Here is a 114,147-nt window from a genome sequence, read left to right as displayed (position 1 = left end):
CGACGGCGGCAACACCACCTTCCCGGGCCTACCCGGCGGAAATGACACCGGAACCGGCGGTGGCCAGGTAGACGGCGGCGACAACGCCGAAGACGGCGGCTGACCGCTGACGATCTGAGACAGAGCCCGTTGCCTCCGCAGGCGACGGGCTCTCCTCTCTTCCGGCCCGTGCGTCAGCGCCGCGTGCCCGACCGGCCGGTGCTGAACGACCACGGAACGGTTGAATGCGGCATGATGCGGAGTCATGAGCGTGCCTTCGCCGGACACCGACCGGACCGACCTGCCCGCCGAGTCCGACGGGTTCGTCCGCGGCCTGTCGCAGGCGATCGGCGGACCGGTCGGCGAGCACGCCGTGCCGCCGGCGGCCCGCCGCAACCGCTTCTGGACGGCGCAGCGCATCGTGCTCGCCCTGGTCTGCCTCACGCTCGCGTTCAGCTGGGTGCAGAAGTCGCCCTGCCAGGACGGCGACTGGCAGAAGAACATCCAGTACACCCGCTTCTGCTACACCGACGTGCTGGCGCTCTACTACGCGGAGGGGCTGAGCGACGGCAAGGTCCCCTACCGCGACCACCCCGTCGAGTACCCCGTGGTCACCGGCTACTTCATGGGCGCCCTCGGCCTGCCGGTGCACGCGCTCGGCAAGCGGTACCCGGAGATCAACCAGGGCAAGTGGTTCTACAACGCCAACGCGCTCGTCCTGTCGCTCCTGGCGGTGGCCTCGGCGGCGGTCATTCTCGCGCTCCGCCGCCGCCGGCCCTGGGACGCCGCCATCTTCGCGCTCTCCCCGATCCTGCTGATCACCGCGACGGTCAACTGGGACCTCCTCGCCATCGGACTGGCGATGCTCGGCCTCTACGCCTGGGCCCGCCGCAATCCGGTGGTCGCCGGCCTCCTCATCGGCCTGGGCGGCGCGGCCAAACTGTGGCCACTGTTCATCCTCGGGCCGCTGTTCGTCCTCGCCCTACGCTCGAAACGCCTCGTGGCATTCCTGATCGCCCTCGGCGGGGCGCTCTTCGCCTGGCTCGCGACGAACATCCCCGTCGCGGTCCTCTACCGGGCGAGCTGGAACCGCTTCTTCGAGCTCAACGACACCCGCCCGATCGACTGGGGCACCCTCTGGTACATCGGCCGCTACCTCGACACCAAATGGAACAGCGGCACCCCCGGCGACCAGGGCCCGTTCCAATGGCTCAGCGACCACGTCCCCACCCTCAACATCCTCACGTACGCCCTGACGATCGTCGCCTGCGCCGCGATCGGCGTACTGTGCCTGCTCGCCCCCCGCCGCCCCCGCCTTGCCCAGCTGGTCTTCCTGGTGGTGGCGGCCTTCCTCATCTTCAGCAAGGTCTGGTCCCAGCAATACGTCCTCTGGCTCCTTCCCCTGATCGTCCTGGCCCGCCCCCGCTGGGGTGCGATCATCGCCTGGACGGTCGCGGAGATCGGCTACTTCGCGGCCTTCTACGCCGAGCTCCTGGGCGCGGGCGGGAAACCGGTCATCCCTGAGGGCACGTTCGTGCTGGCGGCGGGCCTTCGACTGGTCACGGTGGCGGTGCTGTGCGGGCTGGTGATCCGGGAGGTCTGGCGGCCGGAGCTCGACGCGGTGCGCCACACGTACGCGGACGACCCGGACGGCGGAGTTCTGGACCATGCGCCGGATGCGGGGTGGGTTGTTGCGCTGCGGCGGGTGTTCCACTTGGAGCACGGGCGGGGGAAGGACGGGGTCGCGGTAGATGGCACGCCCCCGCCTGCACCGGTGGTAACGGCGGTCGGCGGAAGCTGACGCGGTCGTTGCGTCGCGCCCAGGGTGTGTCGCGTCCAGCACGCCTCGCGCGCGGGACGCGTCGTGCGCGTCGTGCGCTGCCCGGCGTGCTTCGCCGGTTTCCTCGCTGGCACGCGGCACCAGGTGACCCCAACCCCACAGCGTGCGGAGCCGTCAGCTCAGGCGGAACAGCACCGAGTCGTCGTCGAGGTCCTCGCGGGTGATGCCGAGCGCGTCGACCGGGAGATCCCCCGCGCGTTCCCACGGCGTACCCGCGGCTTCGGATCTCAGCAGTAGCACCGTGCCGACGCCCAGCGTGCGCAGATATTGCACGCTCGTCGCGTCCGGGAAGGTCGCGACCGACCGTCGCAGCTCCGATTGGCGGCTCGGCGCGAATCCGCCGCCGCCGTTGGCCAGTTCCTGGAAGCGGGTGGTCGACCAGAGCATGACGGTCTGGTCGCTCAGCGCCGCGGTGGGCAGGACAAGCATCGGGCCGGTCACGGTACGCATCTCCGCCGGCTGGGCGGGGACTACCGGGTGAGCGGTGGCGTTCCAGGTCTCGCCCAGGATCAGCAGCAATGGTACGAACGTGGTCAGGCGCAGCCACGGCCCCGGCCACGGCGGCATCCGCGAAGCGGCGAGGTGCTCGGCGCGCCGGACGAACTCGGCCACCGCCCCCGCGGCGAGTATCGCCAGGAACAGCGTCACCCACAGCATCAGCCGCCCCGGGATGCGGACGCCGAAGGATCCGGGCAGGTGGCCGAAGAGCGGGAGATATGTCCAGCGTCCGTCGAGGACCGTGGCGCCGAGCGTGAAGACGGCGCTGACCAGTACGGCGGCGAGCAGGATCAAGCGGTGCCACATGCGCCAGACGGAGAAGACCAGTCCGACGAGCGCCAGCGCGTAGAGGACGAAACCCGGCAGGAGCGTCATCTCCGCGGGCCACGCCAGCGACTGCCGCGCCACGGCGTGGGGTGCGCCCCAGATGCGCGACTCCGCTGGGCCGATGAGCAGGCTGCGGACCGGGGGCGAGAAGAACGCGATCTCCGTACCCGCGGGCGCAGTGTCCCCCACCCGCAGGTAAGGCACCGCGATGAGCGCGCCCACCCCCGCGACGATCAACATCCCGAGCAGGTCGGTGATGAGCAACCGCCAGCCCAGTACAGGCGAGCGCCGGCGCAACCGCCGCAGCAGCACGGCGAATCCGACGACCAGGGCCAGCGCGGCCAACACGTATGCGAACGGCAAGCCGAGCGAGAACCCCAGGCTGAGCTGCCACGTGGCAACGACCCAGCCGCCCGCGGCCCACCCCGCGTGTCGGCGGTCGGGGCGGAAGCCGTACCGCATGGACCAGCCGTGCCCACGCGCCAGCATCGCGAGCGCCAGCGGGATCCCCCCGGCCGAGATGATGTCGAGGTGTCCCTCCTGGGCGAGCCGCCACGGCGCGTACGCGAAGGCGACCGCCCCGACGATCGCACCGGTCCGCCCGGCGCCGAGCTGACGCACCAGGGCATATCCGCCGACGGCCAGCAGGGCGTGGGCGAGCACGAAGAGAACGTTGTACCGCAGCACGGCGGCGAGCGGCCCGCTGCCGATCATCCCGGCCGGCGCGTACCCGAGCAGACTGCTCCCGAAGGCGAAGCTGTAGCGCTCGGGGTAGAAGGCGTTGGCCTGCCACAGGCGCGCGGGTTCGGTGATCAGCACATGCCCGGCCCAGGAGACCTGCCACGCCTGCCGAGCGGGATCCCAGACGTCCTGCGGAACGGTGTGCACCGGGTAGCGCAGGGCGGGCCACGTCAGCGCCACGGCGAGCAGGAGAGAGCCGTAGATGACGAGGGCGTACTCGTGGATGAGGCCGCGGCCGGCCACCCGCAGAATCCGGCGGATGCGGCCGGGCTGGCGGTCGGTGGTCTGAGCGAAGGCAGTCCAGGGATCGGGTGGTGCGCCGGGCGGGCGGGTGGACGGCAGTGCAGATTTCCGCCGCCGGAACCGGCTCGTAGGAGCGGCTGCCGCACCGGCCTCGGCGTCCGCGCCGTCGACCTCGGGGTCCGCGCCGTCGGGTTTGGTATTCGCGTCGCCGGCTTTGGAGTCCGCGCCGTCGGGCTTGGCAGCGGCGAGGGCGGCCTTGGCGTCGGCCGTGGTGGTCTTGGCGTCGCCTGCGTCCGCCTTGGTGCCGGTGGCGTCCGCGTGGGCAGGCTTCGCGACGTCCGGCTTGGCTCCGTCGCCGACGGCCTTGGCCGGCTCGTGCTCACCGTGCTCGGCGATCGCGGACACAGCTGCCGGTGATTCGCCCACCGTCCCGGCGGACCGGGGTGGCACCGCCGGCCGCAGACTGGGCGGAGCGCCCGCCGCACCGGCCGCCTTCCCGCCACGTCCCCTACGCAGCCCAGCCCACCGCCGAAGTCTGGGCCGATCCCCAGAAGCTCCCACGACCGCGGCAACCTCGCCACCAGAAGTCCCGGGAGCGGACCGCCCGGCGCTAGTCCCGGGCGACTCGGCCGCCGAGGAGCCAATGCCGGCCGATCCGGCCGCGACCGGATCGGCTCGGGCCTCGGGCGATCCGGCCCCGGTCGGCCCGCCCGTCCCGGTCCCGGCGGGCTCGGCGTCGGGCGACCCCGCCCCGACCCCGGCAGATCCGACCCCGGCCGCACCCTCAGGGGCGCCGACCTGCGGTTGCTCGGTCGTCATCCCGCTCCCTCGTACCGCCCGCGCTTCGCGCGGGACCGGTTCAGCTGCCTGCCCGCTCCCGCAACAGAGCGATGTCCGCGGCCTGGCCCTCCGTCCCGCCGGGGGTCTCGACGATTGCCGGGGCTCCCGCCGCTCGGATGGCCGCGACGACCAGGTCTGGGTCGATCTTGCCATTGCCGAGGTTGTCGTGCCGGTCACGACCCGAGTCGAAAGTGTCTTTGGAGTCGTTGGCGTGGATCAGATCGATGCGGCCGGTGATCGCCTTGACTCTGTCCACGATGCCCAGTAGTTCCTCGCCGCCCGCATGGGCGTGGCACGTGTCAAGGCAGAATCCCGCGCCGAACTCGCCGATCGCGTCCCAGAGGCGGGCGAGGTTGTCGAAGCGGCGGGCCATCGCGTTGTCGCCGCCCGCCGTGTTCTCGATCAGGATGGGGAGCGGGAGGCCGCCTTCCTTTTCCGCGTACGCAAAAGTCTTGCGCCAGTTGTCGAAACCGACCGCGAGGTCGTCGCCGGCGTTGACGTGACCGCCGTGGACGATCAGCGCGCGGGCGCCGATGGCGGCCGCCGCCCGGGCGTGCGTGAGCAGGAGTTTGCGGCTGGGGATGCGGATGCGGTTGTTCAATGTGGCCACGTTGATCACATAGGGCGCGTGGACGTAGATGTCCACGTCGGACGCTCGCAGCGCCTCCTTGTCGGGCCGCTCGGCCGGGGATTTCCAGCCCTGCGGATCGGCCAGGAAGAACTGGACCGCGTCGGCGCTGCGGGCGGCGGCTGCGTCGAGGGGGTCGGCGGGGTCGACATGGGCTCCGATGCGCATGGACCGAGCCTACGACGTGGGTACGACGCTCACCCTTCGTCGCTGGGTGGACACCGTACGCGTCACCGCCCGGAACAAGGTGTCGTTAATCAGGGGTATTGCACCGAGACCGGGGAGATGGTGGCATGTCACGGCAAGTCCGACATCGGATGACGGCGATCGTGCTGGGCGGGTTCCTGCTGGGCGCGGCCGTCGTCACGACGGGTACGGCGAGTGCCGAGCAGGTCGACGAGGCAGGCCGCCAGGTCGTCTTCGCGGGCGGGGGGATGCTGGGCCTGTCCTGCCGGTCCACGCCCTCGGTGGGCTCGATGACCGTACCCGCGGAAAGCACCGTACGGGTGGTCAACCGCACGGGTCACGGCGCCAAGCTCCTGCTCAACGGCGCCTCGAAGGGTTCCATCCCGGACGACGGTGCGACCGAGGTGGTCTTCCGGCGCGGGACGACCGCCGTCACCCTCGATCCCACCTGCGCGGTGGCCGATCAGGCGACGCCGGTGCTGGTCACGGCCACGCCGTCGCCCACCGGGATGCCCAATCCGGTGCCGTCGCCCACCGGCGGTGCCGTCGGCGGCGGCAGTGCGGGACCTTCGCAGCCGGGTTCGTCGCCGACTTCCGGCGGTGGCTCCTCGCAGCCGGGTTCCGGCCCTCCCGCGACCACGCAAAACCCGCCGACTTCCGGCGCCGGCAATCCGGTTACCGCGCCGGCCGGTGGGCCGCGCCCCACGGTCATCGCCGATCATGCCGCGGCCGGGGGTGCCGGGTCCATGCCGCAGGGCGGCGCTGCTCCGCGGGTCAAGACCAAGGTCATGAGGGGTACGGCGGGAGCCGGCGTACCGGCGTTCTCGGGCATGCCGCCGGGTGACGACAAGACGGTGCTCGACGACGTACCCGCGGTGGATCTGGCCACCACCGGGGCCCTGCCCGGGCAGCAGACCGTGCCGGCGTCGGAGATGGCGGCCGCGGAGCCGGTCGCGGCGATGCGGCCGATGGCGGACCCCCGGCCGATCGGTCTGCTCGCGATCGTCGCCGCGGTGTGCGTGCTCGGCGTCGCCGTCGGGGCAATTCGGGCAATCGTGTCGCAACGTGCATCTCGGGCAATTGTCGCGTAGACTGTTTCCACAAGCTCCGCGGGGCGGCCGTTCCAACCTCATCGGTGTGGTCGTTCCTCCCCAGGTCCCACCCAGCTGAATGCGGACCGGGCGCCCCGCGGCTCCACGAAAGTGAGCCCCGTCCACCGACGGGGCTCTCTTTTTGGTTGCCCAGCTCGCCACGGGTATGCTGGCTCGGTTCGCAGCATCGGCCGTGGGACAACTGCCCACGGTTTTCTTCTGCGACAGACACAAGACCTCCTGCCACGGAGAGACCGTGGCCGTCAAGCCCACAGGAGGTGAGAACGTCTTGCGTCATTACGAACTCATGGTGATCCTCGACCCTTCGCTCGAGGAGCGCACCGTCGCCCCGTCGCTCGACACGTACCTGAACGTGATCCGGACCGCGGGCGGCTCTGTCGAAAAGCTCGACGTGTGGGGCCGGCGCCGGCTCTCGTTCGAGATCAACAAGAAGTCCGAGGGCATCTACGCCGTCGTGGACCTGCAGGCGACGCCCGAGGCCGTGGCGGAGCTGGACCGTCAGCTGCGGCTCAACGAGTCCATCCTGCGTACCAAGGTCATCCGGCCGGAGACCCGCTGACCCTCGTTTTTGTCGTAGGGCTCTGAGAGCCTGTGCGCGAACGAGAGAAGCGGCGAGGAGAAGATCATGGCAGGAGAAACCACCATCACGGTCGTCGGCAACTTGACCGACGACCCTGAGCTGCGCTTCACCCCTTCGGGTGCGGCAGTCGCCAAGTTCCGCATCGCTTCGACGCCGCGGACCTTGGACAAGCAGTCGGGCGAGTGGAAAGACGGCGAGCCACTCTTCCTCGCGTGCAACATCTGGCGTGACGCCGCCGAGCACGTCGCCGAGTCGCTGCAGCGTGGCGCTCGGGTGATCGTGCAGGGCCGGCTGCGCCAGCGGTCTTACGAGACCCGCGAGGGCGAGAAGCGCACCGTCTACGAGCTCGAGGTCGACGAGATCGGCCCGTCCCTGCGCTACGCCACGGCGAAGGTGCAGAAGATGAGCAGGTCCGGCGGGGCCGGCGGCGGCTTCGGCGGCGGTGGCGGTGGTGGTGGCAACCGGCAGTCCAGCGGTGGCAGCGGCGGTGGGGGCGGCAACAACTCCTCCTTCGACGACCCGTGGGCGACGGCGGCCCCGGCCTCCGGCGGCAACCGCTCCGGCGGTGGCGGCGGCAGCTCCTCTTTCGACGACGAGCCTCCCTTCTAAGCCCCGTCACGGGCTTTCTTGAGTTCAGGAGTTAGAGCAATGGCTAAGGCTGCGGCACTGCGCAAGCCGAAGAAGAAGGTGAACCCGCTCGACAAGGACGGGATCACCTACATCGACTACAAGGACACCGCACTGCTGCGGAAGTTCATCTCCGACCGCGGCAAGATCCGTGCCCGCCGCGTCACCGGTGTGACCTCCCAGCAGCAGCGGCAGATCGCCCGCGCGGTCAAGAACGCCCGTGAGATGGCGCTCCTGCCGTACACGGCCACGGCGCGCTGAGGGGAGGCACCAAGATGAAGATCATCCTCACCCAGGAGGTGTCGGGCCTCGGCACCCCCGGCGACATCGTCGAGGTCAAGAACGGCTACGGCCGCAACTACCTGCTCCCGCAAGGCTTCGCGATCCAGTGGAGCAAGGGCGCCGAGAAGCAGGTCACGGTCATCAAGCGGGCGCGCGACGCCCGCGAGATCCGCGACCTGGGCCAGGCCAACGAGGTCAAGGGCCAGATCGAAGGCCTCAAGGTCACGCTGACGGCGCGCTCCGGCAACGGCGGCCGCCTGTTCGGCTCGATCACCCCGGCCGAGATCGTCGACGCGGTCAAGTCCGCCGGCGGCCCGTCGCTGGACCGTCGCCGCCTCGAGCTCCCGGGTCACATCAAGACCACGGGCTCGTACCCGGTCAAGGTCAAGCTGCACCCCGAGGTGACCGCGACGTTCCCGGTGAACGTCGTCGCCGCCAAGTAACAACAGCTCTGAGAGAAGGCGCGTCACCCCTTGAGGGTGGCGCGCCTTTTCCATATACGGCGCCACCCGCAGGCCTCCCGCACAGTGCCCGAAGCCGTCAGGGCCGACGTCGGCGGTCATCGGCCGGGTCCTGTCGTTGGGCCGCTCGCCCCGCAGGCCGCCATCGGCGCGCGCTCTTCGTCGGCTCGCGGTGAGTACGTCCGGCTCTCGATGAGCCTCCGGCGCCATCAAGCGAGGTTCCCGGATTGACTTGTCCCGTGGGCCCGGGATTTGCTCGTCAGCTGAGGGATTGGCCGGTGATCGCCGAGGTCAGGACGGTGGCTAGCCCGCCGCCCATCACCGCCGCCGCCAGGCCGACGCTGGCCGCCTTCCAGGAGCCGCTCGCCCAGCGCAGGCCGACCGCCACCAGCATGCTCAGCACCAGCGACAGGCCGAACTGCGGTGCCGCGCCCGCGAGCGTGCTGAGCGCGTGGGCCTGCTGGGTGCCGTTCAGCACCAGCATGTAGAGCACGAAGAGCACTACTGGCACGCCGTACCAGACGACGGTGTAGCCCACCGCCGCCAGCGGACCACCGGTGTCCTCCTCCAGCTCCTCTTCCGGCTCCAGCAGATCGTTCTGCCGTGCCGTCGACGCCGCGAACGTGCTCACGGGGCGGCGCTCGTACGTCCCCGCGGACGAGGCCATGACCGCGCCCTTCGGCGGCCAGACCGTGTCCGGGGGGTCCTGCCAGCTCGTACCCGTACGCTGAATGACCTCCGTGAGGCCCTCGGACGCCGAATTCGCGGCCGGCACCTTGACCGACGCGGACGCCCCGTTCTTCGACGGCGGCCGGAACGGGACGAAATCGCTCGTGCCGAAGCGCCGTGACTCCCCGTCCGCGAGGGCGCTCTCTGCGTTGAGCTCGCGCCGCCAGTCGTCGGTGCGGCTCCCGCGGTAGGCCGCGCCCCTGGTCGCCTGGTCGCGCTCGGCCTGCTGCCACGCCGGCTGACGGATCTCCGTGGCGTCGCCCGCGGTCGGTGCCTCACCCGTCTCGGCTCGCAGCTGACTACGCCAGGATTCGGTACGGGCCTCGGCCTGCGCCTCGGGTCGCCAGGCGCCCGGCTGTGCCGAGGTGGGACGGGCCGCGCCCCCACCGGGCTGCGACGACACCGACCGGGCTGTGCCGCCGGGTGCTGATGACACGGACCGGGTTGCGCCATCGGGCTGCGACGAGACCGGCCGTGCAGTGCTGTCGGGCTGGGACGAGACCGGCCGGGCGGTGCGGTGCGGCCGCGACGAGACCGGCCGCGTGGCGGAGCCGGACTGTGCGGCAAAACCGGGCTGTGCGGAGCCGCCGGGCTGCCCGGAGGCGCGGCGGCTGGGGCCGGCGGGCGGGGAGGACGCTGGGCGGTCGTCGGCGGGGTCGGCGTACTCCGGGCGGTCGGTGTTCCAGGCGGCCGACGCCGGTCCGGCTTCGAGTTCGCGGGCCCGGCCGTTGACGGGCCGGGTCGGAGGCTCATCGAGGTCGTCCGCCCACCGGGCAGGCCGTTCGTCGTCGCGGCGGTACACCTCGGGGTCGAGCGGGGCCTCCGCCCGCGCCCCGATCTGCAGCGGTCCGTCCGGGGCGCGGCGCCGACCGCCACCGCTCGCGTCGTCCTGGGCGTGGCGGCGGCGGGCGGTCTCGTCCTCGCTCCGGCGCGACTCGCCGCTCTCGATGGCGAGCGGGCCACCGGGGACGTTGTCGTCCGGGCGTGCGCGACGGCGGCGGCGAGGGCGGGGTTCGTCGTCTCGGTCGTCCTCGTCGTCTTCGTCTTCGTCGACCTCGGCGCGGTGCCACTGCCCGGTGTCCGAGTCACGCAGCCAGACGTCCGATTCCGGGTCGCGCTGCCAATTGCCGGACTCCAGCTCGCGCTGCCAGCTGGTGTCGGGCTCGCGCCTGCGGGCGTACGCGGCGGCGCCGTCTCGGCGGGACATGCCGGCGCCGCGCTGGGCGTCCAGGCCACGACGCGGTTCGCGCTGGCTTTCGGGGCCGCGCGGGCGGGCGGGGCGGCGGCCGCGGGTTTCCTCGGGGTCGCGTTGCCAGGAGCCGGTGTCCGTACGGCCCTGGCGAGCTCCCGACTCGATCTCGCGCCTGTCGTCGCGTTGGTCGGGGTCGCGTTGCCAGGATCCGGTGTCGCGGGGGTCCTGGCGTGGCCGGGAGCCGGTGTCGCGCGGGTCTTCGCGCTGCCAGGAGCCGGTGTCTTCGCCTCGGCCGGGGTCGCGCTGCAGCGAGCCGGTGTTGTCGCGCCGGTCCGGGTCGTGCTGCCAGGAGCCGGTGTCCGAGCGGTCGGCACGGCTGCGCCGGCCGCCGTCGCGGGGGTCGCGGCCGGTGTCGGGGTCGCGCTGCCAGGAGCCCGTGTCGGTACGGCTCTGCCAGCCGCCGTCGCGCGGTTGCAACGGCAGCGGGATCACGCCGGTCTCGGAGGCGCTCTGGGCCCAGGGGTCGGACGGCGGTCCGGGCTCGGGGTCGCGCTGCCAGGAGCCGGTGTCGCGCCGGCCGTCCCGGGAGCCGCGCGCCTGGTCGCCGCTGCGCCAGGCGTCTCCGGGCTCCGAGGTACGCCAGGCGTCTCCGGGCTCCGAGGTGCGCCAGCCGTCGGTACGCGGGCCGCCGTCCCGGGCTTCGTCCGCGCGCCGGCCGTCGCCCGGCTGCTGGGTGCGCCAGCTGTCGGAGCGCGCGCCGCCGGCTTCGTCTGCGGGGCGCCAGTCGCCGGAGCGTGGGCCGCGGCCTTCGTCCGTCGGTTCCGCGCCGCGCCAGGGCTCCGCGGTGCGCCGGCCGTCGGTAGTCGGGGGGCCGCTCTGCCAGCCGTTCGTGCAGCCGTTCGTGGTCGAGCTCGCCCGCCAGCTGTCCGCCGCCGGCGGGGACGCGTCGCCGCGCCAGTTCGGGTTGTCGGTTACCGGGTCCTGGAACGCCGGGATGCTTCCCGTGTCGGTGTGCCCCGCCCAGTGGTCGGCGTCCGACCGGGCCGTCCAGCCCGTACCTCCGCTCGTACGGGATCCGGGTTCTGAAGACCGGCGGCGGCCCGCCGAGCGCGACCCGTCGTCGAGACCGCCCTGGCCGGCGGCCGACTCGCGGCGCCATTGCGCACGGTCGTCCTCGCGGACGAGGTGGCGGCCGTCGTCGAACCGGTTTCCCGTGGGCGGGCCGGGTTGGGGATTTTGCCAGCTGGGCGAGCTTTCCGGAGCGCCGATCTCCGGGGGTCCGGAACGGGCGGACTCGGTGAACTGCTGCCAGCTCGGGCGGCTGTCCCACGAGGGACGCGAGCGGGGTGCGTCGGCCGGCTGCGGCCAGGACTGTCCGGGGGTCTCCCACGGCGGCGTCGGCGGGGCGGTCGGCGGCGCGGTGAACTGCTGCCAGCTCGGCCGCTCCTCGACGCGGTGCCAGCTCGGGGCGGCGTCCGCGGGACGTTGCGGGTCGGCCGAGCGCTGCCAATCCCCCGGACGCCGGCCGTCGGCGGGGAACTGCCCGTCGGCCGGACGTTGCCCGTCAGCCAGACGTTGCGCCTCAGCCAGACGTTGCGCCTCAGCCGAGCGTTGCGCCTCAGCCGAGCGTTGCCATGACGGGGCTGCGTCGGCCGGGCGCTGCTGCCACGCGGCGGCCGCGTCGGCGGGACCCTGCTGCCAGGACGGGGACGCGTCGCCGGGGCGCTGTTGCCACGGTGGGGCTGCGTCTGCGGGGCGTTGCTGCCAGGAGGGCGCGTCCGCCGGGCGTTGCTGCCAGGAGGGCGTGTCGGTGGATGGCGGCTGCCAGGACGGCGTGTCGGCCGCCGGTTGCTGCCAGCTGGGGGTCGCCGAGGTGGACGTCGGGTCGGCCGAGTCGGGAGTCGGCCAGGCGGTGCCCGAGATGGCCGGCAAGCGGGTCGGTGGCTCGGTCGCGGGGGGTGTCGCGCCGTCGGCGTCGCCCGCCTGCCATGCCTCGGTCGTCTGGCGCCAGCCGTGCCGGCCCGAGGCGGAGCGCCATTCGGTCGTCTGGCGCCAGTGGGCGCTGTCGCTGGTGGCGCGCCACTCCGCGGTGGACGTACGCCATCCGACGCCGTCCGCCGGAACCGGCGGCCTGCCGGTCGCCGCGACGTCGGACCACCGGCTCACCGTGCCGGGATTGGACCTTTCGACCGCTTGATCCTCGTTCTTCGCCCAGGCCTCGGCGCGCAACGACCATGCGACAGCCTCGGGAATGGGCTGCATGCTGCCGGTGTCAGTCACGGATCCCGTGCCCCAGACGGTGGCACCGGGCTCAACGATCTGGGACGAATCAGGACTTTCCGGGCTCTGAGTGGGTGGCCAAGGGTCAGCGCCGCTCCTTTCCCGCGGCAGGCGGGCGCCGTAGTCCCACTCCCGTTGGTCCACCTGAAAAGCGTGCCGTGCGTTCCGCCGATCTGCAACGCCCTAGGGCGATGGCTTCGTCACGAGCGGCACCTTTTTATTCTCTCCACACCATGGGGACGGTGAAATCGCAGCTCAAAGCGGCGCAACGGGACGTCTGCCCCAGCGTTATACACAGGCTGTGCACAAGACGGCGCACAGGACGGGCGCCGTTGTCCACAGGTTGTCCCGAGGCTCGTCCACCGGCCCGCTTGGGCCGATGACGTGCTGGTTCGTATGGTTACCCGCGCCGGATCACGCCCTCGGGCCGCTCCGGCCCGGTCGTCCAGCTTTCGGGGGGCTTCTTCGGTCACGGTCACCCGGCCGGGAGCGCACTCACCCGAAAGTGTCATACCCAGGTTGTTTGATCGACTCGGGGGTTCGGCCGGCGGGCTCCGGGTCCGGCGGAAGAGTGACGTCCGGCCGACTCGGCGGGGCGTCGGGTGCGAGGCGCTGAGCCGGTCCGGTCGGGCCGGAGGCGGGCACCGCAGGCGAGAAGGGGGAGGTCGGAGTGTCGATCACCGATGACGCACGACCGGAGTCCCGGCCGCAGTCTCCCGGCGCACGTCCGGGCGGCGGACGACCCCCCGGCGGCGGTGGGTCCGGCCATGGCGACGGCGGTTTCGACAAGACGCCGCCCCAGGACATCGCCGCCGAGCAGAGCGTGCTCGGCGGCATGCTGCTGTCCAAGGACGCCATCGCCGACGTCGTGGAGATCCTCAAGACCCAGGATTTCTACCGCCCGGTGCACGCCACGATCTACGACATCATTCTTGACCTGTACGGCCGGGGCGAACCCGCCGACGGAGTCACGGTGGCGGCGGCGCTGGCGGACTCCGGCGACCTCCAGCGCATCGGCGGCGTGCCGTACCTGCACACCCTGATCGAGAGCGTCCCCACCGCGGCCAACGCCTCGTACTACGCCCGCATCGTCTCCGAACGTGCGGTCCTGCGCCGCCTCGTCGAGGCCGGGACCAAGATCGTGCAGCTCGGGTACGGCGCCGGCGGCAACGGCGGGCGCGACGTCGACGACATCGTCGACCTGGCCCAGCAGGCGATCTACGACGTCACCGAGAAGCGGGTCAGCGAGGACTTCGCCGCGCTGGGTGACATGCTCCAGCCGACCCTGGACGAGATCGAGGCCGTCGGCGCCCAGGGCGGCGTGATGTCCGGCGTACCGACAGGGTTCTCCGACCTTGATCGGCTCCTCAACGGCCTGCACCCGGGCCAGCTGATCATCGTGGCGGGCCGCCCCGGTCTGGGCAAGTCGACCGTGAGCATGGACTTCGCCCGCAACGCCGCCATCCGCAGCAACTGCGCCAGCGCCATCTTCTCGCTCGAAATGAGCAAGATCGAGATGGTCATGCGCCTGCTTTCGGCGGAGGCCCGCGTGCCCCTGCACACCCTGCGCTCAGGCCAGCTCTCCGACGACGACTGGACCAAACTCGCCCGCCGCATGGGCGAGATCAGCGAGGCACCCATCTTCGTCGACGACACCCCGAGCATGAACCTGATGGAGATCCGCGCCAAGGCCCGCCGCCTCAAACAGCGCCACAACCTGAAGCTCCTGGTGATCGACTACCTCCAGCTGATGACCTCGCCGAAACGTACGGAAAGCCGCCAGCAAGAGGTCGCCGACCTGTCCCGAGGCCTGAAGCTGCTGGCCAAGGAGATCGAATGCCCGGTGATCGCGGTCAGCCAGCTGAACCGAGGCCCGGAACAACGTACGGACAAGCGCCCCCAGCTGTCCGACCTCCGCGAATCCGGCTCCATCGAGCAGGACGCGGACGTGGTCCTGCTCCTGCACCGCGACGACTACTACGACAAGGAATCACCGAGGGCGGGCGAGGCGGACTTCATCGTGGCGAAGCACCGTAACGGCCCGACCGACACGGTGACGGTGGCGGCACAACTCCACCTGTCGCGCTTCGTGGACATGGCCATCGTCTAGCCGTCTTTCCTTACGCGCTGACAGTGATCCCGCCGGTGTCACCACGCCAGACCACCGAACCGCCGTCGCCGGTGAAGAGAATCATGCGGTCGTCGGGCTTGGAGTCGCGGCCCTGCTCTCGCCAGCGAGCGAGAAGCTGCCGGATGCCCTTTACGGCGCTGTCGATGGTGAGGCCGGCTTCCTGTCCGCCGACGACGACCACGGCGATTCGCGGGTCCCGGTCGAACGGCTGCCTCAGCGCTGCCTCCACGCGGTCCGGTTCGGTCGGTGACGGGTTGTCGCTGGGATCGAGCCAGCGCAGATCACCGTACGAGCCGGCGTCGGTTTCGTCGGAGCGGAGAATGGTGTCGGGGTTGGCGGGTCGAAGAGCTCGGACGTCATATGAGCCCGCGAGGAGTTCCGCTAGGTGTCGCTTGTGGGCGTACTCGAAGATTTCGAGATAGTGGGCGCCCAGGGTGAAAGCGGAACCCAGCGGGCCTGGCGTCTGGCCGGGCCGGACTTCGGCCGGGTCGGGGTCGGACTGGATGGCTTGGTCGGCGGTTGGGGCTACTCGCGCGGTGGGCCGAATTCCCAGCCCATCCGGTCGCCCTCCTCGCACATCTTGAGGAGCGTCTCCTCGGTCGGCAGCTCCGTCTCCAGCACGTCCCGAGCGATCTGCTCCGCCGTCGCTCGATCCACCGGCCGTACCCGATCCCTGAACTGGTCGTCGTAGATGAAGCGGACTGCCAACCCCGGACCGTAGATCCACGCCTTCCGCGGGACGCTCCACATCACCGCCTGCAGCGGTCGGCTCACTTCGATCTCGTACGCCACCATGCTCGTGACCACGCCCGAGTCGTCCGACTTCAGGATCGCTCGATAGCCGAACTCCGGATCGGTCATTCGAACCTTCCGATCTATGCGTGTCGAAGAGGTCGCCAGGCATGAGGCGGTATCTGTCGAGGACGATCTGGAACGAAGCGCCTTCGTCCGACAGGGCCCGAGAGTACTTCTCCCACTGTTCCCCCTGATCCGCGATCCACGTGCTGAAGCGCGAGTCGACGGGCTTCATCGGCTCGAGGGCACTCAAAGACTCCGGCTGATGCTCGGGCAGGTCATGCCGCCGGTTCACAGCCACCATGCGTACAAAAGCGTCGAGGCGGGCCGCGAACGGAGCGTGCGGTAACCGGACTACCTCGTAGAGAAGATGCGTCTCCTTCGAGGAACTCCAGGAACGCGCCGTGGGGAACTGGATTTCGAACCGGAAGCCGTCCGGGGTCTGGACGGTCACGTTCAGCCCATTGTGCCGACCACCGGCGATCCAGAAGTTCACTTTCTTCCCGGGCGCGTACCCCCGCCGCCGAAGCTCCTCCAGAGTCGCCGACACGGCCTCCGCATATCGAGCCTCCGGCGTCACGATCGAGAAGCGAACTCGGTCCTTGACCGCTTCGAGGAACTCGTCGACGTCGGCACCTTCGGTTTCCAGCACCTCGGCAAAGGCGCGGCCGAGAGATTCCCTGCTCTTGTAGGCGTGCTCAAGGCCGGCCAGCGTCAGGTCGTGCTCCATGGGGAGCATGCTGTTGAGTGAGGTGAGCAGGTCATGGAGATCGGCGGTGACGCGTTGAGCAACGTGCTTGGCGTCTGCTACTGATCGCTCGATGGCTGCCTTGTGCTCACCGGTCAGGAGCTCGTAGAGGCGTGCCTGCACCAACCGCGGATCGAAGTCGTCCGCAGTAGCCTCCCGTACCCGAAGCCTCTGCTGTTGATTCGAGGAACTGCCGGGGGCTACTCGCGCGGTGGGCCGAATTCCCAGCCCATCCGGTCGCCCTCCTCGCACATCTTGAGGAGCGTCTCCTCGGTCGGCAGCTCCGTCTCCAGCACGTCCCGAGCGATCTGCTCCGCCGTCTGTCGATCGACTGCCTGCGTCCTGCCCTGGTGCTTGTCGTCGTACAGCAGGGGTACCGCCAGGCTCGGAGCGTAAATCCACGCCTTTCTCTGAACGCTCCAGATCACGGCCTGGAAGGGGCTCTCGGGAAGGACTTGATAGGCGATCAGACTCGTGACCGCTCCCGACTTGTCCGACTTCAGGACCGTCTGGTAGTCGAACGGCTTGTCGGTCATCTCCGTCATCCGATCTCCTGCCGAGCATTTCCGCCCGGGTAAGTCCGTAGTCAGCCAGTTCTTCGTCGAATGATCGGCCCGACTGATCCAGGTGATGAGCGTACTCACGCCACATCGCCGGCTCCTGCGCCATCGAGCGCCGGATCGTCGTGTCGACGGTCTTCGTGATCGGGAGGCGCTCGAGCCCCTCAGGCTGATGTTCCGCCATCCCGGCGTCGCGGTTGTCCTGAACCATCTTCAACAGCGCTTGGGCCCGACGTACCGCCGGTGCACGCTTGAGCCGCAACGTTTCGTATGCCTCGTGAGTCGAGGTCGACACGGTACGAGACCGCGCCGTGGGGAACTGCAGTTCGAACACGAAGCCGCTGGGGTCGGTCATCGTCACGTTGAGGCCGTTGTGGCGTCCCATCGAACCCCAGAAGTTCACCATCTTGCCGGCGGTGAAGCCGACCCTTCGAAGCTCCGCGAGTGAAGCCTCCACCGAGGCGACGTAGTCCTCCTCGGACACCTGGATCGAGAACCTGACGCGATCTTTGGTATCCGCCAGAAATGCATGCACGTCCACGTCCTCAAGCTCGGACTCGATGGCGAACGCGCGTGCGAGCGAATGTTCCGTTTTGACGCGGTGCTCCTCGCCGACGATGTCGGGAGGGTGGGACAGCGGCGCGGAGTGGAGGGCGTTTACCGCTTCGTGCAGACGGACGGATATCTGGGCAGCCATTGAGGCCGCGTCTACGACAGAGGCAACGATCGCTGCCCTGTCTTCGCCCCGGAGAGAGGCGAGTAGCCGGCGCTCCTCCGTTCCTGGATCGAAGTCTTCCGTGCGCCGAGGTGCTACTCCCGGGGTGGGCCGTGACTCCAGCCCATCCTCGCCCCTTCCTCGCACATCTCTTCCAGCAACTGCGGCGTCGGCAGTTCCGTCATGAGCTGTTCCCGTGCCAGGCGCTCGGCTGTCGTCCTGTCGACTGTCACGGACTCGTTGGCGGATGAATCGTCGAAGAGCGGTCTCGCCGCCAGCGCGGGGGCGTAGATCCATTGCTTGCGGGCTGCGTGCCACATCACTGCTTTGAGCGGAGCTGTCGCTTCCGCCCGGTAGGCGATCAGGCTCGTCACCTCGTTCGACCCGGGAGTCTTCAGGAACGCTCGGTAGGCGAAGGTCGGCTCGCTCATTCGGCGGATCCAGCCTTTCTATTCCGCGTACGTCGTCCGGATCGAGGGTCCAGTGCTCAAGGGCTTGGCGGAGCGTCATGCCTTCCGAGGCCAAAGTCGTACGGTATGCGATCCACGCCTCTCTGCCGCTGCCGCTGGTGGCCCAGCGCGCCAGGGATGTGTCGACGGTTGCGTCGACCATGTCTAGGCCGGCCGGTTGGTGAGCAGGCATGTCGTGCATTTTGTTGATGGCCAGGATGCCGAGGAACGCCTCGACCCGCTCCAGCCCGGTGACGTCCTCGGACGTGAGGCGGACGATCTCGTACAGCTGGTGAGTCTGCTTGCCGACTTCGCGAGATTTTTCGGTGGGGAACTGGAGTTCCATGCGGAAGCCGGACGGATTCCGCATCGTGACGTTGAGGCCGTTGTGGCGACCGCTGCCGTCGCCCCAGAAGCTCGCCACCTCGAGGATCTCGTAGCCGTTTGAGCGAAGGTGTTCCAGCGCTCTGCCGAGAGCTTCGGCATAACCCGCTTCGGGCAGTGCCACGGAGAAGCGCACCCGGTCGTTGCTTGATTCGAGGAATTCCTCGATGGTCGTACCGTAGAGGGCTTCCCGCTCGGCGAACTTTCGAGCCAGGGAAGTCATGGACTTGGCCCGATACTCCTCGTCCACCACTTCGGCGCCCACCGTCTCGGCGAGGGCCTGCATTTTCGTCAGCTCCGTGGTCGCCACCAGGTCGGCCGCTGCGACCGATGCCTCCAACGCCTCTCGTTGGGAACCGGTCAAGCTCCCGAGCAGATTTTGTTCAGCTGATCGCGGGTCGGACGGTTCCTCGTGGGGTCCGGTCGGCTCCAGGCTGGACCGGCTCCACAGGCCTGCTTGGTGGTACGGCAGCGGCGCCGGGCGTCCCTTGTTGTCGACGACGAGTGCGTCCATCGAGATGATGTTGTCCGGGGCCGGAATCCCGCGGTGCCCATACAGCGGCGAACTCTCCGAGAGCCGCCCCGTCTGCGGGTCCAGGAACAGGATGGTGCCGTTCTGGTTGACCGCCGTCCAGGCGTGCGCCGTGCCTTGTTCCGACTCCGTCACTATGAAGGCGAATGCGCCGTGCCCGATGTTGTACAGCTGGTTGTGCAGGTTGGTCATGGCCTTGTCGACTGCGGATTTCGCCTGGTCCGCCGGGAGCGAGCCCACGTACGGGCACAGACCCTGAAACTCGCCCCCGACCGCCTGTTCGATGCGCGACAGGCCCGCCTCTTCGGCGCCGAGGGGGCGGGTCGGGTCGCCTTCCGCGTACGCGTCGAAGGTTCTCGGGGCCGCGACCCGGGGGCGGCCGTGGATGTAGGTGTCGAAGAGTGAGAGGACGCCGTCCACGCAGTTGATCGCCCGGGTGGGGTCGGCTGCCGGGCCGCCGTCGTTGGCCAGGGCGAACCACTCGCCCGCTCGGGGGTCGACCAGGCGTTGCACCCGGCCGTCCGCCTGTCGCGGCATCGCTCGCTCCAGGTCCTTCTGGTGTACGGCCAGAGGCGGGCGAAGGCCACCGCGTTTCCCGTACGGGCGGGAGTGGTCGATCGGAGGCGGGTCGTCGTCACCGGTAAGCACGGACTCGTCGACGCCGGCGTGGGTCAGGGTGCCGATGTCGTCGTTGAGCCGGGTCCAGTCCGGTGGGTCGATCTCGATTCGGGGCGGTGCGGTTGCTCCCGTGCGTACCGAATCCGCCTTGGTCTCAAGGGCTTCCACGTCCTGCGCGGTGAGGCGGGCGTCGGTGCGGAGCTGGTCGGCCCGCACGGTGGAGCCCGCGCGGTTCGCGGCGTCGGCCTGCTGGTGCAGGTCATGGATCTTGGCGCGGTGGGTTTCGGCGAGGCGGATCAGGTATTCGGCGTGCTCGTCGCGGCGGTTCTGTTCGTGGGCGACGCGGATGTGCGTGAGGAAGTCGCGGTGATTGCGGCGTTCAGCATCGTCATCGGACAGCCGGGAGACCGGTGCGGCCGCGTCGTGGTCAAGGACGGGGTCGGCGGAGGGCGTCGCGTCGTGGTCGAGCACGTGGTCGGCCGGCGCGGGCGGCATCAGATCGTGATCGGCAGGGGCATCGTCGGCCGGGGTACGCGGTGTGAATGGCTCGAACGCCTCACCGACCCGGTCCCGCGGAGCCCGAGGCTCGAGCGCCTCGGCGATGTGATCGATCGGCCGCCGCGGCGCCGGCACCCGCGGCTCGGGCCGGGCCGGGATAGGCCCAGGCCCAGGCCCAGGCCCAGGCCCAGGCCCAGGCCCGGGCCCCGGTTCCGGCGAAGGCGAAGGCGAGGGCGAGGGCGAGGGAGGAGGCGACGGAGGTGGCGGAGGTGGCGGAGGTTCCGTACCGGCATAAGCCGTCGAGTAATACACCGGCGCAGGTCGCGGCTCCTGGGGCAGGGTGGCCTGCTGCGGCCGCCACAAGCCGTCCGGACGGTCGGGGAACGGCATCGGGTTGCCGCGGCCGTCCACCACCAGCGCGTCGATCGCGATCACGTTGGCGATGTGCGGGCCGCCGTGATGGCGATACAGGGTCGTACCCGGCGCCGCGACCAGGCCCGACTGCGGGTCCACGAACAGGATCTCGCCGTTCTGGTTCACCGCCGCCCAGGCGTGGGCCGTGCCGCCTTCCCAGGCGTTGATCAGGAACGCGAAGGAGCCGTGCCCGCCTGCGCGCAGGTGCGCCGACACCGCACCGAGCGCCTGTTCCACCCGCCCGCGCGCGGCGATCGGGTCGTTCGCGGACACGGGCGGGCACAGCGACTGCAGGCGCCCACCCGTGGCGTGCTCGATGCGTTCCGAGCCGAGATCTTCGCCGTACTGGGGTCGCTGCGGATCCCCGTCCCGGTAGGCGTCGAACGTCCGCGGGGCCGAGACGCGCGGGCGCCCGTGCACGTACGTGTCGAAAAAGGACAGCACGCAATCCTGGCAGTTGATCGCGCGAGTCGGGTCGGCCGCCGGGCCGCCGTCGTTGACCAACCGGAAGTACGGCGTACGCGGATCCGCCGCCCGCACCGGATCGCCGGCGGCATCCCGCGGCACGGCGTTCTCGAGGTCGAGCTGGTGCCGGGCGAGCGGCGTCCGCAGACCCGCCGGATGACCGTACCGGCGCGTCCGATCGACCGGCGGCGGATGGTCGCTGCCCGTGAGCACCGACCGGTCACCGACCGACACACCGCCCGGCGCAAGCTGCCCACTGTCCCGGTTGGCCCGATGCCAGTCCCGCGGCTCGACCGCCGTCACCGCCGCGCCGTTCGCCGCCTTGGCGGGATCACGCAGGTCGCTGAGCTGCGCCTCGGCCCGGTCGGCGGCCTGCATCGCGACGGCCGCGTCGGCCTCGAAGAACTGGCCCAGCCCCGGATCGAGCCTCACATACTTCGCAACCCGAGCAGAACGCCGCGCGAGCCGAGCCCGCCGCCGGGAACTCTCGGCCTTCTGCGTCAGCGCATCGATCGTGTCCTGCCGCCGGAACTCCGCATAGGCGACCCGCTGCTGCCGTGCGAACTCGAAATACCCCGCCGCCTCGGGCGACATCGCCGGAGCCACCCCGAGATCGGCCGCCCCCGGCACGAAGGTCGCGGCCACAACAAGATCAGAATCCCCGGGTACGCCGTCAGCCCCGTCCCCAGACCCCGGCCGCTCCACCCCGGCCGTCCCCACCGCCGGATCGCCAGACCCGGTAGGCCGAGCAGGCGCACCACCCGCCGAGCCACCGAAGTCCCGACCGGACCCGGGTGGCGAGGCGACGGCACCGTCCCGACCGGACCCGGGTGGCGAGGCGACGGCAACGTCCCGGCCGGACCCGGGTGGCGGGGCGACGGCACTGTCCCGACCGGAAGCTGGCGACGACGCAGTCCCACCGTCCCGTCCAGCACCCGACGGTGGGGCGACGGCAACGTCCCCACCGGAGCCAGCCGGCGCAAGCGCGCCATCCCGCGAACCGACCGATGTCACCGTCCCCGGTTCGGGCGACAGCACACCAGTAGGCCCGCCCGTGTCCCGTGCGAGCGCCGGAGATCCGTCCCCCACCGACACCGAATCGCCCGTCGTCGTGGATGGAGAAGTCCAGGGCGAACCGATCGGCGAAGAAGACCCGGCGTGGGTGACGGGCGGCGCAGGGAACTCGTCGTGCGATGCCGGCGGCGAGCCGTTCGGTGCGGCCGGCGACGAGACCTCGACATGGGAACCAGACAAATCGATCGACGTGGACCGGGATGGGGTCTCTGCGGTCGCGGCCGAAGAAGACGACGAGGACACCGGCGTCGTGGAAGTTTCCGGGGAGGACACCGGCGACGAGAACGACTCCGGAGACAGCGGCGACGGGAAAGACTCCGGCGAGGAGAACGGCGAGGAGAGCGGGGAGGAAGTGGGCAGCGGCGGGGAGGACGGCGAGGAGGCGGGTGGCGTTTCGGGAGGGACTTCTGCTGACGTCGGCGTTGCAGGATCGAGCGGCCGATTCGCGTCAAGCAGCTCCGCCGGAAGGCCCGGAACGTCCAGACCCGCAGCCAACAACGACTCCGTGACCCCCGAAGTCGTAGCATCGAGCGCCGCCCCCGAGGCCCCCGAGCTCGCCGACTTCGCGACCCCCTCCAGGTCCGGCAGGTCACCGCTGACTGCTGCCCCGCCGAACTCCCCCAGCACCTCCGCGCCCATCCCCCGGCCTACGCCAACGTGGGAAGAGCCCCGTCCCGTCCCTGCCCCAGCCCCCGCGAAGCCTCCGGCGAAGCCGCCCGCCGACGACGTACCCAGGTCCTTCCAGTCGAGGCCGTGCGCGCGGCCCGTCGAGTTTTGGTAGAGCTGGATGCCCGCGTTGGTCGCGGCCTCCTCGCGCAGCTCGTCGAAGCCCTCGTCGACCGCCTCCCGACCCAGGTGCTTGAGGCCTTCACGGGTCGTGAGCTGCTTCGCCGCGCGCTCGCCTGCTTCCTTCAAGGTCTTCTTGATTGCCTTGCGGCCGAGTTGCTCGACGAGGCGCTTGAAGATCTGCTGGATCGCGAACCTGGTCGCCGCGATCAGGCCGCCCGCCGCCGGGGACGCCGCGCCCAGGGTGAGGGCTGTTGCGACCGTCATGCCGATCAGCTCGATGAGGAACAGGCCGATTTCGATCCAGGCCTCGAGCTTCGCGCCCTCGATGTCACGGCCGCATTCTTCGACCAGGTTGCCGAGTTGGTCGGCGATTTCGAGCAGGGAGGTCAGGGGGGCCTGGTCCTCGACCGCTACCCGGTCCCAGGCACCGATGAAGGCCTGGGCGGTCACGCCCGCGCCGCCGTAGCCGGCGATCACCCGGCCTGCCGCCTCGAACGCTTCGTCGCGGGGGGTGGTGAGTTGGCCGGCGATCGCGTACCAACGGTCGGCGACCTCCCAGGTGGCCTTCTCGTCGCCTTGCGGCCAGTCGAAGCCCACCACCCACTCGAGCGCCTCGTACGCCCAGCCGGGCACGTCGAACGGGCAGTAGTCCAGCGGGTGCGGGATCGGGCTGGGGAGGATCGTCACGACCGATTCCTGTACGTGTGCTCCACGCGTACCGATGCAGTGTGGTCGGTCTGCACGGCCTCGCGGACGGCCTGGACCACCGCGTCGCCGAGGCCTTCCACGTAGCCGCCGAGCTTCTCCCAGGCTTGGAGCACCTGTTGCTCGATCGGGCGGTAATTGCGCTCGAAGGCCTGGCCGATGTCGTCGGTGCCCCAGGGGCGGGCGGCGCTCAGCTCGGCCGCCTCCGCGCCGGCGTCGTCGCGCAGTTCGCCGAGGTGGCGGCCGGCAGCGGCGAGGTCCCGCCCGGCCTCGGCGGCGGGTTCCGGCTCGAGCCACATTTCACCCACGGCCGACGTCCGTCTCGCGCATGAGCCCAGGGCCGGTGTCCGTCTCGCGCATCATCTCGTCCTGGCGGTGGAGCAGCGAGCCCAGGTCATCGTCGCGGAGGAACCGCATCGGGCCGGAGTCCGCGGGCAGGTAGTCCGCCATGAGCCGCTGCACCTCCGCGGCCGCCTGCGCCGCGGCCCGGGCGGTGGTCGCCACGATGGTTCGGCTCAGCTCGGCGGCGTCCATGTCCCGGTAGATCCGGCGGTCCAGGCGCAGGTCGACGAGCTGGCCCCGGGCGCTGACGGTGGCGCGGATCAGACCGTCCTGGGAGTCGGCGCTGACCCGCAGTTCGGCGAGGCGGCGCTGGAGGCCGTCCAGATCGGACCGTAGGCGCTGGTAGCGGCCGTAGACGTCGTCGAAGCGCGCCCGCAGGGTGTGGTTGGCGTCGCGATCCGCCGTCTCCGCCACGGTTTCCCCCTCTCCCGCTTCCATCGACGGGGATTGACCCTACCGGGCGACGCGACGCGGTGTGGTCCGGTAACTTCAGCCCGCACATGGATGGCACATGAGGGGGCGAAATGATCACGCTGGCGGAGGCCGAGGAGATCGCCGCCGGGTGGGCGCGCACCGAGTCCGAGCGCCGGGGGTACGAGTGCACGCCGATGGTGAGCGAGTTCGACCTCGGGTTCGTGGTGTGGACGAAGCAGCCGCCGACCGTGCTGCCGATTCCCGGTGACGGCGTGCGTACGGTGATCGACCGCGAGAACGGGGCGCTGTCGACGTACCCGGGGGTGCCGGTTTCGGTCGTCGCCGAGCTCTACCGGCGGCAGCAGCCGGAAGTGGCCGCCCGGCGGCGGACTGTCGACCCCGAGGTGGAGCTGCGGCGCAACGCACGCCGCCGGCCGTCGCCCACCACCGCCGCTCATCTCACTGTGGACGGAAGACTCTTCATCGCGCGCGGGGCAAAGGGCGATCAGCGGATCGATCATCACCCGCTGGTCGCGGAGCATCTGGCCGCCATCGAGCCGGGTTCCCGGGTACGCGGCACCGAGCGGCACGCCGAGCTCATCGTGCTGTCGGACGCGCTGCACGAGGCTGATCGCGTACGGGAGAAGCCGTTGACGCTCGACGAGGCGCGGGCGTGGCTGCGGGACGCCGACTTCGAGGCGTACCTGGTCCGGGAGAAGGGTGATCCGCTGGCCGGGACGCAGGCGCGGCCTTGCGAGTCGTGCCTGGTCACGCTCGTCGACTTCGCGCTGCTGCCGTGGTCGCACCTGGCGTTCGTGGAGCCTTTCCGGCCGTACTCGCAGAACGTGGCGGAACCGGGTCGCTTCCCGGACGTCGTCGCGGGGGCGCTGGCCGACGCCGGCTGGCGGCCCACCCACCGGATGGTGGCGGAGGCGCTGGCCGACGGGATCGTCGAGGACGTCGTCGCGGTTCCGGGCCGGCGTCACCGGCACCAGCCGTTCCCGGCGGCCCGGGCAGCGATCATGGACTTTCCCGGGATCTTCTGCGGTCTGCGGATGCCAGGGGTACGCCGGCAGGTCCGCTGGCTGTCGCTGGAGCCGGCGGCGGCCGCGCACACCGCGGACCTGCTCGGGGAGTTCGGCGAGGTGATCGGGGCGCCGCTGTTCCCGCTCGGCGTCGAGGCGAAGGGCGACGCGATCGTCGCGATCGACGAGGGTGGGCGGATGTTCGCGCTGGATCAGGGCGGCGAGTGGTATCTGGGCGCGAACCTCGACGAGGGGTTGCTCAGCCTGCTCACCGGCGAGGGCCCGGCCGAGCGGGTACGCGACGACGGCTCCTGGTGACACCCGCGGTCAGCGACCGAGGCCCGCTGCGCGTCCAGCGTGACGTGCAGCGGGCCGCCGACCCGCGACTTCAGTCGAACAGCTCGTTGAGGAAGCTCTTCCGGCGCCGGTAGTGCCCGTGGTGGCCGCCGTGCCGGTAGTGGCCGTGGTAGCCGCCGTGGCCGTACTGCGGGCCGTGGCCGTACGCGGCGGGGGCCGGCGGGTACGCGGGCTGTCCGTAGCCGGGCGGCGGGGGCGCCGCGTAGCCACCGCCGTGTGCGGGCGGGGGCGGCGGGGGTGCGTACCCACCCGGGGTGGGCGGTGCCTGGGCCGGGCGCGGCGGGGCGGCGGCCTGCGCCTGGCGGCTGTTCCAGTTGGCCTCGGCCTCGAAGAGCTTCTCCAGCTCACCGCGGTCGAGGAAGATTCCGCGGCACTCGGTGCACTGGTCGACGGTGACGCCGCTGCGCTCGTAGACCCGCATCTCGCCGTGACACTTGGGACAGGTCATCTGCATCTCACAAACGGTACAAGGCCGTGTCACCGCGTGGTGCCGTTGTGCCTGTGGGTCTGCTGAAGACCAGCGCCGGCGACCACGCCAGGAACGCCAGCGGGTAGAGCAGGTAGCCGAAGCGGGTCGTCGGCATCAGCAGGATCGCGGCCAGGAGCCCGTACCCGCAGAAGAGCGCCGCGGCCGCCGCGGTGACCGGCGGACGCCGAATGAGCAGCACAGCGATGGTGAGGGCCGCCGCGACCAGCAGCGCGGCCGCGACGTAGCGGCCGCCGGGCAGCGCCTGGGAGATCAGATAGCCGGGGAAGGGCGACTGCGCCGGGCTCGTCACGAGGCCGTGGCCCAGCGGGAACCGGACGACGTTCTCGACGAAGGCGTTCCCGTCCACCAGGAACGCCGGGAGCAGGGCGAGGACGGGCAGCCCGAGCGCGCCGGGCAGGAAGCGGCGCAGGTTGCCGGTGGTGAAGGCCAGCACCAGCAACACGGCCACGACCGGCAGCGCGAAGAGCTTGAGCGCGGCGGCGGCACCCACGGCGACGCCCGCGGCCCTGTAGCGGTCGGTCGCGCCGCACGCGAGCGCCAGCAGGCACAGGGCCAGGACCGGCAGGTCGTCGCCGCCCGTGGCCAGGGTCAGGGCGCAGATCGGCAGGATGGTGGCGAACTGCACCGCGCGTACCGCTGAGGAGCGCAGCAAGCGAACGGCCGTGACCAGTGCGGCCGCCGTGACCAGCGCAAACCCGATCCGCGCGTCCGTACACCAGAGGTCGCCGAAGGCGGCGCGAGGCAGGCCGAAGACGGCCATCCCCGGCTGGTACGGCGCATAGCCGAGCAACTGCTCCCCGGGCGGCAACGCGCCGATCGCCTCCGGCCCGAGGTAGGGCGTGCCGGTGTGCGCCAGCCGCTCACCCATGTGCTCGACGACGAGGACTTCCTCCTGGGCCCGGTCGGTGCGCCCCGCCGAGCGCTGCACGGCCTGCACCACGAGCGGGAGCAGGGCCACGCCACCCCAGACCGCCCAGGTCAGCGGCATCCGCAGCGCGGGGCGCCGCAGTAGCAGCTGGACCCCGGCCACGAGGAAGGCGGCGAGGTAGCCCCAGACCGCGATGCCACCCCACGCCCGGTGCGGCAGCAGTGTCGACGTCAGCGCCGTGACCAGGGCGAAGGCCGCGGAGAGCCCGTAAAGCGCCAGATCCGCACCCAGGCCGCCGGCGGCGCGATCAATCCGCTCCAGCACCCTCACGCAGGCAAGTGTGGCAGAGGTGATCTCGGGTTCCGGCGGCGCGCCATCCGCACCACGGAGCCGGACTTGTGCAGCGGGCCGGCCAGGAATCCCGGTCGTCCGCCGGAGCCGCGCTGCAGGGTGGCCAGCAACCGGCCGGCCCGCATCGGCCGCGCGAACAGGTGCCCCTGCCCGGTGAGGCAGCCGAGCTCCCACAGCGCGTGCCGCTGCGGTTCGCTCTCCACGCCGTCGGCCACGACGATCAGGTGCAGGCTCCGGGCGAGGTCGACGGTCGAGCGTACGACCGCGGCCGCCTCCGTGGACGTCTCCACCTGCACGACGAACTCCCGATCGATCTTCAGCTGGTGCACCGGGAGGCGGGAGAGCACGGACAGCGACGAGACGCCGGTGCCGAAGTCGTCGAGGGCCAGCTTGACGCCGGCGTCGCGCAGTTCGTGCAGCGTACGGTCGACGACCTCGAGCTGGCTCAGCGTCAGGGTCTCGGCGAGCTCGAGCACGAGCCGGTCGGCCGGCACGCCGTGGCCGCCCAGCCGGTCGAGCACCGTGGCCGGGAACGTGGGATCGAGCAGGCTGCGCGGCGACACGTTGACGGCGACGGGAAGGTCGAAGCCGGCCTCCCGCCAGGCGCTCAGCGCGGTCAGCGACTCCTCCAGGACCGCGTCGGCGAACGCGGGCAGCTGCCCGGAGCGCTCGACGGTCTCCAGGAACTGCATCGGGGTGAGGTCGCCGTGCTCGGGATGGTGCCAGCGGGCCAGCGCCTCCGCGGAGACGACCTCACCGGTGGCCAGGTCGACGATCGGCTGGAAGTCCACGACGAACTCGCGCCGGGTGACGGCCCGGCTGAGCTCGCCGCCCAGCACCAGCCGGCCGACGTCCGCGGTGTCCCGGGCGTGCGCGTAGATCGCCGTCCGGCGTCCGCCGCGCTTGGCCTCGTACATGGCCACGTCGGCGCGGCGCATCAACTCCTGGACGCCACCGCTGCCGGGCGCGAGTGCGATGCCGCCGGCGGCCTCGATGGTGAGCTGCATGCCGTCGACCTCGATGGTCCGCTCGAGCGTGGCAAGCAGATCTGAAGCGCGGTGGGTGGCCACGGCGGGGGCCGGCAAGCCGGTCAGCAGGATGGCGAACTCGTCGCCGCCGAGCCGGGCCACCAGGTCGCGGGGCTGCGCCGCATTCTCCAGCCGGCGGGCCACCTCGCGGAGCACGTCGTCCCCAGCGGCGTGACCGAGGGTGTCGTTGACCTCCTTGAAGTGATTGAGGTCGATCAAGAGCATCGCGAACATGCCGTCGGGCGCGCGCACACCGAAGATCCGGCTGGCCTGATCGAGGAGCTCCCGGCGGTTGGCGAGGCCGGTGAGCGGATCGTGCGTGGCTGCGTACGCGTTCTCGGCGTTGATCCGCTTGAGCTCCGCGTACGCGCGGGCATTGCCGATCGCGGTGGACAGCGACGAGGCGAAGGTCTGGAGCTTGTACTGCTCGGACTCGTTGAGTTTGACGGATTTGCGGAACCGCAGCCGGAGTACCCCGATCGGCCCGGACGGGCCGTCGAGCGAGGCCTCGATGAGGAATCCGTCGCGCGCGGGTGCGGCGGCCACCGTGCCCTCGTAGACGACGCGTCCGATCGAGCCGCGGATGAGTCTGGGTTCCTCGAGGTCGCGAAGCTCGACCTCGGTCCCGTCGGCGGAGAAGAGATCGGGTGTGAGACTGACCGCCGCGTGCAGGACCTTCGTCAGGTCCGTCACGTTCAGCCGATCGGTGGTGCCGGCGAGGCGCCGCCAGGCATCGTGGTCCGCGCGCTGCTGGATCTTGTTCTTCGTGGCGAGCTGGAAGGCCAGCACGGTCGGCGCCATGGCGAGGACCAGCATCTCCTGCTGCCGGACCGCGAGCACCGTCACCAGCGCGAGCACGACGTTGACGCCGCGGATCCGCATGACGACGTCCCAGTTCTGGCGGACGACCTGGCGCCACGGGGTCCGGGTCGCGAGTGACATCACGGTGTCACCGAGGATCTCGTCCACTATGGCGTAGGCGATCGCGGCCGCGATCAGGCTCAGCATCAGCCGCGGCACGGAGGGAACGTCGCGCGCCCGGTCGATGGCGGGATGGATGCCGGCGAGGAACACGACCGACCCGGCCGCGGCGCAGGCGATCGTGTCCTTGGCGGAGTTGAAGATGACTTTTATCGGCTGGCGAATCACGATCTTGGAAGCCAGCACGCCGAGTGCGGTGCAGATGATCGCCCAGGGCAGCGGCAGCGTCGCTACTGCGAGGAGGATCGACCCCGACGCGGCGGAGAACGAACGGTTCTCCGACCGGACCCGCAGCAGGATGAGCGGTCCGCTCGCCGCAGCGATGATCACCGTCAGCGCCGCCAGGAACGGCAGCTTGCCGGGCGGCATGGATGTGGCGGACAGGCCGGATGCGATCAGGCAGCCCACGCCCACAAACGCGACTAGACCGACGTACAGCCGGAGCTGCTTGTCGGTCTTCGCGTCGTTCACCGCGGACGCCCCATGTCTCCATGGTCTCCCGCTGCCCGTACGGGCTGTCAATGCCTCATCGCCACTCTGTAGCGATCCAGCGGGCTACGACTCACGCCCAATCCTGCTCACTCATCTCGCACCTCCGTTTTCGTGAATGCAAGCCGGTCGTTGAAGGCCGGTCTGGCGACCAATCCGTTCCGCGCCGTTCCGCGCCGTTCTTCTGCCCAAGAGGTTAGAAACTGAACGCCGTATGCGGAAGAATGTTTTGTCGCTCGTTTCACGAAATGCGAGTATAGCGCGCTATGTACCGATTCAGTGACGGTGCAATGACGCTCCGCAGCGGCGGAATGCCCTCTCTCCGGCTGGGCAAACAGTGGAACTTCCGGGCCGCCGGTACCCGCGAGCAGGTATGAATGTACGACGTTGCAGGCGACCTTGCGGAAACTGTAAAGCGTGCGATGGATCAATTCACCGCGTAGAACGGATTGCGATCCGAAATGGCTACGGAAAGTGGGAGATCGCTGACGAAGCGCCATTGCTCCGGCGCGCCCGAATGTCAAGACCATCTTGGTGGTGGATAGTCTGCTGAGGTGACGAAGCCAGCGAAAATGACCCATGTCGACGCCGACGGGGCGGCCCGCATGGTCGACGTATCGGCGAAAACCGTGACTGTCCGCCGCGCCGTCGCGGCCGGGCGGCTGGTCACCACTCCCGAAGTCGTGGCGTTGCTGCGCGGTGACGGACTGCCCAAAGGGGATGCCCTCGCCGTCGCCCGGCTCGCCGGAATCATGGGCGCTAAGCGGACACCCGACTTGATCCCGCTGTGTCACCCGATCGGGTTGCACGGGGTCGCCGTCGACCTCACCGTCACCGACGCCGGCGTGGACATCGTCGCCACGGCGAAGACCGCCGACCGCACGGGTGTCGAGATGGAGGCCCTCACCGCGGTGGCGACCGCCGGGCTCGCGCTGATCGACATGGTCAAGGCCGTCGATCCGGCCGCGAGCATCGAGGCCGTCCGCGTCCTGCGCAAGGAGGGCGGCAAGACCGGGGATTGGGTACGGCCGGAGAACCGCCCGTGATCCGCGCCCGCGTCATCGTCGCCTCCAACCGGGCCGCGGCCGGCGTGTACGCGGACACCAGCGGCCCCCTGCTCGTCGCCGGCCTGCGCGACCTCGGCTGCGAGGCCGACGCGGCGCCGGTCGTGGTGCCCGACGGGCCCCCGGTCGCCGAGGCCCTGCGCGCCGCGGTCGCCGACGGGATCGACGTCGTGCTCACCAGCGGCGGGACCGGCGTCACCCCGACCGACCGGACCCCCGAGGCCACCCGGCCGCTGCTCGACTTCGAGGTGCCGGGCATCGCCGAGGCGATCCGCGCGTACAGCCGGGACAAGGTGCCCGCCGCCGCGTTGTCCCGTGGCCTCGCCGGGGTGGCCGGGCGCACCCTGATCGTCAACCTGCCCGGCTCCACCGGCGGCGCGCGGGACGGGCTGGCGGTGCTCGGCCCGATCCTGGTGCACACGGTGGAACAGGTCCGTGGCGGTGACCATAGGCTGCAGGAGTGAGCGCAGACAGCATGCCGATCGACTGGGACAAGGCCCGCACCCTCGCGTACGAGGCGGGCCGGGCGGCGGCGGGGCCCGCGCAGGCCGTTCCGCTGGGCGAGGCGGACGGCCGTACGCTCGCCGAGCCGCTGGTGGCCCTCACCGATCTGCCGGCCTTCCCCACCTCCAGCATCGACGGGTGGGCCGTGCGGGGCAGCGCGCCGTGGCGACCGGTCGGCCGGGTCCTGGCCGGTGACACGCCGCCCCCGCTGGCGCAGGACGGCACCTGCGTCGAGATCGCCACCGGCGCCATGGTTCCGGACGGCGCCGAGGTCCTGGTCCGGGTCGAGGAGTCGGCCTGCGACGCCGAGGGCCGCGTCAGCGGGACCCCGAGGCCGCAGCCCGAGTGGCGGCTCCCCGGCGAGGAGGCGCGTCGCGGCGAGGAGCTCCTCCCGGCCGGCACGCCTGTCGACCCCGGGGTGCTCGGCTTGGCGGCCACCTGCGGCTACGACACGATTTCGGTACGCCCCCAGCCCCGCGCCGCGCTGCTCGTCTTCGGTGACGAGCTGCTGACCAGCGGGCCACCGGGCGGCGGACGGGTACGCGACTCGCTGAGCCCCCTGGTCCCCGCCTGGCTACGCCGTCACGGGGCCACCGTGGATGCCGCCGCCGTGCAGGGGCCGGTACGCGACACCCTCGAGGCCCACGTCGACGCGATCCGGCAAGGGCTGGCCGTGGCCGACGTGGTCTGCACGACCGGCGGCACCATGCACGGTCCCGTCGACCACCTGCACCCCGCCCTGTCCGCACTCGGCGCCGAATACGTCGTGAACACCGTCGCGGTGCGGCCGGGCTTCCCGATGCTGCTCGCCCGGGTCGCGGGCCCCGACGGCCGCCCGCGCTTCCTCGCCGGGTTGCCGGGCAATCCGCAGTCGGCGGTGATCGCGCTGGTGTCGCTGGTCGCGCCGCTGCTCGCCGGCTTGCACGGGAGGGAGCTTCCCGCGCTGCCCCGGGTCGAGCTGGCCGCGCCGGTGGCGGGCCGGGGGGCGTTCACCCATCTGGCGCTGGCCGGCCTCGACGCAGACGGCCGCCGCGCCACGCCGGTGGGCCACGCCGGTTCGGCGATGCTGCGCGGTCTTGCCCGGGCGCACGGCTTCGTCGTGGTCCGGCCCGACCGGCAGGCCGCCGCCGGTGAGCTCGTGTCGTTCCTGCCGCTTTCGCTTACTTCCGGGGAGCGCTCATGACCGGGTCGGACGCCGTACGGATCGCCGAGGTGGGCGAGGCTCTGCTGGACCTCGCCGCGCACGAGAAGGCGGTCGCCGATCCCCGGGCCGGCGCGGTCGTCTCCTTCCAGGGCGTCGTGCGCGACCACGATCACGGCCGCGGCGTGACGCTCCTGGAGTACGAGGGCCACCCGAGCGCGGCCGCGGTGATCCGGGAGGTCGCCATGGAGATCGCCGCGGATCCCGACGTGTACGCGGTCGCCGTCTCGCATCGCGTCGGCACCCTGCAGATCGGGGACGTGGCGCTGGTGGCCGCGGTCAGCACCGCGCACCGGGCGGCGGCGTTCGCGGCCTGCGCACGGCTGGTCGACGAGGCGAAGGCACGGCTGCCGATCTGGAAGCGGCAGGTCTTCACCGACGGCACCGACGAGTGGGTCAACTGCCCCTGACGAGGGGTTCGCGGGGCGGCGGGATGGTCGTCGGCCGCCGGGTGACCCACGGGTCGGACGGTACGGCCGGTGCCGCGCCCGGCCGCCAGGGCAGCGTGTTGACCAGCAGGATCAGGGCCAGCGCGTACGCGTTGCCGGAGAGCGGGTCGGTGAGGTTGCCCATCGGGGCGAGCACCACCAACAGGTAGGTCAGCGCCGCAGCCGCGGCCAGGCCCGCCCCGGGGTGCCGCGGGCGTCCCGGCAGTGGGTGTCGTGCCGAGGCCTGCCGCCGGGCCGCCGCGTCCACGAGGATCAGCACCGCCGGCAGCATCCACATCAGCTCCTGCGTGCCGGTCACCGGGCCGGCGATCGCCGCGGTCAGCCCGACCAGGGTGAACGCCGCGACCTCGTCGCCGTCCGCGTGCGCCGACCGCGCCCGGATCAGGCCCACGGCGATGAGCAGCATCGAGAACGACAGCCACAGGAGCAGGGGCGTGCTGGCCGAGTCGTACAGCCGCGCCAGGACCCCGGCCAGCGACTGGTTCGCCGGCGCGTCGATCGGGCCGCTGCGGTCGATGCGCCACAGCACGTCACCGACCCAGGCCGCGGTCTCGTGCGGGGCGACGAGCAGCGCACCGGCCGCGACCGTGAGCGTCGTGCCGGCAGCCGTCAGCGCCGCCCGCCACTGCTTGGTCACCGCCAGGTACGCGATGAAGAACACCGGGCTCACCGTGAGCGCCGTCGCCAGGCCGATACCGGCTCCCGCCCAGCGCCCCTCCGCCCAGACGCGACGCAGCCGGGGTGGCGGCGTGGCGGCGGCCCGGCGGCGGGGCCACCAGCGGGCCCGCCGGAGCGCCCAGGCACCCCGGCGCAGCGCCACGATGTCGGCGGTGACCAGCCCGAAGGCGAGCAGGTCCAGCGTGCCGAGGCCGAGCGCGGCGCGTACCGGCTCGACCGTGAGGGCCAGCGCACCCGCGGCGAGCACGACCGGCCACCGGCGGCGGCCGTACCGGCGGGCGACAGGGCCGGCCAGGACGATGAGCGCCAGGGCGAGCGCCGCAACCCCCGCCAGCGCGAGCGCCCAGCCCGCGACCGCGAGCGGCAGGACGGCGGCGGGCGAGACCAGCAGCGCGGCCGGCGGCGGCAGGGCGGTGCCCAGCTGGCTGCCGGCCGCCCGGTACGCGTACAGCCCGTCGCCGGCCAGCCAGCTCGCCACGGCGCCGCGATCCACGGCAAGGCTGCTGAAGCCGTACCGTTGGGCGATGGTCGTGATCGCGGCCAGGATGCCGACGCAGGCGAGGCCGACCACGACGGAGCGGGAGGTCGTGGGCCGCACCGATGACCGCATCGCGGGCATGCCCGACCTCCCGTGGCTCGTCCGCTGGTCTCTGACCGCTTAACGGCGCGACGCCCGGTTTGGTGATGTTGGACGTGCGCAGGTCAGCGACCTGCGACGGTCAGTGGGGCAGCTTGCGGCCGGCCGCCGCGGACATGGCGGCGATCTTGGCCTCGCGCCGGGCGGTGCGCACGGCACGCCGCGCGGACCGCTGCGAGCGGTCGACGGCGCGGCTCACGGAACGCTGCGACCGGTCCAGCGCGTGGCTGGTCCGGTATCCCAGGCCCGGCTTGCCCTGGGTGTCCACCGCCGCGAGCAGCAGCCCCCCGAGCAGCCCCAGGTTCTTGAGGAAGTGGGTCTCGTGCTGGGTGCGTTCGGGCTCCGGCATGGACCAGAACGGGTGGCCCGCGACGGTGGTCGGCACGAGCCCGGCGGCGAGCACCGCGGCGGCCGGCCGGGTCAGCCGGCCGGTGGCCAGCAGCAGCCCGGCGGCGACGTCGCTCGCCGCCTTGACGCGGACCAGGGTCCGCGCGTCGCTCGGAAGGCGTGGATCCACCTTCTCGAGCATCGGGCCGACCTTGTCGGTCACCCGCTTGGCGGCGGCGACCTTGGAGTCGGGGTTGAGGACGATGCGGGCTCCGCTGACGACGAAGATCGCACCGAGCATGGCACGGGCGGCGGCACGTACGGGCTTCATAGCCTCGTTATACCCGCGTCGCCGGCTGTCCACCCGGCGGAAGCTCCGTAAGGTGCGGCCATGGACACCCCTCTCCCCGGCACGACCAGGGCCGAGCGTCCGGGCGACGCCGCCGCGATCCGGGCGGTGCTCACCGCAGCTTTCGGTACGGACGCCGAGGCGCGGCTGGTCGACGCACTGCGCGATTCCGCCGCGTGGCTGCCCGGCCTCTCGGTGGTCGCCGAGGAGGACGGCCGGATCGTCGCCCACGCTCTGCTCAGCCGCATCACGGTCGGCCCGGATCCGGCGTTGGCCCTGGGCCCGATCGCCGTCCTGCCCGGCGAGCAGCGGCGCGGGTTCGGCACGGCGGTGGTCCGGTACGCCCTCCGGCAAGCGACCGACGCCGGCGAACGACTGGTGCTCGTGCTCGGCGACCCGGCGTACTACCAGCGGTTCGGGTTCGTTCCGGCTGCGCCGTACGGGATCACCAGCGCCTGGTCCGGCCTCGGTGACGCCTGGCAGATGCTGACCCTTACCGGCCTCGAGGCGCACTACCCCGCGCCCTGGCACGCCCTCTAGGGCTGAGTACGCAGGTAGCGCCCGAAGTGCGGCACCGTGAACGCGACCGTTCCGCGCTCGCCGGAGTAGATCAGGCCCTTCTTGATCAACGCATCGCGGGCGGGCGACAGGCTCGCGGGCCGGCGGCCGAGCGCCGCGGCGATCTCCGACGTGGGCACCGCCGCGTCCATGTCGTTGTCGGCCTCCCCGGACAGCGAGGCCATCGCGCGCATGTACTCCCGCTCGGCGGGCGTCGCGCGTTCGAAGCGGGAGCCGAAGAAGCCCACTGCCAGCTCGGCCTCCGCCTCCGGGGCGGCGACCCGGACGTCCTCGGCGGTCACCGGCGAGGTGGGCGCGTGGTCCCACGTCGCCTTCCCGTACGCCTGGACGAAGTACGGGTATCCGCCCGACTTCTCGTAGAGCAGGTCCAGCGCCTTGGCCTCGTACTCAACGTCCTCGCGCGCCGCCGGTGCGCACAGGGCGAGGTCCGCCGCGATGCGGTCGAGCCGGTCGATGCGCTGGTAGCGGAACAGCCGCTCGGAGTACGACTTGGCGGCGGACAGCACGGCGGGCAGGTGCGGCAGCCCGGCGCCGACGACGATCAGCGGCGCGCCGAGCTGCGACAGCTCGTGGCAGGCCGCACAGAGCGCGGACACGTCTGTCGGCCCGAGGTCCTGCATCTCGTCGATGAACAGGGCGATGCCCGTGCCGACGTCGGTGGCGAGCGAGGCGGCGTCGGTGAAGAGCTCGACGAGGTCGATCTCGATGTCGCCGGAGTCGGCGCGTCCGCGCGCGGGCGGCACGTCGATGCCGGGCGTCCAGCGGTCGCGAAGCTTCGCGTTGGCGTCGTTGGCGCGCAGGGCGAACGCCTTGAGCACGCCGAGCACCTCGTCGACCCGGTCGGGGTTGCGGTGGTGCGGGGTGAGCTCGCGGATCGCCATGTGCAGGGCGGCCGAGACCGGGCGGCGCAGCGACTGGTCGGGACGCGCCTCGATCTTCCCGGTGCCCCAGAGCCGTCCGATCGCCGCCGACCGCAGCGTGTTGAGCAGGACGGTCTTGCCGACACCGCGCAGTCCGGTCAGGACCAGGCTGCGTTCCGGGCGGCCGCGGGCCACGCGTTCCAGGACGACGTCGAAGGCGTCCAGCTCACGGCCGCGCCCGGCCAGCTCGGGAGGGCGCTGGCCGGCGCCGGGAGCGTACGGGTTCCGGACCGGATCCACGCATAGCACCGTATCGGGCTGTCTAGCCGAAAAGCTAGAGTCAGGTATTCAAGGCTCATATACCGCTTTCTAGCGTTTGAGCTAGAGAGGGCTAGTCGGCGCCATATTCCTTGAGGCAGAGCACGAAGTCGAGGCTGTCCAGCTCGCTGTCGTAGAAGTACCACTTGGTGTACTTCGCGACCTTGCCGCACTTGTCCTCGGCATCGGCCTCCCCGCTCGTCCGGCCGTCGACCCGCTTGAGCACCTCGTACGTGCCGCTGGTGCAGGACACGATCTTCAGGTCGGGACTGTCGTCGGCGGAGCTCTCGTTGCGGACGCACTGCCCCTTCCGGACGAACCGGGCGTCCTCGCTGGTCTGCGGCTCCGGGGCGGCCACCTCGTTGGTCGCCGTGGTCGCCGGCACCGTCGGTCCCGCGGTGCCGCCGGTCTTCGAGGAATCCGCGCGCGACACGAGCCACGCGGTCGTGCCCAGGCCGCTGCAGATCAGCAGGCCCAGCACGACGACGAGGGCGACGATGGGCGTGTTCCGCCGCTTGGGCGGCACCGGCAGCGGAGGCTGCTGCCAGGGCGGCGGCGTGTTCAGCGGCGCGGCCGGATAGGACGTCGGCGGGTAGGACGAGGACCCGGTCGGCGGCACCGACATCGGCTGGCCGCCCCACGAGGCCTCCGGCGCCGGCGACGAGGCGGCGGTCGCGGCGTCACCCCAGGGGTCGGCCGGCTCCGTGTACGGCTCGTCGGACCCCGTCGGGCCCCCGTTGGACCAGCCCTGGCCGGAGTACGGGCCGTTCTGCGACATCGGGTTCCTCCAGGCGGGATTCGCTGTACGCCACCGTAGCGTGCACGCTCGCCGGTATCCCTCCCGGAATCGCGCCGACCCCGTCCACCTGTCGGCAACAAGACGCGCCGGATCATCACCCGTCCGGATACCGTTCCGGGCCATGTCCCCCTCGGTGGCCGCCTGCGCGGCCGTCTTCGGCGGTGCCACGGCCGCCTTCCTCCCCCGCGTCGCCCACCGGCTCGCGGTCCCGCGCGGCACACCCGCCCGGTCGGCCTGCGCTCACTGCGCCAAGCCCTTCCCGCATTGGGTACGCGCGGGAGCGGCATGCGAATGCACCGGGCACCCGCTGTGGACGGTGATGACGGGTGCCGTGGCGGCCGCCTTGCTCGGAGCCACGGTCGGCCCGTCTCCCCTGCTGCTGGTCCTGCTGCCGGCGACCGTCCTCGGGCTCCTGCTCGCCGTGATCGACCTGCGCTGCCTGCGCCTGCCCGACCCGCTGGTCGCCGCGCTGGCGGTCGCCACGGTGGTCCCGCTCTCCACCGGCGCCCTGATCGCCGGGGAGCCCGGCCGGCTCGAGCGGGCCGTCGTGACGGCGGTGCTCGGCGGGACGGCGTACCTGATCCTCGCTCTGCTGCCGGGCCACGGCCTGGGTCTGGGCGACGTGAAGCTGGCGACCGTCCTGGGCTTCGTCCTGGGGTTCGCGGGTCCGCCCGCGGTGATCGCCGGCCTGGTCGTGCCGCACCTGATCAACGGACCGGTGGCCGTGGCCCTGCTGCTGAGGCGGCGCGCGCACCGCCGCACTGCCCTGCCGCTGGGTCCCGCGCTCCTGGCCGGAGCGCTGATCGGCCTCGCCCTGAGTTAGAGGAGGCGCAGCTGACGGTCCTTCGGGCGGGACGGAACGGTGTCGCCCATCCGCTCGAAGAGGCCGGCGTCGATCGCGTCGAAGAAGGGCGACGGCGACTGCTCGCGCTCGCTGCCGTGCCGGAACCGCCGGGCCGCATGGCTGACGTAGAGCCGGTCCTGCGCCCGGGTCAGCCCCACGAAGAAGAGCCGGCGCTCCTCGGCGGTGTCGTCGTCGGACGGCGTCGAGCCCGGCCAGCGCAGCGGCAGCAGCCCGTCCTCGCACCCGACCAGGAAGACGACCGGGAACTCGAGCCCCTTCGCCGCGTGCAGCGTCAGCAGGTTGACCGCCTCGGCCCGCGGGTCCAGCGCGTCGACCTCGGCCCCGGTCGCGATCTCCTGCAGGAAGCGCGGAAGGTCGTCACCCAGCCGCTGGGCCAGCGGCATGAGCAGGTCCGCCGCCGTCCAGATGTCCTCCGGGGCGAGCTGCTCGGCGTCGAGGGTGGGTGCGGCGTACCGCTGGGCCAGGACCTGGGCGCTGAGCTTGACGTGGGCGGCCGGCGAGCCGCCGAGACCGTCCGCGTGCCGCAGCTCGCGGGCCAGGACCTGCACCCCGGGTCGGTCCCGCAGGCGGTTGTGCGAGCGCTTCTGCACCGGTACGCCCGCCCGCGACAGCGCGTCCACCACGGCCTGCGCCTGGGAGTCCGTACGGTAGAGCACCGCGATGTCGGAGAAGCACAGCGTGCCCGGCGCCACGGCGCGCGAGTCCACCCGGCCGGAGTCGAGCGAGCGGTGCGACAGCCCGCCGACGAGCTCGTCCACCGTACGCACGACGAAGTCGGCCTCGTCCGCGACGCTCGCCGCGAAGTACCGCCCCACCAGCGGCGACTCCGGATTGACCCGGGCCGGATCCAGCCGCCGCCCGCTGACCAGCGAACTCGGCGCGATGGCCTGCACGGCCGCGGCGAGGATCGGCGCCGACGACCGGTAGTTGCGGGTCAGCCGCACCAGCCGCGCATCGGTGAAGTCCTCGGCGAAGCGCAGGAAGTAGCCGACGTCGGCACCGCGGAACGAGTAGATCGCCTGGTCCGGGTCGCCGATCGCGCACAGGTTGCCGTCCGCGGGGCTGAGCAGGCGCAGCAGCTCGTACTGGGTGTCGTCGACGTCCTGGTACTCGTCCACGAAGATCCACTGCCACTGCCGGCGGTACTTCTCCACCAGAGCAGGATCGTCGCGCAGCAGCGTCACCGGCACCGTGAGCAGGTCGTCGAGGTCGACCAGATCCTGCTGGCGCAGCAGCTTCGTGTACGCGGCGTCGTCGTCACCGGCCTGCTCGCGCGCGGCGGCCCGCTCGGCGTCGTCGGCGATCCGCCACCCGGCGCCCAGCCCGGCGGCCTTGGCGTTCTCCTTCAGGATGGTCAGGCCCACCGCATGGAACGTGCCGACGGTGATGTCCTCGGCGGCCTCACCCATGAGCGCGTCCAGCCGCGCCCGCATCTCCGCGGCCGCCCGCCGGGTGAAGGTGATCGCCAGGCAGCGGTGCGGAAAGACACTCATCTCGGCACAGAGGTACGCGATCCGGTGCGTCAGCGTCCGCGTCTTGCCGGTGCCCGGACCGGCAACGATCAGCAGCGGCCCGCCGGGCGCCGACGCGGCCACCCGCTGCATCGCGTCCAGCCGGTCGAGCAGCCCGGTGCCGACCTCCTCCATGCCGGCGAGCATCGGCTCGAACGGCTCGTGCGGCGAGGCGGGCGGCTGGAGGGGCGGAGCCTTCTTCTTCACCGGGTCCTTGGCCGCCTTGCGGACGGGCGCCCTCCCGATCGCCGGCTCCGCCCGGCGCTGCTGCGGCACCGGCGCCATATCGAACAACGTCTCGGCCTGCGGGGCGCTCTGCTTGTTCCGCAGCTCCCCCGGCGCGAACAAGGTGATGACGCCGTACTCGCCGTCGTAGCCGGGCACCCGCCGTACGTCACCGCGGCGCAGCCGGCCGATCGCCTCCTTGAGGGTGTCCCCGCCGTGCTGCCCGATCGCATCGAGCGGAACGTGGCGCAGGATGTCCAGCTCGGCCCCGAGGCTGGCGACGAGGTGGTGCAGCTGACCCTCGACGGTCTTCGACTTCGGCCCGACGCCGTTGATCTCCCCCACGATCTCGGCGAGCTGGATCAGATGCTCGACGGTCTGCGGCCGCGCCCGGCCGGCATCCCGGTCGGCCAGATCCTCGACCCGGCTCAGCACCCCGACGGTCAGCGGCTTGCCGCACTCCGGGCACCGGCCCCCCGCCTCCCGGGTACGGGCAGGCTCCCAGTTCACCCCGCAGGCGCGGTGCCCATCGGCGTGGTACTTGCCCTCCTCGGGGAAGAACTCGATGGTGCCGGCGAGGGTGTGACCGTCCTTGACCGCGAAGTAGTCCGGCGTACCTGCGAAAACCGTGGCTTCCCGCCCGAGCGCACCGGGTGAATGCGCATCCGAGTTGGACACCAGCCGGTATCGGTCGAGGCTGGAGACCCGCCAGTTCATCTCCGGATCGGAGGAGAGCCCGGTCTCGACGGCGGTGATGTGCCCGGCGAGGTCGGCGTAGCAGTCGGCGATCGCGTCGAAGCCCGACTTCGAGCCCAACGCGGAGAACCACGGCGTCCAGATGTGCGCCGGCACCAGGTAACCGTCGGGGCTGGCCTCCAGCACGATCTCCAGCAGATCCCGCGAGTCCAGCCCGAGAATCGGCCTGCCGTCGGCGGCCAGGTTGCCGACCCGCCCCAGCGCGGTGTTGAACCTCGCGGCGGCCTCGAGATCGGGCAGGTAGATCAGGTGGTGCACTTTCCGCGTACGGTCATCCCGCTTGTAGATCGTGGAGATCTCGACGCTGAGCATGAACCGGGCGGGCGGGCTCGCCTGAAGCGACCCGGGCAACCGCTGGGTGACGTCCTTCTCGGCGTCGGCGCTCAGCCGGAACAGCCCGGGCTCGCCGGCGGGGCGCAGGTTCTCCCGCAGATGGTCGAACCACGCCGGATGGGTGAAGTCGCCGGTGCCCAGCAGCGCGATGCCCTTACGGCGGGCCCACCAGGCCAGGTTGGGGAGGATGAGGTCACGGCTGCATGCACGCGAATACCGGGAGTGGATGTGCAGATCCGCGACGTACGTGTCCGCGGCAACCGAGGACCCTGCGCTGTCCGAGGGCACGCTGCATCCTGTCACGTGCGCGGGGTGAGCCTGAAGCCGCCACGCGCGGAGTGACATAACCGATCCGCGATTGGATCCTGGGGAGGTGGTCGCCGTGGCTCGGTGGATGGGGCCAAGATTCACTTCTTAGAGGTACGCGCGGGGTCCGCGAGGACGGCCCGGGGCTGGGCCGTGTCGTCTGTCAGGGTGCGCGGAGGTCGATGACCGAGACCTGCGGGGGCGCCCCGACTCGCACCGGCGGGCCCCAGAACCCGGCGCCGTTGGTCACGTACACCGGAACGCCGTCCACCTCGCCGAACCCGCTCACCACCGGCTGTTGCAGCCGGACCAGCAGGTTGAAGGGAACCATCTGCCCGCCGTGGGTGTGCCCGGAGACCTGCAGATCGACGCCGTAGGGAGCCGCCTCCCGGGCCGCGACAGGCTGGTGAGCCATCAGCACCACGGGCCGCGCCGGATCCCGATCGCCGAGGGCCCGCTCGAAGTCGGGCGCGTCACCGACGTCCGCGCCACCGAGATCGTTCACCCCGGCGAGGTCGAGCCCGTCGATCTCGAGCCGCTCGTTGCGCAACGGCCGGACCCCCAGACGTTCCACCTCGACGACCCACTCCTGGAACCCGGAGTAGTACTCGTGGTTCCCGGTGACGAAATAGGCACCCCGCCGCGACTTGATGCCGGCGAGGGGAGCGGCGGACTTGCCGAGCTCGGCCACGCTGCCGTCGACGAGGTCCCCGACCACGCAGACGATGTCGGCGTCGACGGAGTTGATGAGGTCCACGATCCGCTGGGTGTGGGCGACGCCGGTAAGAGGACCGAGGTGAATGTCGGAAACGACGGCGAGCCGAGTCCCGTCCATGGCAGGCGGGAGCTTGGCGAGGGGAAGCTGGACGCGATCGAGCCGGGGGCCGCCGGTGGCGGTCTTGACGCCGTACCCGGTGATGCCCGCGGCGGTGAGGCCGGCGAAGATCGCAGCCCCCCGGGCGAGCAGGAGCCGCCGATCGATGCCGGGCGGGTTGGTGGGGGTGTTGCTTTCGTCGGCCTGGGCTGTCGTGCTGGTACGGGGCGGGTTAGCGGTGGTCGTGCCGTCCCGAGCCTCGGCCGTGGTGCCGGTGCTGGCCGGGCTCGCGGTGGTCGTGCCGTTGTGTGCCCCAGCCGCGGTGGTCGTGCCGTTGTGTGCCTCAGCCGCGGTGCCGGTGCTGGCCGGGCTCGCCGTGGCCGTGCCGTTGTGCGCCCCGGTCGTGGTGCCGGTGTGGGGTGGGTTCGCCGTGGCCGTGCCGTGGGCGGCCTCGGTCGTCGTTTCGGCTTGTGTGGAAACCTTGCCGGTCGGTGCGCCGACGCCGGCAGTCGGGGCGCTGACAACGCGGGTTGGAGTCCCGACCTCGACGTCTGCGGCCGACCTCGGGGTTGGAGTCCCCACCTCGAGTTCTGCCGCGGCGGCGCTCGTCTGCTCGGCGCGGGCGCGGATCCATAGGGCCGCGAGGAGCCGGGGAATCTCCAGCGCTCCGAGGATCACGAGCAGGTAGAACATGAGCGCGAGCCACACGTAGCCCGGCCACGCGAGCCACTTCGCGTATCCGGTGCGCGTACCGATGAGGGTGGCGGGGATCAGGAGCGCGAGCAGGACCGCCGCGATGCCGCCGAGGCGATGGAGCGCGCCGCGACGTAGGGGGTCGTGGATGAGGCGCTTCCACAGGTACAGGTGGATCAGGCCGATGACGAGGAAGATCAGCCCGACGAACCCGAACAAGCTCAACCCCCGGCGAACGGCGGCAGGACGTCGACGGTCGCCCCGGCGGTCAGCGCCGCCTGCCGATCATGACAGGCGAGCCCGTCCACCAGGTAGCTGGCGGCCTTGAGGACGACGGCCAGCTGCTCCCCGTGTCGTTCGCTGAGCGTCGCGGTGAGCTCGTCGAGCGATGAGGCTTTCACGGATTCCTCCCGCACCCCGCCGGCGGCGGTCCGGGCACCCGCAAAATAGCGGACCTGAAGCATGCGGCTCACCCGCCGATCGCGGACATGGGCCGAGCGGGCTGCAGGAACGCGGGGTCGTCGATCCCGTGGCCGGCCTTCTTCCCCCACATGGCGGCGCGCCACGCGTCGGCGACCTCGTCGTCCGAGGCGCCCCCGCGCAGCAGCCCCCGCAGGTCGGACTCCCCGGTCGCGAAGAGACAGTTGCGCACCTGGCCGTCCGCGGTGAGACGGGTACGGTCACAGTCGCCACAGAAAGGCCTGGTCACACTGCCGATGACGCCCACCCGCGCCGGCTCACCAGCCGCATCCACGTACCCAGGAACGAGCCACGTCTCCGCCGGCGCGGTTCCACGTGAAACCGGATCGGGCAGCAACCCGTACGGCGTGAGCGACTCCAGGATGGCCGCCGCAGTGACCATCTCGTGCCGGTCCCACTTGTGCTGGGCGTCGAGCGGCATCTGCTCGATGAACCTCAGCTCGTACCCGTGATCCAGGGCGAACCGCAGCAGAGCCGGCGCCTCGTCCTCGTTGATGCCCCGCATCAGCACGGTATTGATCTTCACGGGCGTGAGCCCGGCCGCGGCGGCGCCGGCCAGCCCCTTGAGCACGTCGGCGTGCCGATCACGGTGCGTGAGCTGCTCGAAGCGAGCCGGGGACAGCGTGTCGAGCGAGACGTTCACCCGATCGAGTCCGGCCTCCCGCAACGGCCGCGCCAACCGCTCGAGCCCGATCCCGTTGGTGGTGATCGAGAGCTTCGGCCGCGGTCGAAGCGCAGCAGCCGCCGCGACGATCTTGAGCAGCCCCCGCCGGATGAGCGGCTCCCCGCCGGTGAACCGCACCTCGGTGACACCCAGCCGCTCGACCGCGATCCGAATGAGCCGTTCCACCTCGCCGTCGGTGAGTTGCTGCTCCCGAGGCATCCAGGCGAGCCCTTCCTCCGGCATGCAGTAGGCGCACCTGAGGTTGCAGCGGTCGGTCAACGACACCCGAAGATCGGTCGCCACCCGCCCGAACCGGTCGGCAAGCGGCCCCCCGGCGCGCACGGAAGCCCGCGGCGGCACGGTGGGCAGGGCGAGCTCGGTCACTGTTCGAACCTAGCGCTTGGATACGACAATTGCCGCTCCCCGTACCGCACTGCGGTACAGCCCACTCCATACCGGTACCTGACGCTGCCCAACAGGCCAGCCGCCCTCGCCCTCCCAGACGGAGGTGGGTCCTCCGGCCGCCGGGTTTCGGGTCCGTGTCACGAACCCGCCGTCCGCCACCACCGGGCCCACCTCGACCGCGCCGCCGGAAGCCAAGACAGCCGCTCCCCGGATGAGGTGGAAGCGGGCAACTGCCACCCTCGGTGGCGAAGAGGTCGCCGCGCTCACCAGCCGCCTGTGACACCTCCACGAGCGCCGCCCGCTACCGACTCAGCACCTCCTCCGCAGCTGCTCGCACAGCCCCCCGATACGCCTCCCCGAACGCCGCCGTGTGGACCAGCAGCAGGTGAAGCCGATGCAACGCCACCCGCTCGCGCCACCCCTCGCTCAACGGCCACACCTCCCGGTACGCCGAGATGATCGTCTCCAGGTGCGGCGCCCCGCCGAAGAGCGCCAGCTGCGCCAGGTCGGTCTCCCGGTGCCCGCCGTGCGCGGCCGGGTCCACGAGCCACGCGCGCCCGTCCGCTGCCCAGAGCACGTTCCCCGGCCACAGGTCGCCGTGGATCCGGGCGGGAGCCTCGTCCCCGCCGTACGAGTCGATCCCGGCGAGGATCCGCTCGACGAGCGCGACGTCGGCCGCCGACAGTGCCCGGCGATCGGCCGAGATTCGGAGGTACGGCCGCAGCCGCCGCTCCGCGAACCACTCCCCCCACGGCCCCGCCGACGGCGTGTTGTCCTGTGGCAACGGCCCGATGAACCCGGTCCAGTCGGCCCCGAAGCTCGCAGCTCCAGCGCGATGCAGCTCCGCCAGCTCCCGCCCGAACCGCTCGGCGGCCGGCCGACTCGCCGCGCCGGGCTCGACCCATTCGAGCGCGAGCAAGTCGTCCAGCGCCACGAACACCTCCGGGAGCGGCACCGCGCCGGCCTCCCGCAGCCACCTCAGGCCCGCCGCCTCGGTGGCGAAGAAGTTCTCGGGCGGCGTGCCCGAGGGCCACGTCTTCGTGAAGAGCGAGAACCCATCGTCCAAGGTCAGGCGTGATGCGCGGCAGACATCACCCCCTCCCACGGGCGTCTCACGGATCCGTTGATGGGTGAGAAATGTCGGGAGATGCTGGGGGTGCGCGCGCAGATACGGCAGATCCACCGCCTTATCTTCCACTTCGGGTTACGGCGTGCCCGATTCGGAGTCAAAATGTCGGCATGACACCTGTCGCTGTGCGTTCGTACCGGCCGAGCGACCACAGTGCCGGCCGCCGTCTGTGGGCCGAGCTGACGGCGCAGCACAACCGGATGTACGGCGACGCGTCCGACGACGGCGGTGCCGGCTTCGAGGAGTACCTCACCCGCCTCGACCTGGGCGGCCTCTGGGTTGCCGACCACGCGGACGACGGCGTGATCGGCCTGGTGGGGCTGATCATGCGTGGGCGCGCGGGCGAGGTGGAACCGGTTGTCGTGACCGCCACCCACCGGCACAAGGGCGTGGGCCGCAAGCTGCTGCGACACGTCGCGCAGGAGGCCAAGAAGCGCAACATGCAGTCGCTGACCATCTCCCCCGCCTCCCGCAACGTGGATGCGATCCGCAGCCTGCACGCGGCGGGCTACGACGTGGTGTCGTCCATCGAGCTGACGATGGACCTCGACCGCCACACACACGAGTGGCAGCAGGACGCTCTCGAACTGCATGAACTTCCCTTCCGCTCCTGACCCTTTCCCGTACGGGCGGCGGCGCTGGGGCCGCTCGATCTGGATCGCCCGGGTTGAGGAGGGGTGGCCGGCGGGCTGAAGAAGGTTGCCCGACGCGCCGCCCTCGCCATGCCGGGGCGATCGCTGCGCTGAGGACGTCAGCCTTCCACGGGCTCGAGACCGCCGCGGGTTATCCACAACGCGGCGTCATCCACAGATCTTCGCTTTCGGCACGCGCCCGCCGGCCGCTTTCGGCCACCGTGCTGGGCATGACGAAGCTGAAAGTCCGCACGCCCGCCGACCTCATCTCGGCCGTACCCTTCCTGATCGGTTTCCACCCGGCCGACAGCCTGGTCGTCGCCGCGGTGAAGGGCGCCCAGCTCGCCTTCGCGGCCCGCATCGACCTGCCGGAACCCGGCGTCCCCGACCTCGAGGCGCGAGCTCCCGTCCTGCACCTCGCCACCCTCATCGCCGAGCAGGCACCGGAAGGCATCGTCCTCATCGGGTACGGCGAGAGCACCCGCGTGACGCCCTCCCTGCTCCACCTCTCCCGTACGTTGGCGGCGGCGGGGCTGCGGATCATCGACGAGTTCCGCGTGACGGACGGGCGGTACTGGTCGTACCTCTGCACCAACCCGTCCTGCTGCCCCACGGAGGGCACGCCGTGCGACCCGCCGGACAGCCTGGTGGCGACCGAGGCGACCTTCGCGGGTGCGGTCGCTCTGCCCAGCCGCAAGGACCTGGAGGCCCAGCTCGCACCCCTCACCGGCGACGACCGCATCGCGATGGGCGAGGCCGACGTGCGCGCGCTGAGCCGAATGATCGAGCTTCTGCGAGGCGAGCAGGGCGATGAACGTCGCCCGATCACGAACGCCACGACGACCAGCGCCACAGCACCCCGTCCATCGGCAGCGCAGCATTTCGCCCTGCCCGTCTTCCAGCCGTCGGCGCGGCCCACGGGAAGGGACGAGCGTCGGAAGCTCCGCGCCGGCCGCATCGCCGTCCGCGAGGCGGAGCACCGCTACCGGACCGGTGGGCGCCTGACCGATGACGAGGTCGCCTGGCTCGGCCTGCTGCTGGAGTGCCTTCCCGTCCGCGACTACGCCTGGATCCGCAGCGGCCTGGACGACTGGCAGGTCACCCTCTGGTCGGACATCGTCCGCCGGGTGGACCCTCAGCGCGTTCCGGCACCGGCCTCCCTGCTCGCCTTCATCGCCTGGCGCACCGGCCGAGGCCCGCTGGCGTCCATCGCGGTGGATCGGGCCTTGGAGACCGACCAGACCTACGCGCTGGCCGGCGCGATCAACGCAGCCCTCTTCCTGGCGACACCGCCGTCGTCGGTGGACGGCTGGCCCACGCCGGTCGGTAGCCCTCTGCGACTCAGCGGTGAGGAGACCGGGCCCGTCAGGGAGCACAGGAGGCGGTCGACGGCCAGGTCGTCGAGGCGGTAGAAGGATGGGACTCAGACGGTCACCCGCTGCGATCCCGTGTAGACGTTCATCGACCGCCCGCGCAGGAACCCGACGAGGGTCATGGCGGCCTCCTCGGCCAATTCCGCCGCAAGCGTGCTCGGCGCGGAAACAGCCGCGAGCAGCGGAATCCCGGCCATCCACGCCTTCTGCGTCAGCTCGAAACTCGCCCGTCCCGACACCAGCAGCACATGGCCGGCCAGCGGCAGCCTGCCCTCGCGGACCGCCCAACCGACGACCTTGTCGACCGCGTTGTGCCGGCCGACGTCCTCACGCAGGACGACCAGTTCGCCGTCGGTCGTGAAGAGCCCGGCAGCGTGCAGTCCGCCCGTACGGTCAAAGGTCCGCTGAGCGGCGCGCAGCTTGTCGGGAAGCTCGGCCAGCGTCCGGGCCGCGACCGAAGTCTGGTCGGCGCCGAGGTCGAACGGCGACCGGGTCCGGACCGCGTCGATGCTGGCCTTCCCGCACACCCCGCACGAACTGGTCGTGTAGAAGTTGCGGCTCGGATCGGTGACCGGCGGCGGCACGTGGGCGCCCAGCACCACGTCCACCACGTTGTACGTGTTCGGCGCGTCGGTGCCGGCGCACAACTGCGCGGTGACGACGTCGGCGGCGGTGCGGATGATGCCCTCGGTGAGCAGGAAGCCCATCGCGAGGTCGATGTCCTGCCCAGGGGTGCGCATGGTGACCGCGAGCGGCTCCCGGCGCAGCCGGATCTCGAGCGGCTCCTCGGCGGCGAGATCGTCCGCCCGGCGGCGCGGTTCGGCGGTCCCGTCCAGGTCGATCTTCACCAGGGGTCGCCGATGCATCGTCCGTGCCATACCGCCAGCGTAGGCCTGTCCGCGAGAACCGCCCGCCGAGCCAACCCGCCCACACCACTCCCGCCAGGACGAACCCGTCCGACCCGAGGCCGGCGCTCAGCTCCACCCCAGGACGAGCCCAAGGCCGGCCCCGCTCCACTCACGGTCAGGACGGTTCGTTCCGTAGGCGCGCCCCGCTCCCACCCCTCCACAATCGGGGCGAACCGGCCTTCTCCGGGCTGTCAGGCTCCGCACAGTCACGCTCGCGGGCTCGGCGGGATACGGTACGTACGTGGGGGGATTCGCGGCGGTGGTGCTGGCCGGCGGTGCGGCGCGTCGGATGGGTGGTACGGACAAGGCTGCCATCCCGGTGGCGGGGCAGTCGATGCTGACCCGGGTACTTGCCGCCGTCCATGACGCCAACCCGCAGGTCGTGGTCGGGCGCGTCCCTCCCGGCCTGCCCGTTCAGGTGGCCTCCACCAGCGAGGAACCGCGCGGCGGGGGTCCCGTGGCTGCCACCGCGGCGGGGCTTGCCCTGGTGCCTGAGGACGTCAGCCTCACCGCCCTGCTCGCCGCGGACCTGCCGTTGTTGACCGGCGAGGCGATCGACGTGCTGCGACTGACCGTCGAGTCCGCGCCGTTGCAGGGTGCGGTCTACCGGGACGCCGAGGGGCGCCGGCAAACGCTCTGCGGGGTCTGGCGTACGGCCGCCCTGCGCGAGGCCGTCCAGAAGCTGGCCGAGGAGCGCGGCGACCTGCGCGGCGCCTCCATGCACGCGCTGCTGGACCACCTGCGCTTCATCGAGGTCTCGTGGCGCCGCCCGGGGCCGCCGCCCTGGTTCGACTGCGACACCGACGACGACCTGCGGACCGCGGAGGAATGGGCCCGGTGAACGTGCTCGACGAGTGGATCAAGGCCGCCTCGGTCGAGCTCGGGCTGGGACCCGACGACGTGCCGCGGGAATCGGTTCTCGACGTGGCGCGCGATGTCGCGCACAACGTCGTGCGCCCAGGTGCACCCGTCTCGGCGTACCTGATGGGGCTTGCCGTCGGCCGCGGAGCCGATCCCGCGGACGCCGCCGCCCGGCTCAGCCGGCTCGCGCTCGCATGGAACGCCGAAGCCGACAGTAAGGCGACTGAGGCGAGGAACGCCGCCGCCGACGAAAAAGGCGACTGAGGCGAGGAACGCCGCCAGCGACAAAAGGGATGTCGACAAGACGCCGGCTCAGCAAGACCGCGCAAAACTACGGTCGGGTATGGGACGCGCCCGCGGTGCGGCCGGCACGCTCGATAGGGTGGCGAGGCGGAGGTGACGATCATGACGGCGGAGAACACTCCTGACCAGCCCGAGGGCCAGCCCAACGGCCAGCCCGAGGGCGTCCTGCTCGACGAGCCGACCACGGCCGACCTGCGGGCCAAGGTGACCGAGGCGTGGCGGGAATTCGCCGCGGCGCTGGCTGCCCTGCTCCCCACCCTGAACCCCGGCGCGCACGTCGACATCACCCTCGACCCCACGGCCTCGGGCACCGGCGACGCGGTCTATTCCGTGAGCGTCCGCGTCCTGCCGGACGGCGTCGTCGAGGCGCTGGCCGTCGGCAACGCCGGCCTCCCCGAGGGCTTCCGCATGGATCGCGCCGCGGTGGCCGATCTGGTCGCGCTGGGCTGGTCGCCGCCGGGTGTGCTGCCCGGTTCGCGGGACTCGTTCGGGCTGCGGACCACCGCCGATGCGGTGAAGCAGCTGGCCACCGTCGTCTCGCGCACGCTGCGGGACGTGTACGGCGCGCCGCATCCGGCCTTCCTCGTCTACCTCGTGCATGACGAGGACGACGAGCCGATCGAGACGACGCCGCTGGCCACCGCCCGGCACGAGCCCTCGATCGACGAGGAGCTCAGCCTCGACGACCTCGACGAGGACGGCGTGTTGTCCGAGGCGCTGGCCAGTGCCGCCGACGAGGTCATCCCCCTCGAGGAGCGGGTGCGGACGGTCGTCGCGACGATGTCCAAGACCACCGTCGACCAGCTGCAGGTGGACACCGACGGGGACATCGGCATCCGGGCCGGTTCGGCCATGGTCTTCGTCCGGGTACGGGACAACCCGCCGCTCGTCGACGTCTTGTCGCCGATCCTGACCGAGGTCGAGCCGACCGAGCAGCTGTACGTGAAGCTGTCCGAGCTCACCAACCGCATGCCGATCGGCCGGCTCTACTGCGCGCAGGACACCGTCTGGGCTTCCATCCCGGTCTTCGGCCGCAACTTCCAGGCCACCCACCTCATGCTTGCCGTCCAGGTCATGACCGGGCTCGCGGACGAGCTCGACGACCGGCTGCACGGCGAGTTCGGCGGCAAGCGCTTCTTCGGCGAGGGTGACAAGCCCGCCCCCGCGAAGGGCAAGGACGGCGACGACCACCGCCCCGGGATGTACCTCTAGCCGGCGGGGAGCCAGGCGACCTTCTCCATGGTGGACAGCTGCGAGGCTTGGAGCCCGCCGTCCGAGAGGGTCCACAGCACGTCGCCGATCACCAGGGAGCGCCGGATCGCCGGCTGGTGCAGCATGGCGATCTGCTTCACCCCGGTGTCGCCCACCTGCAACGCCAGCGCGCCATCGGTGGTCGTTCCGCCGTCGAACGAGTACGCCGACACGGGTACGACCAGCAGCTTCGTGGCCGGCCACCACAGCAGGGCGTGCGGGTCCCACTCGGCCTCGGACTGCCCGCCGGGGATGTGGTGCTGGGCGAGGCGCCGCGGCTTCGCCGGGTCGGACACGTCGAAGAGCGACACCTGGGTGCCCTGGACCCGTCCGGCGCCGTCCGCCTCCTGGCCGATGCCGATGAGCCTGCCCTCGCCCGCCGGCTGGAGGTGCGCCGAGTAGCCGGTGATCTTCAATTCGCCGGTGACCTTCGGCTGGGCCGGGTCGGTGAGGTCGAGGCTGTAGAGCGGGTCGGTCTGGCGGAACGTCACGACGTACCCGCGGGGGCCGATGAAGCGTACGGAGTAGATCTGCTCACCCTTGCCGAGCCCGTCGACCACCCCGGTCTGCTCCAGCTTGTCGCCGTCCTGGCGGAGTACGCGCACAGCCGACCGCCCGGCCTCCTGGTTCGTCGTGGCGACGCGCAGGTGACCGTCCCATTCGGACAGCGCGTACTGGTTGATCAGGAAGCCGGGTACCGTGCCGGCTGCCGCGTACACCGGGGGTTGGTTGCCGGTGAACGTGAAGCGGTAGAGGTCGGTCTCCTGCCGGACCGGCATCGCGGCCCGTCCCGGGAACCGGTCGAGCCGCCAGCGCTGGTCGCTGGCCAGGTAAAGGCTGTTCCCGGTGGCGTAGACGGTGTCGCCGTCGGCGACCACCGTCACCGGGTCGCCGCTACCCAGTTCCGGTTTGCTCAGGTCGAACGTCAGCACGCTGACCAGGGAGGCGCCGGAGAAGTCGGTCGGCCGGCTGACCCGTCCGCAGTCGGCCCGTCCCTTCTCGGTCACGGTGCCGGTGGTGACCTCCCAGGTGGGAAGCCAGGCGTCGACGTCGGCGCGGTCGATGGCCGCCTGGTTGTCGTCGACGCGGTCGCTCTCGTCCTGGACCCTCGGGTTGTCGGGGAATGTGAGGCGCGGCGAGGTGCGCAGCACGATCCGGGCGGTGCCGCCGGTGAGGCGCGCGTCGACGAGCCTGCCTTCGCCCTTGTACCGGCTGATGATCCGCGGCTTGCCGGACAGGTCGACGGAGATCACCTGCGGGCTTTCCGCGACCGGCATCCGCTTGTACATCACGTACCGTCCCATGCCGCCCGGGACCAGGATCAGCGCGACGTCCCCGGAGAGCAGCAGTTCCACCGGGCCGCCGGTGGCCTGCAGCGGCAGGGCGAGCCTGCCGGTCTCCCGGCGGGTGGCCGCGTCCACGACCCGGAGCGTGCCCTGGTCGACCGTGACGATGCGGCGGCCGTCGGTCTTCACGATGTCTGGTTCGTCGGCGTCCTGCTCGTGGTTGTTGGTGCCCGAGTACGCCGGCGTGGGGGCCGGAGCCTTCGCGGCGTCGGCCATCGTCCGGGCTCCGCCGACGGCGACCGCCTCGGGCATCACTCCGTCGCCGGGGAAGCCGTACGGGCCGACGCTCGCCTTCGCGGCCTTCTTCAGCTCGGACTCAAGTTGCGAGCAGGAATCGAAGGAGACGAGCCGCATCGAACCCGATTGATGAACGGGAGGAGGCGAGGATTTCGCCGTGCACCCGGCGAGCGGCAACGTGGCGGCGAGGGCGGCGCAGAGAACCAGACGGCGTGACATGGGGGGTGGGACGCGATGCGCCGGTCCCGGGTTCCGGCTAATTCGTCGTGGGCACCGGCGTGGGCATCTCGACCAGCCGGGACAGCACGACCATGCTGCGCGTGGAGGTGACGAACGGCTCGGCCCGCAGCCGCTCGAGGGCCTGCTCGAGGTGGGCGATGTCGGCGGCGCGCAGGTGCACGAGCGCGTCGGCCTGCCCGGAGACCGTGTACGCGCCGACCACTTCAGGGTGCCGCCGGGTCGCGACGGTGATCTGGGCGGGGGTGGTACGCCCGGTGCAGAAGAGCTCGACGAACGCCTCGGTGGTCCAGCCGACCGCGGACGGCTCGATGATGGTCGTGAATCCCTTGATGACGCCGCTGGCCCGCAACCGATCGACGCGCCGCTTCACCGCGGGGGCGGAGAGTGAGACCTTTACTCCGATATCCGCGTATGACGTACGGGCGTCGGCCACCAGCAGTGCAATGATTCGCTTGTCTACGGCGTCCATGTGCAACGATTCGCCTCCGACGAGCAAGGGATCGAGCTGTTTCGTCCGTCCCAGCGTACCTACCCTTTACAACATGAGCTACACGGAGCGCTTGCCGCGAACCAGGACATACCTCATGTGTCCTCCCGCGCACTTCACGGTCGAGTACGCGATCAACCCCTGGATGGATACCACCGTCCCGGTTGATCCGGCTCTCGCGCTCAAGCAGTGGATCCTGCTCCGCGATGCTCTCACCGACCTCGGGCACACCGTCCATGTCCTGGAACCCGTCCCGGGCCTGCCCGACATGGTGTACGCCGCCAACGGCGCGTTCTCGGTCGACGGCCGGGTCTACGGCGCCCGCTTCAAGTACCCGCAGCGCGCAGCCGAGGCGGCCGCGCACCGCGCCTTCTACGCCGGAGAGGCCGGCGGGCCGTGGACCTTCGCCGACCCGGTGCACGTCAACGAGGGTGAGGGCGACTTCGCCTACCTGCCCGCCGCCCACGGCGGTCTGATCCTGGCCGGCCACGGCTTCCGTACCGACCCGGCCGCGCACGCGGAGGCGCAGGAGGTGCTGGGCCGCCCGGTGATCTCGCTGAAGCTGGTCGACCCGGCGTTCTACCACCTCGACGTCGCCCTCGCGGCGCTGGACGACGAGAACATCGTGTACTACCCGGCGGCCTTCTCGGAGTCGTCACAGCGGGTCCTCGCGCAGCTCTTCCCGGACGCGGTGATCGCCGACCGCGCCGACGCGGAGTCCTTCGGCCTCAACCTCGTCAGTGACGGCCGCCACATCGTCCTCAACTCCGAGGCGACCGCGCTGGGCGAGAAGCTGAGCGCGGCCGGCTACACCCCGGTGCACGTGGAGCTGGGTGAGCTCAAGCGCGGCGGCGGCAGCGTCAAGTGCGCGGTGGCCGAGCTGCGCCCCTGATGCGGCATCGTGGTGCGTGCGAGGCAAGATGGGTCGCATGACCGACGAGACCCGCACGGCAGACAAGCAGGACGACGGCTCCGTCATCGTGGTGGGCCCGGACGGCCGCCCGCTGGGCACGGTGGAGTCCGACGGCACGATGAAGGCCGAGGAGCCGGGCAATCTGATCGAGCAGCCGGCCAAGGTCATGCGCATCGGCAGCATGATCAAGCAGCTGCTCGAGGAGGTCCGGGCGGCGCCGCTCGACGAGGCCAGCCGGGGCCGGCTGCGGGAGATCCACCAGCGGTCGATCAAGGAGCTGGAGGACGGCCTCGCGCCGGAGCTGCAGGAGGAGCTGGAGCGGCTCTCGCTGCCCTTCGAGTCCGAGACGCTGCCCAGCGAGGCTGAGCTGCGCATCGCCCAGGCTCAGCTGGTCGGCTGGCTGGAGGGCCTGTTCCACGGCATCCAGGCGGCGCTGGTCGCCCAGCAGATGGCCGCCCGCCTCCAGCTCGAGCAGATGCGCGGCGGTCAGGGCCGCCCGGCCCTGCCGATGGGCCCCAACGGGGTCATCCCCGGCATGCCGGGCCAGGTCGACGGCACCGGCAGCACCGGCCAGTACCTATAACCCGAAAAGATCTTCCAGGTACGCCGCTACGCCGTCCTCGTCGTTCGTGAGCGCCACCTCGTCGGCGACACCCTTGACGGCGGGGTGGGCGTTGCCCATCGCCACGGAACGGCCTGCCCACGCCAGCAGGGGCAGGTCGTTCGGCATGTCTCCGAAGGCGACGACCTGCGCCGCCTCGACGCCCTCGCGCTCGCAGAGCCAGGCCAGCCCGGCGGCCTTCGTCACGCCCGCCGCCGAGATCTCCACCAGCGCGGACGAGGACGAGTGCGTCGCCTCGGCCAGTTCGCCGAGGGTGCGGCTGACCAGCTCGGCGAATTCGTCCGGACCGTGGTTCGCGGATCGGGCCAGCAGCTTCACCGCCGGCGCCGATGTCAGCTCTTCCGGCGTCGTCAGCATCCGTACGGCCTTGTGTTCGCCGTCCCACATCAACGGCCACTTCTCCTCGTACCAGAAGCTTCTGCCGTCCTCGACCTCCACTGCCAGCGCGACGTCGGGCACGGCCTCGCGCAGCCGCTTGGTCACGTCGAGCAGCAGGTCGACGGAGAGCGGGGCGGCCCGGAGGATCTCGTCGGTGTCGGGGTCGTAGACCACGGCGCCGTTGGCGCAGACCGCCGGCAGCGGCTCGGCCATCTGGTCGTAGAGCTGGCGCAGCCAGCGCACCGGGCGGCCGGTGACCAGGACGGTCGGGACGCCGCGGCGGTGCAGCCGGTCGAGGACGCCGATGGTACGGGGGCTGAGCGTGCCGTCGTCGCGGATCAGGGTGCCGTCGATGTCCGAGGCGACGAGGCGGAATGGCGCATGCATCACCTCGACAGTAGCCGGTCGAGGTACACCGCCACCCCGTCCTCGTCATTGGTGAGCGTCACCTCGTCGGCGACCGCCAGGACCGTCGGATGCGCGTTGGCCACGGCGACCCGGCTCCAGCCCGCCCAGGCGAACATCGGCAGGTCATTGGGCATGTCGCCGAAGACCAGGACGTCTGCAGGGTCGACGCCGACCGCCTGCGCGACCACGGCGAGACCGGTGCCCTTGTCCACTCCGGGCGGGCAGATCTCGACGTAGTTGAGGCCGGCCTGGGTGACCGTTGCCACATCCGGCGGCACGATGCGCTGGGCGGCGGCGAGCAGGTCGTCGACGTCGCGCTCGAACGACCGCGCGAACGCCTTGATCACATCGCCGGTGAGGCACTCGGCGCGGGTCCGGCGCTCGACCGTCACCGGATAGCGCCAGGTGGGGTCGTAGTCGCCCCAGAGCGGGGCGTCGTCGTGCTCCAGCGCTTCCACCATGACCGAGAGCGGACCGACCTCGGCCTCCAGGTTCTCCAGCGCCACCTCGAGGTCACGGCCGGGCAGGCGCGCGCTCCGGAGCAGGGCGGACTCGTTCTGGTCGATGACCCAGCCGCCCTGTGCCAGCACGAGGAAGTCGGCGGCGCGGATGTCGTTGCGGGTCAGCTCGGTGAGCCGGGGTCCGCGGCCGGTGGCGCCGACGATGCGGATGCCGGCGGCCCGCACCCGGTGCAACACCTCATGGGTGTACGCGGACACGGTGTCGTCGCTGCGCACGAGAGTGCCGTCGAGGTCGGTCGCGATGAGCTTCGGCAGACCGGGCTTGGCCATCTGAGCCTCCGAGGGTGCGGTAACCCCCGCGGAGGGCGGAAGGAAAACGTTACACCGGCCCGGCTACCAGCTGCTATGACTTCTGGTAGCCGGACGGTGTATTAACCGTTAGCGAACAGGTTCCAGGATGTCCCGACCGCCGAGGTACGGCTGGAGCGCCTTGGGCACGCGCACCGAGCCGTCCGGCTGCTGGTGGTTCTCCAGGATCGGGATCAGCCAGCGGGTCGTGGCCAGGGTGCCGTTGAGCGTCGCCGCGGTCTGCGGCCGGCCGTCCGCGTCCCGGTAGCGGATGTTGAGCCGCCGGGCCTGGAACGTGGTGCAGTTCGACGTGGACGTCACCTCGCGGTAGCGGCCCTGCGACGGCACCCAGGCCTCGCAGTCGAACTTGCGCGCGGCGCTCGAACCGAGGTCACCGGCGGCGACGTCGATCACGCGGTAGGGCACCTCGACCTTGGCGAGCATCTCCTCCTCCATGGCGAGCAGCTTCTGGTGCTCCGCCTCGGCCTCCTCAGGCTTGCAGAAGGAGAACATCTCCACCTTGTCGAACTGGTGCACCCGCAGGATGCCCCGGACGTCCTTGCCGTGCGAGCCGGCCTCCCGGCGGTAGCACGACGACCAGCCCGCGAACCGCTCCGGCCCGCCGTCGAGGTCGAGGATCTCGTTCGAGTGGTACGCCGCCAGCGGCACCTCCGACGTACCGACCAGGAACAGGTCGTCGGCCTCGAGCCGGTAGATCTCGCTCGCGTGGCTGCCGAGGAACCCGGTGCCCTCCATGGCCTCGGGGCGCACGAGCGACGGCGTGATCGACGGGGTGAAGCCCCGCTCCACCGCCTGGGCGATCGCCATCTGCAGCATGCCGAGCTGCAGCAGGGCGCCGACGCCGGTGAGGAAGTAGAACCGCGAGCCCGACACCTTCGCGCCGCGCTCGGTGTCGATCGCGCCGAGCGCCTCGCCGATCTCCAGGTGGTCCCGCGGCTTCTCGATCACGGGCAGCTCGCCGACCTCGCGCAGCACGAGGAAGTCGTCCTCACCGCCCGCCGGCACGCCGTCCTGCACCGCGTTCGGCAGGGCCAGGTGGGCGCGGCGGAGCGCCTCGTCGGCCTCGCTCGTCGCAGTCTCGAAGGACTTCACCTCGGCGGCGAGCTCCTTGGTACGCGCGAGCAGAGCCGCCCGCTCGTCGCCGGAAGCCTTCGCGACCTGCTTGCCGAGGGACTTCTGCTCGGCCCGTACCGCCTCGAACCGCTGGGTGGCCGCCCGCCGCTCCTCGTCGGCGCGCAGCAGTTCGTCCACCTTGTCGGGGGACTCGCCGCGCAGCCGCTGGCTGGCACGGAACAGCTCGGGGTCTTCGCGCAGCAGTCGCAGGTCAATCACGATTGATGAGCCTACCGGCGCCCGTGTCCGGTCTTCACCTCGATATGCCTAGCTTGGTTTGTCCCGGCTCTCCTCGGACGCGCTCCAGGTCTGGGCCGGCGCGACGGTCAGCTCGAAGGGTGCGTCGGGCGGCCCCTCGTCCTCCTCGGCCGGTGGCCGCCGCCACGCCGCCGCCGGTGCCTCGGGGATCCGCCGCCCGGCCAGATACATGGCCAGCAGGACCAGGACGATGCCCGCGGCCGCACACCACGGGCCGCGGCCCGTCGTGAGCTCCATCTGGTCGCTTTCCAGGCCGCTGACGTCGAGCTGCCCGGCGACCCACGTCTTCTCGTCCAGCGACGACCACACCGCCGCGACCACGGCCAGCATGACGCCGCCGGTGCTCAGGGCGGCGAGCCGGGCGTACGCGCGACCCGGCGCCGGCCCGGCGAGCGTGAGAACCACGGCGGCCGTCAGGAAGAACATCCCGACCAGGTACGCGGTCCCCCACCCGTCGAGTTCCGCGACGGTGGCCCGGAACGTACGGGAACCGGTCTGCACGTCCCGGAAGACCGTGGCGTCGATCTTGGTGACCTGCCACTCCGACACCAGGGACGCGAACAGAGCCAGCATGCCCAGGGCCGCGGCGAGAGGCACTACCCGCCGATCGATCGCCAGACCCGTCAGGAAACTCGCCCGGCGCGACGGCGGCGGCTCGGGGCCGAACTCGACGACGACAGGGTCGGACATGCACCCCATCATTGCCCGCGCGCCGTCCACCGGCCAGCGTTGCCTGATATGGACTAGCGTCACGGGTATGCCTATTCGCACTGCTTCCGCCCGCTGGTCGGGCAACCTCACCGAGGGCTCCGGCACCGTCAAGACCGGAAAGGGCGGGTACGAGGGGAACTACTCCTTCAAGTCCCGCTTCGAAGAGGGCGAGGGGACCAACCCCGAGGAGCTCATCGGCGCCGCGCACGCCGGCTGCTTCTCGATGGCGTTCTCGAAGGCGCTCGCGGACGAGGGCTTCACCCCGACCTCCGTCGAGACCACCGCCAAGGTTCACCTGGACAAGACCGACGCGGGCTTCTCCGTCACCCGCATCGACCTCGAGACCGTCGGCGACGTCCCGGGCGTGGACGCCGACACGTTCCAGAAGATCGCCGAGGGTGCCAAGGAGAACTGCCCGATCTCCCGCCTGCTCTCGCCGGGCGCGCAGATCACCCTCAGCGCGACCCTCTCCTGAACCACGCTCGTCCGTGCTCCACCCGCTCTCAGGCGGGTGGAGCACAATGGGCCGCGTGCCGGTCGAGATGAGCCGTGAACGCTTCGAGGAACTGGTCGGCGAGGCCCTCGACGAGGTGCCGCCCGAGCTGCTCAAGATGATGAGCAACGTGGTCATCCTGGTGGAGGATCTGCCCCCGGACGGCACGCTCGACCTGCTAGGCCTCTACGAGGGCACCGATCTGACCCGCCGCGGCTGGGACTACGCCGGCGTGCTGCCCGACCGGATCACCATCTTCCGGCTCCCCACCCTCACCGTCTGCGAGACGGAGACCGACGTCGTCGACGAGGTCGCGATCACGGTGGTGCACGAGATCGCCCACCACTTCGGCATCGATGACCAGCGACTACACGAGCTGGGTTGGGGCTGAAACCTTGCTGTCAGGCCTTACTCTCTGCTGAGTCATCGCCTACAGGAGGACCTCATGCGCAGCGATCTGTTCTCGGCCGAGAATCTCGAGAAGGAGTCCTCCCAGCCGGGCCTGCGGCTCCAGAATTCCAAATTGCTCAAGGCGGAGCTGAACGGCGACTTCATGGCCCGCGTCGGCTCGATGGTCGCGTACCAGGGCCAGGTCCAGTTCGAGGCGCTCGGCTCCGGCGGCATCGGCAAGTTCCTCAAGCAGAAGCTGACCGGCGAGGGCGTTCCCCTGATGAAGGTCAGCGGACGCGGCGACGTCTTCCTGGCGGAGAACGCCGCCGACATCCACCTCATCGACCTCGAGCCGGGCGACGGCCTGTCGATCAACGGCGCGAACGTCCTCGCCTTCGACTCGACCCTCAACTACGACATCAAGATGGTCCAGGGCGCCGGCGCGCTCTCCAACGCGGGCCTCTTCAACTGTGTCTTCTCCGGCTACGGCCGCATCGCCGTGACGACCAAGGGCAGCCCGGTGGTCCTGACCGTCGACCAGCCCACCTACGTCGACCCGCAGGCCGCGATCTGCTGGTCGGCCAACCTGCAGACCGGCTACCACCGCGCGGAGCAGCTCGGCATCGGCACGCTGCTGGGCCGCACCACCGGCGAGCGCTTCACGATGAGCTTCGGCGGCCAGGGCTTCGTCGTGGTCCAGCCCTCCGAGGAGCCGCCGGGCGGTCTCGCCGGCGTGGCCCACGGTCAGCAGCAGCAGGGCGGCATCCTCGGCAACCTGCTGGGCAACTAGATCAAGATCAAGAGCTTCATGTCGTAGCTCGGTGGGTGGTGCGGACCGCAACTCCCGTCGAGGCCGGGCCCGGAGATCCAATCGCCCAGCGGCTCATGGCCGGACCTCCGGGCCCTTCATTCTGCGTAAGTGGCTGAGCTTCAGCAGGGATCGCCCGAGCGGAGCCGGCTGAGCCAGGCGGCGCTGTCGGCGAAGTCCTCGTTGGTCAGTCCCGGCCGCGACGGCGCTGCTTCCTCCTGGGCCTTCTTCGACCAGCGGTGACGCGGATACGAGCCGAGGAACCGCACCTCGGCGCAGATCCGCCGCAACCCCTGCAGCGCCTCCCCAAGCCGGGGCTCGGCGACGTGGCCGGTGCAGTCGAGGAAGAACACGTACACCCCGAGCTGCTCACCGGTCGGCCGGGACTCGATCCGGGACAGGTTGATGCCCCGTACCGCCAGCTCGGTGAGCACCGACAGCAGCGCCCCGACCCGGTCATGCGCGATCATGACCGCCAGCGACGTCAGATCGTCCCCGGTCGGCGGCGCGGGCGGGGCGGGGCGGGACAGCAGCGCAAACCGGGTGACCGCATCGGCATGGTCGGCGATCTTCTCCGCCAGCACGGTGAGACCGTTCTTCGGCACCCCGATGGGCGCACAGATCGCAGCGTCGTACTCCCCCGCCGCGGCGGCGATCGCGGCGGCCGCGTTCGACAGCACATCGACCACGACGGCGTCGGGAAGATTGGCCCGCAGCCAGTTCCGGCACTGCGCGGAGGCCTGCGGGTGCGCGGCCACCGAGCGGATCGCGGCCATCGGCGTCAGCGAGGCGGAGGCGAGGACGAACTCGACCGGCAGCACCACCTCGCGGGTGATGACCAGCGGGCTGCCGGTACCCAGCTCGTCCAGGGTCACCGGCACAGCGCCGCCGACCGAGTTCTCGAGCGGTACGAGCGCGGCATCGGCGTCCCCGGCGCGTACCGCCTCGAGCGCCTCCGGCACGCTTCGGGCCGGAGTCCGGATCCCCCGCTCGGCGGCGGGAATGGTCCGCAGCGCCTGCTCGGTGAAGGTCCCCTCGGGTCCCAGGTAGACGAATCGGGTGGGTGGCGTACCGGGCATTCCCCCACCCTAAGGCCCCGACCGGTCCCGGAGCGTATCCGTCCTCAGGCGCCGCAGGCGCGAACCCGAATCCCGGCGGGCGCCTCGGCACGCACCCGCGCGCTGCAAACGTCGGTGCCGGCCTCCACAAGCTGCAGAGTGGCCGGCGCGCCGGTGGTCACCACGGACAACGGCTCGAACTTCTCCTCGGAGGCCTTCGCCACGATCTCGATGGTGGCGAATTGCCACTTGCCCGAGCAAAAAGGTCCGTCGATGACCTTCAGTTCGCGGTCCGGAATCCCGGCGGTCCCCTCCACCACCCCGACGATCTGGGCGGAGGTCGGCCCACTCGTGCACTTCGTCGCGGGCGCAGGCCCCGGCGTCGCGGGCGAGGTGGTCGTCGGACTCGTGGCGGTAGGCGGCGTGTACGGCAGCGTGGGCAGGGTCGCGGTGGGCAGCACCCCCGGCGGTACCCCCGGCAGCCCTCCGCCGGTCGGCGCCGTCGCCGGCACGGTCGGCACGACGGCCGGAAAACCGGAAGCGGACGAGGACACGGCGGGGCTGCCGGTCATCCCGGGCGGAGAAGTCAACGGCGGCGCCGGCGGCGCCCCGCACCCCGCCAACAGCAGCAACCCGCCCGCCGAGGTCAGCAACGCACCCGCTGACCGGAGCAACACGCCTGCCGGCAGCGACAACCCCCTTATCGAGAGCAGCGACCTGCTCGCCGGCAGCGGCGACCTGCCTGGCGGCAGCCGCAACCCATCCGCGGTCGGCAGCACCCCGCAGGCCCGGCGGCGAGAATCACCCAGCACGCGCCCATGCTAGGACGTCAAAGGTCGGACAATCGTCTCGATTCGGCCGCACTCATCCCCCAGCACTGCCCGAAATGGCACCTACGGTAAGGATCGCGCGACAGAGCGCCCGAACATGCGTCGGCTGCTCGGCATTGCGGTTCCCGAAGAGCGGCGGGCGGTCAGGGGTTGATGCGGTGACCGGCGGCCGTGAGCGTGTCGATCGCCTCGGTCAGGCGGACCTGCGGCACCAGGAGGTAGTCCGTGTCGTACGTCGAGAACGCGACGAGGTTCACGCGGGCGTCGGCGAGCGGCCCGACCAGCGAGGCCAGCACGCCCGTCAGCGCCAGGTCGAGCGGCCCGACCACGCGCAGGCAGCGCCAGGCGGCCTCCACGGTGGCGCCGTCCGGGATGCGGGTGCTGGCGCAGATGACGGACAGCTCGTCGGGGCCCCAGGTCACCGAGATGACGCCCTTGTCGTCCGGCCCGCTGCTGAGGGAGGCGGGCAGGGGTGATCCGGCCGGCAGCCGGCACACCGCGTACTCCTCCGGCAGCAGGTCTAGATCGAGCATGAGGGAACCCTACGGTCCCGACCCCGTTCACCCCAATGGGTTACCGGTGCGTTGATCGCCACACGTCAGTAGCGGATCGCGGAGAAGAAGGTCAGGGAGGCGACCACCCGAGCGTTCTCCAGGATCGGCGTGGCGATCGCGTCGACCGTCACGTGCCGCTCCTCCGAGGGCGGCTGGATCCGCATCAGCCCGCGCGCCAGTCGTTCCGACGTCAGCGCCAGCAGGGGCGGGATCTTCTCGATCTCCTGCTCCGTCAGGTCGCCGCCGCCGGCGGTGAAGTCGATGAGGCGCAGGGCGCCCTCGCCGCCGAGCAGGGGGCGGCCGACCACGTCGGCTCCCTTGCCGAGGCCGAGCAGGTCGCTCGCCGAGGGGGACACGGCGACGATGGTGGAACTCACGTCGATCACCAGGCACGGCTCGACGGCCTGCCAGACCGTCGCGGCCCAGCGGTCGATGTTCGAGACGAACTCCGATTCGTCCGGCGTCCGCGCCTGGGGCACGAACGCTCCCGAGAGTGAGAGCTCCACGTGCGCCACCCGCACCTCCCTGTCATCCGTGCCGTCCGGCGGACCCGACTCCGACCGGACCGACGAGGCTCGAGACCCCACGGTCTCACACCTCGAGTGTCCGGCCGGCGGCGCTCGCGTCAAGCCTCGACGGCGAGCGGAGCACTGGAAGGAACGTTACCGGCGGGTCGCCCGCTTGTCAGCGGCCGTTTGGTCGCCGGCGTACCACCGGTAGTCGCCCCCGGGGCGGTAGGGGGCGTTCGCCCAGGTGGCGGGGTGCTGCGCCACGGCGGAGAGTTTGCTGGCCGTGGCCGGCGAGATGCGCGCACCGCCGGCGATCAGCAGTCGGTCGAGCTCCTTGTGGGTGGCGACCAGACAGTCCTTCGGCAGGCCGTGGACGCTGATGACGCCGGAGCCGACGAAGGCCAGTACGGGCGTCACCGGCACGGTCAGGCCGACGGCGGAGCTCATGGCACGGCCGGCACGCTTGGCGTCGCGGCGGGCGTCGGCCACGTACGCGGGACGCTTGCCGTTGATCTGGACCACGTCCCCGGCGATCAGGACACGGGCCCGGCCGTGGTCGGCGACCGTGACGGCGTAGACGCCACCGGGGCCGATCGCGAGGAATCCGGCCCGGTCGTCGCCGGCGTCGTGCTCGTAGCCCAGCGAGTCGGTACGGGGCCAGTCGATGACGTGCCACGCGGGTCCGAGGCGGTCGAGGCGGGTCAGCGCGCGGGCGCCGGCGGCCTCGAGGCGGCGGGCGTCCCGTTCGGCGCGACGACGGCGGGCCCACTCGACGGGGCTGGGGCGGACCGGCTCGAGCGCGGCGGGCGGTGTGGTGCGTCGGGGGTCGATGGCGGGGGGATGCGGTCGATGGGGCACGGGCAGGGCGGGGCGTGCGGGGAAGACAGTCACTGCGACCTCCGGCAAAAGGTCCATCGGGCTCTCTTTCCACTACGGTATGTGTTGGACCGGGTACAGAAGCAAGCCATCACACGCGAAAGAAAGCGGAATGAGTGGGGATGAATGCCGCATTCACGCACATCCTCTTTTTCCGTATGGTGCATCACGCGACCTAGGACTCCCCTGGGATCCGAAACGTCCTCCGTCAAGTTAGCGTGCCCTTACGTGAAACGCATCCATGTCTCGAATCTTGGCGCAACGTCACAGCAAGGATGCGGACAGTAGGGACAAAATCGGCTCCCCGGGCCACCGGCGCCTCCAGGTCCTAGGCTCGACCCGTGCCTCCTTACGTGGACAGTGAAGTCGCCCAGCTCGCCACCGTCATGCTGCACCGCCCCGGTGCCGAGCTCGCGAGGCTGACTCCGAGGAACAACGACTCCCTGCTCTTCGACGGCATCCCGTGGGTCGGGCGGGCCCAGGAGGAGCACGACCGGTTCGCCCAGGCGCTGCGCGACCGGGGCGTCGAGGTGCTCTACCTCGGCGAGCTGATCGAGCAGACGCTCGAGGTGCCCGAGGCGCGCGCCGAGCTGACGCAGGGCGTGCTGGCGGGGCCGCGGCTGGGCGACAGCCTCCGGGAACGGGTCGCGGCGCATCTGGCCGACCTCGGGCCCGGCGAGCTCGCCCACGTGCTCATGGCAGGGCTCGCACACGAGGAGGTGAAACCCGGTCCGGGGAAGGGCGGCGGGCTGGTCTACGAGCTCATGGACCGGCACGACTTCGTCATCGATCCGCTGCCCAACCTGCTGTTCACCCGGGACTCGTCGGTGTGGGTACGCGACCGGGTGGCGGTCACCAGCCTCGCCATGCCCGCCCGGGGCCGAGAGACCACGCTGACCCGGGCCATCTACACCCACCACCCCCGGTTCGCGGGCACCGAGCTGCTCTACACCCCGGGCCTCGAGCACGTGGAGGGCGGCGACGTGCTCCTGCTCGCCCCCGACGTACTGGCGATCGGGGTCGGTGAGCGCACCACCCCCGCCGGCGCGGAACGGCTGGCCCGCCGGGTGTTCGCGGCGGGCCTGGCCCACACGATCCTCGCGGTGCCGATCGCTCAGGAGCGCGCGACGATGCACCTCGACACCGTGTGCACGATGGTCGACGCCGACGCCGTGGTGATGTACCCGAACATCGCGGACACGCTCCAGGCGTACCCGGTGACCTCGGGTTTCGATGGTGAACCCGTGGTGGGCGCGGCCCGTCCGTTCCTGGTCGCCGCCGCGGAGGCGATGGGCATCGACCGGCTGCGCGTCATCGACACCGGCCTGGACCCGGTGACCGCCGAGCGCGAACAATGGGACGACGGCAACAACACGCTCGCGATCGCACCGCGCCTGTGTGTCGCGTACGAGCGCAACGTCGAGACCAACGCCCAGCTGGAGCGGGCCGGCATCGAGGTCATCGCGATCAGCGGTTCGGAGCTCGGTTCGGGTCGCGGCGGCCCGCGCTGCATGTCATGCCCGGTGGAACGGCGCCCTCTTTAACTACAGGCTTTTTTGAATACGGGCACAGCCCCGCCCCGTGACACACGCCAGGGCGGTGCCGTCCCGACCTCGCCGCGCCGCCATCCGGGCGGGGGCGATGGTCCGTCGCGGTCGAGCCGAACCGGCTCAGCCGAGCGGTTCGGCTCGGCAAAGCGGCTCGGCTCAGCGGAGCGTGAGTTGGCGGCCTACGAGGCCCTGCTTGGCGCGGCGGGCGGCGCTGTCCAGCGGGCCCGTCTCGGCGAGCGTGTCCGCGTAGCGCTTGGCGAAGTCGGCCAGCGGCGCCTCCCAGTCCGCGCCGTCCGGCTCGCCCGGCACGTCCCAGACCGGCACCAGCAGCCCGTGGGCCCGGAACATGCCGGCGAACTTGGTGTTGTCACCCAGCACCAGATCGCCGGCGGCGGAGAGCCGCGCCAGCGCGTCCAGCGCCGCGTCCTCGGCCTCGGGCAGGACCCAGCGGACGTGTGCCTTGTCCGGCACCCGGCACCAGTACGCCGCGTGCGCCGCCGACAACCGCACCGTCGGGTAGATGGAGGCGTTCGCCCGCTCCAGCGACGCCTTCACGGTGGCGTCCTGGGCCTGCTCGGCGTCGAGCCAGTACTCGAAGCCGTCGTGCATCGCGATGTCGAGCGGCCCGTCCACGAGGATGTCCTGCAGGCGCGGGCCCTCGCCGGGGAGGGCGGGGACGGCCACGGTGTCGCCCGGCTGGGTTCGCAGGGCGCACAGGACGGCCTCGGCGATGTCGCGGGACACGTCGCCGGACTGGATGTGGCGCTGGAGGCCGACGAAGACGCGGCCGTCCTGCCGGGTCATCGCGGGCCAGGCCATCGGCAGGACCGTGGAGAGGGTGACCGGGCGGTCGCCGTACTCCTCGACGATCTCCGGCTTGAGGGTCAGCGGCGCGGACGCGGCCGGGACCAGCTCACGCAGGGCGATCCACTCGGTCTCGTCGGCCAGGCCCTCGAACGGCCGGGCGACGAAGATGTCACGCACCTTCTGGCGCTTGGGCGCCGCGTCGGCGGCGGCTCGGGGGTTCTTTCGACGCTTGCTCACGGCGATCCAGCCTAGGCGTTCCGGGCCGGATCCGCGGCACGTGGCCCGCCGTGTCCACATCGATCATGGTCCTCAGGCTCGAGGGAGCCGGACCTCCGCCACCGTGCCGCCGCCGTCGCGCGGGCGTAACGACACCCAGCCCTGCTGCCGCTCGACGATCCGGCGAACGAGATAGAGGCCCAGCCCGGCGCCCGGAAGATGCGCGTTGTCGCCCTGCCAGTAGCGCTCGAAGGCGCGCTCGACGTGCTCGGGTTTCACGCCGATGCCGCGGTCCGCCACCCGGAACGTCACCGTCGCCTCGTCGGCGGCCGCGGTCACGGTCACCTCGGTCTCGCCGGGCGAGTACTTGTCGGCGTTGGTGGCGAGCTCCGTGAGGATCGTGGCGAGGGAGTCGCGGTCGCCGTACGCCTTCGGGAGGTCGCCCGGCAGCTCCGCCAGGTCCAGCCGGCGGCGCAGGTCGGCGGGGAGCTCCCCGGCCGCCGCGCGCAACGCGTCCACCAGGTCGAAGGGTCCCGGCGGGGAGCCGCCGACCCCGCTGTCGTCGCTGGTGGCCGAGAGCAGCCGGTCCACCAGCCGGGCCAGTTCGCCGGCCCGGGCGCCGATCACCCGTACGGCCTCCTGGCGCCCGTCCTCGCCGAGGGAGTCCCAGTGGTTCGTCAGCGTGTCGGCGTACCCCTTGATCACGGTGACCGGGGTACGCAGCTCGTGGCTGGTGACGGCGACGAACAGGTCGCGGTCCTCGTTGCGGCGGTCCTGGTCGGTGGAGTCGCGGAACGTCACGACCCGCGTCCCGGGGGTGGGCGGCAGGTCGCCGGCCGTGACCTTGAGCCGCCGGCCGGAGGGGAGGCGGTGCACGAGGACCTGGCCGGGCGGCGGCACGGGGAAGGGCAGTTGACGGTGCAGCGTCTCGGCGGCCGTACGCCCGGTGAGTCGCTCGGCGGCCGGGTTCCAGAGCTGGACGACACCGTCGCGATCGATCACCGCCAGGCCGTCGGCGAGGGCCGCCACCACCGGGCCGTCGCCGTGCACCGGCAGGCCCGCCTGGTTGCCGTACATGTGCCCGACGCTGGCGGCGAGCAGTTCGAGCACCGCCCGATGCTCGGGGGTGGGTTCGCCGGCGTCGTCGCCGTACGAGACGTGCAGGGAGCCGACGGTGAGCCCGCCGGCTTCGCAGGGTGCGCCGAGGACGCGGTGCCCGCCGCCGCCCTCGATGTGGCCGGAGAACACGCCGTTGCAGGAGTCGACGGTCCCCTCGGGGACGCGCCGGCCGAGGGCCCGGGCGCAGGAGCCGGTCGCCGCGATGATCCGGCCGTGGCCGGGGCTGTACTCGGCGAAGCCGGCGCCGAGCGCGCCGAGCACGTCCCGGGCGAGCCGGACGATGGCGTCGAGCACGGCGAGGCCCGTCTCGCCCGCGTTGACCCGGTCGAGGAGCGCGAGCTGCCCCCGCGTCAGCGCGGCGTAGTCGGGTCCGTCCGGCATGTCTGCGAGTCTGCCTCGCTTCCGCCCGTTTCGGCAGGGCGGTAGGTGTCGATCTTGTCGATAATCGGCTGGAGAGTGTCCCGCGTCACACTCCGGGTGCGTTCTCGAGCGCGTCGATCACGAAGCGTGGGCGGTCGGTGATGATCCCGTCCGCCCGCTGGGCCAGCACGAGGTCGAGGTCGCTCTCGTCGTTGACGGTCCACACGTACGTCTGCAGCCCGGCCGCGCGCAGTGCGGGCACAAGACTGGGCCGGGCGCGGACCAGCCCGATACCGGGACCGGCGATCCGGGCCCCGAACGGCAGCCGTCCTCGTCCCACCCCCGGCGGCAGGATCTCCAGGAGATAGACGGTCGGGATGCCGGGTGCCAGCGCGCGGACCCGGCGCAGCGCGAGCGCCGCGAAAGACATGACAGTCACGTGTACGGGCACAGCCGGCCCCGGCTCCGCCAGCCCGTGCCGGCGCAGCGTACGGACCAGCCGGCGCTCGACCTCCGCGCCGTACCGTGACGGGTGCTTGGTCTCGATGAGTAACCGGACCGGCCGCCCGCTGTCACGCAGCGCCTCCAGGAGACGGTCCAGCGTCAACAGCCGGGTGTAGTCGTCCACGGGCTCGTCCAGCTCGGCCGCCGCGGCGTGCCAGGAGCCGAAGTCGAGCGCGTCGAGCTCCGCGAGCGTCTTGGTGCTGACCCGCCCCCGGCCGTTGCTGGTGCGGTCGAGGCGCCGGTCGTGGACGCAGACGAGGTGCCCGTCCCGGGTCAGCCGGACGTCGCATTCCACGCCGTCGGCACCCTCGTCGAGTGCCCGCAGGTACGCGGCGAGGGTGTGTTCGGGCAGCGCGTCCGCCCCGCCGCGGTGCGCGAAGATCAAGGGCCGGCCGGGTCTCACAGGATGTGGGCCGGGTGCCCGTTCTCGCTGACGACCTCGCGCCCCTCGCCGGCCCAGGCCTGCATGCCGCCGTCGAGGTTGCGCACGTTGTCCCAGCCGTTGCCCATGAGGTACGAGACGACCTGCCCCGAGCGCCCGCCGGAGCGGCACACGACGACAACCTCGGTGTCGTTCGGGATCTCGGCGATGCGCGCCGGGACCTCCATCATCGGCATGTGGTGGGCGTCCGGCGCGTGGCCGGCCTGCCATTCGTCGGGCTCCCGCACGTCGAGCAGGTAGGCCGAAGGCTCGACCTGAGCGGGCGTCACGCTGGGTACCTGTGGTCCGAACACGCCCCTCAGCGTAGAACTACTTCTCGGTGGCGACGACGTCCGGGTTGGCGAGGATGAACTCGGAGAGTTTGTCCTGCTTGACCGCCTCGTACATCTCCATGCTCTTGGGCGTGATGGTCTCGCGGCCGTTGCTGTTGCCGGCGAAGGTGCCGTTGTTGGTCCGCAGCAGCACCATGTCGTTGGCCGCGACCCCTTTGAGCCCGAAGATGAAGTCGGCCACCGGTACGCCGCCGGTGTCCAGCACGAACGCCTTGCCGGCCGCCTTGATCAGGTTGTTGACCTTGAGCGGGTTGCTCAGCACGCCGCTGCTCGCCGCCTTCTTGGCCATCGCCTTGACGAGCCTCCGCTGGTTGTTCTGGCGGTCGTAGTCGCCGTTCTTGAGGCCGTACCGCTGGCGGGAGTAGTCGAGGGCCTCCCAGCCCTCCATGTCGCGGCAGCCCTTCTCGTACCAGATGTCCTTGTGGGTTCCGGCGGTCTTGCGGGCCTCGGCCAGATACATCGGCTTGCCGTTGACGAGCTGCATGTGGTGCGACTTGACCCGCTGGGTGACGCACATGTGGACGCCGCCGAGCGCATCGATCACGCTCTTGAAGCCGTTGAAGTCGATGATCGCCGCGCCGTCGAAGGTCATCCCCGTGTTGGCCTTGATGGTCTGCGCCATGAGCTGAGCACCGCCGGCCCAGCCGCCGCCGTTCTGCGCGCCGTGGAAGAAGACCTCGGTCGCCTTGGCGGTGCCACCCGCGTACTTCGCCCTGGGGAAGGCGGGAACCTGCATCTCGGTGTCGCGCGGGATGGAGACCAGGTACGCCTGGTCATGGCTGGCCGGGATGTGCAGCGCCATGATCGTGTCGGACCGGAGGTCGTCCACGGCCCAGCGCTTCCGCGCGTCGACGCCCATGAGCAGGATGTCGACCGGGCCCTTGATGTCGCCGCCACCCTCGGCCGAGTTCTTCCCCGTGCCGCCGAGCAGGTCGTCCTGCGTCACCGATTTGGTCGCGTTGCTCACCATCCACTTGGTGCCGACGACGCCGGCGCCGCTGCCCATCATCAGGAGCGCGCCGAACACGACGATCAGCTTGGCCCAGAGCGGGTCCTTGCGCTTCGTCCGCGTCGTGGGCGGCGCCGCGACGATCGGCGGCCGGGTGTTTCGCTGTGGACCACGACTGCCGTTCCGATCCGGCGACGGGGGGCGCCGGGTGGTCTGGACGGTCACGAACTCTCCCAGCGATAGGCGTCAACGGCGGAAGTCACTGTACGTTCAACTTCGATCTCGTGCGAGACCTCATCTGTTCCAGAGCGATACACGCACCGTTAACCAAAACGGCGCGGGTGGCAATAACCGCCGACCCGCGCCGTTTGACCGATTCCGGGGAATCAGCCGCCCGCCTGGTTCGACGATTTGTTCGCCGTCATCCACTCGCCCATCTTGTCGGCAGACATCGCCTTGTACATAGCCAAAGCCTTCTCCCGGTCCGCGACCACGACGCTCTGTCCCTCGATGGTCTCGCTGCCCTTGTTGGGGCTGGTGAGGAAGGTGAGGTTCTCCCCGCGCAGGTTACGGAACTGCAGCGCCATGTCGGTGAGTGAGAAGTCCTGGTCGGCGGTGATCGCCTTGGTGACCGACTTGAGGAAGTCGTTGAGCTTGCCCGGGTTGCTCAGCGTGCCGCCGCTCGCCGCCTTGTCCATCAGCGCCTTCAGGAAGTCCTGCTGGTGCTGCATCCGGGCGAAGTCGCCCCGGGCGAACTGCTTGCGCTGGCGGATCCAGTCCAGGGCCTGCGCCCCGTCCATGTGCATCGTGCCCTTGGTGAACTTGCGGTGCGGCTTGTGGATCGACGTGATGCTCTGCTCCACCTTGAGGTCCACGCCGCCGAGCGCGTCGGTGACCTCCTTGAAGCCGCCGAAGTCGATCGCCAGCACGTGGTCCAGGTGGACGTCGGTCATGCACTCGACGGTCCGGACCGCCCGCGGCAGCCCGCCGAAGGCGAACGCGGCATTGATCTTGTTGCGGCTGCCGTTGCTGCACTCGGCGTCGTTGGCCGACGGGATGTTCACCCACAGGTCCCGCGGGATTGACACGAGCTGCGCCGACTTGTGGTCCTCGGGGATGTGCATGACGATCAGCGTGTCCGCGCGCCAGGCGTTCGTCGACTCCTTGGTCGCGTCCGGGTCCCGCGAGTCGCTGCCGACCAGCAGGATGTTCAGCGCGCCCTCGACCTCCTTGACCGGTCGGCCGTTGGTGAGGTCGGAGAACGCGTCCGTGCGCTTGAGGTCGCCGTTGAGCCCGTTGGCGTACCCGTAGATCGAGACCGCGGCGACCAGGCCGATCACGAGGACCGCGGCGCCCGCCACCAGGGCGATGCGGCCCCAGTGCGGCTTGCGCTTGCCCTTGTACGACCGGCCACCCGGCTTTCCTGGCCCCCGCGGCGGTCCCGCCGGGCCACCCGGTCCGCCACCCGCGCCGCGCGGCGGCCACTCCTCCGCGCCGTCGCTGTACGCGCGGCCGCTCCCGGGGCGCTGGGCACCCGCCGGACGATCACCGTACGTGCGGCCCGAGCCGGGACGGCTGGTGCCCACGCGGCCGGAGGACCCGGGAACCGAGGCGCGGTTCATGGCGCCCGGCATACCCACCGAGCCCGGCACCGAAGCCCGGCCGGCGGGGCTACCCCAAGAGGACGAAGTCGCAGACATGACTTCAGATTACGTACCGGCAACCAGGCAAAGCGTGCATCGACACCGGCTCGGCACGAACGAGGGAGACAATTACCGTTCGTGCAACGTTCACTACTGCGATCAATTACTCACTGGGCGAAGAACTCGATCGTGCGCCGCAGGCCCTCCTCGGGCGCCACCTGCGGTTCGTAGCCGAGGAGGGTGCGGGCCAGGGTGAGGTCGGGGCGGCGCTTCTCCGGGTCGTCGGCCGTACGCTCGATCAGCTCGATGCGAGAGGTGCTGCCGGCGAGCTTCACGATCAGCTCGGCCAGCTCGAGCATGGTGAGCTCGTGCTCGGTGCCGCAGTTGATGGGGCCGGTCTCGGTGGAGTCGAGCAGCAGCAGGATGCCGCGGACCAGGTCGTCGACGTACGTGATCGAGCGGGTCTGCGCGCCGGTGCCGTGCACGGTGATCGGGGCGTTGCGCAGCGCCTGCGAGATGAAGGTGGGGATCGCCCGTCCGTCGTCGGGGCGCATGCGCGGGCCGTACGTGTTGAAGATGCGCACGATGGCCGTGTCGAGCTGGTGGAAGCGGTGGTACGCCATCGTGGCCGCCTCGGAGAACCGCTTCGCCTCGTCGTAGACCGCGCGCACGCCGACCGGGTTGACGTTGCCCCAGTAGCTCTCCGGCTGCGGGTGCACGGCCGGGTCGCCGTACGCCTCGGAGGTGGACGCCATCAGGAAGCGGGCCGCGTCGGCGACGGCGCGGTCGAGCAGCGCCAGCGTGCCGGCCGAGCCGACCTTGAGGATCTCCACCGGCAGCTTGGCGAAGTCGGTGGGGCTGGCGGGCGAGGCCATGTGCAGGATGGCGTCGAAGCGCTCGGTCATCGCCTGGTGCGCGGGCAGGCCGTCGGTGACGTCGGCCTCGATGAGCGTGAAGCGCGGCTCCGAGGCCAGGTGGGCGACGTTGTCGGCCGTACCCGTGACGAAGTTGTCGATGGCGACGACCGTGCAGCCGCGGGCGAGCAGGGCGTCGACCACGTGGGACGGCACGAAGCCGGCCCCGCCGCTGACCAGAATCCGATGTCCCTCGCCGAACCGCTGCTGCACCGCCATGAGGGTCACTCTAGGCGACCGGGGCCGACCCGCGATTTCCGGATCGGCCCCGTTCCCTACCCCTCGTGCTCAGTGCGCCCCGTGCCCGGTCAGCGACCGGACCTCGAGCTCGGCGTATTTGTCGGCGTCACTCTCCTTCGACAGGACGGTGCCGATCCAGCCGCAGAGGAACCCGATGGGGATGGAGATGATGCCCGGGTTGTTGAGCGGGAACCAGTGCCAGTCCGAGTCGGGGAACATGGCCGTGGCGGAGCCGGAGACGACCGGCGAGAAAAACACCAGGACCACCGCGGCGGTCAGGCCGCCGTAGATCGACCACAGCGCGCCGGAGGTGTTGAACCGCCTCCAGAACAGGCTGTAGAGGATCGCCGGCAGGTTGGCCGAGGCCGCCACCGCGAACGCCAGCGCGACCAGGAACGCCACGTTGAGGCTCTGCGCGAAGATCGACAGGACGATCGCAACCGCGCCGATGACGAAGGCGGCGATCCGGGCCACCCGCACCTCGTCGCGCTCGCCCGCCTGGCCGCGCTTGATGACGCTGGCGTAGAAGTCATGCGCCACGCTCGACGACGACGCCAGGGTCAGGCCGGCCACCACCGCGAGGATCGTGGCGAAGGCAACGGCCGCGATGATCGCCAGCAGCACCGCGCCGCCGGTGTCGCCGCCCAGGTAGTCGATGCCGAGCGCCTGGGCCAGCTGCGGCGCCGCCGTGTTGCCGGCCTTGTCCTGCGCGGTGATCGCCTTGCCGCCCACCAGGGCCGCCGCGCCGAAGCCCAGCGCCAGGGTGAACAGGTAGAAGGTGCCGATGATGCCGATCGCCCAGAGCACGCTCTTACGGGCGATCCGGCTGGTGGGGACCGTGTAGAAGCGGGTCAGGATGTGCGGCAGACCGGCCGTGCCCAGCACCAGGGCGATGCCCAGCGAGAGCAGGTCCATCTTGCTGTAGAAGGTCGCCGAGGCGCTGGCCGACTCGACGCCGTACCGCAGGCCGGGCTCGAGGAAGGCGCTGCCCTTGCCGGAATGCTCCGCGGCGTCGCCGAGCAGGGACGACAGGTTGAACTTGTAGTGCGCCAGCACCATCACCGTCATCACCAGGGCGCCGGTCATCAGCAGGAACGCCTTGACGATCTGGACGTACGTGGTGCCCTTCATGCCGCCGACCACGACGTACACGATCATCAGCGCGCCGACCAGGATGATCGTCGCGACCTTCGCGGTGGCGGCGTCCATGCCGAGGAAGGTCGTGCCGGGCTTGATCCCGAGCAGCAGCGACACGAGCGCGCCGGCGCCGACCATCTGGGCGATCAGGTAGAAGATCGACACGACGATGGTGGACACGGACGCGGCCGTCCGCACCGGGCGCTGCCGCATCCGGAACGCCAGGACGTCGGCCATCGTGTAGCGGCCCGCGTTGCGCAGGAACTCCGCGACCAGCAGCAGCGCGACGAGCCACGCCACCAGGAAGCCGATCGAGTAGAGGAAGCCGTCGTAGCCGTACAGGGCGATCAGGCCGGCGATGCCCAGGAAGGACGCCGCCGACATGTAGTCGCCGCCGATCGCCATGCCGTTCTGGAACCCGGAGAACTGCCGGCCGCCGGCGTAGAAGTCGGTGGCGGTCTTGGTCTGCCGGCTGGCCCACACGGTGATGGCGAGGGTGATCGCGACGAAGATCAGGAAGAGCGTGATCGTCAGCGTGCGACTCGTCGAGGTCGTCGCCTCGGCCGCCAGGTTCATCATTTCGCCGCCTCCGTGTCCGTGGTGGTGGTCTCCTGCGGCTCAGCGGTGGTCGTCTGCGGCTCACTGGCGACGGGAACGGGGCCGCCGCCGGCCAGGTCCGCGCCGATCCTGTCGGCCACCGGGTCGAGCTCCTTTGCGGCGTAGCGCGAGTAGTACCAGGCGATCAGGAACGTCGACACGAACTGGAGCAGGCCGAACAGCAGCGCGACGTTGATGTTGCCGACGAGCTTCACGGACATGAAACCGCGGGCGTACGCGGAGAGCAGGACGTACAGCGCGTACCAGAGGAAGAACGCGACCGTCATGGGGAAGACGAAGTTGCGCAGCTTGCGGCGCAACCCGGTGAATTCGGCGGACTGCTGGACCTCGATGTACCTGTCGGTCGGGGTCGCATCGGTCGTCAACGGGGCTCACCACCTTCGTGGGGGCGGGTCTTTCCCGCACCGTCTTCGTAGGGCGGGGTCTCCCGGCACCGTACGAAGCAGTGGCGTCGATCACTGGCCGCCGGTCAGCGGCTGCGCCGAGCGGCAGTCAGCGTGCGCTCATCGGTCGAACTTCCGGTACCGACCCCGAAAGTGCAGCAACGGCGTGGCGTCGCCCGGACCGATGACCACGCTCTCGATCGTGGCCTCGACCAGGAGGGCCCACCCGTACGGCCGCTCGGCATCCAGCCGGCACCCCGCCCAGGTGCCGGCCTGCCCGGGCACCGGGCCGTACTCGGTCTCCACCCAGTCACCACCCGCGAAGAGCCCGCCGGGCGCCGGCATGAGCCCGGCGAACCGGTCGGCGAGCTGCTGATCGCCGAGCCCGAGCGGAGTGACCGCGAAGCGCTTGGCGGTGGCGGCGGCGTCCCAGAAGTCGCTCTCCTCGTCGACCAGGCCGAGCACCCGCCCCGGATCGCCGTCGGCGACCAGCATCGAGGAGACGGTGAGGCCGGCGGGCCCGGGAGCGGTCCACAGCGTGACGGGTGCGGCGAGGCGGCCCCGAAGCCGCCGCACCGAAGACTTGTCCCGCTCAGGCGTGGCGAACGGGTCCGTCGAGTGGATGTGCCCACCGGCATCAGGATTCACGTGAAACATTCTGCCGCTGGTCAGACGGGGGAGGGTAAGCTCGGGGGCGTGAATACCGCGCGCGTGCAGGGTTGGTGGCTGTCCTAGGGACGGCTACCCCATCGCGCTCGGGCCGTCCACTCGGACGGCCCGTTCTTTGTTTCCGCAGGGCTGTCCGCGACCCCTGAGGAGACAGAATGATCACTACCGCCATTCCGCTCGAGGAGCGCATCGCCGCCGCGCCCCAGGACTTCCGAGTCCTGACCGGGGACCGGCCGACCGGGCCGCTGCACCTCGGCCACTACTTCGGCACGCTGCGCAACCGGGTGGAGCTGCAGCGGCGCGGCGTCGACATGGTCGTCATCGTGGCCGACTATCAGGTGCTGACCGACCGGGACGTCGCCGACCGGCTGGTCGAGACCGTCGACGGGCTGCTGCTCGACTACCTTGCCGCCGGGCTGGATCCCGAACGGGCCACGATCTTCGCGCACAGTGCCGTGCCCGCGCTCCATCAGCTGCTGCTGCCGTTCCTCAGCCTGGTCAGCGTGCCCGAGTTGCAGCGCAACCCGACCGTCAAGGACGAGATCGCGCACTCCCGGCAGAGCACGGTAAGCGGGCTGATGTTCACGTACCCGGTGCACCAGGCCGCGGACATCCTGTTCTGCAAGGGCAACCTCGTCCCGGTGGGGCAGGACCAGATGCCGCACATCGAGGTGACGCGTACCGTCGCCCGGCGCTTCAACGAGCGGTACGGGCCGGTGTTCCCCGTACCCGAGGGACTGCTCAGCGACGCCCCGGTGCTGGCGGGGACCGACGGGCGGAAGATGAGCAAGAGCCGGGGGAACGCGATCGCGCTCTCCGCGACGCCGGACGAGACCGCGCGGCTCATCAGGGCGGCCACGACAGACGCGGACCGTCACATCACGTACGAACCCGAGCGCCGGCCGGGGGTGTCCGGGCTGGTCCACCTCGCAGCCCTCTGCCTGGGCCGGGATCCGCACGACGTCGCGGCCGAGGTCGGGGATGCGGGGGCCGCCCGGCTCAAGCGGACTGTCACCGAGGCGGTCAACGATTTCCTGGCGCCGATGCGGGAGCGGCGGGCGGCGTACGCGAAAGATCTGGGTTTCGTCCGTGACGTGCTGCGGACCGGGAACGCGCGGGCCAATGCGATCGCGGATCAGACGTTGCGGGAGGTACGGGAGGCGATGGGTACGGTCTACTGAGCCGCGCTCACGGTGGCGAGCAGTTCGGGTGCTCGCCGGTCCAGCATCGGGCCGGCCAGGCGGAGCCCGAGGGCGAGCGCGCCCACGCCGTAGCCGATCCCGATCGGCGGTCCGACCCACAGCCAGACGTCGCCGAGCAGATGGGCGCCGAGCTGGAGCGGAGCGGTGGCCAGGGCCGCGCCGAGAAGGGCGCCGAGGCTCAGCAGGCCCTTGGCGAGGCCGCCGCCCGACGACATGGCGAACGGGTTGACGGTGTCGGGCAGGGCGTACGCCGCCCGGACCGAGAGGGGCAGCACGATCGCGAGGCCCACCCCGTATGCGGCCAGGAGCGTGCCCGCCAGCACCGGGATGGTTTGCGGGCGGCCGGTCACCATGCCTACGACCAGCGCGATCACGAGCAGGGCAGGTACGGCGTACGCGGAGAACCCGGCGATCCGCGACGCCAGCTCGACGCGCCCCGGGACCCCGGCCACGATGTTGGCCGCGTAGGCGCTGCCCTCGAAGCCGAACTGGTTGGCAAGGCTGATCGCCGCCAGGGCGCCGACGAGGATGAGCATGCCGGTCGGTGCCGCCGGGCCGTCGCTCGCGGCCGCGGCGAAGGCCGGCAGGAACACGCCCACCACGGAGAAGGTGATCAGGCTGGCGCGCCGGCGGCTCTCGCGCCACCAGTACCGGGCCTCGCGCGCGGCCAGCGCGCCGAACCGGTTGCGCGGGAGCCAGCGCGGCACCAGTTGCGCCACCGGCTTCCGGTTCGTGGCCGTCCGCTGCCGGGGGCGGGGGCTCGCCGCCGTGCCGACCATGGCGCGCTCCACCGTCGTGGACCACCACCACAGCAGCAGGCCGATCGTGGCCAGCACCAGCGCGAGCTTGACCGGGACGGCCCAGGCCCGGCCCGCGACGACGTCGAGACCCATGCTGTACGGCGCGCCGAGCGGCGTCCACGCGACCACGTCCGCCACGCCACCCACCCGCTCCCAGTCGGCGTGCTGGGCCCCGGCCAGGGCGGCGAGCTGGAGCGGACCGAGCAGCGCGGCGGTGGCGGCGAGCAGGACGGTGGCGAGGTCCCGGGCCCGGCGGCTGCGCAGGGCGGTGGCGAAGGCGCTGGTCACCGCCCGGCTGACGGCCGCGCACAACAGCAGGCCGGTGGTCACCCCGGCCAGTTCGACCAGGGCGGCGCCGGCCCCGCCGAGCCGGGCCGTCGCGTGCACCATGCCGAGGGTTGCGGCGAAGGTCGCCGCCGCCGGCACGCCGACGAGGGCGGCGGCCAGCAGACCCCGGATCAGGGTACGGCGGGGAAGCGGCAGCAGGGCGAACCGTGCCGGGTCCAGCGACTCGTCCACCCCGAAGAAAACCAGCGGCAGGAACAGCCAGCCGAGCACGATCGCCGCGCCGCCGAGGGGCAGGAGCACCTCCGCGGCGCGTTGCTCGTCAAGCAGGCCGGGGAGGACGAAGGCGGCGTACCCGACGACGGCGGCGCAGGCGGCGAGCACGGCGCCGAGCACGAAGAGGACCACGCGCCACGTCTGGGCCCGCAGGCCGTTGGCGGTGAGGCGCAGTTTGAGACGGACGAAATGGCGGGTGCTCAGAGCCACGCGAGCTCCGAGCCGGTCGCTGTGCGCCCGCCGACGACCTCGACGAACACGTCCTCCAGCGACCGCTCGCCTCGTACCTCGGCCAGGGTGCCGCGCACCCGGATGGTGCCGTCCGCCATGATCGCGACGTGGCTGCACAGCCGCTCGACGACCGCCATGACGTGGCTGGAGAAGACCACCGTCCCGCCCCCGGCGACGTAGCGGTGCAGGATGTCGCGGATCAGCGCCGCCGAGACCGGGTCCACGGCCTCGAACGGCTCGTCGAGGACCAGCAGCCGCGGCGCGTGCAGCATCGCGCAGGCGAGGCCGATCTTCTTCTTCATGCCCGCCGAGTAGTCGACGACCAGGGTGCGGTTGCCGGCACCGAGCTCCAGCACGTCCATCAGCTCGGCGCTGCGCCGGTCGACCACCTCGGCGTCCATGCCGCGCAACAGCCCGTGGTACGCCAGCAGCTCCGTGCCGGTGAGGCGGTCGAAGAGGCGTACGCCGTCCGGCAGCACCCCGATCCGCGCCTTGGCCTCGGTCGGGGCGGCCCACACGTCGTACCCGAGGATCCGGGCCCGGCCCGCGTCGGGCCGCAGCAGACCGACCGCCATGGACAGCGTGGTGGTCTTGCCGGCGCCGTTCGGGCCGAGCAGGCCGAAGAAGGAGCCCGCGGGCACATCCAGGTCGATTCCGGCAACCGCGACCTTCGTGTCGAATCGCTTGACCAGGCCCTGGAGCGCGAGCGCCGGTTCGGTGCTCGAGCGCTGATGGGGTACGGCCATGGCGCGCAACCTACCGGGTATGCGGCGGCCCGGGCCACCCCCGTGGGAGGCCCGGGCCGCTGGCCACGCCGTTACGGACGGCAGCCTTCAGTCCGATTGTGGGTGGTGGGTGGGGTGGTTGGACGGTTATCCGACCCGTTCGATCACGGCACGTCGGATGAGGAATTTGCCCGCCTCGCGAACCTGCTCGAAGGCCGCGTTGTTCAGCAGGACACAGCTGCCGGACGTGCTCGCCACCTTGACCGTGGTGCTCTTGTTGTTGTCCAGGTTGGTCACCTTGAGGGTGGTGCCGATCGGGAAGGTGCCGCTGGACGCGGCCGCGTCGCCGCCCTCGCCGGAGAGGGTCACCGTCGAGCCCTTGCAGACGACCTCGCCGGCGCCGCCCTGGTTCTGGCCTTGGTTCTGGTTCTGGCCTTGGTTCTGACCCTGGCCCTGGTTCTGGCCCTGGCCTTGTGCCTGGCCCTGGCCCTGCGCCTGCCCTTGGCCCTTGCCCTGCGCCTGGCCTTGACCCTTGCCCTGGCCTTGACCCTGCGCCTGGCCTTGGCCCTTGCCTTGACCCTGACCCTGGCCCTGCGCGGGGGGCTGGGCCTGGACGTCGGCGGTGCAGCCCGCGGTCGCCCGGCGCTGGTTGATCAGGTCGACGACGGCCTGCCGGTTCGCGATCCGCGCCTCGGAGAGGGCGTCCGGGTTGGTCTTCTGGCCGGCGATGAAGGTGAGGTTGTTCTGGAGGGCGGTGTCGAGGCCGGCACAGCTCTCACCCGCGCTACTCATTCCCGTGCTGACGGCGAAAGCGCCGCCGGCGAGGGCCGCCGCCGCGACGCCGATCAGCACCTTGCGGGTCCGGCCGGTCATCCTGCTTCTCCGGTACATGCACCGCTCCTTCGTCTCGACGAGCTGCCCCGTTGCAGCATCGTTATCTACGGAGGGTGGGTACCGAAGGGTTCAGCAAACACTCCTAAAAATTTAGAGGCGCAGTGACTCCGGGGCGTGCAGCCGGAGCATCGTCGCACCGATATCCGGGGGTATACGACGCTTTGTCAGCAGCGATCCGGTCACCATCACCGTGAAAGCCAGCGGTACCGTCCACGCGGCCGGCTGCCCGACGAGCTGAGCCGGCCATCCGGTCAGCGGCGGCCCCATAACGGTGAGTAGCACCGCACCCATCGCCGCGCCCCCACCGGTCACGATGCCGGCCACCGCGCCGACATCGGTCAGGCCGCGCCACCAGATGCCCAGCACCAGCAACGGGCAGAAGCTCGATGCCGCCACCGCGAACGCCAGCCCGACCACCCGCGAGACGTCCATGTTGGCCACATACACCGACAGGGCCATCGGTACGGACGCAGCGAGCACCGTGGCCACCCGGAAGTCCCGCACCGAGCCACCCCGGTCGGCGTGCATGACGTCCGTGAAGACCACCCCCGCCACGCTGGTCAGCAGCCCGGACGACGTCGACAGGAACGCCGCCAGGGCGCCCGCGGTGACCAGGGCGCCGAGGAACTGGCCGAGGTGGCCGCCGCCGAGCGCCGCCTCGGGCAGCATGAGCACGACTGCGTCCGTACGCCCGGTCATCAGCAGTTGAGGGGTGTAGATGCGGCCGAGGACCCCGTACAGGGTCGGCAGCAGGTAGAAGAGGCCGACAAGCGCCAGCACGACCAGGGTGGTGCGGCGGGCCGAGGCGCCGTCCGGATTGGTGTAGAAGCGGACCAGGACGTGCGGCAGCCCCATCGTGCCGAGGAACGTCGCCAGGATGAGCGAATACGTGGCGAACAGGGTGGAGTTCCCGCCCGGCAGCAGCCACGACTCGTCGCGGTTCCCCTCGACGGAGCTGACCTCGGGCACCCGCTCGCCGGGCGCGAACGCGAGCTCGTCGCCGGCCCGTACCCGTATGGCGCCGTCCAGCACCGCGTCCTGCTCGACGACGACGGTGGTCGCGGTGGAGAAGACCGGGCCGGCCGGGGGTGTGACAGCCGGGCGCCCGTCCGCCTGCCATTGCAGCGCCAGAAAGATCACTGGTACGGCCAGAGCCGTCAGCTTGAGCCAGTACTGGAACGCCTGGACGAACGTGATGGCCCGCATCCCGCCGAGCGCGACGTTCGCGGTGACGACCAGGCCGACCAGCAGCGCGCCCCACTCGTACCGGCCGCCGGTGACGGTCGTGAACGTGAGGCCGGCGCCTTGGAGCTGGGGCACCAGATAGAGGCAGCCGATGAAGACCACGAAGACGGTCGCCAGCCTCCGCAGCAGCGGCGATCGCAGGCGCACCTGGCAGAAGTCGGGCAGGGTGAACGCGCCGGACCGCCGCAGCGGCGCCGCGACGAAGAGCAGCAGGGCCAGGTAGCCGGCGGCGAACCCGACCGGATACCAGAGGACGTCGACGCCGTACCGCAGCACCAGGCCGGCGACGCCGAGGAAGGACGCCGCGGACAGGTACTCGCCACTGATCGCGGCGGCGTTCCAGGACGGGCTGACCGACCGGGAGGCGACCAGGAAGTCCGAGGTGGTCCGGGCGAAGCGCAGGCCGTACGCGCCGATCCCGACCGTGACCAGCACGACCACGACCAGCCCGGGTACGACGTACGGATTCACGCTTCGGGCCTGCGGACGACGGCGGTGAACTCCTGCTCGTTGCGCTCCGCCCAGCGCACATAGGCCCAGCCCACCCCGACCAGGAACGGGAACGACAGGAAACCGAGCAGCAGCCACGGCAGGTTGATCCCGAGCACCTTGACCTGCCCGACCGCGGGCGCCACCGCGAAGAGCAGGGGCAGCGCCCCGAGCCCGGTCACGACCACCAGGCCCAGCCGGACGGCGAGCGCGAGCTGGGCCCGGACCAGGCCCTTGACCAGCGCCTCCCCGACCGCGGTCCCGTCCGCCAGGTGAGCCCGGGCCGGGTCCGCCGGCCGGCGCCGGGCCGCGGCCTCGCCGAGCACGACCCGGGTGCGCTTCGGCGCAGCACCGGTCTCGTCGCTCATGACCGGCAGTCTGGCCGCTCGGGCCGCAAAGTCAAGCAGGCTACGGCCTCGTCGCGCAGGTGGAGTGGTACACGGGCGGATTCTTGGCGAGCACCTCGCGGGCGCGCTCCCGGGCAAGGTTGGTGCCGCGCCGATCGTCCACATTCTCGTCGAGGTCCTTGTAGACCGGCTCCAGCGCGCAGTCGCGCTGTTCACCCCGCAGGCGGTCCAGCGCCGGCACGGCATCGGCCGACAGCTGCGAGAGGTACGCGGTGTCGATGCTTCCGCTCTGCTCGTACCGGCTCACGTTGCGGTCGGCGATGAGGTGATCGGGATTCGCCGCGGCGAGGCCGAGCAGGGCCAGCACGCCCACCGCCACGACGGTCCGGGGCAGCCACGACGCCCTCAGCCGCAGGCCCGCGCCGAGCACGAGGAGGAACACGACGCCCAGCCACATCTCGCAGACCGACACCAGGACGCGCAGGCGGGTCAGCCCGTAGGTATCGGCGTAGAGGTCCATCCGGTGCAGCGCCGACGCCACGATGACGAGCGTGAGGACGGACAGCGCCCCGAGCACCGCACGGATCAGCACCCGGTCGGTACGCGTACCGCGCGGCGCCCACCGGGCGGCTCCGGCGAGGACGAGCAGGGTGAGCCCGGTGACGATCAGCAGCTGCCAGAAGCCGCCGCGGGCGTACTCCGCGTACGTGAGGCCATCGGTGTCCAATACGTGCTGCGAGCCTCCGAAGAGGACGGTGAGCTGAACGCCGACGAAGAGCCCGAAGAGCAGGACGAGCAGGCTCAGCGGTACGGCCCACTCGAGCCTGGTCACGCGCCGGCGTCCCGATCCGTCCGGTCCGGACAGGTCCGGCGGGGCGGCGCGCAGGTAGGCGGCCCCGCCAAGCACGCAGACGGCCACGGTGAAGACGAAGATCCAGCGGGTGACGGTGCCCGCGTCGACGTCCGGGACGACCGCGCCGATCATGTCGGCGAAGGCGGCGTCCGCGGAGGCGAACAGCGAGCCGAACACCAGGAGCAGCACTGCCGACACCGCGACGGTCGCCGCGATCCGTGCACCGTTGCCGCCGCCCTGGCGCGCGGTGGTCGCCCCGCGGGTGAGCCACGGCAGCGCTCGCAGCCCGGCGAACGGGGCCATCAGCGCCGCCAGCAGCATGCCCCGGGTCGACCGTCCACCCGCGACGGCGAGCGCACCGGTGAGCAGCGAGGTGGCGAGGCAGAGCAGGAACAGCCAACCGGCCGCGCGGAACGTCCCGACGCCGAGCAGGGCGAGGGTCGCCACGGACCAGCCGAAGCGATCGCTGCCGAGCTTCCGCGGCTGCCAGGCGACCAGCGGCCGTGGTGCTGTGGGCGAGAGCTTGCCCGGCACGGCCCGGGCGACGATCAGCGCGACGACTCCCGCGACGGCGGTGACCGACCATCCGATGCCGGGACGGTCGAGTGGGATGCTGAGCGCCGCCACGATGCCGGCGAGCAGGACGGCCGTCAAGGTCGCGACCGTGGCCGGGCGTCCGGGGCCTGGCCAGCGGCGGCCGAAGAGCGACGGGTCGGCCCAGGGACCGTGGAGCGGCGCCACCGGGGGAGCGCCGGGAGGTTGCCGATAACCCGCCGGGCCGGCCGGGGGCGGCGCGGCGAGGGCGGTGGCCGCCTGTTTTCCGGGCGGAGGAGAGGGCTGGGCCGGCGGTGGACTGGTGGTCGGCATGGTCGTCTCCTACGTCAGAGGGAGGGTCACGTGGATGTGGCAGCCGGGCCCCGGGTCCGCGACGGCGATAGTGCCCCGGTGCAGCTGGACCACCCAGTGGGCGATGGCCAGGCCGAGGCCCGTACCGCCGTCCGTGGCCCGCTCCCCGCGGGTGAAGCGTTCGAAGACGCGTTCGCGGTCGGCCGCCGGGATGCCGTCGCCCTCGTCGATGACGGCGATCCGGACGTGGTCGTCGTGGCGTTCGGCGCGGACTGTCACAGTGCCACCGGGCGGGCTGTGCCGGGCCGCGTTGTCGAGCAGGTTGGCGAAGACCTGGTGCAGGCGTTCGCGATCGCCGGTCAGCTGGATCCGCGGCGTGGTGACCTCGAAGCGGACGTCGTGCCCGGCGCCGTCCGCGGTCACTCGCGCCTCGCGGACCACCTCGTCGAGGAACGCGGCCAGGTCGATGGGCGCCCGGGCCAGTGGGACCACACCGGCGTCCAGGCGGGAGAGGTCGAGCAGCTCGGTGACGAGCCGGCCCAGGCGCTGGGTCTGGGCGAGGGCGGTCCGCATGGTCTCGGGCTCGGCGCCGGAGACGCCGTCGACGATGTTCTCCAGCAGGCCGCGCAGGGCGGTGATCGGGGTCCGGAGCTCGTGGGAGACGTTCGCGATCAGTTCCCGGCGTTGCCGGTCGGCGGCGGCGAGGTCGGCCGCCATCTGGTTGAACGCCGCGCCCAGCTCGCCCACCTCGTCGCGGGAGGTAGCGCGTACCCGCCGGGTGTAGTCGCCGCGGGCCATGGCCTTGGCCGCGACGGTCATCTCGCGCAACGGCACCGTCGCGCCGTGGGCCATGACCTGGAGAGTGATGAGGCCGAGCGCCACCGCGATGGCGAACCAGGACAGTTCGACCCGGATCCAGTCGAGGCTCCACCAGAAGATCAGCAGGCCCACCCCGCCGGCCAGGCCGAGCGCCAGGGACAACTTCGCCTTGATCGAACGTACGGGGTCGAGCGGTCGAGGCAGCCAGCCGAGGACCCGGGTCAGCAGCCTCACCGGGAGACCTCCAGGGCGTACCCGACGCCGTGGACCGTGCGGATCAGATCGGCGCCGAGCTTGCGGCGCAGGCCCTTGATGTGGCTGTCCACGGTTCGAGTGCCGGAGGCGTCCGCCCAGCCCCAGACGTCGGCGAGCAGGCGTTCGCGGGGCAGCACCGTACGCGGCCGCGCGGCCAGGTGGACCAGCAGGTCGAACTCGGTCGGGGTCAGGTGAGCCTCCCGGCCGGCCCGGTGCACCCGGCGCTCGGCCACGTTGATCTCGAGATCGCCGAGGCGCAGCAGCTCCGGCTCCGCCTCCGGCGCGGGAACGCGGCTCGCCCGGCGCAGCAGGGCGTGCACCCGGGCGGTCAACTCCCGCATCGAGAAGGGCTTGGTGAGGTAGTCGTCGGCGCCGACCGCGAGGCCTACCAGCAGATCGGTCTCGTCGTCGCGGGCGGTGAGCATCAGCACCGGCACGGGCCGCTCGGCCTGGATGCGCCGGCAGACCTCGAGGCCGTCGAAGCCGGGCAGCATGACGTCGAGGACGACGATGTCGGGCCGGACCCGCCGCGCGGCCTCCACGGCGCCCGGGCCGTCGCCGGCGAGCGCCACCTCGAACCCCTCGGCCCGCAGCCGGGCGGCGACCGCCTCGGCGATCGTGCGCTCGTCCTCGACGACGAGCACCCGGCGTACCGGCCCGCCCGCTGCGCTCGAGGTCCCCGTGCCCGCGTTGCCACTCATCTCGCTGCCCTCCAGCCCGCATCCTGCTCGGCGATCGCAAGACCGGCGCGCCCCCGTCGCCGCCGATCTTCGCCGTGCGGTGGCAGCCTATTGACCAGGAGTGCAGGCCCGGGGGTGGACTTGTGGACGACTTGTGAAGATCACCGTCAGCCTGTGGATAACTCTGGGGACAACGCTGTGGACCTGTGGAAAACGCTGTGGATGTCAGCGGGTCCAGTCGTTTTTCGCCGCGCGGATGAGCTTGTCCTTCAGCTCCCGGGTGTGCCGGCGGCTGACCGGGAGCTCCGCGCCGTCGATCGTCACCACGTACCCCGATTGGGTGAGCCGCAGCTCGGCCACCAGCCGCAGCTGCACCAGGTAGGACCGGTGGATGCGCACGAAGCCGGCATCCGCCCAGCGCTCCGCCAGCGTCGCCAGCGAGACCCGGACCAGGTGTGACGCATCCGCGGTGTGCAGCCGGGCGTAGTCGCCCTGCGCCTCGACCCAGCGCACCGACGAGCGCGGCAGCATCCGGGTCGTGCCGGCCAGCTCGACCGGGATGCTCGGCTCCTCCGCTCGTTTGGCGAGCGCCGGCGGCGGTGCCGCGCGCAACCCCGCGACCCGGCGCAGCGACTCGGCGAGCCGCTCGGCGCGTACCGGCTTGCGGACGTAGTCGGTGACGCCAAGGTCGAACGCGTCCACGGCGCCGTCGTCGTACGCGGTCACGAACACGATCGCCGGCGGGCGGGCGAACCGGCGCAGGATCCGGGCCAGCTCCATCCCGTCCAGCCCGGGCATGCGGATGTCCAGGAACACGGCGTCGACCTCGGTGTCCCGCAGCACCCGCAGCGCCTCGGTGGCATCGCCGGCGCGGTGCACATAGGCGACCCGCCCGTCCGCATTGAGCAGGTACGCAAGCTCGTCCAACGCCGGCGGCTCGTCGTCAACGGCCAGCACGACCAGGCTCACGCCCGTACCCCCGGGTGGAATTTCGGCACGCGCATGCTCACCTTCGTCCCCGCTCCCGGCGCCGTCTCCACCACCAGGCCGAAATGGTCGCCGAACACCGAGCGCAGCCGCTCATCCACGTTGGAGAGGCCCACGTGCCGGCCGGCGTCGTCGCCCGTGCCGTTGGCGGCCTCCGCCACCCCCTCGGCGAGCGCCGCCGGGTCCATGCCCACGCCGTCGTCCTCGACCGTGATGTGGCATTCGGCACCGGCGTCCCGAGCTTCGATGCTCACCGTACCGACGCCCGGTTTGCGGGAAAGGCCGTGCCGGACGGCGTTCTCCACCAGCGGCTGCAGGCAGAGGAACGGCAGGCCGACCGGCAGCACCTCGGGCGCGATCTGGAGCCGGACCTGCAACCGGTCGCCGAAGCGGGCGCGTTCGATGGTCAGGTAGCGGTCGATGGAGCGCAGCTCCTCGGCCAGCGTGGTGAAGTCGCCGTGCGCGCGGAACGAGTAGCGGGTGAACTCGGCGAACTCCAGGATCAGCTCGCGGGCGCGTTCAGGATCGGTACGCACGAACGAGGCGATCGCGGTGAGCGCGTTGTAGATGAAATGGGGGCTGATCTGGGCCCGCAGCGCGCGGACCTCGGCGCGGGCCAGGCGTTCCCGGGACGACTCCAGCTCGGCGAGCGCGACCTGCGAGCCGGCCCACCGGGCGGTCTCCATGGTGGCCTGCACCAGCCCGGGCGCCGGTTGGTCATCGGCCACCGCCACGAGCGCGCCGAGCGCCTTCCCGTCCGGGCCGGTCAGCGGCGTCACCACCGCACCGCGCACCACGCAGTCCATCCGGTCGCAGGGCAGGTCGCCGGCTCCGAGCACGATCGAGCGGTTGCTGGTCACCGCCCGGCGGGCCGCCGCCACGAACTGGTCGATGTGGTGGCTGCCCGGGCCGTCGGAGGCCAGGCAGCTCTTGCCGTCGCTGACCACCAGCCCGGGCGCGCCGACGAGCCGGCGCAGGTGGCGTACGGCCTTGCCGGCCGAGGCGGCGGTCAGGCCGCTGCGCAGCGGCTCGGCGGCGAGGGAGGCGGCGTGCAGCACCTCGTACGTGGCCCGCTGACCGGCCGTGGCGATCCTCCGCCGGGCGCGCAGCCGCAGCACCGCCACGACGGCCCCGGCCAGGGCGGCGAGTACGGCGACGACCGCTAGGACGCTCCCGGCCTGACCACTCACGCACGCATCCTGTCCGGAACCGTCCCGGAACGCCAGGACGGCCGGCGGCTAATAAGCGCCCTTGCGCTTCAAAACCACCCAGATCGTGCGCCACATGATGCTGAGGTCGTAGGTCAGCGACCAGTTGTCCACGTAGTAGAGGTCGAGCCGGACCGCCTCGTCCCACGACAGGTCGGAACGCCCGGAGACCTGCCACAGGCCGGTAATGCCGGGCCGGACCAGCAGCCGGCGCCGCACGTCGCCCAGGTAGTCGCCGTCGTCGGCGGGCAGCGGGCGCGGGCCGACCAGCGACATCTCGCCCTTCAGCACGTTGATCAGCTGCGGCAGCTCGTCCAGCGACGTCGCCCGCAGCTTGTTGCCGAAGGAGAAGATCCGCGGGTCGTTCTTCATCTTGAAGAGCATGCCGTCGGAGTCGTTGAGCTCCTCCAGGCTGGCCTTGCGTTCCTCGGCGTCGACGTACATGGTCCGGAACTTCCAGACCCAGAAGGTACGTCCCTCGTGGCCGACGCGGGGCTGGCGGAAGAAGACCGGGCCGGGGTCGGACAGCCGGATGCCGAGCGCGATGAGTCCCAGCACCGGCGTGAGGAACAGCAGCCCGAAGAACGCGGCCACGCGGTCCAGCAGGTTCTTGGCGAGCCAGCCGGGGCCGGAGAGGGTCGGCTCCTCCACGTGCAGCAGCGGCAGGCCCTCGATCGGGCGGATGTGCACCCGCGGCCCGGCGATGTCGGTGAGCTGCGGCGCCACCACCAGGTCGACGCCGGTGCCCTCGAGCTGCCACGCGAGGCGGCGCAGCTCCCCCGGCTCCGCGCTGGCCGAGCCGCAGACCGCGATCGTGTCGGCGCCGACCTCCCGGACGAGGGTCAGCACGTCGCGGGCCGCGTACACGGGAACGGGGGTTTCGATGCCCCGGGCCGCCGCGTAGCCGTCGGTGATGTGGATGGCGACCGGGATGAGGCCGGCGGCGGGGCTGCGGGTGACCGCGGTGTAGACCTCGAGCGCCTCCGGCAGGGTGCCCATGAGAACCATGCGGTGCGCGCCGTGACCGGTCTTCCTCCGGGCGACGTGCAGGACCTGCCGGGCCGAATACCGGCAGAAGAGAATGAATATCAGCGAGGCGGTCGTGACGTACGCGATGGTGACGCGGGACAGCTGGGTCTTGGTGGCGAACGACAGCAGGGACACGCCGGCCACCACGGTGACGAAGCCGCGGACGACCCGTTTGAACTCCTCGCTGCCCAGCCCCAGGTAACGGCGGTCGTAGCTGCCGTTGCCCCAGAGGATGATCACCCAGCCGAGCGGCACGCCGAGGAAGGCGACCAGGTAGAAGATCTCCTCCCGGCCTTGGAAGCCGGAGTTCGCCTTCTCGATGAAGGTGACGGCGAGCCAGCTCGCGAGCATCGCGGAAAGCAGATCGAGAACGATCAGGACCGCCGTGTACGGCCGGTGCCAGCGGGACAGTCGGCGATGCGACCGGGTCCAAGCCGACCGGGGCACGCCGTTACTGGGCGGCGGATCCTGCTGCCACTCGAAGCTGTCGTACGGCATGCCGCTCCGGCTCTTGCTGCCACTGGACGCCGGGCGCTGGAGGCTCGTGGTCACCTCGCCTATGTCCTCCCGCATCACGTACCGCCCACACCGAGAACATTACGCACCGCCACGACCCCCTGGACTCCGGCGGGTCGCCGGTCCCCTGCGCGCCGCCGACGAAGCACGGGACCGGGCCACTATACCGATGGAACGACGCAGAAGAAGGGGACGTTGTGGTCGCTTTCCCCCGGGAAACGGCACGCCTACGGTGCGTTACTACCGGATCAACTTGGACAGCCGTCGATCGGCCAGGGGCTTGCCACCCGTTTGGCACGTGGGGCAGTACTGAAGGCTCTTGTCGGCGAACGAGACCTCGCGGACGGTGTCGCCGCAGACCGGGCACGGCAGGCCGGTGCGGGCATGCACGCGCATCCCGGCGCGCTTTTCACCCTTGAGCTCGGCGGCCTTCTGACCCACCGAACGGGCCACGGCGTCGGTCTCCACCTGGCGGGTCGCCTCGTACAAAGTGGTGAGCTGCTCGTCGGTCAGCTTGCCGGTCAGCGCGAACGGCGACAGCTTCGCCACGTGCAGGATCTCGTCCGAGTAGGCGTTGCCGATGCCGGCGAGCACCTCCTGGTCGGTCAGCACGCCCTTGATCTGCCCGTTGCGGCTGCGGATGCGCTCGGCGAACCGGTCCCGGTCGACCGCCAGCGCGTCCGGGCCCAGCCGGGACACGCCGGGCACCTCGGCGGGATCGCGCACGAGGTACGCGGCCAGCGACTTCTGGGTGCCCGCCTCGGTCAGGTCGAAGCCGGAACCGTCGTCCAGGCGTACCCGTAGAGCGATGGGCCCGCTGCCCGGCTTGAGCGGGGCGGGCGACTTGAAGGAGTCCCGGTAGTGCAGCCAGCCCGCCCGGGCGAGATGCACGACGAGGTGCAGGTCGTCGCCGAACGAGAGGTCCAGGAACTTGCCGTGCCGGCCGGCGCCGGTCACCGCCAGACCCGCCACCGCGCTCGGCGCCGGGTCGTACGTCTTCAGGGCGCTGAACGAGGAGACCTCGAAGCGCTCCACGGTATGGCCGACCGCACGCTCCCGCAGGTACGCGGCGAGCGCCTCGACCTCGGGCAGCTCAGGCACGCCCTAACGGTAGCGTTTGTGGCCGTGAAGGTCGTCGTTGCGCACAACCGGTATCGCGAGGCCATCCCCTCGGGGGAGAACGTCATCGTCGACACCGAGATCGCCCAGCTCACCGCGGCGGGCGTCGAGGTGCTGCCGTTCCAGCGCGCCTCCGACTCGATCGCGGACCTGCCGGCGAGCCAGAAGGTGCTGCTGCCGGTCTCGCCGATCTTCGGCCGGGCGGCGCAACGGGACCTCGCCGATCTGCTGCGGCGGGAGAAGCCGGATCTGCTGCACCTGCACAACCCGTACCCGTTGCTCTCGCCCTGGGTGATTCGCACCGCGCACGCCCACGGGGTGCCGGTCGTGCAGACCGTGCACAACTACCGGCAGGTGTGCTCGTCCGGGCTCTACTTCCGCGACGGGCACAACTGCACGGACTGCCGGGGGAAGGTGCTCGGCTGGCCGGCGATCCAGCACAAGTGCTACCGCGGCTCGGCCGCGCAGAGCGCGCTGATGGCGACCACGCTGGCCGTCCACCGGCCCACCTGGCGTTCCGTGGACCGCTACATCGCGCTCACCGGGCGGATCGCCGCACACTTGAGCGACTACGGCATTCCGGACGACCGGATCGTGATCAAACCCAACGGGCTGCCGGACCCGGGCGAGCCGGATCCGCTGGGCGACGGTTTCCTGTACGCGGCCCGCCTGTCCCCGGAGAAGGGTCTGGCCCTGCTCCTCGACGCCTGGCGGCGGCACCCGGACGGCGCCCTGGGTCCGCTGCGCATCGCCGGCGACGGTGAACTGCGGCCGCTGGCGGAACAGGCGGCGGCCGAACGCGGTGACGTGACGTACCTGGGCGCCCTGGATCGGGCCGGCATGGTGGCCGCCCGGCGCGACGCCGCGGTGATCGTCGCCGTGCCGACCTGGAACGACGTGCTGCCCACGGTGATTCTCGAGGCGATGGCGGCGGGCCGGCCGGTGCTCGGCACCGAGGTCGGCGGGATCCCGTACCTGCTGGGACTCGGCGAGACCGAGTCTCCCGCGGGATGGGCGGTACGCCCGGATGCCGCAACGCTCGCCGCGGCGCTGCCGATCGCGCGGGCCGATGCGGCCGGCCTGGCCCCGGCCGCGCGGGACCGCTACCTGCGCGCCTTCCATCCGGACGTGGTGACGCGGCAGCTCATCGACATCTACACCGGGCTCACAGAGGTAGACAACCGTCGAAGTGGGGAATGCTCGACGGCATGACCTCACGTCGGACCGTCCTCCTGGGCGCCGTCCTCACCGCGGCCGCCGGCGGCGCCGGATACGCCATCGGGCACAGCGAGCGGGCCGAACCCGCGGCGGCACGCGCCCCGGCCGCCCCACCGCCCAAGTACCGCTCCCGGCCGGACCTGCGCACGCTGCCGGACGTGACGATCACGACGCCGGCGAACGCGACCGCGCCGGGCTTCATCCTCCTCACCCCGGCCTCCGGCACCGGCCTGTGGGGACCGTTGATGGTCGACGACAAGGGCTCGCCGGTCTGGTTCCGCAAGGTGCCCGACCCGGCCACCGTCGCCATCGACCTCAAGGTGCAGCAGTACCGGAACCGGCCGGTGCTGACCTGGTGGGAGGGGACCATCGGCGGCACCGGCGGGCAGGGCGTGGGGCAGGGCGAGTTCGTCGTCGTGGACACCGCGTACAGGGAGATCACCCGCGTCCGGGCCGCCGGCACCGAACAGGCCGACCAGCACGACTTCGTGATCACCCCGCGAGACACCGCCCTGTTCTGGGTCTACGACCCGGTCCCGTACGACCTGTCGGCGCTCGGCGGCCCGAAGGACGGGGTGCTGCACGACGGCGTCATCCAGGAGATCGACATCAGGACCGGCCGGCGCCTGTTCGAGTGGCGGGCCCGCGAGCACGTGAGCCTCGACGAGTCGTACGCGCCACTGCCGCAGGGCGAGTCCGCGCACCTGCCGTACGACTACTTCCACGCCAACTCGGTCGGCCTCGACGCGGACGGCCACATCCTCGCGTCGGCGCGGCACACCTGGACCACGTACAAGATCCATCGCGACACCGGCGAGGTGATCTGGCGGATCGGCGGGAAGAAGTCGAGCTTCGCCGTCGAGGAACGGGCGCGGTTCAGCTGGCAGCACGACTTCCGCCGCCGCCGAGACGGCTCGTACAGCGTCTTCGACAACGGCGCCGGCGTCACCAAGGAACGGGAGCAGTCGCGCGGCCTGGTGTTCAAGGTCGACGAGCAGGCCCGCCGGGTCTCGTTCGTGCGGGAGTTCCTGCACCCGCGGAAGCTCTCGGCGCCGACGCAGGGCAACTTCCGCGAGCTCGCGGACGGCGGCTCGTTCATCGGCTGGGGACAGATGCCCTATTTCACCGAGTACGCCCCCGACGGCACGGTCCGGCTCGACGGGCATCTGCCGCTCGACAACCAGTCGTACCGGGCGTACCGGGCGGAGTGGACCGGCATCCCCCTCGACCAGCCGGCGCTCGGGCTGCGCGTCGACGGCGGGAACGTGGTGGTCAGTGCCAGCTGGAACGGCAGCACCCGGGTGGCGAAGTGGCGCGCCCGGGCGGGCGGCCGGCCGGGCGCCCTGAACCAGACGGTCCGGGCGCCGCGGACCGGCTTCGAGACGACGCTGACGGTGCCCGGCACGCCGGAATACGTGGTGGTGGACGCCCTCGACGCCGCCGGGAAGGTGCTGAGAACGTCGTCCGCGGTGCCGGTCCGGGTCTGAACCGTGCTCAGCCGCGCAGGGACTGCCGGCCGGCGAAGGCGATGCTGGCGGCCAGGAAGGCGCCGTTGATCAGGGTGAACGCGCCGATGACGAAGATCGTCCAGTGCGGAGCGACGGTGAGCACGACGCCCGCGAGGGCGATCACCGCGCCGTAGTCGCGGACCAGCTTGACCACCCGCACCGGGAAGGACCGGCTGGTCACCATGCTGGCCGCCTGCGAGCCGGTCTGCATCACGGAGGTGACCAGGTTGACCATCCAGGTGCCGGCGAACGCCGCCAGCAGCCACGCCGGGGTGGCGGGCACCTGCGCCTCCGCCGTCGCCGACAGGGCGGCCACCAGCGCGATCTGCCCGGCCACGTCGCAGAGCACGTCGACCCGTCCACCGGCCGGGCTGGCCTGACCCGTGACCCGGGCGAGCTGGCCGTCGGCGCAGTCCAGGGCGTACGCGAACTGCCAGCCGAGCAGGGCGAGCAGGCCGACCGGCCAGGCCCAGACGCGGTCCTCGGCCACCGGGCCCGCCGCCGCGACGACGACGAACGAGACCAGGCAGCTCAGCCCGAGGTTCGCGACGGTGAGCACGGTCGGGGCCAGCCGGCGCTTGTGCGCGAACACGGCGATCCGGGCGCCGATGCGCTGGCTGATCGCCTCGCTGAAGAGCCCGCCGCCGCGGTTGACGGCGTAGTAATCGGCGGCCGTCGGGGCCGCGCCCGCCACAGTGGTCGCGTTGGGGCCCGCCGGTTCAGCACCGGAGCTTTTGTCCTGCGCACCGGAACCCTGGCCGGGCATATCGGGCCTGCGGCCCGGGCCGCCGACGGTGCCGTCGCGGCCCAGGACCGAGCCGCCGCCCGGGCCGCGGGCGGAGCCTCGAGGGTCAGCGGCGGGCGACGGCGTCGACATACTCGGCCAGCTTCCTGCGGATCTCTTCCGGGGACATGGCGAGGTGCTCGATGATCGTGTAGCGGTCCGGCCGGGTCCGCGGCGCGAACTCCACGACCTCGACGAACTGCTGCGACTTCAGGCCGACGTCGGCCGGGGTGCGGGGCAGCTGGTGCCGGGCCAGGCAGTCCGACATCTGCGCGAAGCGTCGCTCGTCGCCGCGGAGGAACGTGCAGAACAGCGCCCCCATGCCGGCGAGCTCTCCGTGCGACGCCGTGCCCGGGAACAGCGAGTCGGTCGCGTGCATGATCTCGTGGCAGCCGCCGCTGGACGGCCGGCTGCTGCCGCACACGGCCATGGCGAGACCGCTGGAGATGAGCGCCTCGGCCAGCACGGTGACGAAGGCGTCGTCGGTCATGTCGCCCGGCATGTTCAGCACCGCCTCGGCGCCCATCCGGGCCAGCGAGGCGGCGAGGCCGTCCACCGGCTCGCCGCGTACCTCGCGGGCCAGCTCCCAGTCGGCCAGGGCGCTGATGTTGCTGATCACGTCGCCGATGCCGGACCTGTTGATCCGTTCCGGGCCGTTCTCGACGAAGTCCAGGTCGACGATGACGGCGATCGGGATGTGGACGCCGTAGGAGCCCTTGATGCCGTCGTTGATGAGGCTGGCGACCGGCGACGCGACGCCGTCGTTGGCCAGGCTCGTGGCGACCGAGACCATCGGCAGGGCGTAGCGGGTGGCCGCGTACTTGGCCGTGTCCACCGTCTTGCCGCCGCCGATGGCGACAACCGCGTCGTAGGCGCGGGACCGCAGTTTGGCGCCCAGCTCGATCGCCGCGTCCAGGGTGCCGCCGGCCGTCATGTAGACGTCGGCCGAGCCCAGCGACGGGCGGATCAGGTCGGCGATCTTCTCGCCCTGGCCCGGCCCGACCACCACCGCGACGTCGCCGCCGGAGGAGATGCGGCCGTCGGCGAGGATCGCGCCGAGGTCGCTCACCGCCCCGCGGCGTACGTCGATGTGCAGCGGGGTCTGGACGCTGCGGGCTAGTAACGGCATGCGATGTCCCGGGCCTTGGCCAGGTCGTCGTGATTGTCCACCTCGACCCAGGGGATGTCGCCGATGGTCGCCGCGCGGATCTCGCCGCCGCGGTCGGCGTACTCCTGGTAGCCGTCCTCGTAGTAGAGGTTGGGGTCGCGCTCCCAGGTGGTCTTGAGCGCGTCGGCGAGCTCGGCGGCCGCGGAGGCCTCGATGACCGTGGCGCCGATGTACTCGCCGAAGGCGTCGGCCGGATCCATCAGCTTCGTGATCTTCGTCAGCCGGCCGTCCTCCGAGAAGATCGTCTTCATCTCCTCGTCAGCGAGCTTCTTCACATTGTCGACGGCGAGAAGGATGCCCGGCCCACGGTTGGCGAGGAGGGTCTCCTCGACGCTCACCGGATGCACGGTGTCGCCGTTGACCAGCAGTGCGCCCTCCGCGAACCGGTCACGCGCCAGCCACAGCGAGTACGCGTTGTTCCACTCCTCGGCCTTGTCGTTGTGCACGAGAGTGATCTTGACGCCGTACTTCTGCTCGAAGGCGTCCTTGCGCTCCTCGACCGCGCCGGCGCAGTAGCCGACGACGATCGTCACGTCGGTGAGTCCCGCCGCGGCGAGGTTGCGCAGCGAGATGTCCATGATCGTGGTCTCCCCGTCCACGGGGACGAGCGCCTTCGGCAGCGTGTCCGTGTACGGACGCAGTCTGCGTCCGGCGCCGGCGGCGAGTACCAGACCGATCATGGGGTGGTTCCTTCCGAGTCGAGGGGGGTGCCTGCCGAGGATAGCGGTGCGTTCATATACCGAGAGTGTGCAGGACCGCGAACCCGCTCTCGGCGATCCGGCGAATCATCGCGTCGCCGTCGTCCAGCACCGCCAGCTCGTCCGGGCCCAGCCAGCGGAACTCCGTGTGCTTGCCCTCCTCGAGCCGGGGCCGGCCGAGGTCCCCGTCGACCTTCACCAGGAAGTCCGTCTCGTGCCGGTCCAGCCCGTCGGCTCCGGTCCAGGTGTGCTCGCCGACGACGCCCAGCACGGCGCTCATCCGCCACCCGGTCTCCTCGTGCACCTCGCGGGCCAGCGCCTCGGCGACCGTTTCGCCCGGTTCCACGTGGCCGCCGACGATGTCCCAGGTGTTCGGGAAAAGCTTGCGTTGCGGGGAGCGCCGCTGGAAGAAAATGCGGCCGCGGTCGTCCACGACGAGAGCACCGGCGACGGGCAAGGGGGCATGGGGCACGAGGAAAAATGATATAGAGCCTGCTCGTAAGCTTGTGGGCATGACCGCTGAGCAGCTGATCTCATTCGCAAGGGGCGCGCCCTCCCTGGACATCGTCGACGTCGCCGGCCTCAAGGCCGCGGCCGCCCGGGCCTTCGACGCCGACCCGGCCGGAGTGACCGCCTATGGCACGTCCGTCGGCTACATCCCGCTGCGAAAGTGGATCGCCGAGAAGCACGGAGTCGCCCCCGAGCAGGTCATCGTCACCAACGGCTCGCTGCAGGCGGATGCCTTCCTCTTCAACCACCTGATCCAAGCCGGCGACGACGTGGTCGTCGAGAAGCCCACGTACGACCGCACCCTGCTGGGCCTGCAGAACCTGGGCGGCAAGGTGCACCAGGTGACCATCGAGTCGGATGGCATCGACGTCGAGGAACTGCGCGGGCTGCTGCAGAACGGCCTGCGCCCCAAGCTCGCGCACATCATCCCGAACTACCAGAACCCGGCCGGTGTGACGCTCTCCCTGGAGAAGCGCCGGGCGCTGCTGAAGCTCGCCGCCGAGTACGGCTTCATGATCTTCGAGGACGACCCGTACGTCGACATCCGCTTCCGCGGCGAACCGTTGCCCTCGATGCTGTCGATGGACGAGAACAACTCGGTGGTGCACGCGTCCAGCTTCACCAAGACGGTGTGCCCGGGCGTGCGCGTCGGTTACCTGGTCGGCCCGGCGGCGCTCATCGACGCGATCGCCAAGAAGGCCACCAACCTGTACATCTCGCCCGGCATGGTGTCCGAGGCGATCGTGCACCAGTTCTGCGTCTCCGGCGACATCGACCGCTCGGTCCAGACCGTCAGCGCGGCCCTGGCCGAGCGCGCACAGGTGCTGGCGGCCTCGATCCGCCGGCACCTGCCCGGCGCGACCTTCACCGAGCCGGACGGCGGCTACTTCCTCTGGATCGATCTGCCCGAGGACGTCGACGTGGACGCGCTGTTCCCGGTGGCCATGAAGAAGGGTGTCGCCATCGTCAAGGGCAGCGACTTCCTGCTCGACGGTGGCAAGCACTCCGTACGCCTGGCCTTCTCGGCCGTGACGGTCGACCAGATCGACGAGGGTGTGCGCCGCCTGGCCGAGGCGATCGCCGAGACCCGCGCCTGATACCTGCCCGACTGTCGGTTTTCCGACACTCATGGCCCAGCGCCGGTTCCGGGTTTCCCCCGGGACCGGCGTCGGCTCACAATGCTTGCGGCGTCAAGCTGCATGACCATGCGGTGCGACGCGTCGACACCCACCCCCGCCCCCCGGCGCCGGGCGGGCCGCTCGCACCCTTCACCCCCCCGAAATGCGGCCGGTCCGTCCGGCGCCACCCCTGCCCGGCCCTCGCTGCCGGGGCGGAAGGCCGGCGTCCCGACACCCCGCCAGGGACGGCATGCGCGGCGTGCGGGCTGGGCAATCTCACGGGCGTAACCTCGGGCCGGGCCTGCCACCGAGGTCCGGGCATCAGCACCCCCGAGGGAGGCAGTCATGAGCGAGAGCAGCGTGCGCCGCAGCCGGCCGGCCGGCGTGAACAGGTCGTTGTCACGAGCTTGGACCGCACCCGTACGGGCGATGAACCGCTTCCTCGGCACCACCGAGGGCGAGGCCCCCGGCCCCGGCGAGGAGTTCCAGGGCAGCGCGGTCGTCGACTGCGGCGTCTACATCGACGGCAAGCGCGAGCCCGGCGACTTCACCCCCGACGAGGCCCTGCGGGAGGCGTGCGGCCGGGACAACGCCTTCGTCTGGCTGGGCCTGCACGAGCCGTCCCAGGCCGAGATGTCCGCGATCGCCCGCACGTACAACCTGCACGAGCTGGCGGTGGAGGACGCGGTCAAGGCCCAGCAGCGGCCCAAGCTGGAGCAGTTCGGCGCCGTGCACTTCCTCGTGCTGCGGACCGCCCGCTACGTGCCGCACAGCGAGCTGACCGAGACGTCGCAGATCGTCGAGACCGGTCAGATGATGCTCTTCGTCGGCGAGCGCTTCGTCATCACGGTCCGGCACGGCGACGCGACGCGGCTATCTCCGGTACGGGCGGACATGGAGGAGCGCGGTGACCTGCTCACTCAGGGGCCGTGGGCGGTCGCGTACGCGGTCACCGACCGGGTGGTGGACGCGTACATGGCGGTGGCCGACCAGGTGGAGGCCGACCTCGACCTCATCGAGGAGGGCGTCTTCTCCCGCGACGCCGGCAGCCCGGTGCAGGCGATCTACCAGATGAAGCGCGAGATCGTGGAGTTCCGACGGGCGGTGGTGCCGCTGCAGCGCCCGCTCGCCACCATCACCGCGCCGCAGAGCCGGCTGGTGCCCAAGGAGATCCGGCGCTACTTCCGCGACGTGCAGGACCACCTCACCCGTACGGTCGAGCAGGTCTCCTCCTACGACGACCTGCTCAACTCGATCCTGCAGGCGCGGCTGGCGCAGGTCACGGTCGATCAGAACAACGACATGCGCAAGATCGCCGCGTGGGCCGGCATCTCCGCCGTCTGGACGGCCATCGCCGGCGTGTACGGCATGAACTTCCTGCACATGCCGGAGACCCAGTGGCAGTACGGCTACCCGGGCGTGATCACCGTCATGTTGTTGATCTCCGTTCTGCTCTACCGTGCCTTCCGCCGCAACGGCTGGTTGTAGCCCGCCCCCCAACGCGGCCTGCGGACCTTTACAGTGGCGGGCGGGGTCACACCGGGGAGGGAAGTCGCGTGCCGTCTCGGCAGGATCAGCTGCACTCGTACCAGTACGCGCAGCAGCGCGTGGTGGCCGCGCTGGTCACGCACGACCCCGACCCGCACCGCTCGCCGCTGCGGCGGGCCGGCACCACCGTGCTGATCAGCATCGTGGTGGCAGCGCTGGCGGTCGGTGGTGCCGCCGCCTACGGCCTGCTCAAGGGGCGTAGCACGGTCGATCCGCGGGACGAGGCCGTGGTTTTCCTGGAGAAGGGCACCGGCGCGCGCTACGTCTACCTGAAGTCCGACGACAAGATGCACCCGGTGCTGAACTACTCGTCCGGGCTGCTGATCGCCAACGCGCAGGCGCCGCAGATGAAGAACGCGTCGCGGGAGAGCCTCGCCGAGGTGCAGCTCGGTGATCCGATGGGCATCCCGGACGCCCCCGACACCCTGCCGCCGGCCAAGGGCGGCCTGCTCAAGAGCCTGTGGACGGTCTGCTCCCGGGCGCCGCAGTTCGGCACCGGCTCCAGCGATCCGGAGAGCGTGCTGTCGATCGGCGAGGCGGTCACCGGAGGCACCGTGCTGCCCGTCCCGCGCGCCGACACCCCGCCCGACCAGCTCCGCGGCCTGCTGGTCACCGACCGCGCCGACCGGACCTTCCTGGTCTACAACAACAAGCGGTTCCTCATCCCGGCCGGGCGGCTCTCGCAGACGCGGACCTTCTTCCGGTGGAACCAGGCGGCGCTGCCGGTGGCCCCGGCGTGGATCAACGCGGTGCCGATCGGCCCCGACCTGAAGCCGCCAAGGATCTCGGACTTCGGCGACCGCTCGGCGGCGATCTCCGACTCCGAGGTCGGTCAAGTGCTGCGCATCCACAGCGACGGCGCCACCGCGGACCAGTGGGGGGTCGTGCTCAGCGACGGCGTCGCCGACCTCACCGAGGTGCAGGCGAACCTCATGCAGGCCGACCCGGATGCGAACGTCGCGCAGCAGATGACTCCGACCCTGTACGGCAACCTGCCCCGCTCGAAGACCCAGCTGGTGGCCGCCGCGAACGCCGCCGGCCTGCCCCCGGCGGTCCCGGTGCTGCTCAACGGCCCGGACAGCGTCTGCCTGACGTACGACGGGGGCGCGAACGGCGAGGTCAGCGTGCGGATCGGCCCGGAGCTGCCCACGGGCGCCGTGGTCCAGGGCGAGTCGCCGGCGCCGGGGTCGGTGCAGGCCGACCGCGTCTACGTGCCGCGGGGCAAGGGCGCCGTGGTCGTCGCCGTGGCCTCCCCGACCGCCCCCGCGAGCAGCGGCACGGTCAGTGTCGTCACCGACACGGGTCGCAGTTATCCCCTCGCCGGCCGCGACGTTCTGGCGAAACTGGGTTACGGCGGGGTCCAGCCCCAGGCGATCCCCGGTCAGCTGGTCGAGCTGCTGCCCGTGGGTCCCGCGCTCGACCCGGTACGCGCCCGCCGAGCCAACGCCGAGCAGAAGAACCCCTGACGGAAGCGCAGAACGGCGGGCGGGCCCCCGCGTGGGGAGCCCGCCCGCCGTACGGTCTGCAACCGGGGGTCAGCGCTTGTTCTTGCCGTTGGCCATCCGGGCCACCTCGGGGCTGTGCAGCGCCGAAGAGGTCTGGTCGCCGTCGGGCATCAGCGCCGGGTCGGCGTCGGCGGGAAGCACCGGGTCGGCACCGACCGCGCCGACGGCCGGGCCGGTGCTGCCGGCCGGCGTCACGAAGCCCGACGGGCCGGACAGGTCGGCCGGCTCGAACGCCGCGTCCTCGGCCCCGGCCGGGGTCGAGGTGCTCAGCGGGCCGGTGGGGTCGTACTCGTCCCACTGGTCGCTGCGGCGCTTGCGCATGACGTAGGCGCCCGCGGCACCGATGGCGGCACCGGCGAGCGCGATCTTCATCAGCTTGCCGCCCGTGCTGCTCTGCTTGCGCCCGACGGCCTTGTCGGCCTTCTTCTCGAGCTTCTTGGCGTTCTTCCGGCTCGTCTTGGCAGCCTGCTTGTTGGCCTTCTTGCTGGTCTTCGCGGCCTTCTTGCCGGTCTGCCGGACGTTGTCGCTCGCCGCGGCCACCAGCGGGCCGAGGGTCGCGACAGCGCTGTCCCAGCCGCTGGTCGCGGCGCCTACGGCCTTGTCCGTCGCGGGCTGCATGCGATCCTTCGCGGCGGCGAACTTGGGCCCCACGGTTGCGCTGGTCTCCTGCGCGGCGAGCGATGCCGCACGCTTGAAGTGATCAACGCTCTGGCCGAGCTCGCTCTTCATCCTCGCGTTGCGGTTCTTCCGTCGCATAGTTGCGAACACCAGTGCACCTCCTGTGGTTCTGTCCGGGTCCATGCTGCCCCCTTGGGTACCCCCGCGCACCCGGTTCAGACACATGCGGCAGGATCCGAACTGCAATGAACTTGTCCAACGCCGATAGGAGTACCCGTGGCTGAGAAGCTCTACGCCACCCTGCACACCAACCACGGCCCGATCCGGCTCCAGCTCTTCCCGGACCACGCGCCGGCCACCGTGCGCAACTTCGTGGAGCTCGCGGAGGGCACCAAGGACTACGTCGACCCGCGGACCGGCCAGAAGGGCAGCGGCCCGTACTACGACGGGACCATCTCGCACCGGGTCATCGCGAACTTCATGGTCCAGATGGGCGACCCGACCGGCACCGGCCGGGGCGGCCCGGGCTTCCAGTTCGCCGACGAGTTCCACCCGGAGCTGCACTTCGACCGCCCGTACCTGCTCGCCATGGCGAACGCGGGCCCGGGCACGAACGGCTCGCAGTTCTTCATCACGGTCAGCCCGACCCCGCACCTGAACCGGCGCCACACGATCTTCGGCCAGGTCGCCGACGAGGCGTCCGTCAAGGTCGTCGACGCGATCGCGACCACCCCGACCGGTCCCGGCGACCGCCCCCGCGAGGACGTGGTCATCGAGCGCGTCGAGATCGAGCGGGTCAACGACTGACGAGGGCCCACGGGTACCTTTGAGGCATGAGTGAGTCTCCGGTGACGGCTCCCGTCTGCTACCGACACCCGTCGAAGGAGACCTACGTCCGGTGCACCCGTTGTGAGCGGCCGATCTGCCCGGACTGTATGAACGAGGCCTCGGTCGGGCACCAGTGTCCGGAGTGCATCGCCCAGGGGCGGCGCACGCAGCGGCCGGCCCGCACCGCCTTCGGGGGGAGCGTGGCCGGCCGGGCCGGGACCGCCACCAAGGTCCTCATCGGCGTCAACGTCGCCGTCATGATCCTCTCGATCATGACGGGCGGCGCGAACGCCGTCGCCGGTGGCGGCTGGGGTGGCCTGCTCGGCTCCGGCACCCCGCTGACGCAGTGGGGGGCCGTTCTCGGTAGCGCCTACTACGGCCCGGAAGGCGCCGCCGCCCTGCACGGCATCGCCGGCAACGGCGAGTGGTATCGCCTGGTCACGGCGATGTTCCTGCACTACGGCGTGCTGCACCTGCTGATGAACATGTACGCCCTCTGGATCCTCGGCCGCGATCTCGAGCGCGTGCTCGGCCCGCTGCGCTTCCTCGGCCTCTACTTCCTGGCGGGGCTCGGCGGCAACGTCGCGGCGTACGTGTTCTCGGATCCGCGGCAGCTGACGGCGGGCGCCTCGACCGCGGTCTTCGGCCTGATGGCCGCCATCTTCGTGCTGCTCAAGCGGCTGAATCTCAGCGTCGCGCCGATCCTTCCAGTGATCGTCATCAACGTGGTTTTCACCTTCGCCGCGAGCGGCATCTCCATCGCCGGCCACCTCGGTGGCCTGGCCACAGGCGCGATCGTGGCGGCTGTGCTGGCGTACGCTCCGCGTGACAAGCGCGACCTCGTCCAGGGCGTGGGGCTCGCGGCGATGTTCGCGATCCTGATGGTGATCGCCGTCTACCGCACGCTGATGCTGAGCTAGATCGGTGCGCCGGCGCGCAGCTCGGTGAGGGCCTGCGCCACGTCCTCCGGCTCGGCGCCGAGTTCGTGCACGCTGAACAAATGCAGGCTCTCGCCCGCGTCGATCTCCAGGAACTCGCTGCGGATCCCCCGGCGGCTGCGGCGGTCGACCCGGATCCGCTCGATCTGCGACCAGGCCAGGTGACGCCGGGCGGCGAAGCCCACCACCAGCGTGACGCCGCCCGTGTCGGCCGAGAGCCGGACCGGGCGGATGAGGTCGCGGACCGCCCACAGCCCCAGCCCCGCCGCCCCCGTGACCGCGACCACCACCTGCACCGGATCGTCCCGCCCGAAGGCGACGACGAGCACGACCAGCGCGACAGCGCCGAGGAGTTTCGTCACGGGCAGGACGGGTTTCACCCGCCACTGGAGAGGCGACATGAGCACAACGTACCTTCGAGGTATGCGAGATGCGGTGATCGTCGGTGCGGTACGGACTCCGGTGGGGCGGCGTGACGGCGGGCTCTCCGGCGTCCATCCGGTGGACCTGGGAGCCGGGGTGCTGCAGGCCCTGCGGGAGCGGGCGGGATTCGATCCGGCCGACGTCGAGGACGTGTTCTGGGGCTGTGTCTCCCAGGTCGGCGAGCAGTCGTGGAACATCGGGCGCAACGCGGTGCTCGGCGCCGGCTGGCCCGAGTCGGTGCCCGCCACGACGATGGACCGGCAGTGCGGTTCCAGCCAGCAGGCCCTGCACTTCGCCGCGGCGACCGTGCTCTCCGGGCAGGCCGACCTGGTGGTCGCCGGCGGCGTGGAGTCCATGAGCCGGGTGCCGATGGGATCCAGCGCCGCGGGGCAGAACCCGTACGGCGAGACCGTCCGCGAGCGGTACGGCACCGTCACCTTCAACCAGGGTGTCGGCGCGGAGATGATCGCCCAGCGCTGGGGCTTCTCCCGGCAGCAGCTCGACGAGTACGCGCTGGCCAGCCACGCCGCGGCCGCCAAGGCTCAGGACGCCGGCGACTTCGACGCCGAGATCGCCCCGGTCGGTGACGTCGCGCGCGACGAGGGCATCCGCCGCGACACCACGCTTGAGAGGCTCGGCGGGCTGAAGACCCCGTTCAAGGCCGACGGCGTCGTCACGGCCGGCTCCGCGTCGCAGATCTCCGACGGCGCCGCCGCGCTGGCCGTCACCACCTCACGCTGGGCCGCCGCGCACGGCCTTCGGCCGCTGGCGCGGATCCACACCGCGGTCGTCGCCGCCGACGATCCGGTCATCATGCTGACCGCGCCCATCCCGGCCACCGCGAAGGCGCTCGCCAAGGCGGGGCTCACCATCGACGACATCGGGGTGTACGAGGTGAACGAGGCGTTCGCGCCCGTACCGCTGGCCTGGCTGGCGGAGACGGGCGCCGACCCGTCCCGCCTCAACCCGCGCGGCGGGGCGATTGCGCTCGGCCATCCGCTCGGCGCGTCCGGGGCCCGGCTCATGACGACGCTGCTGCACCACATGGGCCAGAACGGGATCCGCTACGGCCTGCAGACCATGTGCGAGGGCGGCGGAATGGCCAACGCCACGGTGGTCGAGCTTTTGTAATTCGATATTCATCATGGCGCGGCCGATGCTTCCCCTCCGCGTCACCGTTAAACGCCACATGGACGTGTTCTCCCGTACGTTCCTTCCTGCCGCCGCGGAGGCCGGAGTCCCCATCGCCACCGTGAGCCGCCACATGCCGGTCTTCCGCCGCTGCGTGGAACCGGACGACGCGACTGTGCTGGTCACCCGGTGCAGCAGCCCTGACCGCCCGATGTCCGGTGAATTCCTCCTGCTGCTGACGTACCGAAGGCTGGTCATCACCCAGGAGACCCGGGTGCTGCACCGGCTGCGGCTGCACCTGAACGCCAACCTGCGCCACTTGAGCGAGGTGACGTGGAACCCGGACCTGCGGCACTCCGCCGTGGAGGTCGCGGCCACGGCCGTGGACGGCGTACGCGAGCGCTTCCGGGTCCGCGTCGACGAGCCGGACCGGGTCTGGCACTTCGACGCCCTGCTCAATCACGTGTTCCGCGAGCGCCGGTCGAGCCTGTCGATCGCCGCTTAGCGCCCTTGCAGGAAGGCGCCGATCGAGGTCCGCAGGCCGGCGGGATCGAGGCCGTGCCACCGGGCGTGGTCGGCAGGCGTTCCATAGCGTCGCTCTTCGGTGCGGCTCACTCCCAGGTGCAGTTCCCGATGGGGTACGGCGGAGAGCGCCGCGGAGACGACCCGGCTCGACGTGCCCGCGAGGTACGGCTCGACGACGACGATCTCGCCGGTGACCAGTTCTCGCAGCCGGTTCGTGTCGAGCGGGCGCGGCGTGTTGGTGTAGGCGACCGTGACGTCCAGTCCGCTCCGCAGCACCGGGTCGAGCATCGGCCCCACGGCCAGCACCACGGCCCCGCCCACCGGGCCCCGCCGGATCACCTTGAGGTCCACCCCCGGATAGGGCTGCCGGTTCTCCTGCGAGGACAGCCGTACGTAGACCCGGTCGTCGTGCCGGGCCGCGGCCCGCAGCAGGTCCGGCACCTCGTCCCGATGCCCGGGTACGTGCACCGTCCAGCCCTCGAGCGTGTCGAGCAGCGCCACGTCTCCCGGCGACTGGTGGGTGTACCCCGCAGTGGACGCGTCGTACGAAGCGCCGATGCTGACCAGCACCGCCCCGGCGTCCTGGTGACCGAGGTCCAGCTTGATCTGCTCGTACGCGCGGTCGATCACGAAGGGCGCGTACGAGTGCACGTAGGGCCGCATCCCGGTGAGCGCGAGCCCGCCCGCGACGCCGGTCATCAGCTGCTCGCGGATGCCTACGTTGATGACCCGGTCGGGATGCCGCCGGGCAGCCGGCGCGAAGGCGTCGGCGGAGATGTCGGCGAGCACCACGGCGGTACGCGGGTCCTCCGCCAGGATCGCCGTGGTGGTGGCGACGAACGTCTCTCGCATGATCAGTACCCCTTCGGCTCGACGGTGGCGATGACGACGTGCGGCCGGTCGCGCGGTTGCAGGGCGGCCTCCAGCTCCGAGTGATCGCGGCCGTCCACCATGGAGACGGTCCACGCGACGAAGCGGCTCGCGATGCCGCCGGGCCAGCCGTGCGTCGCCGACCGGTTGTCGATGACGATCGCGGTCAGGGGCAGACCGGTTGCGGCCACGTAGGCGATCGCTTCGTGGTTCGAGCCCTCGTCCAGCTCCGCGTCGCCGAGGAGGACGAACGTGTGCGCTTCCGCGTACCCCTGAGCCCGCAGGCCGAGCGCCGTGCCGACGGCGAGTCCGAGACCGTGACCCAGCGATCCGGTCCCGATCTCCACCCCGGGGATCAGCACGCGGTCCGGGTGGTGCCCGAGCCGGCTCGTGCTGCCGCCCAGATCGTCGAGCCACTCCACGGGGAAGAACCCCTTCGCGGCGAGCACGGCATAGTAGGCGGCCGGACCGTGGCCCTTGGAGAGCAGGAACCGGTCGCGGTCGGGCTCGTCGGCGGTCTCCGGCGACACTCGCAGGATCCGGTCGTAGAGCACCCACAACACATCGAGCGTCGAGTACGCGCTGGGCGCGTGCTTCTCGTCCCCGGTGATCCGGGTGAGCAGCGAGCCCAGCAGGTCTGGTTTCACGGCAGTCGCGGTCATACCCTCACCCTGCAACTTGAAGTTCACTTCAACTCAAGGACGGCGCGTGTGGAGCTCCTCACCATCGGCGACATGGCGGCCCGCAGCGGGGTGGCCCCGTCGGCGCTGCGCTACTACGAGCGCGAGGGACTGATCCGCTCGACCCGTACGGGTGGCAACCAGCGCCGCTACCAGCGGCAGGAACTGCGCCGGCTGGCGTTCGTCCGGATCGCGCAGCAGGTAGGGGTCTCGCTGGAGGAGGTGCGTGAGGCTCTGGCCGCCCTGCCGGAGAACCGGACGCCGACGAAGGCGGACTGGGCCCGGCTGTCGGCCCGGTGGCGGCGCAAGCTGGAGGAGCGGATCACCCTGATGGAACGGCTGCGCGACCAGCTCACCGGCTGCATCGGCTGCGGCTGCCTGTCGCTGCAGCGCTGCAGGCTGATCAACCCGCAGGACCGGCTCGCGGCCCGCGGCGAGGGCCCGCAGATGATCGTCAACCCGCCGGACTGATCCGCGGGGGTTTCCGGGCAACCGAGTGCCTCGTCCGGGCGTCAAGTGGGCATGCCGCGAGCGTCCGCAGAAAAAGCCGATCACGATGCAACCGGGGGTGCTGCCCGGGCGTCACCCCACCGAATCCGGCCACCGGGGCCGGGGCCGGCATCTGGCGGGGGAGTTCTGATCGATGCGGGACGCGGAAGAGTTCGACGCCTTCTACGCGGGCTCGTCACGTCGTGTCCTCGGCCAGGTCTACGCCATGACGGGCAATCGCGCGGAGGCCGAGGACGCCGTCGCGGAGGCGTATCTGAAGGCCTGGGACCGCTGGGAGACCGTCCGCGACGCGGACAGCCCGGAGGCCTGGGTGCGCCGGGTGGCCTCGCGCAACGCGGTCAGCGCCTGGCGCAAGGCGGTGAACCGGATCCGGGCGCACCATCGCGAGGCCGTCGACCAGGAGATCGAGGGGCTCGGCCCGGACCACGTGGCGCTGGTGTACGCCCTGCGTCAGATCCCGGCGGACCAGCGCCGGGTGATCGTCCTGCACCACCTCGTCGGCCTCAGCGTCGGCGAGATCGCCGCGGAGGTCGGGGCGCCGACCGGCACCGTCAAGGCCCGGCTGGCCCGCGGCCGGAGGGCGATGGCGGCACACCTGTCCGACGACGACTACGCCATGGGGAGGGTGAATCACGATGCCTAGCAACGACCTCGGCCGCGACCTGAGTGCGCTTGCCGAGCACGGCGAGCGTACGGGACACCTCGCCCCGGCGGCCGCCGTCCGGGCCCGCGCCGATCGCCGCCGCCGCGGCCGTCAGGTGGCGAGCGGGGCCCTGGCGTTCCTCGTAGTCGCGGGCGTAGGAGTGGGGATCGCGCTGAGCCGGCAGCCGAAGAATGCGAGCCTGCCGGCCACGCCGCCCTCCGTCACGGCCGCGCCCACCACCAGGACGACGCCCTCCCGGCCGCCGTCGCCCCCGCCTTCGTCCCGGCGGTCCTCTCCGCCGCCCTCGACTCCGCCGACCTCGACCTCGACCTCGTCCAAGAACTCCTCTTCCTCCTCGGACGTGTTCTCCGGCCGGCGAGAAGTGCTGCTACTGCCGAAGAACAGCGAGGCCACGGTCGCCATCGACGAGAACAAGCGGGCCGCCTTGTCGGACGAGTTCGGCGACAGTGCGCTCTTCGTCCTGAACAAGGTTTCCGGGGACAGGTACTGGATCCGGACCGCTCGCCTCCGGGCCGGCGGCGAGGCGTTCTGCCTGGAGGCCGCCGCCACCACCGGCGCCGCGGTGCCGGTGACCGCGGAGGCCTGCGACGCCTCGCAGGGCCGCCAGTTGTGGCGCTTCCGGAAGGTGGGCGAGTCGGGCGGGAAACCGACCTACACCATCCGGACCGGTACGGACATCTACCTCGTCCAGGATCCGGACGGTCAGCTGTCCGCCGGCGGCACCGGCGTCGTCGCCATCGGCATCGGGGAGGGCACCCCCGACATCGACACACCCTTCCTGCTGCCTGACCGGGGCAAGGCCTCCCTGCCTTCGCTCGACTGATCAAAACCCCCTTACGACAGGAGAAGACTGTGCGCATCACCCCTCGATTCGCCCGTGTTTCGGCCGCTTCGGCGGTGTTGGCCGGCGTCCTGCTGACCCAGCAGGCCTGCGCGGGTCAGAGCTCCACCGCCGCGCCCTCGACGGGCTCACCCGGGTCGTCCGGGGCCGCGGCGGGCTCCGGAACCTCGCCCGCCGCGGTGACCAAGCCGTCGACCGCCAAACCGGCCGGCGTCTTCGGCGGCGATCGGGAAGTCCGGCTGCTTCCCGTCGGCACCGAGGGCACCCTGGCGGTCAGCAAGTCGAAGCGTGTCGAGCTCTCCGACGAGTCCGGCGACCGCGCCCTGTTCGTGCTCACGAAGGTCGACGGAGACCGCTACTGGATCCGCACGGCGCGGCTGCGTACCGGCGGCGAGGCATCGTGCCTGCAGGCGAACAAGGACAAGACCGTCACGGCGGCGGCCTGCGACGCGGCGCGCGGCGACCAGCTGTTCCGCTTCCGCAAGACCGGTACGGCCGAGAACAAGCCGAAGTACACGATCCGGACGAACGGCGACATCTACCTGATCGTGACCCGCAACGGCGGCGTACGGGCCGAGCACATCGGCGAGGGCACGCCGGACATCGACACGCCGTTCCTGCTGCCCGACCGCGGCAAGGCTTCGCTGCCGGCCCTCGACTGACCTCCCGTCAGGGGCAATACTGGCGGGTAACAAGCGAGGGCCGCGCCGCTGCGGCTCGGAAGGCTGGTGACTCCGTGGCTGATGACACGACGCGTACGGCGTATCGGACCTGTCCCTTGTGTGAGGCGGCCTGCGGGCTCGAGCTCACCGTGACCGGCGACCGGGTCGTCGCGGCGCGCGGCGATCGCGACCACGTGTTCAGCCACGGCTTCATCTGCCCGAAGGGCGCCACCTTCGGGCAGCTCACCTCCGATCCCGACCGGCTGCGCCGCCCGATGGTGCGCCGCGGCGACCGCCACGAGGAGGTCGACTGGGACGAGGCGTTCGCGGTGGTCGAGGCGGGGCTCCGGCCGATCGTCGAACGTCACGGGCCCGACGCGGTCGCCGTGTACCTGGGCAACCCCAACGTCCACACCATGGCGGGCGGCCTCTATTTGTCGCCGCTGTTGCGAGCCCTCGGCACCCGCAACATCTTCTCGGCGAGCACCGTCGACCAGATGCCCAAGCACGTGTCGTGCGGCTACCTCTACGGCAGCCCGCTGGCCATCCCGGTGCCGGACGTCGACCGTACGGACTTCCTGCTGATGCTCGGCGCCAACCCGTGGGAGTCCAACGGCAGCCTCGCCACCGCCGCTGACTTCCCCGGCCGGCTCAAGGCGATCCAGGCCCGTGGCGGTCGGTTCGTGGTGGTCGACCCGCGGCGTACGCGGACCGCCGAGCACGCCGACGAGCACCTGTTCATCCGACCCGGCACCGACGCGTACCTGCTTTTCGGAATCGTCCACACGCTCTTCGAGGAGGACCTGACCGATCTAGGCGCGCTCGCCGGCCACGTCACGGGCGTCGACGAGGTACGTGAGCTGGCGCGCGCGTTCCCGCCCGAGACGGTGACCGGCGTGTGCGACGTACCGGCGGAGCGGATCCGTGGTCTCGCCCGCGAGCTCGCCGCCGCCCCGACGGCCGCGGTGTACGGCCGGATCGGCACGTGCACGGTCGAGTTCGGGACCCTGACGAGCTGGCTGGTCGACGTCGTCAACGTGCTGACCGGCAACCTCGACCGGCCGGGCGGCGTCATGTTCCCGCTGGCCGCGCACCTGCGCCCGCAGACGCGTCCGGGCGGCAAGGGCTTCCGGGTGGGGCGGTGGCACAGCCGCGTCCGCGGTCTTCCCGAGGTCAAGGGCGAGTTGCCGGTCGCCACCCTCGCCGACGAGATCGAGACGCCCGGCGACGGCCAGGTCCGCGCGTTCATCACCGTGGCCGGCAACCCGGTGCTGTCGACGCCGAACAGCGGCCGGCTGGATCGGGCTCTCGGCGGGCTCGACTTCATGGTGAGTGTCGACCCGTACCTCAACGAGACGACCCGGCACGCGGACGTCGTCCTGCCGCCCACGGACGCCGCCCGCAAGGGTCACTACGACTTCTCGTTCTTGGCGCTGGCGGTTCGCAACTTCGCGGCGTACTCGCCGGCGGCGCTGCCACCGGACTCCGCCGGGATGGACGAGTGCGACATCCTCGCCCGGCTCACCCTCGTCGTCACCGGTCGCGGCGCCGACGCGGATCCCGCGGTGCTCCACGACCAGATGCTGGACCAGGCCCTGGAGAGCGTCTCCGCCGCCACCGGCCACCCGGCCTCGGACCTGCGGGCGCTGGTCGGCGGCGACCACCCGGCGGAGCGCCTGCTCGACGTCGCGCTGCGTACCGGTGCCTATGGTGACGCCTTCGGAGCGCGACCCGGCGGTCTGTCCCTGGAGAAGCTCCTGGCGAACCCGCACGGCGTCGACCTCGGGCCACTGCAGCCCCGGATCCCGTCGGTCCTGCGGACGCCGAGCGGCACCGTCGAACTGTGCGCCCCGCCGATCGTGTCCGATGTGGACCGCCTGCGCGCCGCCCTCGACCGGCAGCGCGACGACCTGGTCCTGGTGGGCCGCCGGCACCTGCGTTCCAACAACAGCTGGATGCACAACGTCCCGGCCCTGATCAAAGGCCGGGACCGGTGCACCCTGCAGGTCCACCCGGTGGACGCGAGCCGGCTCGCCCTCACCGACGGGGACGAGGCCTCGGTGGTTTCCCGGGCGGGTGCGCTCCTGGCCCGCGTGGAAATCACCGACGGCGTCATGCCGGGCGTGGTGAGCCTGCCGCACGGCTGGGGTCACGGTCTGCCGGGCACGCGGCTGTCGGTCGCGGCCACCCGGCCGGGGGTGAACAGCAACGTGCTGACCGACGAGTTCGCGACGGATGTGCTGTCGGGCAACAGCGTGCTGAACGGCATCCCGGTAGAGATCAAGGCGGTCGCCAAGACCCCGTGATCCTTGCTCCTACGACCGTGCGGACGGGTCCGTGGCCGGCGACAAGCAGTAGATGTCGCCGGAGTTGGCCTCGTGCGGGAGCGCCAGGACATGAGCGGCCATCGTCTCGTGTGACACCCAGTCGGCGAACTCCAGAGCCATGCTCTCGCCCATGGACACGTTGAAGCTCGTGAATCCCAGGGTGGCGACGCGTTCGAGGCAACGCTGCTCCACCGCGCGTTCGATCGTCGTGAACTCGAACGACAGGGCCGGCAGGGCACGGCTGAGGCCGGCCAGGACCGAATCCTCGAAACCCTCCACGTCGATCTTGGTGAATGCCGGCGTGCCGTGGTCCTCGATGAGCGTGTCGAGGGTGACGGCCGGGACCACCACTTCCGAATCCCATACTTCGTCCTGCCACCCGGCCGCGCCGTCGGCGGCTTTCACGAAATCCGGCGAGGCGGTGGACACGGTCGGATTGGCCGAGTTGACGTAGAACTTGACCGTTTCCTCGCGGGGGCCGCAGACGGCTTCCACTGCCGTCACATCGTCATCACCTGCGTAGATGTCGCGAATAGCGCGGATGCACAGGGGTTGCGGCTCCAGGGCGACAACCCGGGCGCCGAGTCGACGGAAACTGCCGATGCGGTCGCCCACATGGGCGCCGATGTCGAACACGAGATCGCCCGGCCGCACGAACTTCGCGTACAGGGCGTCCATGGCAGCATCCTGGCGCGGGTCCCCGTAGTAGAACTCCAGCGACCGGCGAATAGCGGAAGCGGCAGGATCCGCCTTGAGGGATTCCAATGCTTCCTTGCTGATGACCATGCGGGATTCTACCTCGGGCGCTGGAAGCAGTCACTGTGAGTGATGCGACCTGGGATGCGCTTCGGACCTTCCCGAGCGGCCGGAGCGGCGGGCCGGCAGGCGACTGCTGTCAGGACCCATCCATCGCCGTTTGCCGATGTCTTCGCGCCACCCCTGCGTGAGTCACTTGCTTGCCTTGGCGGCGGATCGTAGCAGCTAAATGCCGATCTTGAGGGCGGAAGGCATCGATGAACATTTTTGTGAGGCGAAGGTCCAAACGGGACAGCAACCGCGTTTATGGTCTGCCATGATGCTCTCGCAACGTCATACGGGAGGAGACGTAACATGCGCAAAACACGAGCCGGTAAGGCCGCCGCGGCGGTTCTCGCGGGGGTGCTGCTGACGGCGGTCAGCCCGACTGTTGCTCACGCTCAGTCACTTCAGGGCGGCGGCGTCGCACCGTTCAGCCCCGGCGACGGCAGGTACGGCTTCATGAACCTCAAGTCCAGCAAGGTGCTGCAGCCCTCCGGCGGCAGCACCGCCAACGGAGCCAAGGTCGTCCAGCAGCCCGTGGCTCTGTCGGGCGGTGACCTGATCACGTCGCAGAACTGGACCGCCTACGACGCGGGCAGCGGCTACTACAGCTTCCGCAACGTCCACTCGGGCAAGGCGCTCGGCATCGACGGCGCCAGCACCGCCGCCGGCGCGAACGCCATCCAGGCGACCCCGGACACCAGCAACAACCAGGACTGGCGCTTCGAGGTGTATTCGGGCTACCCCGCGAACGTCTACCGCATCAAGAACCGCAAGAGCGGTCTGTGCCTCGGCATCTCGGGTGCGAGCACCGCGAACGGCGGGCAGGCGGCGCAGTTCCGCTGCGACGGCACCAGCAACCAGGGTTGGAAGATCATCGACAACTGACCGGCCCCGGCCGGCGGTCGGGTCTGCGCCTCGTTCCTCGAGCGCGGGCCCGGCCCCTTCCGGCCGCTTCCGGCCCCTCTCCGGCTCCTCTCCGGCTCCTTGAACGTTCGGACAGAACAGGACGTCCCTCTTCGGGAGCCTCGCCCTCATCATCGCCCGTAGGCCGACCGTCCACTCTGCAGTGGTTGGTTGCCGCGAGACCCGTTCGCTTCCTCGGTGGCTCTTCGCGCTGGCCTTCGAACTGCCCTTCCAGCGGACGAGGTCGTGGCGCAGCTCATCGCCCCGGCAGGGCGATCACGGTAGACGTGGCGGCAGGCGCTATGACGTGCCTGACTACGCAGTGCCTCTCCCGCTCCCGCAGCGGGTACAGCCGACGGCTGAATTTCATGATCAGCCTTGCGCTTGAACCGTCATCCTGAATATTGGGGGACGAGGTCGCCGAGTGGCGACGGAGCCTGGTCGGTCGGTTTTCCGGAGGAAGTCGTGGATCTGCAGTTGTCTGCCCGGGCCGGTCGGGCCTGCACTGTGGTGCGGGTCGGCGGTGAGCTGGACATGGAGACCAGTCCTCAGCTGCATGCCTTCCTTCAGAAGGTCGC

Annotated in this window: 103 protein-coding genes and 1 pseudogene (1 of these 104 only partly in view); 43 read left to right on the top strand and 61 right to left on the bottom strand. The window is 71.2% G+C overall.

Annotated elements, in window-relative coordinates:
* On the top strand, positions 1-103 hold the 3' portion of the coding sequence (locus tag AB0368_RS18140; protein WP_366155022.1) for a transglycosylase domain-containing protein. The gene continues 2,672 nt to the left of window position 1, outside the view; the window shows 103 of its 2,775 coding nt (coding positions 2,673-2,775); its start codon lies off the left edge, out of view; the stop codon is at positions 101-103.
* Between the two features lie 141 nt (positions 104-244).
* On the top strand, positions 245-1,780 hold the full coding sequence (locus AB0368_RS18135; protein WP_366155021.1) for a glycosyltransferase 87 family protein: 1,536 nt from the start codon (positions 245-247) through the stop codon (positions 1,778-1,780).
* Between the two features lie 153 nt (positions 1,781-1,933).
* On the opposite strand, the gene AB0368_RS18130 is transcribed toward AB0368_RS18135, so the two are convergent.
* Together AB0368_RS18130 and AB0368_RS18125 are read right to left on the bottom strand one after the other, a co-directional pair.
* On the bottom strand, positions 1,934-4,033 hold the full coding sequence (locus AB0368_RS18130) for a hypothetical protein (protein ID WP_366155020.1): 2,100 nt from the start codon (positions 4,031-4,033) through the stop codon (positions 1,934-1,936).
* A gap of 454 nt (positions 4,034-4,487) precedes the next feature.
* Positions 4,488-5,264 carry a deoxyribonuclease IV gene (locus AB0368_RS18125; RefSeq protein ID WP_366155019.1) on the bottom strand — a complete coding sequence of 259 codons (777 nt, stop codon included), beginning with the start codon at positions 5,262-5,264 and terminating at the stop codon, positions 4,488-4,490.
* A gap of 125 nt (positions 5,265-5,389) precedes the next feature.
* Between AB0368_RS18125 and AB0368_RS18120 the strand changes: the two genes are divergently transcribed.
* The 5 genes from AB0368_RS18120 to rplI all read left to right on the top strand — a co-directional run bounded on the left by AB0368_RS18120 (position 5,390) and on the right by rplI (position 8,326).
* A complete protein-coding gene (locus tag AB0368_RS18120; protein ID WP_366155018.1) occupies positions 5,390-6,373 on the top strand; it encodes a hypothetical protein in 984 nt (327 codons plus the stop codon).
* Positions 6,374-6,662: 289 nt separating this feature from the next.
* Positions 6,663-6,953 carry a 30S ribosomal protein S6 gene (gene rpsF, locus AB0368_RS18115; RefSeq protein WP_106128737.1) on the top strand — a complete coding sequence of 97 codons (291 nt, stop codon included), beginning with the start codon at positions 6,663-6,665 and terminating at the stop codon, positions 6,951-6,953.
* A gap of 66 nt (positions 6,954-7,019) precedes the next feature.
* Complete coding sequence (locus AB0368_RS18110) at positions 7,020-7,583, top strand: single-stranded DNA-binding protein (protein ID WP_366155017.1); 564 nt, start codon at positions 7,020-7,022, stop codon at positions 7,581-7,583.
* Positions 7,584-7,622: 39 nt separating this feature from the next.
* Positions 7,623-7,862, top strand: a complete 240-nt coding sequence (rpsR, locus tag AB0368_RS18105) for a 30S ribosomal protein S18 (protein WP_007073789.1) — start codon at positions 7,623-7,625, stop codon at positions 7,860-7,862.
* A 14-nt stretch (positions 7,863-7,876) separates the two neighbouring features.
* On the top strand, positions 7,877-8,326 hold the full coding sequence (gene rplI / locus AB0368_RS18100; protein WP_366155016.1) for a 50S ribosomal protein L9: 450 nt from the start codon (positions 7,877-7,879) through the stop codon (positions 8,324-8,326).
* A 277-nt stretch (positions 8,327-8,603) separates the two neighbouring features.
* On the opposite strand, the gene AB0368_RS18095 is transcribed toward rplI, so the two are convergent.
* Positions 8,604-12,545 (bottom strand): hypothetical protein, encoded by a 3,942-nt coding sequence (locus tag AB0368_RS18095; protein WP_366155015.1) that lies wholly within the window; start codon positions 12,543-12,545, stop codon positions 8,604-8,606.
* A gap of 670 nt (positions 12,546-13,215) precedes the next feature.
* Here AB0368_RS18095 and dnaB point away from each other — a divergent pair.
* Positions 13,216-14,655 carry a replicative DNA helicase gene (gene dnaB / locus AB0368_RS18090; protein WP_366155014.1) on the top strand — a complete coding sequence of 480 codons (1,440 nt, stop codon included), beginning with the start codon at positions 13,216-13,218 and terminating at the stop codon, positions 14,653-14,655.
* Between the two features lie 10 nt (positions 14,656-14,665).
* Here the strand turns inward: dnaB and AB0368_RS18085 are convergent, their stop codons facing one another.
* Genes AB0368_RS18085 through AB0368_RS18075 form a run of 3 tightly spaced genes read right to left on the bottom strand, consistent with a single transcriptional unit; the run spans position 14,666 to position 24,178 of the window.
* Complete coding sequence (locus AB0368_RS18085; RefSeq protein WP_366155013.1) at positions 14,666-23,404, bottom strand: toxin glutamine deamidase domain-containing protein; 8,739 nt, start codon at positions 23,402-23,404, stop codon at positions 14,666-14,668.
* Positions 23,401-23,730 carry a hypothetical protein gene (locus AB0368_RS18080; RefSeq protein WP_366155012.1) on the bottom strand — a complete coding sequence of 110 codons (330 nt, stop codon included), beginning with the start codon at positions 23,728-23,730 and terminating at the stop codon, positions 23,401-23,403. Before AB0368_RS18080 ends, AB0368_RS18085 begins: the two co-directional genes overlap by 4 nt.
* Positions 23,723-24,178, bottom strand: a complete 456-nt coding sequence (locus tag AB0368_RS18075) for a YbaB/EbfC family nucleoid-associated protein (RefSeq protein WP_366155010.1) — start codon at positions 24,176-24,178, stop codon at positions 23,723-23,725. The genes AB0368_RS18080 and AB0368_RS18075 overlap by 8 nt, the downstream gene beginning before the upstream one ends.
* A 110-nt stretch (positions 24,179-24,288) precedes the next feature.
* On the opposite strand from AB0368_RS18075, the gene AB0368_RS18070 reads away from it, so the two are divergent.
* Complete coding sequence (locus AB0368_RS18070; RefSeq protein ID WP_366155009.1) at positions 24,289-25,521, top strand: SUKH-3 domain-containing protein; 1,233 nt, start codon at positions 24,289-24,291, stop codon at positions 25,519-25,521.
* Positions 25,522-25,591: 70 nt separating this feature from the next.
* On the opposite strand, the gene AB0368_RS18065 is transcribed toward AB0368_RS18070, so the two are convergent.
* The 3 genes from AB0368_RS18065 to AB0368_RS18055 are packed head-to-tail and all read right to left on the bottom strand — an operon-like array spanning position 25,592 to position 29,749.
* Complete coding sequence (locus AB0368_RS18065; protein ID WP_366155008.1) at positions 25,592-26,014, bottom strand: zf-TFIIB domain-containing protein; 423 nt, start codon at positions 26,012-26,014, stop codon at positions 25,592-25,594.
* Position 26,015: 1 nt separating this feature from the next.
* Positions 26,016-27,248, bottom strand: a complete 1,233-nt coding sequence (locus AB0368_RS18060; RefSeq protein ID WP_366155007.1) for a glycosyltransferase 87 family protein — start codon at positions 27,246-27,248, stop codon at positions 26,016-26,018.
* Entirely contained in the window at positions 27,245-29,749 is a 2,505-nt protein-coding gene (locus tag AB0368_RS18055) for a bifunctional diguanylate cyclase/phosphodiesterase (RefSeq protein WP_366155006.1), read from the bottom strand. Before AB0368_RS18055 ends, AB0368_RS18060 begins: the two co-directional genes overlap by 4 nt.
* Before the next feature lie 572 nt (positions 29,750-30,321).
* On the opposite strand from AB0368_RS18055, the gene moaC reads away from it, so the two are divergent.
* Genes moaC through AB0368_RS18035 form a run of 4 tightly spaced genes read left to right on the top strand, consistent with a single transcriptional unit; the run spans position 30,322 to position 32,946 of the window.
* Entirely contained in the window at positions 30,322-30,813 is a 492-nt protein-coding gene (gene moaC, locus AB0368_RS18050; RefSeq protein ID WP_366155005.1) for a cyclic pyranopterin monophosphate synthase MoaC, read from the top strand.
* Positions 30,810-31,295 (top strand): molybdenum cofactor synthesis domain-containing protein, encoded by a 486-nt coding sequence (locus AB0368_RS18045; RefSeq protein ID WP_366155004.1) that lies wholly within the window; start codon positions 30,810-30,812, stop codon positions 31,293-31,295. Before moaC ends, AB0368_RS18045 begins: the two co-directional genes overlap by 4 nt.
* 11 nt (positions 31,296-31,306) lie before the next feature.
* Positions 31,307-32,518, top strand: coding sequence for a molybdopterin molybdotransferase MoeA (locus tag AB0368_RS18040; RefSeq protein WP_366155223.1), 1,212 nt, complete (start codon positions 31,307-31,309; stop codon positions 32,516-32,518).
* Positions 32,515-32,946 (top strand): molybdenum cofactor biosynthesis protein MoaE, encoded by a 432-nt coding sequence (locus tag AB0368_RS18035; RefSeq protein ID WP_366155003.1) that lies wholly within the window; start codon positions 32,515-32,517, stop codon positions 32,944-32,946. Before AB0368_RS18040 ends, AB0368_RS18035 begins: the two co-directional genes overlap by 4 nt.
* Here the strand turns inward: AB0368_RS18035 and AB0368_RS18030 are convergent.
* A complete protein-coding gene (locus AB0368_RS18030) occupies positions 32,933-34,282 on the bottom strand; it encodes a glycosyltransferase 87 family protein (RefSeq protein ID WP_366155002.1) in 1,350 nt (449 codons plus the stop codon). The genes AB0368_RS18035 and AB0368_RS18030 overlap by 14 nt on opposite strands.
* 100 nt (positions 34,283-34,382) lie before the next feature.
* The gene (locus tag AB0368_RS18025) at positions 34,383-34,958 is read right to left on the bottom strand and encodes a DoxX family protein (RefSeq protein ID WP_366155001.1); all 576 of its coding nucleotides are present in this window, start codon (positions 34,956-34,958) and stop codon (positions 34,383-34,385) included.
* A 60-nt stretch (positions 34,959-35,018) separates the two neighbouring features.
* On the opposite strand from AB0368_RS18025, the gene AB0368_RS18020 reads away from it, so the two are divergent.
* Positions 35,019-35,516, top strand: a complete 498-nt coding sequence (locus AB0368_RS18020; RefSeq protein ID WP_366154999.1) for an N-acetyltransferase — start codon at positions 35,019-35,021, stop codon at positions 35,514-35,516.
* On the opposite strand, the gene AB0368_RS18015 is transcribed toward AB0368_RS18020, so the two are convergent.
* Together AB0368_RS18015 and AB0368_RS18010 are read right to left on the bottom strand one after the other, a co-directional pair.
* The gene (locus tag AB0368_RS18015; RefSeq protein WP_366154998.1) at positions 35,513-36,715 is read right to left on the bottom strand and encodes an ATP-binding protein; all 1,203 of its coding nucleotides are present in this window, start codon (positions 36,713-36,715) and stop codon (positions 35,513-35,515) included. The two genes, AB0368_RS18020 and AB0368_RS18015, sit on opposite strands and share 4 nt — an antisense overlap.
* A 91-nt stretch (positions 36,716-36,806) precedes the next feature.
* Positions 36,807-37,511, bottom strand: a complete 705-nt coding sequence (locus AB0368_RS18010; RefSeq protein ID WP_366154997.1) for a hypothetical protein — start codon at positions 37,509-37,511, stop codon at positions 36,807-36,809.
* A gap of 142 nt (positions 37,512-37,653) precedes the next feature.
* Here AB0368_RS18010 and AB0368_RS18005 point away from each other — a divergent pair, with 142 nt between their 5' ends.
* A complete protein-coding gene (locus AB0368_RS18005) occupies positions 37,654-38,355 on the top strand; it encodes a prepilin peptidase (RefSeq protein WP_366154996.1) in 702 nt (233 codons plus the stop codon).
* Here AB0368_RS18005 and AB0368_RS18000 read toward each other — a convergent pair.
* From AB0368_RS18000 to AB0368_RS17980, 5 genes are all read right to left on the bottom strand, one after another.
* Positions 38,352-41,510, bottom strand: coding sequence for a UvrD-helicase domain-containing protein (locus AB0368_RS18000; protein WP_366154995.1), 3,159 nt, complete (start codon positions 41,508-41,510; stop codon positions 38,352-38,354). The two genes, AB0368_RS18005 and AB0368_RS18000, sit on opposite strands and share 4 nt — an antisense overlap.
* A 181-nt stretch (positions 41,511-41,691) precedes the next feature.
* Positions 41,692-43,254 (bottom strand): metallophosphoesterase, encoded by a 1,563-nt coding sequence (locus AB0368_RS17995; protein WP_366154994.1) that lies wholly within the window; start codon positions 43,252-43,254, stop codon positions 41,692-41,694.
* 2 nt (positions 43,255-43,256) lie between these two features.
* A complete protein-coding gene (locus AB0368_RS17990; RefSeq protein ID WP_366155222.1) occupies positions 43,257-43,499 on the bottom strand; it encodes a MoaD/ThiS family protein in 243 nt (80 codons plus the stop codon).
* A 5-nt stretch (positions 43,500-43,504) separates the two neighbouring features.
* Positions 43,505-44,563: a GTP 3',8-cyclase MoaA gene (moaA, locus tag AB0368_RS17985; RefSeq protein WP_366154993.1), complete on the bottom strand. Its 1,059-nt coding sequence runs from the start codon at positions 44,561-44,563 to the stop codon at positions 43,505-43,507.
* A 322-nt stretch (positions 44,564-44,885) separates the two neighbouring features.
* Positions 44,886-45,767 carry a fructosamine kinase family protein gene (locus AB0368_RS17980; RefSeq protein WP_366154992.1) on the bottom strand — a complete coding sequence of 294 codons (882 nt, stop codon included), beginning with the start codon at positions 45,765-45,767 and terminating at the stop codon, positions 44,886-44,888.
* A 56-nt stretch (positions 45,768-45,823) separates the two neighbouring features.
* On the opposite strand from AB0368_RS17980, the gene AB0368_RS17975 reads away from it, so the two are divergent.
* A complete protein-coding gene (locus tag AB0368_RS17975) occupies positions 45,824-46,327 on the top strand; it encodes a GNAT family N-acetyltransferase (RefSeq protein WP_366154991.1) in 504 nt (167 codons plus the stop codon).
* A gap of 248 nt (positions 46,328-46,575) precedes the next feature.
* Positions 46,576-47,757, top strand: a complete 1,182-nt coding sequence (locus tag AB0368_RS17970) for a DUF4192 domain-containing protein (protein WP_366154990.1) — start codon at positions 46,576-46,578, stop codon at positions 47,755-47,757.
* A gap of 11 nt (positions 47,758-47,768) precedes the next feature.
* On the opposite strand, the gene fdhD is transcribed toward AB0368_RS17970, so the two are convergent.
* Positions 47,769-48,596 (bottom strand): formate dehydrogenase accessory sulfurtransferase FdhD, encoded by an 828-nt coding sequence (gene fdhD / locus AB0368_RS17965; protein ID WP_366154989.1) that lies wholly within the window; start codon positions 48,594-48,596, stop codon positions 47,769-47,771.
* A 271-nt stretch (positions 48,597-48,867) separates the two neighbouring features.
* On the opposite strand from fdhD, the gene AB0368_RS17960 reads away from it, so the two are divergent.
* The 3 genes from AB0368_RS17960 (at position 48,868) to AB0368_RS17950 (ending at position 51,002) form a co-directional block, all read left to right on the top strand.
* Positions 48,868-49,467 (top strand): NTP transferase domain-containing protein, encoded by a 600-nt coding sequence (locus tag AB0368_RS17960; protein ID WP_366154988.1) that lies wholly within the window; start codon positions 48,868-48,870, stop codon positions 49,465-49,467.
* Positions 49,464-49,751 (top strand): DUF6457 domain-containing protein, encoded by a 288-nt coding sequence (locus AB0368_RS17955; RefSeq protein WP_366154987.1) that lies wholly within the window; start codon positions 49,464-49,466, stop codon positions 49,749-49,751. The genes AB0368_RS17960 and AB0368_RS17955 overlap by 4 nt, the downstream gene beginning before the upstream one ends.
* A gap of 141 nt (positions 49,752-49,892) precedes the next feature.
* A complete protein-coding gene (locus AB0368_RS17950; protein ID WP_366154986.1) occupies positions 49,893-51,002 on the top strand; it encodes a hypothetical protein in 1,110 nt (369 codons plus the stop codon).
* Here the strand turns inward: AB0368_RS17950 and AB0368_RS17945 are convergent.
* A complete protein-coding gene (locus AB0368_RS17945; RefSeq protein WP_366154985.1) occupies positions 50,999-52,843 on the bottom strand; it encodes a beta-propeller domain-containing protein in 1,845 nt (614 codons plus the stop codon). The genes AB0368_RS17950 and AB0368_RS17945 overlap by 4 nt on opposite strands.
* Positions 52,844-52,880: 37 nt before the next feature.
* On the bottom strand, positions 52,881-53,339 hold the full coding sequence (locus AB0368_RS17940) for an Lrp/AsnC family transcriptional regulator (RefSeq protein ID WP_366154984.1): 459 nt from the start codon (positions 53,337-53,339) through the stop codon (positions 52,881-52,883).
* Positions 53,340-53,406: 67 nt separating this feature from the next.
* Here AB0368_RS17940 and ddaH point away from each other — a divergent pair, with 67 nt between their 5' ends.
* Both ddaH and AB0368_RS17930 read left to right on the top strand, forming a co-directional pair.
* The gene (gene ddaH, locus AB0368_RS17935) at positions 53,407-54,243 is read left to right on the top strand and encodes a dimethylargininase (RefSeq protein WP_366154983.1); all 837 of its coding nucleotides are present in this window, start codon (positions 53,407-53,409) and stop codon (positions 54,241-54,243) included.
* 37 nt (positions 54,244-54,280) lie between these two features.
* Positions 54,281-54,847 carry a bacterial proteasome activator family protein gene (locus tag AB0368_RS17930; RefSeq protein ID WP_366154982.1) on the top strand — a complete coding sequence of 189 codons (567 nt, stop codon included), beginning with the start codon at positions 54,281-54,283 and terminating at the stop codon, positions 54,845-54,847.
* Here the strand turns inward: AB0368_RS17930 and AB0368_RS17925 are convergent.
* From AB0368_RS17925 to AB0368_RS17910, 4 genes are all read right to left on the bottom strand, one after another.
* A complete protein-coding gene (locus AB0368_RS17925) occupies positions 54,842-55,651 on the bottom strand; it encodes an HAD family hydrolase (RefSeq protein WP_366154981.1) in 810 nt (269 codons plus the stop codon). The genes AB0368_RS17930 and AB0368_RS17925 overlap by 6 nt on opposite strands.
* Complete coding sequence (locus AB0368_RS17920; RefSeq protein ID WP_366154980.1) at positions 55,651-56,463, bottom strand: Cof-type HAD-IIB family hydrolase; 813 nt, start codon at positions 56,461-56,463, stop codon at positions 55,651-55,653. Before AB0368_RS17920 ends, AB0368_RS17925 begins: the two co-directional genes overlap by 1 nt.
* A 108-nt stretch (positions 56,464-56,571) precedes the next feature.
* Positions 56,572-57,834 carry a serine--tRNA ligase gene (gene serS, locus AB0368_RS17915; protein WP_366154979.1) on the bottom strand — a complete coding sequence of 421 codons (1,263 nt, stop codon included), beginning with the start codon at positions 57,832-57,834 and terminating at the stop codon, positions 56,572-56,574.
* Positions 57,835-57,882: 48 nt separating this feature from the next.
* Positions 57,883-58,563: a hypothetical protein gene (locus AB0368_RS17910; RefSeq protein WP_366154978.1), complete on the bottom strand. Its 681-nt coding sequence runs from the start codon at positions 58,561-58,563 to the stop codon at positions 57,883-57,885.
* A gap of 67 nt (positions 58,564-58,630) precedes the next feature.
* Here AB0368_RS17910 and AB0368_RS17905 point away from each other — a divergent pair, with 67 nt between their 5' ends.
* The 3 genes from AB0368_RS17905 to AB0368_RS17895 are packed head-to-tail and all read left to right on the top strand — an operon-like array spanning position 58,631 to position 60,257.
* Entirely contained in the window at positions 58,631-59,059 is a 429-nt protein-coding gene (locus tag AB0368_RS17905) for an OsmC family protein (protein WP_366154977.1), read from the top strand.
* A gap of 46 nt (positions 59,060-59,105) precedes the next feature.
* A complete protein-coding gene (locus AB0368_RS17900; RefSeq protein WP_366154976.1) occupies positions 59,106-59,468 on the top strand; it encodes a metallopeptidase family protein in 363 nt (120 codons plus the stop codon).
* 54 nt (positions 59,469-59,522) lie between these two features.
* Positions 59,523-60,257: an AIM24 family protein gene (locus AB0368_RS17895; RefSeq protein ID WP_366154975.1), complete on the top strand. Its 735-nt coding sequence runs from the start codon at positions 59,523-59,525 to the stop codon at positions 60,255-60,257.
* A gap of 140 nt (positions 60,258-60,397) precedes the next feature.
* Here the strand turns inward: AB0368_RS17895 and pheA are convergent, their stop codons facing one another.
* Positions 60,398-61,354, bottom strand: coding sequence for a prephenate dehydratase (gene pheA / locus AB0368_RS17890; protein ID WP_366154974.1), 957 nt, complete (start codon positions 61,352-61,354; stop codon positions 60,398-60,400).
* A 44-nt stretch (positions 61,355-61,398) separates the two neighbouring features.
* Positions 61,399-61,650 carry a hypothetical protein gene (locus tag AB0368_RS17885; RefSeq protein WP_366154973.1) on the bottom strand — a complete coding sequence of 84 codons (252 nt, stop codon included), beginning with the start codon at positions 61,648-61,650 and terminating at the stop codon, positions 61,399-61,401.
* A gap of 34 nt (positions 61,651-61,684) precedes the next feature.
* Here AB0368_RS17885 and AB0368_RS17880 point away from each other — a divergent pair, with 34 nt between their 5' ends.
* Positions 61,685-62,158, top strand: coding sequence for a hypothetical protein (locus AB0368_RS17880; RefSeq protein ID WP_366154972.1), 474 nt, complete (start codon positions 61,685-61,687; stop codon positions 62,156-62,158).
* A 148-nt stretch (positions 62,159-62,306) separates the two neighbouring features.
* Here AB0368_RS17880 and AB0368_RS17875 read toward each other — a convergent pair whose 3' ends face one another.
* From AB0368_RS17875 to AB0368_RS17865, 3 genes are all read right to left on the bottom strand, one after another.
* Positions 62,307-62,696 carry an ACT domain-containing protein gene (locus tag AB0368_RS17875; RefSeq protein ID WP_366154971.1) on the bottom strand — a complete coding sequence of 130 codons (390 nt, stop codon included), beginning with the start codon at positions 62,694-62,696 and terminating at the stop codon, positions 62,307-62,309.
* Positions 62,697-62,761: 65 nt separating this feature from the next.
* Positions 62,762-63,232: a hypothetical protein gene (locus AB0368_RS17870; protein WP_366154970.1), complete on the bottom strand. Its 471-nt coding sequence runs from the start codon at positions 63,230-63,232 to the stop codon at positions 62,762-62,764.
* A gap of 147 nt (positions 63,233-63,379) precedes the next feature.
* A complete protein-coding gene (locus AB0368_RS17865; protein ID WP_366155221.1) occupies positions 63,380-64,117 on the bottom strand; it encodes a hypothetical protein in 738 nt (245 codons plus the stop codon).
* A gap of 326 nt (positions 64,118-64,443) precedes the next feature.
* Here AB0368_RS17865 and AB0368_RS17860 point away from each other — a divergent pair, with 326 nt between their 5' ends.
* Positions 64,444-65,646: an arginine deiminase gene (locus tag AB0368_RS17860; protein ID WP_366154969.1), complete on the top strand. Its 1,203-nt coding sequence runs from the start codon at positions 64,444-64,446 to the stop codon at positions 65,644-65,646.
* A gap of 162 nt (positions 65,647-65,808) precedes the next feature.
* On the opposite strand, the gene AB0368_RS17855 is transcribed toward AB0368_RS17860, so the two are convergent.
* From AB0368_RS17855 to AB0368_RS17810, 10 genes and pseudogenes are all read right to left on the bottom strand, one after another.
* Positions 65,809-66,696 (bottom strand): DUF5926 family protein, encoded by an 888-nt coding sequence (locus tag AB0368_RS17855; protein WP_366154968.1) that lies wholly within the window; start codon positions 66,694-66,696, stop codon positions 65,809-65,811.
* Between the two features lie 72 nt (positions 66,697-66,768).
* On the bottom strand, positions 66,769-68,175 hold the full coding sequence (locus AB0368_RS17850; protein ID WP_366154967.1) for an ATP-binding protein: 1,407 nt from the start codon (positions 68,173-68,175) through the stop codon (positions 66,769-66,771).
* 85 nt (positions 68,176-68,260) lie between these two features.
* The gene (locus AB0368_RS17845; RefSeq protein ID WP_366154966.1) at positions 68,261-69,061 is read right to left on the bottom strand and encodes a glycerophosphodiester phosphodiesterase family protein; all 801 of its coding nucleotides are present in this window, start codon (positions 69,059-69,061) and stop codon (positions 68,261-68,263) included.
* On the bottom strand, positions 69,058-69,393 hold the full coding sequence (locus AB0368_RS17840; protein ID WP_366154965.1) for a rhodanese-like domain-containing protein: 336 nt from the start codon (positions 69,391-69,393) through the stop codon (positions 69,058-69,060). Before AB0368_RS17840 ends, AB0368_RS17845 begins: the two co-directional genes overlap by 4 nt.
* A 16-nt stretch (positions 69,394-69,409) precedes the next feature.
* On the bottom strand, positions 69,410-70,606 hold the full coding sequence (locus tag AB0368_RS17835) for an LCP family protein (RefSeq protein ID WP_366154964.1): 1,197 nt from the start codon (positions 70,604-70,606) through the stop codon (positions 69,410-69,412).
* A 161-nt stretch (positions 70,607-70,767) separates the two neighbouring features.
* The gene (locus tag AB0368_RS17830; RefSeq protein WP_366155220.1) at positions 70,768-72,003 is read right to left on the bottom strand and encodes an LCP family protein; all 1,236 of its coding nucleotides are present in this window, start codon (positions 72,001-72,003) and stop codon (positions 70,768-70,770) included.
* 188 nt (positions 72,004-72,191) lie between these two features.
* Positions 72,192-73,157, bottom strand: coding sequence for an NAD-dependent epimerase/dehydratase family protein (locus AB0368_RS17825; protein WP_366154963.1), 966 nt, complete (start codon positions 73,155-73,157; stop codon positions 72,192-72,194).
* A 69-nt stretch (positions 73,158-73,226) separates the two neighbouring features.
* Entirely contained in the window at positions 73,227-74,891 is a 1,665-nt protein-coding gene (locus AB0368_RS17820) for a cation acetate symporter (protein WP_366155219.1), read from the bottom strand.
* A complete protein-coding gene (locus AB0368_RS17815) occupies positions 74,891-75,298 on the bottom strand; it encodes a DUF485 domain-containing protein (RefSeq protein ID WP_366154962.1) in 408 nt (135 codons plus the stop codon). The genes AB0368_RS17820 and AB0368_RS17815 overlap by 1 nt, the downstream gene beginning before the upstream one ends.
* 138 nt (positions 75,299-75,436) lie before the next feature.
* A pseudogene (locus AB0368_RS17810) lies at positions 75,437-75,979 on the bottom strand (flavin reductase family protein); the annotation flags it as partial.
* A gap of 161 nt (positions 75,980-76,140) precedes the next feature.
* Between AB0368_RS17810 and trpS the strand changes: the two are divergent.
* Positions 76,141-77,166: a tryptophan--tRNA ligase gene (trpS, locus tag AB0368_RS17805; protein WP_366154961.1), complete on the top strand. Its 1,026-nt coding sequence runs from the start codon at positions 76,141-76,143 to the stop codon at positions 77,164-77,166.
* On the opposite strand, the gene AB0368_RS17800 is transcribed toward trpS, so the two are convergent.
* The 12 genes from AB0368_RS17800 to AB0368_RS17745 form a co-directional block, all read right to left on the bottom strand.
* The gene (locus AB0368_RS17800) at positions 77,160-78,758 is read right to left on the bottom strand and encodes an ABC transporter permease (RefSeq protein WP_366154960.1); all 1,599 of its coding nucleotides are present in this window, start codon (positions 78,756-78,758) and stop codon (positions 77,160-77,162) included. The genes trpS and AB0368_RS17800 overlap by 7 nt on opposite strands.
* Complete coding sequence (locus AB0368_RS17795) at positions 78,749-79,525, bottom strand: ABC transporter ATP-binding protein (protein WP_366154959.1); 777 nt, start codon at positions 79,523-79,525, stop codon at positions 78,749-78,751. Before AB0368_RS17795 ends, AB0368_RS17800 begins: the two co-directional genes overlap by 10 nt.
* Positions 79,526-79,651: 126 nt before the next feature.
* Positions 79,652-80,395, bottom strand: a complete 744-nt coding sequence (locus tag AB0368_RS17790; RefSeq protein WP_366154958.1) for a hypothetical protein — start codon at positions 80,393-80,395, stop codon at positions 79,652-79,654.
* Positions 80,396-80,488: 93 nt separating this feature from the next.
* On the bottom strand, positions 80,489-82,114 hold the full coding sequence (locus tag AB0368_RS17785; protein WP_366154957.1) for a cation acetate symporter: 1,626 nt from the start codon (positions 82,112-82,114) through the stop codon (positions 80,489-80,491).
* Complete coding sequence (locus tag AB0368_RS17780; RefSeq protein WP_366154956.1) at positions 82,111-82,500, bottom strand: hypothetical protein; 390 nt, start codon at positions 82,498-82,500, stop codon at positions 82,111-82,113. The genes AB0368_RS17785 and AB0368_RS17780 overlap by 4 nt, the downstream gene beginning before the upstream one ends.
* A gap of 40 nt (positions 82,501-82,540) precedes the next feature.
* On the bottom strand, positions 82,541-84,199 hold the full coding sequence (locus AB0368_RS17775; RefSeq protein WP_366154955.1) for a DUF4173 domain-containing protein: 1,659 nt from the start codon (positions 84,197-84,199) through the stop codon (positions 82,541-82,543).
* 9 nt (positions 84,200-84,208) lie between these two features.
* Positions 84,209-85,231: an ATP-binding protein gene (locus tag AB0368_RS17770; RefSeq protein WP_366154954.1), complete on the bottom strand. Its 1,023-nt coding sequence runs from the start codon at positions 85,229-85,231 to the stop codon at positions 84,209-84,211.
* Entirely contained in the window at positions 85,228-85,953 is a 726-nt protein-coding gene (locus tag AB0368_RS17765; protein ID WP_366154953.1) for a response regulator transcription factor, read from the bottom strand. Before AB0368_RS17765 ends, AB0368_RS17770 begins: the two co-directional genes overlap by 4 nt.
* A 204-nt stretch (positions 85,954-86,157) precedes the next feature.
* Positions 86,158-86,922 carry a LytTR family DNA-binding domain-containing protein gene (locus AB0368_RS17760; protein WP_366155218.1) on the bottom strand — a complete coding sequence of 255 codons (765 nt, stop codon included), beginning with the start codon at positions 86,920-86,922 and terminating at the stop codon, positions 86,158-86,160.
* Positions 86,898-88,109 (bottom strand): histidine kinase, encoded by a 1,212-nt coding sequence (locus tag AB0368_RS17755; RefSeq protein ID WP_366154952.1) that lies wholly within the window; start codon positions 88,107-88,109, stop codon positions 86,898-86,900. The genes AB0368_RS17760 and AB0368_RS17755 overlap by 25 nt, the downstream gene beginning before the upstream one ends.
* Before the next feature lie 48 nt (positions 88,110-88,157).
* On the bottom strand, positions 88,158-89,717 hold the full coding sequence (locus AB0368_RS17750; protein WP_366155217.1) for a sugar transferase: 1,560 nt from the start codon (positions 89,715-89,717) through the stop codon (positions 88,158-88,160).
* Positions 89,718-89,912: 195 nt separating this feature from the next.
* Complete coding sequence (locus AB0368_RS17745; protein WP_366154951.1) at positions 89,913-90,773, bottom strand: DNA-formamidopyrimidine glycosylase family protein; 861 nt, start codon at positions 90,771-90,773, stop codon at positions 89,913-89,915.
* Positions 90,774-90,797: 24 nt separating this feature from the next.
* Between AB0368_RS17745 and AB0368_RS17740 the strand changes: the two genes are divergently transcribed.
* Together AB0368_RS17740 and AB0368_RS17735 are read left to right on the top strand one after the other, a co-directional pair.
* On the top strand, positions 90,798-92,003 hold the full coding sequence (locus tag AB0368_RS17740) for a glycosyltransferase family 4 protein (protein WP_366154950.1): 1,206 nt from the start codon (positions 90,798-90,800) through the stop codon (positions 92,001-92,003).
* Positions 92,000-93,496 (top strand): arylsulfotransferase family protein, encoded by a 1,497-nt coding sequence (locus AB0368_RS17735; protein ID WP_366154949.1) that lies wholly within the window; start codon positions 92,000-92,002, stop codon positions 93,494-93,496. Before AB0368_RS17740 ends, AB0368_RS17735 begins: the two co-directional genes overlap by 4 nt.
* A 7-nt stretch (positions 93,497-93,503) precedes the next feature.
* Here AB0368_RS17735 and AB0368_RS17730 read toward each other — a convergent pair whose 3' ends face one another.
* From AB0368_RS17730 to AB0368_RS17715, 4 genes are all read right to left on the bottom strand, one after another.
* A complete protein-coding gene (locus AB0368_RS17730; protein ID WP_366155216.1) occupies positions 93,504-94,283 on the bottom strand; it encodes a CDP-alcohol phosphatidyltransferase family protein in 780 nt (259 codons plus the stop codon).
* An 85-nt stretch (positions 94,284-94,368) separates the two neighbouring features.
* On the bottom strand, positions 94,369-95,430 hold the full coding sequence (locus tag AB0368_RS17725; RefSeq protein ID WP_366154948.1) for an iron-containing alcohol dehydrogenase family protein: 1,062 nt from the start codon (positions 95,428-95,430) through the stop codon (positions 94,369-94,371).
* Positions 95,418-96,149, bottom strand: coding sequence for a phosphocholine cytidylyltransferase family protein (locus AB0368_RS17720; RefSeq protein ID WP_366154947.1), 732 nt, complete (start codon positions 96,147-96,149; stop codon positions 95,418-95,420). The genes AB0368_RS17725 and AB0368_RS17720 overlap by 13 nt, the downstream gene beginning before the upstream one ends.
* A 52-nt stretch (positions 96,150-96,201) precedes the next feature.
* The gene (locus AB0368_RS17715) at positions 96,202-96,639 is read right to left on the bottom strand and encodes an NUDIX domain-containing protein (RefSeq protein WP_366154946.1); all 438 of its coding nucleotides are present in this window, start codon (positions 96,637-96,639) and stop codon (positions 96,202-96,204) included.
* A 40-nt stretch (positions 96,640-96,679) separates the two neighbouring features.
* Between AB0368_RS17715 and AB0368_RS17710 the strand changes: the two genes are divergently transcribed.
* From AB0368_RS17710 to eccB, 3 genes are all read left to right on the top strand, one after another.
* Positions 96,680-97,774 (top strand): PLP-dependent aminotransferase family protein, encoded by a 1,095-nt coding sequence (locus tag AB0368_RS17710; RefSeq protein ID WP_366154945.1) that lies wholly within the window; start codon positions 96,680-96,682, stop codon positions 97,772-97,774.
* Between the two features lie 366 nt (positions 97,775-98,140).
* The gene (locus AB0368_RS17705; RefSeq protein ID WP_366154944.1) at positions 98,141-99,283 is read left to right on the top strand and encodes a magnesium and cobalt transport protein CorA; all 1,143 of its coding nucleotides are present in this window, start codon (positions 98,141-98,143) and stop codon (positions 99,281-99,283) included.
* 68 nt (positions 99,284-99,351) lie between these two features.
* The gene (gene eccB, locus AB0368_RS17700) at positions 99,352-100,809 is read left to right on the top strand and encodes a type VII secretion protein EccB (protein WP_366154943.1); all 1,458 of its coding nucleotides are present in this window, start codon (positions 99,352-99,354) and stop codon (positions 100,807-100,809) included.
* A 69-nt stretch (positions 100,810-100,878) separates the two neighbouring features.
* On the opposite strand, the gene AB0368_RS17695 is transcribed toward eccB, so the two are convergent.
* Positions 100,879-101,604, bottom strand: a complete 726-nt coding sequence (locus AB0368_RS17695; protein ID WP_366154942.1) for a hypothetical protein — start codon at positions 101,602-101,604, stop codon at positions 100,879-100,881.
* 138 nt (positions 101,605-101,742) lie between these two features.
* On the opposite strand from AB0368_RS17695, the gene AB0368_RS17690 reads away from it, so the two are divergent.
* Both AB0368_RS17690 and AB0368_RS17685 read left to right on the top strand, forming a co-directional pair.
* Positions 101,743-102,273: a peptidylprolyl isomerase gene (locus tag AB0368_RS17690; protein WP_366154941.1), complete on the top strand. Its 531-nt coding sequence runs from the start codon at positions 101,743-101,745 to the stop codon at positions 102,271-102,273.
* A 26-nt stretch (positions 102,274-102,299) separates the two neighbouring features.
* Positions 102,300-103,214 (top strand): rhomboid family intramembrane serine protease, encoded by a 915-nt coding sequence (locus AB0368_RS17685; RefSeq protein ID WP_366154940.1) that lies wholly within the window; start codon positions 102,300-102,302, stop codon positions 103,212-103,214.
* On the opposite strand, the gene AB0368_RS17680 is transcribed toward AB0368_RS17685, so the two are convergent.
* Positions 103,211-103,633 (bottom strand): PH domain-containing protein, encoded by a 423-nt coding sequence (locus tag AB0368_RS17680; RefSeq protein ID WP_366154939.1) that lies wholly within the window; start codon positions 103,631-103,633, stop codon positions 103,211-103,213. The two genes, AB0368_RS17685 and AB0368_RS17680, sit on opposite strands and share 4 nt — an antisense overlap.
* Before the next feature lie 22 nt (positions 103,634-103,655).
* On the opposite strand from AB0368_RS17680, the gene AB0368_RS17675 reads away from it, so the two are divergent.
* Positions 103,656-104,786 (top strand): acetyl-CoA C-acyltransferase, encoded by a 1,131-nt coding sequence (locus AB0368_RS17675; RefSeq protein ID WP_366154938.1) that lies wholly within the window; start codon positions 103,656-103,658, stop codon positions 104,784-104,786.
* 58 nt (positions 104,787-104,844) lie between these two features.
* Positions 104,845-105,291: a hypothetical protein gene (locus AB0368_RS17670; RefSeq protein ID WP_366154937.1), complete on the top strand. Its 447-nt coding sequence runs from the start codon at positions 104,845-104,847 to the stop codon at positions 105,289-105,291.
* Here the strand turns inward: AB0368_RS17670 and AB0368_RS17665 are convergent.
* Both AB0368_RS17665 and AB0368_RS17660 read right to left on the bottom strand, forming a co-directional pair.
* Entirely contained in the window at positions 105,288-106,163 is an 876-nt protein-coding gene (locus AB0368_RS17665; RefSeq protein ID WP_366154936.1) for a transketolase, read from the bottom strand. The genes AB0368_RS17670 and AB0368_RS17665 overlap by 4 nt on opposite strands.
* 2 nt (positions 106,164-106,165) lie before the next feature.
* The gene (locus tag AB0368_RS17660; protein WP_366154935.1) at positions 106,166-106,843 is read right to left on the bottom strand and encodes a transketolase; all 678 of its coding nucleotides are present in this window, start codon (positions 106,841-106,843) and stop codon (positions 106,166-106,168) included.
* Positions 106,844-106,891: 48 nt separating this feature from the next.
* Between AB0368_RS17660 and soxR the strand changes: the two genes are divergently transcribed.
* The 5 genes from soxR to AB0368_RS17635 all read left to right on the top strand — a co-directional run bounded on the left by soxR (position 106,892) and on the right by AB0368_RS17635 (position 111,844).
* The gene (soxR, locus tag AB0368_RS17655; RefSeq protein ID WP_366154934.1) at positions 106,892-107,332 is read left to right on the top strand and encodes a redox-sensitive transcriptional activator SoxR; all 441 of its coding nucleotides are present in this window, start codon (positions 106,892-106,894) and stop codon (positions 107,330-107,332) included.
* A 172-nt stretch (positions 107,333-107,504) separates the two neighbouring features.
* Complete coding sequence (locus tag AB0368_RS17650; protein ID WP_366154933.1) at positions 107,505-108,014, top strand: SigE family RNA polymerase sigma factor; 510 nt, start codon at positions 107,505-107,507, stop codon at positions 108,012-108,014.
* Positions 108,007-108,858 carry a hypothetical protein gene (locus AB0368_RS17645; protein WP_366154932.1) on the top strand — a complete coding sequence of 284 codons (852 nt, stop codon included), beginning with the start codon at positions 108,007-108,009 and terminating at the stop codon, positions 108,856-108,858. The genes AB0368_RS17650 and AB0368_RS17645 overlap by 8 nt, the downstream gene beginning before the upstream one ends.
* A gap of 29 nt (positions 108,859-108,887) precedes the next feature.
* Positions 108,888-109,538 carry a hypothetical protein gene (locus AB0368_RS17640; protein ID WP_366154931.1) on the top strand — a complete coding sequence of 217 codons (651 nt, stop codon included), beginning with the start codon at positions 108,888-108,890 and terminating at the stop codon, positions 109,536-109,538.
* A gap of 74 nt (positions 109,539-109,612) precedes the next feature.
* Positions 109,613-111,844 (top strand): molybdopterin oxidoreductase family protein, encoded by a 2,232-nt coding sequence (locus AB0368_RS17635; protein ID WP_366154930.1) that lies wholly within the window; start codon positions 109,613-109,615, stop codon positions 111,842-111,844.
* A gap of 9 nt (positions 111,845-111,853) precedes the next feature.
* Here the strand turns inward: AB0368_RS17635 and AB0368_RS17630 are convergent, their stop codons facing one another.
* The gene (locus AB0368_RS17630) at positions 111,854-112,651 is read right to left on the bottom strand and encodes an FkbM family methyltransferase (RefSeq protein ID WP_366154929.1); all 798 of its coding nucleotides are present in this window, start codon (positions 112,649-112,651) and stop codon (positions 111,854-111,856) included.
* A 324-nt stretch (positions 112,652-112,975) separates the two neighbouring features.
* On the opposite strand from AB0368_RS17630, the gene AB0368_RS17625 reads away from it, so the two are divergent.
* Positions 112,976-113,551 carry an RICIN domain-containing protein gene (locus AB0368_RS17625; RefSeq protein ID WP_366154928.1) on the top strand — a complete coding sequence of 192 codons (576 nt, stop codon included), beginning with the start codon at positions 112,976-112,978 and terminating at the stop codon, positions 113,549-113,551.
* Positions 113,552-114,147 lie beyond the last annotated feature (596 nt).

It is taken from the genome of Actinoplanes sp. NPDC051475 (assembly GCF_040689425.1).
In the GTDB taxonomy this organism is placed as follows: domain Bacteria; phylum Actinomycetota; class Actinomycetes; order Mycobacteriales; family Micromonosporaceae; genus Actinoplanes.
Note: the sequence above shows the minus strand (reverse complement) of the source record. Positions and strands in the feature narration are given on the sequence as shown.

Bases quoted from the DNA above. Each gene is read 5' to 3' on its own strand.
- AB0368_RS18010 (WP_366154997.1), bottom strand. From the start codon at position 37,511: ATGTCGCAGAACGGCCCGTACTCCGGCCAGGGCTGGTCCAACGGGGGC.
- AB0368_RS17765 (WP_366154953.1), bottom strand. From the start codon at position 85,953: ATGAGTGGCAACGCGGGCACGGGGACCTCGAGCGCAGCGGGCGGGCCG.
- AB0368_RS17790 (WP_366154958.1), bottom strand. From the start codon at position 80,395: ATGTACCGGAGAAGCAGGATGACCGGCCGGACCCGCAAGGTGCTGATC.
- AB0368_RS17645 (WP_366154932.1), top strand. From the start codon at position 108,007: ATGCCTAGCAACGACCTCGGCCGCGACCTGAGTGCGCTTGCCGAGCAC.
- AB0368_RS18035 (WP_366155003.1), top strand. From the start codon at position 32,515: ATGACCGGGTCGGACGCCGTACGGATCGCCGAGGTGGGCGAGGCTCTG.
- fdhD (WP_366154989.1), bottom strand. From the start codon at position 48,596: ATGGCACGGACGATGCATCGGCGACCCCTGGTGAAGATCGACCTGGAC.
- AB0368_RS18030 (WP_366155002.1), bottom strand. From the start codon at position 34,282: ATGCCCGCGATGCGGTCATCGGTGCGGCCCACGACCTCCCGCTCCGTC.
- AB0368_RS17975 (WP_366154991.1), top strand. From the start codon at position 45,824: ATGACACCTGTCGCTGTGCGTTCGTACCGGCCGAGCGACCACAGTGCC.
- AB0368_RS17825 (WP_366154963.1), bottom strand. From the start codon at position 73,157: ATGGCGGTGCAGCAGCGGTTCGGCGAGGGACATCGGATTCTGGTCAGC.
- AB0368_RS18005 (WP_366154996.1), top strand. From the start codon at position 37,654: ATGTCCCCCTCGGTGGCCGCCTGCGCGGCCGTCTTCGGCGGTGCCACG.
- ddaH (WP_366154983.1), top strand. From the start codon at position 53,407: ATGAGCTACACGGAGCGCTTGCCGCGAACCAGGACATACCTCATGTGT.
- AB0368_RS17920 (WP_366154980.1), bottom strand. From the start codon at position 56,463: ATGGCCAAGCCCGGTCTGCCGAAGCTCATCGCGACCGACCTCGACGGC.
- AB0368_RS17830 (WP_366155220.1), bottom strand. From the start codon at position 72,003: ATGAACCGCGCCTCGGTTCCCGGGTCCTCCGGCCGCGTGGGCACCAGC.
- AB0368_RS17820 (WP_366155219.1), bottom strand. From the start codon at position 74,891: ATGAACCTGGCGGCCGAGGCGACGACCTCGACGAGTCGCACGCTGACG.
- AB0368_RS17875 (WP_366154971.1), bottom strand. From the start codon at position 62,696: ATGCTCGATCTAGACCTGCTGCCGGAGGAGTACGCGGTGTGCCGGCTG.
- AB0368_RS17900 (WP_366154976.1), top strand. From the start codon at position 59,106: ATGGGCCGCGTGCCGGTCGAGATGAGCCGTGAACGCTTCGAGGAACTG.
- AB0368_RS17695 (WP_366154942.1), bottom strand. From the start codon at position 101,604: ATGCGACGGAAGAACCGCAACGCGAGGATGAAGAGCGAGCTCGGCCAG.
- AB0368_RS17720 (WP_366154947.1), bottom strand. From the start codon at position 96,149: ATGATCGGTCTGGTACTCGCCGCCGGCGCCGGACGCAGACTGCGTCCG.
- AB0368_RS17925 (WP_366154981.1), bottom strand. From the start codon at position 55,651: ATGCATGCGCCATTCCGCCTCGTCGCCTCGGACATCGACGGCACCCTG.
- AB0368_RS17665 (WP_366154936.1), bottom strand. From the start codon at position 106,163: ATGCGAGAGACGTTCGTCGCCACCACCACGGCGATCCTGGCGGAGGAC.
- AB0368_RS17735 (WP_366154949.1), top strand. From the start codon at position 92,000: ATGACCTCACGTCGGACCGTCCTCCTGGGCGCCGTCCTCACCGCGGCC.
- AB0368_RS17990 (WP_366155222.1), bottom strand. From the start codon at position 43,499: ATGCTTCAGGTCCGCTATTTTGCGGGTGCCCGGACCGCCGCCGGCGGG.
- pheA (WP_366154974.1), bottom strand. From the start codon at position 61,354: ATGCCCGGTACGCCACCCACCCGATTCGTCTACCTGGGACCCGAGGGG.
- AB0368_RS17625 (WP_366154928.1), top strand. From the start codon at position 112,976: ATGCGCAAAACACGAGCCGGTAAGGCCGCCGCGGCGGTTCTCGCGGGG.
- AB0368_RS17630 (WP_366154929.1), bottom strand. From the start codon at position 112,651: ATGGTCATCAGCAAGGAAGCATTGGAATCCCTCAAGGCGGATCCTGCC.
- AB0368_RS17730 (WP_366155216.1), bottom strand. From the start codon at position 94,283: ATGCCCGGCCAGGGTTCCGGTGCGCAGGACAAAAGCTCCGGTGCTGAA.
- AB0368_RS18135 (WP_366155021.1), top strand. From the start codon at position 245: ATGAGCGTGCCTTCGCCGGACACCGACCGGACCGACCTGCCCGCCGAG.
- AB0368_RS17685 (WP_366154940.1), top strand. From the start codon at position 102,300: ATGAGTGAGTCTCCGGTGACGGCTCCCGTCTGCTACCGACACCCGTCG.
- AB0368_RS17775 (WP_366154955.1), bottom strand. From the start codon at position 84,199: ATGCCGACCACCAGTCCACCGCCGGCCCAGCCCTCTCCTCCGCCCGGA.
- AB0368_RS18070 (WP_366155009.1), top strand. From the start codon at position 24,289: ATGATCACGCTGGCGGAGGCCGAGGAGATCGCCGCCGGGTGGGCGCGC.
- AB0368_RS17650 (WP_366154933.1), top strand. From the start codon at position 107,505: ATGCGGGACGCGGAAGAGTTCGACGCCTTCTACGCGGGCTCGTCACGT.
- AB0368_RS17950 (WP_366154986.1), top strand. From the start codon at position 49,893: ATGACGGCGGAGAACACTCCTGACCAGCCCGAGGGCCAGCCCAACGGC.
- AB0368_RS17970 (WP_366154990.1), top strand. From the start codon at position 46,576: ATGACGAAGCTGAAAGTCCGCACGCCCGCCGACCTCATCTCGGCCGTA.
- AB0368_RS17930 (WP_366154982.1), top strand. From the start codon at position 54,281: ATGACCGACGAGACCCGCACGGCAGACAAGCAGGACGACGGCTCCGTC.
- AB0368_RS17795 (WP_366154959.1), bottom strand. From the start codon at position 79,525: ATGGCCGTACCCCATCAGCGCTCGAGCACCGAACCGGCGCTCGCGCTC.
- AB0368_RS18120 (WP_366155018.1), top strand. From the start codon at position 5,390: ATGTCACGGCAAGTCCGACATCGGATGACGGCGATCGTGCTGGGCGGG.
- AB0368_RS17725 (WP_366154948.1), bottom strand. From the start codon at position 95,430: ATGCCGTTACTAGCCCGCAGCGTCCAGACCCCGCTGCACATCGACGTA.
- AB0368_RS17660 (WP_366154935.1), bottom strand. From the start codon at position 106,843: ATGACCGCGACTGCCGTGAAACCAGACCTGCTGGGCTCGCTGCTCACC.
- rpsR (WP_007073789.1), top strand. From the start codon at position 7,623: ATGGCTAAGGCTGCGGCACTGCGCAAGCCGAAGAAGAAGGTGAACCCG.
- AB0368_RS18025 (WP_366155001.1), bottom strand. From the start codon at position 34,958: ATGAAGCCCGTACGTGCCGCCGCCCGTGCCATGCTCGGTGCGATCTTC.
- AB0368_RS17710 (WP_366154945.1), top strand. From the start codon at position 96,680: ATGACCGCTGAGCAGCTGATCTCATTCGCAAGGGGCGCGCCCTCCCTG.
- AB0368_RS18065 (WP_366155008.1), bottom strand. From the start codon at position 26,014: ATGCAGATGACCTGTCCCAAGTGTCACGGCGAGATGCGGGTCTACGAG.
- AB0368_RS17895 (WP_366154975.1), top strand. From the start codon at position 59,523: ATGCGCAGCGATCTGTTCTCGGCCGAGAATCTCGAGAAGGAGTCCTCC.
- AB0368_RS17905 (WP_366154977.1), top strand. From the start codon at position 58,631: ATGCCTATTCGCACTGCTTCCGCCCGCTGGTCGGGCAACCTCACCGAG.
- trpS (WP_366154961.1), top strand. From the start codon at position 76,141: ATGATCACTACCGCCATTCCGCTCGAGGAGCGCATCGCCGCCGCGCCC.
- rplI (WP_366155016.1), top strand. From the start codon at position 7,877: ATGAAGATCATCCTCACCCAGGAGGTGTCGGGCCTCGGCACCCCCGGC.
- AB0368_RS17780 (WP_366154956.1), bottom strand. From the start codon at position 82,500: ATGAGCGACGAGACCGGTGCTGCGCCGAAGCGCACCCGGGTCGTGCTC.
- AB0368_RS17945 (WP_366154985.1), bottom strand. From the start codon at position 52,843: ATGTCACGCCGTCTGGTTCTCTGCGCCGCCCTCGCCGCCACGTTGCCG.
- AB0368_RS17670 (WP_366154937.1), top strand. From the start codon at position 104,845: ATGGACGTGTTCTCCCGTACGTTCCTTCCTGCCGCCGCGGAGGCCGGA.
- AB0368_RS17705 (WP_366154944.1), top strand. From the start codon at position 98,141: ATGAGCGAGAGCAGCGTGCGCCGCAGCCGGCCGGCCGGCGTGAACAGG.
- AB0368_RS17850 (WP_366154967.1), bottom strand. From the start codon at position 68,175: ATGCCGGACGGACCCGACTACGCCGCGCTGACGCGGGGGCAGCTCGCG.
- AB0368_RS18020 (WP_366154999.1), top strand. From the start codon at position 35,019: ATGGACACCCCTCTCCCCGGCACGACCAGGGCCGAGCGTCCGGGCGAC.
- AB0368_RS17680 (WP_366154939.1), bottom strand. From the start codon at position 103,633: ATGTCGCCTCTCCAGTGGCGGGTGAAACCCGTCCTGCCCGTGACGAAA.
- AB0368_RS18110 (WP_366155017.1), top strand. From the start codon at position 7,020: ATGGCAGGAGAAACCACCATCACGGTCGTCGGCAACTTGACCGACGAC.
- AB0368_RS17910 (WP_366154978.1), bottom strand. From the start codon at position 58,563: ATGTCCGACCCTGTCGTCGTCGAGTTCGGCCCCGAGCCGCCGCCGTCG.
- AB0368_RS18125 (WP_366155019.1), bottom strand. From the start codon at position 5,264: ATGCGCATCGGAGCCCATGTCGACCCCGCCGACCCCCTCGACGCAGCC.
- AB0368_RS17675 (WP_366154938.1), top strand. From the start codon at position 103,656: ATGCGAGATGCGGTGATCGTCGGTGCGGTACGGACTCCGGTGGGGCGG.
- AB0368_RS18040 (WP_366155223.1), top strand. From the start codon at position 31,307: ATGCCGATCGACTGGGACAAGGCCCGCACCCTCGCGTACGAGGCGGGC.